This window comes from Virgibacillus sp. 7505 (assembly GCF_002272135.1).
Taxonomy (GTDB): Bacteria; Bacillota; Bacilli; order Bacillales; family Amphibacillaceae; genus Terribacillus.
In genome coordinates this window covers 1-112,619 of the sequence record NZ_NPBF01000033.1, presented here as the reverse complement: position 1 = coordinate 112,619, position 112,619 = coordinate 1, and the positions used below count along the sequence as shown (strand labels likewise).

Sequence of the window (112,619 nt, the reverse complement as noted above, 5' to 3'; positions counted from 1 at the left end):
GGCTTTACTATTCCATCATTTGTAGCTTGTTCAATATGATTGAATAGCTTCTCCAGTATCTCCTCTGCATTCGTTGCTTCCCGTGCATCATTTACATGAAGGCCATTCCAGAACAAGCGGCCGATACAGCGGTTCGAATTCCGCCATGCCATTCTAGCTCCGTGCTCAAGCTCTTCAGCCGTATGGTTATATGTAGAGTTTTGGTTTATTTCATTTTCGATCTCGGACAGGCGCTGTTGTATTTCTTTATCTGATTTCCCGAGTTCTTGATAGCTTATCTGGATGAATTCTGTTGCTTCTTCCAATAGTTCTTGCATAGCAGCAGCCTCCTTTAGTCAGCTTGTAGTATAGCATGTGGGAAGTAAAAAGGCTTTATCAGGCAGAAATTGTAGAAAAAGGTTCATGAACGGCACAAATTAGCCGATAAATAAAAAAGAGAGGAAGGGGGATTTATGATGAAAAAAAGACATGCCATTAGTGTGTTGAGTGCAGCATATCTTTATGCGATTTTGCTGTTTCTGCAAAATGAAAGGGTTTTCTTGTTTGAATGGTGGGTTAATCTAATAATCGGACTTGTTTTGGCAGGGGGAAGCTTTACTAATGTTTTGCTATCCAATAAAGAAACAGAAGAAACAGCAGCTGAAGCTGCCGCAGAGATTCCATTTCCACAGGAGACAGCAGCGACGGTTGAGCCGGATATAGAACCAGAAAGAGATTCGGCATCTGATAAGCTGGAACAGACAGGTGAAGCGCTGAATCAAATTGTAACCGCTTTAGAAGAAGTTACAATCGGTTCAGAGAATCAATCCCATGCTTCAGCTGAGTTAGCTGGAACAATGCAGAAGTTCGCTGAGAATGTCATGATGGTGGCGTTAAAAGGGGAAGAAGCCAAGCAGGTTGCTGGTGAGATGGATGCATTGACTAAAGAAGGTGCATCTCATATGGATGATTCCGTCAATCATATGGACACGATAACAAGCAAAATTACATTCTCCTATGAAAAAGTAATCGGCTTGAATGGGAAGACAGATCAAATCAGTGCATTGCTCCAGGCAATCAAGGATATTGCCGAACAGACGAACTTGCTTGCGCTGAATGCTGCCATAGAGGCGGCACGTGCAGGTGACCAGGGTCGCGGATTCGCAGTGGTGGCAGATGAAGTGCGCAAGCTTTCCGATCAAGTCCGTGTTGCTGTAACGGACATAACAGGTGTATTCCAAGCCATCCAGACAGAATCAAAGGAAGCTGTCGATGCTCTTGGTGCAGGAAAGGAAGCAGTTGTTGCCGGATCTGATAAGATCACAACGACCCAAAGCACGTTTGAACAACTGCAAGCAGAGATCACCATAACGAGCAATCAAATCGAAGCGATTTCAGCAGCTATGTATGAGGTTCTTGATAACACCCGCGGGGTAACTGACAGTATCAATAGCATCGTATCTGTCGCAGAACAGAATGCAGCAAGTATGCAGGAAGTGACTGCTATTACACAGGATATACAACAAAACTTCACGAAGTAATTCTAAAAGCGGCCAGCGGGTCGCTTTTTTTATCCAGCTTCGATTGCCCTCCTAGCTTTTAAATACTATTTACCTCTTGAAATTACCCCTCCTGCAAAGCGTTAAAACCTGTTAAATTATTTGGATGCGCTTCCTATAAATTTTTTGTTAAATGACCGGGTTATGGTTTGAATAGAGGGCTTTTCTGTTGTATCGTTAGCGGATATTATGTCAGAAAAAAGGAGGAGTTAACATGTCTCTAGCAGGCAGACAATTTAAACCTACGACAGTGATTGCCGTCTTGATGGTTTGCGCTTTTTCCATCGGAACAACGGAATATGTTGTCACTGGCGTACTTACCCATATCGCGTCGGATCTCGGTGTGACAATTGCATCAGCGGGTCTTGTTGTCAGCATGTATGCACTTGGTGTGGCAATATTCGGTCCGCTTATGACAACCTTATCTGTCAAATTGCCAAGGAAGCCGATGCTGCTTCTGTTTATGCTGATCTTCATCATCAGTAATATTATTAGCGCGACAGCACCGAATTTTACAGTGCTGCTTGTTTCGCGTGTCGCTTCCGCTTTTATGCACGGTCCATTTTTCGCGCTCGCTTTTGTCATGGCAAGTGACCTTGTGGAACCGCGTAAACGTGTTCAGGCGATTGCCGCCGTCAATGGCGGACTTACTATAGCCATCATGATCGGTGTCCCATTCGGCGCTTATCTTGGCTCACTGATAGAATGGCGTCTCGTATTCTGGCTAATTGCAGTTCTGGGAGTGTTAGGATTAATCGGGCTGCTTATTTGTGCACCGAATACAAAGCCGGCAGAAACGCCGCGTATCAAGCAGGAGCTTAGTGTATTCAAACATAAACAGGTGCTGCTGACGATAGCTATCATCATCTTTGGCTACTCAGGTGTATTTACCGCCTACACGTTCATTGAACCGCTGCTGCGGTCGGTTACTGGCTTTGGAGGCATCGGAATCATGATCAGTCTCTTCTTTTTCGGAATGGGGAGCGTAATTGGTAATTTTTCAACGCCGCGTCTAGCTGCTGGTAATGTGACTAGAACGTTAATCTATGTATTTGCAACGCTGACGGCCATTCTCCTATTATTCCCGCTGGCAACACCATATGCGGTCACTGCTGTTTTAATTATTGGCCTGTTTGGTGCCGGTGCTTTTGGAACAACCCCTTTATTGCAGTCAAAAATCGTGATGGCAGCAAAAGAGGGCCCGACAATTGCAGCAGCAGCAAGTGTGTCAGCATTCAATCTGGCGAATGCTGGCGGTGCTTATATAGGCGGACTTGTGCTGGATGCAAATCTCGGCTATACATGGCTTTCTGTTATCGGAGCCGGTATTTCTATCATTGGAATTCTATTATCCGCAATATCTTATCGAGAAGAGAAAAAGCAACCAGAAGCAGCCTGAATAGTATTGCAAGGTCCAACACCTTCCTTCATACTAGAATAAATTTCTAGGAGGGGGAGCAGCGATGAATCCAATATTAAGAGATTTCAAGACTACTATTGAGACAGAGCGTCTTATCATCAGGCAGCCTAAAATCGGTGATGGCAAAGCTATGAACGAAGCTATCAAAGCATCTCTGCCGGAGCTGCAGCTCTGGATGCCATTTGCGCAGGAACTGCCGACTCCGGAAGAAACGGAGGAAAATATCCGGCAGGCGGTCGCAAATTGGATCAATCGGACCAATCTGCGCATGCTCATTTTCCGTAAGGATACTGGAGAATTCATTGCATCCAGCGGTTTTCACGGGATAGATTGGGATGTTCCAAAAGTAGAGATCGGATATTGGATGGACACACGTCATACGGGACAGGGATTTATGACGGAAGCCGTTGAAGCTCAAACGGAGTATGCCTTTACAGAGCTTGGTGTCCGGCGGGTTCAGATACTATGCGATGAAGAAAACAGTGCAAGCTGGGCTGTTCCGGAACGGCTCGGCTATAAGCTGGAGGGGATACATTATTCTGACAGCCTGCATGTAGATGGTAAGACTGTTCGCAATACGGTGTATTACAGCAAAACCAGATAATGGCTGGTAAACCAGAAATAGTTGCAGATTTACATGAAACGTTCAAATTTTGTTCACTACTTATTCTTATTCTCTCTTTTTGCCGGTGTTAGAATGAAAAATGAACTGTTTACTTACCAGGCAAGTCTGGTCTTTTTGGCTGCTTTGTATTACACTAGTTTCTGGATTGTTGTCAGACACTGTCTATTCGACAGTGTGATTGTGTGTTTCCAGCTGAGTTTCTGCCACTCCTGCGGGAATGCGGAAGTTTCATTGTGAAATACTTATCAAAACCCTATTATAGCGGATATGGTTGTTTTCCTATGCAGAGGGAAAACAAGCGTTTTCGTGAATTCAGGTAAAGAAAGGAAGGGAAGCAGGCGCATGCTTAAAAAATTGAAACCCTTAAGTCTTCTATTGTTCCTTGCCCTGCCGCTAATGCTCGCCGGCTGTTCTACACCGGAAGTGCTTGATCCGAAAGGACCAGTGGCAAGTCAGCAGAGTGACCTTATTATTCTATCAATCATCTTTATGCTTACAATCGTTGCGGTTGTATTCGTACTTTTGACGATTATCCTTGTCAAGTACAGAGAAAGAAAGGATCACGACAAGTACAGCCCTGAACTACACGGCAGCATGCTGCTCGAGACTATCTGGACGATCATCCCGATTATCATCGTAGTAATTTTGGCTGTCCCTACTGTCAGAACGATCTATTCACTAGAGGAAGCGCCTCAGCCTAAGACGGCTGAAGCAGCGCAAGAAGACCCTCTAGTAGTACATGCAACATCCATCAACTGGAAATGGGTATTTACTTATCCAGAAGAAGACATCGAAACAGTGAACTATCTGCATATTCCGATTCACCGTCCGGTGGAATTCAAATTGACATCTGCCGATTCCATGGCTGCTCTATGGATACCAAGCCTGGGCGGTCAGAAATATAACATGGCAGGCATGCAGACAACTCTTTATCTGCAAGCAGACCACGTTGGCACGTACGATGGACGAAACGCTAACTTCACAGGTGAAGGCTTCAACGAACAACGATTCAAAGTTTACGCCGATGAAGAAGCTGATTACCAACAGTGGGTGGAAGACGTACAAAACTCCGCTCCAGAACTGACACAATACAAGTATGACAATCTTCTGATTCCTGGTGTTTATGAGGACGGAACAGCTGAATTCAATGGTACGCACTTGCAATGGATTGACCATTCAAAAAATGCGGACTACACATTGGAAGCATGGGATCGCTTAGGCTATGAGCCGAAGAATCCGCATGCGAAAGACAAATCTCAAAATCTCTTGCGTGAAGACGAAATTCCGTACTATCAGCAAGACAATACTGTAGACAACTCGGATGAAGACATGGACTCTGAAGAACATGCACATGCGGGTCATGAGTAACAGAGAGAGGGGGAAGAGTTTTGGACTTAAAATGGAATGAGTTTATCATTACCGGCGATCCATTGATTCTGGGCGCACAGATCAGCATCTTGCTCGGTGGAATCGCCGTTGTAGCTGCCCTTACTTACTTTAAAAAATGGAGTTGGCTATGGAAAGAATGGCTGACTTCCGTTGACCATAAGAAACTGGGTATCATGTATATCCTTAGTGCCCTATTAATGCTTTTCCGCGGCGGTATCGATGGTTTGATGATCCGTACGCAGCTTGCGAAGCCAGGGATGGAATTCCTGGATCCGCAGCATTATAACGAGGTATTCTCGACACACGGTGTTATCATGATCCTTTTCATGGCAATGCCATTCTTGATCGGTTTGATCAACTATATTGTACCGTTGCAAATCGGTGCACGTGACGTTGCATTCCCGTACTTGAACAACTTGAGCTTCTGGACATTCTTTGTCGGTATGGCTCTATTCAATATTTCCTTCATCATCGGTGGTTCACCTGATGCCGGTTGGACTGGTTATACGCCGCTTGCGACGAATGAATTCAGCCCAGGCCCTGGTCAGAACTACTACTTGCTAGCAATCCAGATTGCTGGTATCGGTACATTGATGACAGGTATCAACTTCTTCGTTACCATCCTTAAGATGCGTACGAAAGGTATGACACTAATGAAAATGTCCATGTTCACTTGGACATCATTGATCACAATGCTGATCATCATCTTTGCATTCCCAGTGCTTACAGTTGCATTGGCTATGCAGACATTTGACCGTTTATTCGGTTCCGTACTCTTCACCTTGCAAGGTGATGGTAACCCAATGCTTTGGGTCAACCTATTCTGGGTATGGGGTCACCCTGAGGTATATATCGTTATTCTTCCTGCGTTCGGGATCTTCTCTGAGATCATCTCGACATTTGCAAGAAAACAGCTATTCGCATACAAAGCGATGGTTGTGTCCATTGTGACGATTTCTGTATTGAGCTTCCTTGTATGGGTTCACCACTTCTTCACAATGGGTAATAGTGCTGAAGCGAATAGTTTCTTCTCTATTACAACAATGGCTATCTCTATCCCGACCGGGGTTAAGATATTCAACTGGTTATTCACGATGTATCGAGGGCGTATTACCTTTACGACTCCGATGCTTTGGTCCCTTGCTTTCATCCCGAACTTCGTTATCGGTGGGGTTACAGGGGTAATGCTTGCGATGGCAGCAGCTGACTATCAGTATCACAATACGTACTTCCTAGTATCTCACTTCCACTATGTGCTGATCTCGGGTACTGTATTTGCTTGTTTCGCAGGTTTGATTTATTGGTATCCGAAAATGTTCGGTCATAAATTGAACGAAAAAATCGGTAAATGGGCATTCTGGATTTTCGTTATCGGCTTCAACGTATGTTTCTTCCCTCAGTATTTCTTAGGGTTGGACGGCATGCCAAGACGTATTTCCACTTATTTGCCAGAAGATGGCTGGACAGGATTGAACATGATCTCCACTATCGGAGCATTCATGATGGGTCTTGCATTCATCATCTTCGTATACAATATCTACTATAGCTGGAGATATTCACCAAGAGAGAAAACTGGTGATGCTTGGGGTCTTGGACGTAACTTGGAATGGGCAACAACTTCGTCTATTCCACCGCATTACAACTTCGCTGTTCTTCCTGAAGTGACAGGTCTTGATCCTTACTGGGATATGAAGGAAAAAGGTCTTGATCAACAGAAGATCACGGATTATAAACCGATTCACATGCCTAGCAACTCTTCTATACCGGCAATCATGTCAGTATTGATGGGTATGGCAGCCTTCGGACTTGTATTCCAATGGTACTGGGTTGGAATCGTAGGTGCTGTCGGTATCTTCATCACAATGATTATACGTTCATTCGATTACAATGATGGTTACTATGTCAGCGTGGAAGAAATAAAAGAAACAGAAGCGAAAGCGAATAAATAAAGGAGGTTGTGAAGAAATGGCACATGATCACAATGTGAACCCCAACGCGCCATTGGAATACCAATCAGAAGCCGGCCGGTTAAACATCACCGGTTTCTGGACCTTCCTTGGTGCAGAGATCGCTTTGTTCTCAACACTATTCGCGTCTTATTTCGCGTTACAATCACGTGTAGGCGACGGACCAACATCCATCGAGATGTTCGAAGCTGGCCTAGTCATGATTATGACAATGCTGCTTCTTACAAGTAGCTTCACTTGCGGACTCGCGATTCACGAAATGCGTGCGAACAATGTAAAAGGTGTTATTGGCTGGATGATCATTACACTTATCCTAGGTGCAGGGTTTATCGGCTATGAGCTATACGAATTCGTACATTATGTACACGAAGGTGTTACACTAGGAACTAGTGCACACTGGTCTATGTTCTTTATCCTGCTTGGTACACACGGTCTGCACGTATCGATCGGTATCGGCTGGATCATTCTTCTTCTGATCCAACTAGCAAGAAGAGGACTTACACCAAAAACGGCATCAAAGGTCTTTATCTCTAGTCTCTATTGGCACTTCTTAGATGTTGTGTGGATCTTTATCTTCACATGCGTTTACTTGATGGGGATGGTGAATTAATATGAGTCAACAAACGAAAAAAGGACATTTCCCTTGGAAGCACATCATCGGATTTTTGATCTCAATCGCGTTGACACTTGTAGCCTTCGCAACAGCGCTATGGACAGACTGGTCATCAACAACGATCTTCATCATTATTTTGATTTTCGCTGTGATTCAGGCTGCCTTGCAGCTCGTTATGTTCATGCACATGACTGAAGGAGAAGACGGCGGTTTGATTTCCGGGAATACGCTTTTCGGATTCTTCATCGCTATCGTTATCATCGTCGGCACATACTGGCTGATGACTTCCGGTCACATGCACATGGGTATGAGTATGTAACACATAAAACCCGCTCTCTTGAGCGGGTTTTTTTGTATTCTTTTTTTCTTTTCACTAAAATAGAGGAGATAAAAGAGGAGGTTCGGCATGATTATTGCAAAGGAAGAACATATTCTTACTAAAGCGAAGCAAGTAGCAGAGGTGGCCAAGAAATACAAACAGATTGGTGATGAACAGGCACAGCTGGCGCCACAAGTGGTGGAGGCCTTGCGGACGTCAGCGTATACACTGCTGACTGTACCTAAAGCTCAAGGAGGAGACGGAGCAAATCTGCATGATTTCTTAATGGCTCAGGAGATAGTTGCCGCCGGCGATGGAGCAGCTGCCCTATCCATAGGGTGGCACTTGAGTACCATGCAGGACTTATGCGAAAATGCAGATTGGCCAAAGGGTATGTTCGAAAAGTTTCTGGAAGAAGTTGTGCAGGAGCGTAAAATTGTCAATCGCGCAGCATCTGAACCGAAAACAGGAAGTCCCACAAGAGGGGGGATGCCTGAAACGAAAGCTGTGCGGGAAGGTAATGATTATATACTAACTGGCCGCAAGACATTCACATCCATGGCAGCTGACCTGGATTACTATTTAGTGACTGCTTATGTAGAAGAAGATAAGACGATCGGAAGCTTTTTAATTGCCAGGGAAATAAACGGGGTGCGTGTCGAAAAGACTTGGAACCCGATGGGAATGCGTGCAACTGGCAGTGATGATCTAATTCTTGAAGAAGTAAGAGTCCCAGTAGATTGCTATGTAGAAAAGACCCGGAAGAAAGCCGGACCGAAGGGATCATTACTGCATATTCCAGCGTGTTACTTAGGTATTGCCAAAAGTGCACGTGATGAAGCTGTTTCATTTGCTAAAACGTTTCAGCCAAACACATTGGATAAACCGATTATCAGTGTGCCTCATATCCGGGAGAAGATAGGTGAAATGGACTTGGAGCTAATGCAAGCAAGACATTTTATGTATCATGTTGCCAGCTTGTGGGATAGCTATCCTGAGAAGCGGCAAATGATGGGACCAGAGCTTGCAGCAGTTAAAGTGAATGCAACAAAAGCTGCAGCTAAAGTAGTCGACTTGGCAATGCGGATTGCTGGCGGCCGAGGGCTCTCCAAGACGCAAGCTTTTGAGCAGCATTACCGGGACGTGCGTGCCGGCTTGCATAACCCGCCGATGGACGATGCTGTTTTAGAGCTGTTAGCTTCCCATGCCGAGAAAAAAGGTAATTAAATTTCTCTTTTTAGTACCAGGTATTAAAACTAGATGGTATAATGGAGGCAGATGTGAAGGAGGCAGATAATATGGAATCCAAAGCACGCATAACAGCAATTGGAACATATATCCCGGAAAAGGTATTGACCAATGCAGATTTTGAAAAAATGGTCGATACATCCGATGAATGGATTGTACAGCGAACTGGAATCAAAGAAAGAAGAATCGCTGCTGAAGATGAGTATGTAACAGATCTATGTGAAAATGCTGCAAGAAACCTTGCAAAGAACTTCAACAAGTCATTGGATGATGTGGACTTGATTCTGGTAGCTACGGTTACAGGTGAATACAAATTCCCTAGTGTATCCAGTCAGCTGCAAGCAAGACTTGGATTGAAAAACACAGGTGCACTCGATTTGGGAGGCGCATGTGCAGGCTTTGTTTACGGGCTGCATATGGCAAACGGATTGGTTTCATCTGGTTTGCATAAGAAAGTACTTGTTTTGGGCGGAGAAACTTTGTCCAAAATCACCGACTATACGGATCGTACGAGCTGTATTCTATTTGGTGACGGTGCAGGTGCTGCATTAGTCGAGTATGATGCAGAAAATCCGGGCTTCTTTGGTTTCCATATGGGAACTAAAGGTGAAGGCGGACGTCATCTTTACCAAACTGGTCTGTCCACAAAACTGAACGGTGAAGAGCTTACTAACCCAGGGAAGTTGGTTCAAAACGGACGCGAAGTTTACAAATGGGCCGTTTCCGGTGTGCCAAAGGGCGTTAAGAAACTAGTTGAAGAAGCAAATATGTCACTCGATGATATAGATTGGTTCATCCCGCATAGCGCCAATATGCGAATGGTAGAATCTATCTGTGATCGTTTGGATTATCCAGTCGAAAAAACACTGACAAGCATGGCATATGCAGGTAATACATCTTCTGCGACAATTCCGCTTGCATTTGATTTCGCTTTACAGGAAAACAAAGTCAAAGATGGCGATACAATGCTGCTATACGGATTCGGCGGCGGTCTAACCGAATGCGGTATCATCATCAAATGGGATCCAAAAGCATAAGAAAAACCCGTGGAGTTATCTCCACGGGTTTTCTTATGCATTGGCTTCAGGAATCCTTATGAGGACCTCTTATCGGCAGATCCCCAGCAATTTTTGCACGAAACTGATCCAGGAAAATGACATTATAATATTGATCTTTGCCATTTCGAATCACATATTTCCGTACGTAAGCATGCAAAAACGTCCCGTCCAACCATGCAAGAATCAAGCTTGCTGGTATCGCGCTTACCAATGGATGTACAGGACCATCAGTCGCTAGGACAATAAGCATCCAGCTGACAATGGTGAAGAATATACAATCAAGCCATCCTGTTGTCTTATTTGCTTTGCTGGGCAGTAATAGCATGTCGATCAAATAGCCTATTACAGTGAGGATCATCGTAAGCTGGAATACCTTGGTAAAGGATAATTGATAGATTAAACCTGCGAAAAGATAAAGGATCGCGAAGGCGAATATCCCTTTCAGAAGTATGGCTTTGACATGTTTCATCATTGTTCACCTGCTGCTTTTTTTATACAATATGTCCAGTTTTGATTACTGGTATACACTGCTGCAACAGTTCTAGAGAATATGGTATAATAACCTGCTGTATTGTTAAGAGATAGGAGTTTATGTCGTACATGATTACAACTATAAAAGAAGCGTGGCTTTCTAATGTACCGAAGGATGTATTATCAGGAGTTTTAGTAGCCTTAGCACTTATACCGGAAGCGATTGCTTTTTCTATTATTGCAGGCGTTGATCCGATGGTCGGATTATATGCTTCCTTCTGTATTGCCGTTGTCATCGCGTTTGCAGGCGGACGGCCAGCGATGATATCTGCTGCCACTGGTGCGATGGCACTGGTAATGGGAAGTCTTGTCGCTGATCATGGGTTGCAGTATCTCTTCGCTACAACCATATTGACCGGAGTGATTCAAATTTTCTTCGGTATCTTTAAAGTAGCGAGGTTGATGATATTTATTCCAAGACCAGTCATGATTGGTTTCGTCAACAGTTTGGCAATATTGATTTTCATCGCGCAGCTCGTTCATTTCGAGGGCGAGTCATGGCAAATCTACGCTTTCGTGGCTGGTGCACTAGTGATTATTTATGTGCTGCCGCGTTTTGTGAAAGCTATCCCATCTCCGCTTGTTGCGATTGTCGTTATGACCATAATTGCAGCGCTAACGCATAGTTCGACAAAAACAGTCGGTGATATGGGTGAGCTGAAGCAGGCACTGCCTTCCTTCTTCATACCGGATGTTCCGTTCAATATGGAAACACTGCAAATCATTTTTCCATATGCTATTGCTTTAGCCATCGTTGGTCTGATGGAGACATTTCTGACGGCACAGTTGCTGGATGACTATACAGATACAAACAGTAATAAAAATCGTGAAGCGCGCGGCCAGGGGATTGCCAATATTGCTGCCGGATTTTTCGGTGGGATGGCTGGCTGTGCCATGATCGGACAATCTGTCATCAATGTTAAAGCTGGCGGACGGACCCGTCTGTCTACCTTTATTGCTGGTGCGTTTCTAATGCTGCTTATAATCGTCTTCAACGATGTTTTGGTCCAAATCCCGATGGGAGCACTTGTTGCGGTCATGTTCATGGTGAGTATCGGAACGTTTGACTGGTCATCGGTGCGCAACCTGCATCGGATGCCTCTGACGGATGCTGCAGTCATGATTGTGACAGTTGCAGCTGTGCTGTGGACGCACAACCTGTCTGTCGGTGTCATTATCGGAGTACTGATGAGCGCAGTGTTCTTTGCAGCCAAGATATCAAAAGTGGATGTCAAAGGCACGAAGCAAGAAGGACAGAAAGTCTATATGGTCAAAGGACAGCTGTTCTTCGTTTCGGTAACCGACTTTCTAGCTTCATTTGATCCGAAACGGGAGGATACGCAGCAAATCATCTTGGATTTTCAGGAAGCGAGATTGTGGGATGATTCAGCAGTAGGAGCATTGGACAAGCTAGTGCTGAAATATAGGGAATATGGCATTCAGGTGGATGTCCGTAATCTCGACCATGCTAGTCAAGCACTCGTCGATCGACGTGCGGCTTATATCCAGGCATGAAAATAGGCGTATACCGCATGGTGTACGCCTATTTTTTTCTCTTGAACACAATGTATTTCATGAATAGGAAGCTGCTGGCCGAAGAGAGGAACATGGCTGCTCCTTTGGCTATATTATTATCAATATATGCCGGGAAGGATACAAACGTAATTGCTCGGAGGACAGCTAGACCCGCGATGAAAACAAGATTGCTGATCACTAATGCAACTAAAGCTTGCGCAAAGAACAGACTTTTCTCTGCTTTGCTTGATTTTTTCTGCTTGCGGAACGTAAACCTCGTATTCCAATAATAACTGTTCCAAATACATACTAAATAACTGATGGTATTGAAAAGCAGCAGCAGGAGATTATTCTTCGTCGGCCAGATAAGTAGTAATATATTGAGTACGACTAGGTCAACTGCTGCGTTAAGAACGCCAATAGACGTAAATTGCAGGATTTGTGTGCGGGTCCTTTTTAACATGATTTATCACAGCCTTCAGGTAACATAGTTCGATCTTAACATCATTCCCTTATTTCCTTCCTTTTTAACGTTTCAATCAGCTTGTATGTGGTATGTAGTGCTATATGCTAGTTTTACTTTACTAAGCAAATTTGTAAGAGGAGTGATTGCAGTTTGTGTTACGCAAAGGACATGGAGAAACTCGCACAAAAAGCCAAGCGCCATCCTCAGAAAGTACTTAGCATGTATGTGAATACGGATCCTGCCAACCGTGATCAGACAGGTGGCGAATGGAAGATTCACGTAAAGAATGGATTGAAGAACTTCGAAACATATCTCAAGAACGACCCCCAGGAGCTGGAGCAATTCTTGAAAGTGAAGGATAAGGTGAAAGCGTTCCTGGAGGATAACGGTCAAAGCATGAAAAAAAGCTGTGTCGTGTTTGCATCTGCGGATGATATTTGGTTTGCGGAATGCCTCCAAATGCCAGTCACGACAGAATTTCACTGGGAAGATGAGCCGAAGCTGGATCAATTTCAGGCTCTGTATGAAAAATTCCCAGAGTCAGGCGTCATTCTGGTGCAAAGAAATCAAGTCAAAGTAATCGATGCCGTCCTAGGGAAGATAAATGACACAAAGATATATGAGATGGATGTAGACACCGAGAAATGGAAGGTGCAGGCTAGCCCGCAGCGGGCATTGTCCATTAAAGGGAAAGGCGGAAAAGGATCGAAGAAGGACACGATCGAGAACCGCTTGGAAGCTAACCAGAAGCGCTGGTACAAATCTCTTGCACCTGACCTTGATAAGCTCGCAAAAGATAGAGAATGGAAAAGCATCCACCTCGTCGGTAATAAAGAAGAAGCCAAATTGATAGAAAGTTATATGCAGAAGCAGGTCCAGCAGACGGAAGGCAAAAACCTTTTTGATCAAGAGGAGAGGAAAGTGCTGGAGGAAGTGATTTTGTGATTGGAACAGTGTGCGTAATCGCACACTGTTTTTTTCGAATGAAACACGTTACTTACCTAAGCGTAATACTAGAAAGCAGTTATTCGTCAGCTATACTGGAATCATGAAGAAATCGCTCTCATATGCAGGTATGCGCCCATCTTGTTTCCGCGACAGGTATTATGGTTACAGGCATAGAACTTTCAACATGGACATACATGTATAGCGCTGTTATAATAGACAATATGAACACATATGACAAAATATTGGCAGCTGCTCTTAGGGTACTCGAAGAGGAGGGCGGAACCCAATTTTCGACGCGAGCCGTAACTGCAATCGCGCAGGTTACTGCTCCTACACTTTACCACCATTTCGGTAATGCCGATGGACTCCTGAGTGCAGCTATAGCGGAAGCATTCAAACAGTTATTTGAAAGCAAGATTGCCGCTGTGGAGTCTACTATTCCAGAGATGGCTCTTCGTCAAGGATGGGATGACTATGTCAGCTTCGCGGCAGCCCGTCCTCGGATTTATGCGGCGATGATGGGGCGGTTGCTCGAGGGGGCCCATATCGAGGCGGCTGATCAGTCGTACCAAGCACTAGTGCAAAATATTCAGAGAGTCGCCGATGAAGGCAAACTGGCTGTGTCAGTCCAAGCCGCGGCTGATCTGGTTTGGGCTTCCGCCAATACAGCCTCTTGGCTGTATGTGACGGCTCAAATTCGCAAAGCACCTCCCCCAAAGCCCAATGTTGTAGATCTCATTAGAGAAAGCGTAATGCAGATTATTTTGATCCGTAACCCGGACGCCGATTCGAGCCCTAATTCAGAAGACACATAAAAAAGATCGCTATCCAACCTGGCCCCCAGGAGGATGGCGGTTTTTTTTATATTTGAAGGATTTCTATAGGATTCGTGGTGTAACAGGTGAAATGTGACACATCGTGTATCACCCAACGCCCGTCAAAACGATGTTTCGAACTGCAGGGTTTACCCTTCCAAAAAGTATATAGCACTGCTATAGACAGATTTGTATAGCGGTGCTATAATGCTGATATAGCACTGCTATACAGTGATTTATATTTTATCCACCCTAGGAGGGTTACTATGCCATTCAAAACTCAAGAACTGGTCATCGTCACAGGTACGTCCAGCGGCATCGGTAGAGCTACCGCGGAGCAGCTCGCCGCTGAAGGATTTCACGTTTTGGCGGGGGTTCGTCGTCAGGAAGATGCTGACAAAATCAAACGCAAAAATATCGAGCCGGTAATCGTCGACGTTACCAAAATCGATACACTAAAGGCCCTGGCCGAAAGGGTGGCACAAGATCCGCTTGGTCGCCCTTTGCGGGCAGTGGTCAACAATGCCGGCATTGCCGTGAATGCACCACTCGAGATGGTTCCGCTCGATGAATTCCGCCGCCAGATCGAAGTCAGTGTGATAGGACAGGTCGCGGTTATTCAGGCGCTTACCCCAGCTTTGCTGAACAGCGGTGGGCGTGTGGTCAATATCGGTTCCATTGGGGGGAAGGTCTCCATGCCCGGTTTCGGAATTTATTCGGCTGCAAAGTATGCTATGGAAGCAATCAATGACAGTCTTCGCAGGGAAATGTCCTCGTTTGGATTAAAGGTTATCATGATTACTCCGGGTGGGGTCAGCACTGGCCTATCGGAACAAGGGATTACGACAGCGGCGCGGCTGGCCAAGTTAATGACGCCAGATCAGCACAGACGACATGACCGCCTTTTTGATGCCGTAAAGGTTCAGGCTGAAACATGGGCAACGGACGGTATCAGCCCCGAGAAAGTGGCAGCAGTGGTTTCACGAGCGATCCACGTAAGTAAGCCGCGCACTCGCTATACGGTTGGTCGCGATTCGGCACTGCTAATTCGGCTAGTCCGCATTCTCCCGGACAAACTACTCGATTGGATGCTCCGCAACCAGATGAAATTGCAGTAACGGGAGAATTAATTGATGTCACAAAACAATTTAAAACATGGTTTAGGTAGGGAAGATAGACGAAGCTTTGGGTAATATCAAACGCGTCGTTTAGATGTGGTTCGTCAAGATGTTCTTGCGGGCCAAGGCTTTAATCGTTCTTTTGAACTCTTATAACAGCATGAAAATAAGCCACTAAGCCACTGGAATTCCAAGCATAATCGAACGAAGTTTTTATAAATTAGGGGAGGAATTATCATGAACGATACAAAGAACCGTTACGTTACTGTACTATGGGAGGCGAGAGCTAAGTCAGGAAGAGAAGCCGAGATGAAGGCATTCATGACTGCTGCTATCACCCCGTCGCGCAACGACCTGGGCAATATTGAATACGAGGCTCACGAGGTAGAAGGTCAGCCGGGCACATTTATCATCTACGAGCGGTGGGAAAACCGAGATGCTCTCGATCGGCACCTGAACGCACCCCGGATGCAGGAACTGGTGCCCCAGCTCTTAGAACTGATGGAGGGATCCATTGAGGAGGGGATTCGACTTCTGCAACCGTTTCGTCCGGCGCAGTAAATTGCAAATCCGAGTGGTTTAGAAACTTTAGTGGAGGAGGCAAATCGTGGCATCTATCGAATATTTTACAGCACTTGATATTCGTGTCGGAACAATTAAGGAAGCGGAGTTTTTTGAAGAGGCCAAAATCCCTGCGATAAAGCTTAAGATTGATTTTGGAAAGGAAATCGGAATGAAATCCTCAAGTGCACAAATAACTAAGCGTTACAATGTAAAGCAAATTGTAGGAAAGCAAATCATTGGAATCATCAATTTGCCTCCTCGGCGTATTGCCGGTTTCAAATCGGAGGTATTAGTTTTGGGAGGAGTCCCGGAAAAAGGAGATGTTATTCTATTAAAGCCAGATACTGAAATACCAAACGGTACTCCTATTGCATAAAAATGAAGGCTTTACTGTGTGAAGTTGATTAGTAGCTGAATACGGAGCCTCTGCAAGTCTCTGTCTGAATACCCTTACGTATTGTAATCACATAGTACTGGAATAATTCCCTCGATTGGTTATTCCAGTTACTCACCAATCTATAAGAATGCAGAGACATGGGATGGATAGGAGCTGACAAAAAACTAGGGTTTTAAAGATAACTCAACAATGGGCTTTCAGTAACGGTCGTATTACCATTCCATCCAGATGATTTAGATTATACCGAGCATTTTTATAGCTATAGTAATTTAATAGGCCTCCTGAATAACAAAAAAGTATTTTGCAAAATTTAATTGTTGACAATATTTCGTGTAGGAAGTAAGATGAAAACACGAAATATATTGCGCACAATATTATTTTGTGAAACTAAAATGTGAATAATGGAGGAATCTAAATGAGTAAACTTACAGTAGGATTCGAAAATGGTGCACCGATTGAGCTTCACTTTGAGGACATAGGTTCTGGAAAACCAGTAGTGTTAATTCATGGTTGGCCACTTAGTGGGAGATCGTGGGAAAAACAAGTACCAGCATTAGTTGAAGCTGGTTACCGAGTAATTACGTATGATCGACGTGGATTCGGGCAGTCTTCACAGCCATGGAATGGGTATGAATATGATACGTTTGCGGCAGATCTACATAAGTTACTGGAGCATCTTGACCTTCAGAAGGTAACATTGGTTGGCTTCTCAATGGGTGGAGGCGAGGTTTCTCGTTACATCGGTACTTACGGAACAGAGCGTGTATCAAGAGCTGTACTAGCAGGGGCCGTACCTCCGTATCTTTACAAAACTGAGGATAACCCAGACGGTGGATTTGACGATGCAGTAATCAAAGGCTTACAAGATGGAGTAAAGGCAGATCGAATTGCATTCCTCGATAAATTTACGACGAACTTCTTCGCATCTGGGGACAGAACGGATCTAGTGAGCGAAGAATTCCGATTATATAATCGTGATATCGCATCATTCGCTTCACCAAAGGGCACACTAGACTGTATCGCAGCGTTTAGTAAAACAGATTTCCGTGGTGATTTAGATAAATTCAACGTACCAACACTAGTTATTCACGGTGATTCAGATGCCGTTGTTCCATTGGAAGTAAGCGGACAAAAAGCGCATGAACGCATTTCGAACAGCCAGCTTGTGGTAATTAAAGGTGGTCCTCATGGGTTTAATGTGACGCACGCTGAGGAGTTCAACACGGAATTGATCCAATTTTTGAATACTACTGAATCAGATTCTATAGAGTAAATGATTTTATTCGTAAATAATTCCTATCTGTTATTCAGATGGGGATTATTTTACGATACAGTACACTCTGCACATTAAGAGTGCGAAAACAATCCTTATTGTCATTAATTTTAGGAGGGTGTCTATAGCTAAATCGATCGACAATCAATTTAAAGCATTATATGTTAAAATCTCGTTGGATGAAGCAAAGGCAGCATATGCCTTGATTTTCATTAATCAAGGTACCCACTATATACACCCTGCCTTCCAAAAATTTAGTGAATAACTCTAGGAATGCGCCAATCTATGTCCAGGCGTGGAAACTGAGGGGGATAAGGCCCTCAAGAATCAATCTTGGGTCATTTTAAGGACAAGGCCAATATTAGAATATGTACGACACTAGATCACTAAAACAGAAAATAAAGCAGTATATGAGTTAATACAATAGCTACAGATATCAATGAATTTAAAAAAAGATGATCCCTATTCAATACGGAGATCATCTTTAAAAGTTAGCCTTCAGTTGCATCTATACATCAGCTGTTTCATCCAGATGATGTAAAAGATGCGTGATTCTTTCATTTATTTCATTCAATTCCTTAGTATTCAATCCCGATGCGTCGAATAAGGATTGCGGAACACAAGTTGCCTTCTCCTGTAAAGCTTCGCCTGCTTCCGTAATAAATATGTTCATGACTCGTTCGTCCACTTTGTCACGGCGGCGCTCAATGAGACCGGCAGCTTCCATACGTTTGAGTAGTGGAGACAGTGTACCTGTATCAAGATTAAGCACTTCGCCCAGATCTTTAATTGTTCTTTGTGGTTTCTCCCACAGAGTAACTAAGACTAGATACTGAGGATAAGTGAGTTGAAGTTTATCTAGGTAAGGGCGATATAGTCGTAAGATAGCCCGTGAACAGGCATACAATGAGAAACATAAGTGATCCTCTAATTTAAGATTATGCGGGTTTTTCTCCATGGTTGCACCTCTAATGATTAGTATTTCTCTCATTAGTACTTTAACATACCTCCTGCATGATAAAAAGAATTTTGCCCAATTTAATTGTTGGCGATATATAGAAAGTAGGATAGAAATAGAAATATGAAATATGGTAAAATCATGTATCACGGTTGGTACCTGTTTTTAAAAAATAAATAGCCATCATTCTACGCAAAGCTAAAGGAGTTGAAATCACTATGAAACGTTTGTGGGATAACCTACCAAAATATAGCTTTCCAGTATTAATAATTCTTTACCTTATACAGCGTGACTATCCTTTTGGAGGCACGTTTCAGACAATAACTGACATTGTCCTTTCATTAACACTGATATTGGTTGCGGTGAATTGGATCATAGATTGGAAACTTAAAAGATTAGATGAATAAGTAATCGAGATCAAGTCACCTAATGGGTGGCTTTTTTATTATTGAAGGCGTACAACTAATTACAAGACCAGCCAGTAGAAGTTTTCTGCTTTTAAAAATTCTACAGTTGCCAGCTGCATACTGATACTGATTCATAAATAGAGATAGCTCCTTAAGCGAATCTCAATTCAGAAGGGATACTGTACCAAAGATTATGAATATTAGTAAACGTATACGTATACATTTACTAAGTAGGCTGATCAGTATACTGAAATATATTTCTTCCTCTTCATAGAGTTTCTTCTTATCATTAGCCTTTATGAATTCCAATTTCCAGCTGGTGAGCCATGTTTAAATGACAGCAACAATCCAAATGCTTTCTCATTCCTGTTAAAACTGCACATCTTGTGGAGAAGGCTCGGATTGCCAAATCACCCGGAATATACGTCGTGGCATTTACCAACTCAGCAGCCAATACATTGGCTGATATCGCTTTTTTAGTCTACGATCTAGTGGGAGGAGAGCAGGACAACTACGAAGTGATCCCTCTGAATCCAATTTATATTGCTGATAGATATGCTCTTATTATGATGACAAGCAATCGATAGCAAAAAAGCAGCATGCTCACCTGAGCATGCTGCTTTCTATTAAGATAGACGTTTTCCGGCAACTCCGTAATTTGCCTTGTTCATTTCCTCAATGATGATGGAAACTGCTTCTGCGCGAGCGCCAGTTGTCTCGACCATCACGTCGGTCATTTTCTTGATCATTTGTTCTTTTTGTTCATCCGTTCGGCCTTCCAGCATTTTAACTGTAATGATTGGCATATATATCGACTCCTTATCGATTGTGACACGTCGGGCAAAGACCATAAAGCTCGAAAGCGTGTGTATTTACATGATAATCCGCAAGTTCTTCTGTGTAAACTGGGAGCGGACATTTCTGGAGCGGTTTGGTCAGTCCGCAGCTTTCACAAATGAAATGATGGTGATGCGTGCCGCTTCTGCAAGCAATTTTAAACAGCTTTTCTCCGTTTTTTTCACGGGATTCGAGCAGCTCCAGCTGTTCGAAAAGACGGAGATTGCGATAGATCGTATCCAAGCTGATACCAGCATAGCTAGTCTCCATGAAAGCAAGCAGTGCTTTTGCACTTCGATATCCTTTGGCATGGATAAAATAAGCTAGGATATCTGCGCGTTTATCTGTATATTTATGACCATTTTCCTTCAGGATCGCAATACCTTCGTCCACTTGCATATCAGGAAACTCCTTTCTCGAAAGCCGCTTTTCGTTTGTTGGCAAGCAGCAGCTTTTGAATGATGAAACTCAACAGAAGAATCAGGATCGATACGACAACAATGGTACCCCCTGGCGGTATTTCAAAATAATAACCAGAGAAGAGGCCGACAATAACGGATGTCTCCCCGAAGAGGATAGCCAGTATCATTGCCCATTTGAAGCCTTTTGCCAGACGGATGGCCGCTGCTACAGGTATTGTCATCAAGGCAGAGACGAGCAGCACACCAACGATCCGGATGCTCGCTGCAATGACAAGGGCAGTCAGCAGCATGAAGATGAAATGGATTGCTCTTGCATGCAAGCCGCTGACACGCGCATGCTCTTCATCAAAGGAAAGCACAAGCAGCTGCTTGTACAAGAATCCGATGACTAGCAGGACAATGATCGAGATGATCACAATAACACGCAGGTCTTCACTGCTGACAGCAGATACGGATCCGAATAAATAAGAAAACAGATCCGTTGTAAAACCATTAGCCAAAGATATGAAAATAACACTCAATCCGACTCCTCCGGAAAGGATGATCGGAATAGCGATTTCTTGGAAGTTACGGAACATGCTGCGAAGCTTCTCGATTAGCAGTGATGCTGCAACCGAGAACCCAAGACCCGCATAAAACGGTGTGATCACAGGAGTTGCCAGCTTTTTCTCCAGCAACAGTCCGAATGCAATACCGGCTAAGGTTACATGCGATAGGGCATCCGCAATCAGAGACAGTCTGCGTACGACGATGAAGCAGCCGAGTAATGGAGCAATCAAGCCGATTAGCAGACCGGTATATAGTGTATTTCGTAAAAATTCAAATTGAAGAAAATCAGCAATCATGCATGAATACCTCGCAATACTTGTAAATCGGTTTCAGGCAGGCTGAATTGTTCTGGGCTGCCTTCGTATTGGACTTGCTGATCCAAATAAACAAGTTTGGATGCATAATGCGCAATCCCAGCCAAATCATGCGTGATCATCACTAAGGTAAGTCCTTTTTCCTCATTCAGCCGCTGCAATAATTCATAGAAGCCTTTCACATTGGCGTGGTCGATTCCAACAGTCGGCTCATCAAGTATGATCAATTCCGGCTGGCTTACAAGCGCTCTGGCGATGAAAACGCGCTGCTGCTGGCCTCCGGACAAACTGCTGATATTTTCGTGCAGATAATCGCTCATATCCACTTGCGCAACAGCTTGCTTTACAGCGGCCCGGTGCTTAGCGGAGAATCTGCGGAAATAACCGATCTTCGGGGTAAGCCCCATTGCGACTACTTCGAAAACAGTAGCTGGGAAACCTTTATTGAAGGCATTCGCCTTTTGGGATACAAAGCTGACTTTATTCCAGTCCTTAAAGGAAGAAACAGACTGTCCAAAAAGTTGGATGGAGCCATTATTAGGCTGCAGTATTCCAAGTGCCAGCTTGATCAATGTTGTTTTACCCCCGCCGTTTGGACCGATCAAACCGAGGAAGTCACCTTTTTTTACTTGAAGGGATACCTCGCGCAAGGCAGCCTTCTGTTCATATGAGAAATTAATAGTATCTATTTGAAGGATAGATGTCATTTTCTATCACCTTTCTAATCACGTACTTCTTCACAAAGACTTATTCTATCGTAATCATTTCGATTTGTAAATCATAATCGTTTCGATTTAAAATCAAATTGTTGACATATACCTGGTGGGGGTATATTATATTTGTATACCTATAGGGGGTATAAAGGAGGTGTGCTATGGAACATTCAGATAAAAAGCCAGTCAAATCAAGGACTACGACAGAGAAGCAAGCGCTTGTTAATCGGCTCAAACGAATCGAGGGGCAAGTTAGAGGACTTCAGAACATGGTCGAGGAAGATAGATATTGTGTGGATATCCTTGTTCAAATATCAGCTATTCAGGCGGCACTGAAAAAAACCGGAGCCGCAGTTACCGAAAGACATATGAAGCATTGTGTTTCCCATGCAATTCAGCATGGAGATGGGGATGAGGCCATCGATGAATTGATGAAAGTACTGCAGCAATTCGGCAAATAGGAGGCGGTCCATATGGAGAAGAAGCAAGTAACAGTACCCATTACCGGTATGACTTGTGCTGCATGTGCAACCCGTATCGAAAAAGTGTTGAACAAGATGGATACGGTAGAGGCCAATGTCAATTTGGCAACAGAAAAGGCAGCAATCTCTTTTGATCCGAACCAGGTGGATGAAACAGATTTAACAGGTAAGATTGAAAAGCTAGGCTACGGAGTGGAACCTGAGGAAGTTTCCCTAGATATAAAAGGAATGACTTGCGCTGCCTGTTCAGCAAGAATCGAGAAGGTGCTGAACAAGCAGGAGGGCATCCAGCATGCTGTTGTCAACCTGGCTGGAGAGACGGCAGCCATTCGCTATAATCCCCTGCTTACAGGTACAGATGAATTTATCGAGCGTATCCGGAAATTAGGCTATGATGCAAGCCCGCGTAAATCCAGGGAAGAAAATGAGCAAGCCAGAGACAAAGGTATCCGGATGATGCAAATGAAACTACTGCTATCCGCTTTGCTATCTTTGCCGCTGCTCGCTACAATGGGCGGACATTTGGGCTTGTATGAAGTACCGCATATCCTTATGAATCCGTGGGTGCAGCTATTATTGGCTACACCGGTTCAATTTTTGATCGGCTGGCAATTTTACAGAGGAGCTTATCATAGCTTACGCAGCGGGTCCGCTAATATGGATGTGCTTGTTGCGCTTGGCACAAGTGCAGCATATTTCTACAGTTTATATGAAGTAATTCGTTTTCAAGGCAGCGGACATATGCCTGCGCTTTATTTCGAGACGAGTGCCATTTTGATCACCTTGATTCTTCTTGGTAAATATATGGAAAAGGTGGCGAAAGGGCGAACTACTACAGCAATCACTTCCCTCGTCGGCTTACAGGCGAAAGAAGCGACCGTATTGCGTGGGGAACAGGAAGAGAAAATTGCGGCTGCAGAGCTGGTGCAAGGTGATATCGTTATTGTACGCCCTGGAGAGAAACTTCCTGCAGATGGCATCATTGTGAAAGGCAGTACCCATGTTGACGAATCGATGCTCACTGGAGAAAGTATTCCAGTCAGCAAAGATATTGGTGATAAGGTAGCAGGTGCTACAGTCAATGGAAATGGAACAATCCAAGTAAAAGTGACACATTCAAATGAAGAGTCGGTTCTTGCGGAAATCATTCGTGCAGTAGAACGTGCTCAAGGATCCAAAGCACCTATCCAGCGCTTTGCCGATCGCGTTTCTTCGTTTTTCGTTCCGGCAGTTATAGTAATTAGTATACTTACATTTGCAGTATGGATCCTCCTGGTGAATCCAGGGGAGATGGCTCCAGCTTTGACAGCAGCTATCGCTGTATTGGTAATCGCATGCCCTTGTGCACTGGGACTCGCTACTCCGACAAGCATCATGGTTGGCACAGGCAAAGCAGCAGAAGCAGGCATCTTGTTCAAAGGCGGCGAACAGCTGGAGACAGCATATAAGGTAAATGCTGTCGTCTTCGATAAAACTGGCACAATCACCCAAGGAAGACCGCAGGTGACAGATATTTTGGGTGACACGCACCACTTGTCTGAAGCGATTGCGCTCGAAAAACAATCGGAGCATCCGCTTGCCCAGTCTTTTGTTCAATACGGGGAAGAGCATAGTCTTCCAGTCAAGGAAGCGGAAACGTTTGAGAATATACCTGGCAGGGGTATCAAAGGAATAGTTGAAGGGACTCCTATTCTAATTGGGAATAGTGCACTCATGTCAGAAAATAATGTGCCGCTTGAAGACTTTAAGCTCCAGGCTGATACGTTAGAAAAAGACGGAAAGACTGTCATGTACCTTGCTGCAGAAAAAAAGATAGAATCAATCATCGCCGTCAGTGATGCCGTTAAACCAGATGCAGCAGAAGCTATTAAACAATTGAAATCACAAGGTATCCGGACAGTCATGCTGACAGGGGATAATCAGCGAACAGCTGACAGCATAGCGGCGAAAGTTGGGATCGACACCGTTTTTGCCAGTGTGCTTCCCACTGGAAAGGCAGATCGAATTGCGGCTCTGCAGCAGGAAGGTTTTACTGTCGCGATGGTAGGGGACGGCATCAATGATGCACCTGCATTGGCAGCCGCTGATATCGGAATTGCCATCGGCACCGGCACAGATGTTGCAATAGAAGCTGCAGGAGTGACCATCCTTGGCGGAGACCTCAAACTCGTACCAAAAGCATTAGGGTATAGTGCGAAAACAATACGCAACATCAAACAGAATTTATTTTGGGCACTTGCATATAACAGTGCGGGTATACCAGTTGCGGCAATCGGTCTGCTGGCACCATGGCTGGCTGGAGCAGCAATGGCCTTCAGTTCTGTCAGTGTGGTAGCAAATGCTTTACGATTGAAAAGACAATTAAAGGAGAGATAAGACATGGAAATGACATTACAAGTAAACGGGATGACTTGCGGACATTGTGAGAAAGCAGTCAAAGGAGCACTAGGAGAACTGGAAGGAATTCAAGGAGTGGACGTGGATTTGGCCAGCGGAAAAGTCGATGTTGTGTATGATGATACATTAGTGACGAAAGATGATATGAAAGAAGCAATCGAAGAACAAGGTTATGAAGTAGTAGCATAAGAAAAACCTCCGCATTCTGCATGCGGAGGTTTCTTTTTATACTGCTGCAGCTTTTCCGTCTTTTTTAACAAACTGAACAGGCTGCTGTTTTTTCAGCATTAATGCTGCACATGTAAGTAAGAACGTGATAATCAAGATCAATCCAAGATGGAGGATAGTTGATGGTACACTTTCTCCGGCGTAAATTAGCTGAGTGAAGCCTTGCACCCCATTAGAAGCTGGCAGTATAGCGCCTATTACACGGAATATAGGAGACAATAGGTCTGTCGGAATGATATTTCCGGCAGCCATCAATTGGAACGGAATCATAGCAACGTTGAATAAAGCACCAGCATTGCCGAAAATAGCAAAGCTCATCTGTGTGAAAGCGATGCAGGCAAAGACAACTAGCAGCTCGAATCCCCATAGCTGCATGTAGGAAGCAGCTGTATCGTTTGCAAGTGCATGAATCGTTACGATAATCGTCGTTACGACAAGACCGATAATCAGTAAAAGCAGCTGTTTATTCCAGAAGAGCTGCCATTTGCCGAATTTACGACTCAGGATTTGTGTGACAATGTTCATTTGGATATTCATTGTCATGACAGCGATGAAGATGATGAAACCAAGGATCATCGGTACCATACTGGTTGCGAAGTTATCAATGTGATTTTCTTTGATGATTTCTGCTTGTACATTGGAACCAGCTATAGAGTCCGTCATTTGTCTTGCTGTACTTTCAGCTGCCGATAAAGCAACCTGTGAGTTGGAGCTGTTCAAGTAGAATTGTAATGTCGTGTCACTCTGTTTGGCTAAGTTTTCGGTGAATGCTTCCGGAATGACAATCAGCATCGTAATATCATTTTTATCCAGCTGTTTCTTTGCTTCATCATAAGAAGCAAGATCCGCATCAAATGGCATACTATCCAACATTTGTTCTGCCAATGCATTGGCCTGTTCGCCATCTTCATTGACGACAGCAACATGCAAGCGGTCCAGATGATTTGTTGCATCATGATAGCCTGTCAGCCAGATGACGGAAAATAGTAATGGGACAAGTATGGCAAAAGCCATGCCCACTTTCGTATTCGGGATTTTAAGCATTTCCCGCAAAGGTTGTAAACGCAAAATAAAAACTCCATTCTATATTAGTTGCACGTGCATGTATTTAGCGAAAAAAATCACTGCAAATTCTGATGCAGCTTTCGAATCAGAGTATGCAGCAATTCTATATCCTTCCGTTGGAAACCTAAATAAGCATGATTTTCGATTTCTTCTATCTTCGGTTTGATATCTTTGACCAGATCCCGGCCTTCTGCTGTAATTTGCAAACGGATTGCCCGGCGGTCGTGGAGATCATGTCCGCGGGTGACCAGTCCCTTTTTGACAAGTTTATCGACTATCTTCGTAACGGTGGTCTGCTCTCTTTCCGTTAAGTCGGCAAGCTCTTTTTGGGTGATGTTATCCTGCTTGTCCAATTCCGCAATAAGGGAGAATTGTTCTGGTGTCAGTTCAAACTGTTGAAGCATGCGGGACGTTTCCCGTTTCAAGGATAAGTATGTCCGGGATAAAAGCAGTCCTAACTCGTCTTGTGTCCTGCTCATGGTCCGCTCCTTTCAGATAGCTCAAATAGTTGCACATGCAAGTATATTACGGGTTTGTATCCTCTGCGTCAATATTTTTTTTGGATTGGTTAAAAAAGGACAATCAGCAGCTGATTGTCCGTCTGTGTCATGTATAGGGAAGTTCTTGTCGTGTTTTGCTGAATTGCTGATAAGCCTGTTCCACTTTTTGCTGCGGAGCTTGCTCCAGGCTGTACCACCCATGCTGGAACATCAGGTTATACAAATTACGCTGGGAGTCCTGTGTCTCCTTGAACATACGAGCTACTGTTTCATATAACGACTGATTGCTCATTTCGTTGAGTGCCGTGCTGTAAGAAGCTGTCATATACTTTTCGGTAGCAAGCAGATCAGTGACATGATCCCGGTCATTCATGTTCTGCGTTGTCGGGACTGGTGTCTGGGGATTTTCTATTTTTTGATTCTCTGGCATAACGTTCCCTCCTTAATTGAGCGGTTTTGTCTTCAAATGCTCCAGTAACATATCATAATGGCGCTGATGCATCTGGCCGATAGTGTGCAGCGCTTCCTGGGCATCTGTCAGCTGCACTTCACCGGCAGCATGCTGTGCCTTTTTTGCGGCATTCAAGTTCCAGTTGAGCATATCGCTCAAGTACAGTAAGTCTTTTTCTGAGATCATTTCTGGCGGCTGCAGCATAACATTTTGCTGATTTTCTGCTGGCATGGGATCCCTCCTTTTTCCTTTTTATCGTACCCGGGATCCTGGCGATTATTCTGTGCGAAAGATGCAAAGGACTATGCTAAAATAGCAGTATGAAAAGGAAGGAGATCTGTATGTTCCGATTTTATTGGTACCCGAATTGCAGTACATGTAAAAATGCAAAGAAATGGCTGGATGCGAATGACGTACCCTATGAAGCGATACATATCGTAGAGAACCCGCCAAGTCCGGAGATCCTGCAAGAAGCAGCGGATAAAAGCGGATTGCCGCTTACCAAACTGTTTAATACGAGCGGAAAGGTATACCGGGAGGGCGGCTATAAAGAGAAAATCAAAGAGGCAGATGATGCCCAGCTCAAGTCATGGCTGTCCGAAAACGGTATGCTGATCAAGCGACCGCTATTAGTTGGGGAGAAGGCGTCAGCGGTAGGTTTCAAACCGGAAGTGTACGAAACTGTGACTGCTTCGAATTAAGCAGAAACGGTGGTAATTTTATCTATTACCTCTTATAGTAAATATGTTAGCTATTCTTGTAGAAAATAGGTGGAGGAATAAAAATGAGCAACTTACCGAAAGATCTACGTTATACTGAGGAACATGAATGGATTAAAAAAGAAGAAGGCAATCAATATCGAATCGGTATTACCGACTTCGCCCAGGATGAACTCGGAGACATCGTGTTCGTGGAACTTCCATCAGTTGGTGACGAATTGAAAGCAGACGAGCCATTCGGCAGCGTCGAATCTGTTAAAACAGTTTCAGAGCTGTATGCTCCGATTAGCGGTAAAGTCGTAGCAGTGAACGAAGATTTGGACGACAGCCCTGAGTTCGTAAATGAATCCCCATACGAGAAAGCATGGATGATCGTAGTGGAAACAGACGATGAAGCAGCGTATGAGAGCTTGCTTTCTGTTGAGGATTACGAAGGACGGATTAAAGAGGATTAATTTTTTGGGTCCTTGTTGATATCTGTTAGCAAGGGCGGCGGTCTCTTTTCATATACTATGGCAAGCGTTCATTGCTAAGCTGCCTTTATTCGGGGGCTCGGGCAAGAAAGCAATCAAATATCGATCAGAATAGGTGATGCCAGTATGGGTGATGAAGAAAAAGTCATTATCGTAGAAGGACGCTCGGATAAAGAGCAGATAAGGAAGATCATCGATGAGGAAGTGACGATCATCTGCACCAATGGAACATTGGGCATCGAGCGGCTGGAACAGCTGTTGTATGACTATGACTTGGATCACAAGCAAGTATATATTATGGTGGATGAGGACAGCGCTGGTCATAAGCTGCGAAAACAGTTAGCACGAGAGCTGCCGCATGCCCAGCATATTTACGTAGACAGAACCTATCGAGAGGTAGCGGCGACCCCGGCCCCAGAATTGGCCACAGCCCTGCTTAGCAGAAGTATCATGGTGCATCCATTCTTCCTCGTCTGAAGAAAGAAGGGATGAATTATCAACATTATCAAAACGGAGGTCCAGTCCGTTATACACCAGGAGCAAGCAAGGATATTTGTGCACACGCCTTTTTGCGGCACATGTCAGCTTGCTGAAAAAATGCTCCTTGCGGTGGAGGCAATGATGGGCCAGGAATACTATCATAAACTGAACGCCTCTCTCTTTCCTGATTTCATGCAGGAACATCAGATTGAAAGTGTGCCTTGTCTCATTACCTTCAAACAAGGTGAAGTTCAGGAAAAAATATACGCTTTTCATTCCGTCCAGCATATGCTGGCCAAGACGCTGAGTGAATAAAAACAGCTTTCCTTTCCGGAAAGCTGTTTTTTCTTGCAGGAAATCAGAACGAGAAGAGCCAAATACAGTATATGGAGGGGATGGCGGATGATCATCGAAAAACTGACAAAGCTCAAGCATCAGATCGAGGTGAGGGAGGATTTGCTGCCTTTATGTAATGACAAGCGGCTGAAGGTCTTCATTGAATGGGAGGATGCCCATTTCGATTTGCATATAGATAGAAGCAGCCTCACGACACCAGCTTCCAAGCCTTATGGCATTTTACATATACGTACCGATGAGCAGACATTGCAGGAGCTCCTTAGCGGCGAGGTGCAGCTTCGCAGTATCTGTCACAGGCAAGTGGTGGAGGGGGATTATCAGCATATTTTACTTGTGGAGGCACTACTATTTCTGGGAGCTCAAGGAAGTATGTAAAATATGTTGACAAGATTATTAACTAGATGCTAAACTCCTTTTAGCAATCATATACCAAACTCTTATCAAGAGTGGCGGAGGGACTGGCCCGATGAAGCCCGGCAACCACAGGTTTTCCTGTATGGTGCCAATTCCTGCAGGGAAACCTGTACAGATGAGAGAACAATTATCGAACGCAGATGCGTCTTTTTGTTCTCAGGACAAGAAGACGCTTTTTTTATGGTTATAAAGCCACATGAGGAAGGAGGAGCGGATATTGATCACTATCAAAAACCTCTCCAAGACATATCGCACAAAAAAACAGAATATTACAGCGGTCGATCAGCTTAATCTTACGATTGAGTCGGGTGAAATCTTCGGCGTGATTGGCTACAGCGGTGCTGGAAAAAGTACTTTCGTACGCCTGCTGAATCGTCTCGAAGAACCGACCGCCGGCGAAATAATCATCAATGGCAAGGATATCGTTAAACAGCGAAAAAACGAGCTTCGTCTTGCCAGACAAGAAATCGGGATGATCTTCCAGCATTTCAACCTGCTGTGGTCCCGTACTGTACACCAAAACATTGCTTTTCCATTAGAAATAGCTGGTGTGCCGAAAAAAGAAAGAAAAGCAAAAGTAGACCGGCTGATTGAGCTAGTCGGATTGAAAGGGCGCGAAAACGCCTACCCATCACAGCTGAGCGGCGGCCAAAAGCAGCGGGTCGGCATTGCAAGGGCATTGGCTAACGACCCGAAAGTGCTGCTTTGTGATGAAGCAACATCCGCACTGGATCCGGAAACAACAGATTCCATCCTTGATTTGCTTGTGGACATCAACAAACGACTCGGTCTGACTATTGTATTGATTACGCATGAGATGAATGTTATCCGTAAAATCTGCCACCGTGTAGCTGTAATGGATACCGGCAAAGTGGTAGAAGAAGGCGATGCTGCTCATGTATTCCAAGACCCGCAGCAGGATATCACAAAGCGATTCGTCCAGCAGCTGGATGGAAGCGAGCAGTATGATTCCTTGTCTGCAGCAGTAGTGAAAGAAGGTACAGGTACGATAGTGAAACTTTCCTTCTCCGGCGAAAACGTCAATCAGACGGTTGTCAGCCAGACTGCGAAACAATTTGATGTTGATATTAACATCCTGCAAGGAAATGTACTGCAGACACAAACCGGAGCAGTCGGTAATTTGTTCCTGCAGCTGGTAGGCAGTGAACAGGAAGTGGAGAAGGCACTGAACTTCATCCGCGCAGCGAATGTGAGAGCGGAGGTGCAGGAACTTGTTTGAGAAGTGGTTCCCGAATGTAGATATTGCAGATTTGAATACAGCCATCTATGAGACATTCTATATGACGATCCTTTCTTTGATTGGTACATTCCTCATTGGTATCATCCTTGGTCTTTTGCTTTACCTGACTAGTAAAGGGAAGCTGTGGGAAAATAAAGTTGTCTATGGAGTTGTAGCAGCTGTCGTCAACATATTCAGGGCGATACCTTTTATCATCCTGATATTACTTCTGTTCCCTTTCACCGATTTTGTAGTCGGCACCATCCGTGGTCCAGAGGCAGCATTGCCCGCGCTAATCATTGGATCAGCGCCTTTCTATGCACGGTTAGTCGAGATTGCATTGAAGGAAGTGGACAACGGGGTAGTGGAAGCCGCGAAGGCAATGGGTGCGAAGAACAGTACGATTATGTTCAAAGTACTGCTGAGAGAATCCATGCCAGCCCTTGTTTCTGGTCTTACAGTAACAGCAATTGCGCTGATTGGATCCACAGCGGTAGCAGGTGTTATCGGAGCAGGAGGATTAGGCGACTTTGCTTACTTCTATGGCTTCCAGAGACGTCAGTTTGATGTTGTATTTATCTGTACGCTATTAATCGTTATTGTTGTATTCGTCTTCCAATTCATTGGAGACTTGATTTCAAATAAACTAGATAAACGATAAAGGAGAGGGATTCATTTGAAAAAGGCATTATTAGTTATTCTATCAGCAGCTTTCATGATCTTCCTGGCAGCTTGCGGTTCATCTGGCAGCGGCTCGGGCGACGAAGAAACAACAACAATCAAAGTTGGTGCTTCCAGCACACCTCACGCAGAGATTCTTAAAGAAGCGCAGCCTATCCTTGAAAAAGAGGGAGTCAATCTTGAGATTGAAGAATATCAGGATTATGTACTTCCGAACGACGACTTGGCAAGCGGCGACTTGGATGCGAACTACTTCCAGCACATCCCTTACCTAGAAACTTCAAACGCAGATACTGGCTATGACCTGATCAGCCTTGGAGCTGTTCACTTGGAGCCTATGGGCGTGTATTCCAAAAATATCAAGAATGTCGATGATATTAAAGATGGTACAGAAGTAATCATGGGTCGTAACGTAGCAGAGCAAGGCCGTATCCTATCTATTTTCCAAGAGGCTGGTCTTATCACGATCAAAGATGGTGTAGAACCTGTAGATGCTACTTTGGATGATATTGGTGATAACCCGAAAAACCTGAAATTCAGCATGGATGTTGACCCCGCTTTCCTTCCGGATACGTATGAATCAGAAGAAGATGCGCTAGTTGTCATCAACACGAACTATGCATTGCAAGCAGGTCTTACGCCTTCTGAAGACGCATTGATCCTTGAAGGTACAGATTCTCCATACGGCAACATCGTGGCGGCACGTGCAGAAGATAAAGATAACGAAGCATTGAAAAAATTGATGGATGTCCTTCATTCCGATGAAATCAAACAGTTCATCGAAGACAATTATGACGGAGCGATTCTTCCTGTCGATAAATAAGAAATACTATTCTCATGCCTTTGCTGGAATTCTCAGCAGAGGCTATTTTTTTGGGTTGAAATGGATGTGTGATACAATAGGAGAAGATCATGTTAAAACTGTGTTTTTATCTAGTAAAAAAGTTGATAATGGTCGAATAATGCTTTAAGATTGTAATGAGAATAAATTGATAATGTGTTTAAATAACGTATTATCGAAACTTATAAAATAGCAGCTATCGGAGGGTTTATAAATGGCAGGTTCAGTTTTAGAAATCAAAGACCTACATGTTTCGATTGAAGATAAGGAAATTCTAAAAGGTGTAAACCTTACGATAAAGAGCGGAGAATTCCATGCAGTAATGGGACCGAATGGTACTGGTAAATCTACATTGGCATCCGCGATCATGGGACATCCTAAATACGAAGTGACTAGCGGAAGCATCACTTTGGACGGGGAAGATGTTTTGGAAATGGAAGTGGACGAGCGTGCTCGTGCGGGTCTGTTCCTTGCAATGCAGTATCCAAGTGAAATCAGCGGTGTAACAAACTCTGACTTCCTTCGTTCTTCCATCAACGCTCGCCGTGAAGAAGGCGACGAGATTCCATTGATGAAATTCATCAAAGAGATGGACGAAGCGATGGACTTCCTTGAAATGGATAAGAACATGGCACAGCGTTACTTGAATGAAGGTTTCTCCGGCGGGGAGAAAAAACGTAATGAAATCCTTCAGCTTCTTATGATGAAAGCTGAAATCGGTATCCTTGACGAGATCGATTCCGGTCTGGATATCGATGCGCTGAAAGTTGTTGCAAAAGGTATCAACAAACTGCGCGACGAAAACTTCGGTTGCCTAATTATTACCCACTACCAGCGTTTGCTAAACTACATCGAGCCTGATTTCGTACACGTTATGATGCAAGGCCGTGTTGTGAAATCCGGCGGATCCGAGCTTTCCCAGCGTTTGGAAGCAGAAGGTTACGATTGGATCAAACAAGAGCTTAACATCGAAGACGAAACAATTAACGCGTAAACTGGAGGAGGGATCTTATGACTGTTGAAACGAAGCAACAATATAATGATGAATATATCAGCCGTTTTTCCAGTTCCCGCAATGAGCCTGAATGGATGAAGGAACTTCGTCAGCAAGCTCTTTCCCAATCGGAATCTTTGGACATGCCAAAACCCGATAAAACTGGGATCAAGAACTGGGATTTCGATACGTATGTGCATGAAGTAGCAGGGGAGAAAATCAATACGTTGGAAAGCCTGCCAGCAAGTGTGGCGGCTTTGATTGATACGGATAATGCTCCAAACCTTTACATTCAGCGTAATAATAGTGCAGCATACCTTGCTCTAAGCGAAAAATGGAGCGACCAAGGTGTTATCTTCACGGATATTTTCACTGCCCTGCAGCAGCACGGTGACTTGGTGAAGCGATTCTACATGAAGGATGCTGTGAATATTGATGAAAATCGTTTGACTGCTCTGCATGCAGCATTGATGAACGGCGGAGTGTTCGTCTATGTTCCGAAAAACGTTGTAGTGGACGAGCCGCTTCAAACTATTTTCTGGCAGGAAGATGATAAAGTAGCTTCCTTCAATCATATATTAATCGTTGCGGAAGCGAATAGTGCTGTAACATATGTTGAAAACAGCATTTCACATAACGCTGACCAAGCAACATTCGCAAACGTTGTGACAGAAGTCATTGCAGCAGATAATGCCAGCGTATCTTATGGTGCGGTTGATAACTATGCTGCAGGTACGACTGTCTATGCAAAACGCCGCGGTGTAGCTTACCGTGATGCTCGCATTGACTGGGCGATCGGTCAAATGAACGATGGTAACACAATCAGTGAGCATATCACACACTTGATCGGTGATAACTCCGGTTCCGAAGCGAAAAGTGTAGTTGTAGGACGCGGAAAGCAAATCCAGAACTTCACGACGAATATTGTTCACTTCGGTAAGAATTCTGTTGGAAGCATCTTGTCCCACGGTGTTATGAAAGACCAGGCAAGCTCTGTATTCAACGGTATCGGTAAAATCGAACATGGTGCCAGCAAATCTGATGCAACCCAAGAAACACGTGTTTTGATGCTTAGCCAAGGTGCACGCGGTGACGCGAACCCGATTCTTTTGATTGATGAAGATGATGTAGTGGCAGGACACGCAGCTTCTGTAGGCCGTGTAGATCCGCTTCAGCTTTATTACTTGATGAGCCGCGGAATCACGAAGCATGAAGCTGAACGTCTAATCATCCATGGATTCCTTGCACCTGTAGTTAACCAGCTGCCGATCGAAACGGTAAAAAATCAGCTGACTCAGGTAATTGAAGGGAAAGTAAACTAATGGATGCCCGCTCTATCCGTGAACAGTTCCCGATCCTGCATCAGGAAGTCAACGGACATCCGCTGGTCTACTTGGATTCCTCTGCAACTTCCCATAAGCCGATAAAAGTATTGGAAGCTGTGGATGCCTATTACCGGAACGACAACAGCAATGTACACCGTGGTGTGCATACACTTGGAACCCGGGCTACGGATAAATATGAAGGTGCCAGAGAAAAGGTGCAGCAATTCATCCATGCCAGAAGCACCAAGGAAGTAATCTTCACACGCGGTACAACGACAGCAATCAATACGGTTGCACACAGTTACGCCCGTGCGAACTTGGAACCTGGTGATGAAGTGATCATCACACCGATGGAGCACCATAGTAATATCATCCCGTGGCAGCAGGCGGTCAAAGCGACCGGAGCAACATTGAAATACTTTGAACTGAACGAAGATGGTACGTTGAACATGGAAGATGTGAAGAAATCGATCGGTCCGCAAACGAAGATCGTAGCTTTGACTCATGTTTCCAATGTTCTTGGAACCATTAATCCTATAAAAGAAATCGTCGAGCTTGCTCATCGGCAGAATGCTGTCGTTCTAGTTGATGGTGCACAAGGCGCACCGCACTTAAAGGTGGATGTGCAGGATCTCGATTGTGATTTCTATTGCTTCAGCGGTCATAAAATGTGCGGACCGACTGGAATCGGTGTCCTTTACGGAAAGCAGGAACTGCTTGAAAATATGGAACCGGTCGAATTCGGCGGTGAAATGATCGATTTCGTACATCTGTATGATTCAACATGGAAGGAGCTTCCTTGGAAGTTTGAGGGAGGTACTCCTATCATTGCTGGAGCAATCGGTCTTGGTGCTGCAATTGACTTCCTGACTGAAATCGGTCTGGATAATATCGAAGCACATGATCAGAAGCTGACTGCATATGCGATGGAACGGATGAGCGGAATCGAGGGGCTGAGCATCTATGGTCCTTCGAAAGACAAACGCTCTGCAGTGGTCACTTTCAATATTGATGGTGTCCATCCGCATGATACAGCGACTGCTCTCGATACAGAAGGTATCGCTGTCCGTGCCGGACATCATTGTGCACAGCCGCTTATGCGCTGGCTGGACGTCACAGCTACTGCCCGTGCAAGTATGTACGTTTACAATACCGAAGACGATATCGACAAACTTGTCAGCGGACTGGCAAAAACGAAGGAGTTTTTCGGAAATGTCTTTTAATAACCTTGATACACTCTACCGTCAAGTGATCATGGATCACTATAAACATCCGCGGAATCGTGGTAAGCTGGAAGAAGGCGCACTTGTGGTCGATATGAATAACCCGACGTGCGGGGACCGGATCCAGCTGCAGCTCCAGGTGGAGGATGGCAAGGTGAAGGATGCGAAATTCGAAGGAGAGGGCTGCTCCATCAGCATGTCCTCTGCCTCTATGATGACACAAGCCATCAAAGGTAAATCCGTTGAAGATGCACTCCGGATGTCTCAGCTGTTCTCCGATATGATGCTAGGTAAGGAAATCGATCCTGGCAATCTGGAAATGGGCGATGTGGAAGCATTGCAGGGAGTTGCGAAATTCCCGGCACGCATTAAATGCGCAACACTCGCTTGGAAGGCAATGGAGCAAGGCGTCGAAAAGAACTAAAACGTGAACACTGTCGTGTGAAATAGATGTAATCCTATAAGGAGGTTTTACCATGGCTAAAAAAGCGCCTGAAATTGGAGATTACCGGTATGGCTTCAGTGATCGTGATGTATCCATTTTCCGTACGGAAAAAGGCCTTACACCTAGAATCGTTGAAGAAATCTCTAAATTGAAAGAAGAACCACAATGGATGCTGGACTTCCGTCTTAAATCCTTGGAGCAATTCTATAAGAAACCAATGCCGCAGTGGGGTGGAGACCTTGCTGAGCTTGACTTCGATGAAATCACTTACTACGTGAAACCATCTGAGCGTTCTGAGCGTTCTTGGGATGAGGTACCGGAAGAAATCAAGAACACATTCGATAAGCTAGGTATTCCGGAAGCTGAACAGAAATACCTTGCTGGTGTTTCGGCACAGTACGAATCCGAGGTTGTTTACCATAACCTAAAAGAAGACCTAGAAGAAATGGGTATCATCTTCAAGGATACAGATACTGCCCTTAAAGAAAATGAAGACTTGTTCCGCGAATACTTCGGTAAGCTTATTCCGCCTTCCGATAATAAATTCGCAGCTTTGAACTCGGCAGTATGGTCCGGCGGTTCCTTCATCTATGTACCGAAGGGCGTTAAGACTGATACTCCGCTGCAAGCATATTTCCGAATCAACTCTGAAAACATGGGTCAGTTCGAGCGTACACTAATCATCGTTGATGAAGGTGCTTCTGTACATTACGTAGAGGGCTGTACAGCTCCTGTATACACAACGAACTCCCTGCACAGTGCAGTAGTTGAGATCTTCGTTGCAAAAGATGCTTACTGCCGTTATACAACAATCCAGAACTGGGCGAACAACGTCTATAACCTGGTTACAAAACGCGCGACAGTAGATGCTAACGGTACGATGGAATGGATCGATGGTAACATCGGTTCCAAGCTTACAATGAAATACCCAGCTGTCATCCTTAAAGGGGAAGGCGCACGCGGTATGACATTGTCCATCGCACTTGCAGGTAAAGGACAGCATCAGGATGCTGGTGCGAAAATGCTTCACTTGGCACCAAATACTTCTTCTACGATCGTTTCTAAATCCATCTCTAAACAAGGTGGTAAAGTAACGTATCGCGGAATCGTTCACTTCGGTAAGAAAGCAGACGGCGCTCGCTCCAACATCGAGTGTGATACGCTGATCCTGGATAACAAATCCACTTCCGATACGATTCCTTACAACGAGATCTTCAACGAGAACATCTCTTTGGAGCACGAAGCGAAAGTTTCCAAAGTATCCGAAGAGCAATTGTTCTACTTGATGAGCCGTGGTATCTCTCAAGAAGAAGCAACTGAAATGATCGTAATGGGCTTCATCGAGCCATTCACGAAAGAACTTCCAATGGAATATGCCGTTGAAATGAACCGTCTGATCAAATTCGAAATGGAAGGTTCCATCGGTTAATAGCTTTCCTATTAATATGAAAAAGACGAACTCTTGGAGTTCGTCTTTTTTTGTTGTGTAAAATTGATTCTTCGAGAAGATAAGAGTATCATTTATTAGATTCAACATATAATTTTCGTTTTTGAATAATTATTTATTGTAAAACGATAAATAATATATTAAGATCGTAATTAAGAAAATCAAGAGAGGTGCTTATAATGAAACGAGAAACACTCTTCTTAAAGCTAGCTGTCTTTCTAATGGCTTTGCCGGTTCTTGCATTATGTATTTTTGCGATTCCAAATATAGCTTTTGGTTCGGCAGATTATTATCCGGAAGTGGAATTTTTAAAATATCCTGCTTTGGTTGGATTGTATGTAACAGCATTGGCATATTTCCTAGCTCTTTATCAGTCTTTTCGCCTGCTTGGTTATATTGACAAAAATGTAGCTTTTTCCGATTTGTCTGTCAAGGCATTAAAGAATATTAAACTCTGCGCTATAACTATAAGTATTGTTTACGTAATACTTCTGCCGCTAATTTATGTCGTTGCCGAGAGAGACGATGCTCCAGGACTTATTTTGGTAGGAATGGCGCTTATCTTCGCGCCGTTGGTAGTTGCAATTTTTGCTGCTGTCCTGCAAAAACTGCTGAAAAATGCCATTGATATTAAATCAGAAAATGACTTAACGGTCTGAGGTGAACAACATGGCGATAATTATAAATATTGATGTAATGCTCGCTAAAAGAAAAATGAGTGTTACAGAACTTTCAGAGAAGGTCGGAATTACAATGGCGAATCTGTCCATTTTGAAAAACGGAAAAGCAAAGGCGATACGAGTATCAACGCTAGATGCTATTTGCAAGGCTTTGGATTGTCAGCCTGGAGATATCCTGGAATACCGAAGTGATGAAGAATAACGAATTAGCAGCCATGTGGCAAGCCGAAGAAAGTACCGGAGGGATATGGCTATGTATAGAAATCGAAACATAACTTACTATGCAGGACAGGAACTACCCGCATTCCAAAAGAGAACGTTAGCATCGAGAATGCTGGGAGCATTGACGCAGCTTGTTCGTTTTGGGTGGGAGCAGGCTTTATCCTGTTTGTTTCCTGTCGTTATCTTTGCTTCTTTAGCTTTGACTCAAGTTATTCCGCTCCCGTTTCTGCCGCGATATGACTGGCTGCTTATCATCTGCCTTTTGATGCAGTGGCTGATGCTGCGTTCAGGACTTGAAACACGGGATGAACTAAAGGTGATTACGGTGTTCCACTTTATTGGTCTTGCGCTTGAGCTATTCAAGGTACATATGGGTTCCTGGTCTTATCCAGAAGAAGGCTATTTCAAAATCTTCGGCGTTCCTTTGTATAGCGGCTTCATGTACGCAAGTGTTGCGAGTTACCTTTGCCAAGCATGGAGAAGGTTAAAAGTCGATCTCGTGAAGTGGCCGCCGTATCTTATTGTCGTTCCTCTTACAGCTGCGATTTACTTGAATTTCTTTCTGCATCATTTCTGGATTGATATTCGATGGATCCTATCTGGACTGGTACTCCTCGTCTTTTGGCGAGCATGGGTTACTTACGAGGTTGGTGGTATTCGTTACCGTATGCCGCTTGCGCTTTCTTTTGTACTTATCGGCTTTTTTATTTGGATAGCCGAAAATATTGCTACGTTCTTTGGAGCTTGGGAATATCCGAACCAAACGGAAGCATGGAGCCTTGTTCATTTAGGCAAGGTGAGCTCATGGCTATTATTAGTAATTGTCAGCTTTCTTATAGTAGCGACACTGAAGCAGTTCAAGGGAAAGAACACATAAAATTATATGGCAAACTGTGCTTAGTAAAGCGAGAGGTATAATGTTTGACAGTAACAACCTCTGGGAACATTTCCTTTATGTGAAGAAACGAAGGAGATGAAGTCCATGAGTTACAATTTAGATGGCAAAGTAGCAATCGTGACTGGGGCCAATGACGGTATCGGATTGGAGACAGTGAAAGCCTTCCTGAATGAGGGAGCAAAGGTTGTCGGTGTCAGCTTAACGTTGAATGATGTGCAGGATATTGCAGATCGTTCTTCCTTTCTGCCACTGGAGCTGGATCTGACAGATGAAGGAGCTGCTGACAAAGTGGTCGAGGCGGCTGTTTCTCATTTCGGAAAGCTGGATATCCTAGCGAATGTTGCGGGGATTGCTACCTATAAAGATAGTTTCATGGATGTAACATTGGATATTTGGCGAGAGACTTTCGAAACGAATTTATTTGCTGTAGTAGCATTAACGAAAGCAGCCATTCCAGAACTGAAGAAACAGCCGGGTGCAAGCATCATCAATGTTGCGTCAGAGAGCGGCCATGTACCTGATTCGTTTGCAATTGATTATAGCGGCAGTAAAGCAGCTATCCTGAATTTGACTCAAGCCTTGTCTGATGAATTTGGCGGAGAGATTCGAGTGAATGTCGTATCCCCTGGTCCGACACGAACAACGATGTGGAACAAACCGGGCGGCATGGTCGATATGCTAAGCGATATGTTCGATAAAGAAGGCGAGGAAGCAGTCAGCTACTTCGCGAAGGAAGTCCGTCAGATCCCTCGCGGGGAGATAGGCAAGCCTGAGGAGATTGCCAATGTGATTGTCTTCTTGGCTTCTGACAAAGCGACCTATGTCACTGGAGCAGAATTCCCGGTGAACGGCGGGTCGGTCAAATACAAATGATTTCTGTTATAATGGTATGACTGCTGTATGCAGTCATACTTTTTTATTACAGTTGAAAAGATGGAAGGGATACACATGGTTTTTGCCGTAAGTTTACTAATAGGGCTCCTTGCAGCCGCGCTTGGCAGTTTGGTAGGTTTGGGAGGAGGAATCATCCTCGTACCGTCGCTGCTGATCTTGAGCAACTTCTGGGATGAATTCAGCTGGGCTACACCACAAGCAATCGTTGGTGTGTCTGTCATCTTTATGATCTTTACTGGCCTGACTTCTACGCTGACATATATGAAAAGCGGACGGGTTGATTACAAAAGCGGACTCATTTTCCTGGCAGGAGGATTGCCAGGAGCTATTCTTGGTTCATTCCTGAATCGTTTTATCTCGGGTGATGGTTTTTCGTTATACTTTGGCATACTTGTACTGCTTGTTTTCTTTATGTTCTTCGTAAAACGTAAGGAACGTGAAGTGATTAATCCAAAAGGAATCATCGTTACAAAAGAGATTGACGGGACCACTTATACATATAGCTTCCGATTCATGGCGGCATTTGTGCTGTCTTTGTTCGTCGGACTGCTTTCTGGTATGTTCGGAATTGGCGGGGGAAGTTTCATGGTGCCTGCCATGATCCTTATGTTCGGTTTTCCAGCACATGTTGCTGTTGCCACAAGTATGCTAATGGTATTTTTCCTCAGTATCGTCAGTACCGTTATGCATATTTCACTTGGACATGTGGAATGGAACGTTGTATGGGCCTTTATTCCAGGTGCGATTATTGGTGGGTTCCTCGGTGCGAGGATTAACCAGATGCTGAAAGGAAATACTGTCGTTTGGATATTGCGTATCATGCTCGTATTAGTTGCTGTCCGTTTGATTTGGGACGGTTTGTCGTCATAAAGGAGTAGAGAAGGATGCAGGAAAAGCTGACTATCAACTACACAAATGATTTGCATAGCTATTTCGAGAACTGGCCGAAGATTGTCGGCTATCTGAAGGAAAATAAACAAAAGCTGAAGGAAGCGGGCGAGACGTGCTGGCTGATTGATATCGGCGATCATGTCGATCGCTCACGTCCGATTGCAGAAGCATTCCGAGGCAAGGCGAATATCAGCCTGCTGAACGAAGCAGGCTATGATTTCGCAACAATCGGCAATAATGAAGGAATCACACTAGATTATGGTGACCTTTATCATTTGTACGATGAAGCGGAATTCCGTGTTGCAGTCGCAAACCTTCATTCACAGTCCGAGAGGGATCCGAGCTGGATGGAGTCGTCCTGGGTGGTCGAAACAGCTGGCGGTGTAAAAGTAGGTATGATCGGACTGACAGCGCCGTTTCCGGATTTCTATAATCTAATCGGCTGGAACGTCCAGGACCCGATGGAAGTTCTGAAGCGTGAAATTGCCCCGCTTCGCTCTTCTTGCGATGTGGTTGTTTTGCTTTCCCACCTCGGAATTTATGCAGACAGGGACATAGCTTCTGCTTTTCCGGAAATCGATGTGATTGTCGGCGGGCATACGCATCATTTGCTTCATGAAGGAGAATATGTGAACCAATGTCTGATTACGACTGCAGGCAAGCAGGGCTTTCATTTCGGAGAAGTGGAGATCATTTGGGACACAGAACAGGGATGTATTATCGACAAGCGAGCCAGGGCTATTCCTGTGGCAGATTTGAAGGATGACGCAGAAACAGCGGAGCATGTTGCTGTTTATTCGGAAAATGCAGCAAAAGCAATGCATCGACCTGCCGTCGTTCTGCCAGATCCGATGCCTTGTGCTCCTTATGAAGATTCTCGTGCAATGGATCTGTTGACGGATTATCTGCGCAGATGGACGAAGGCAGATCTTGCTTTTCTGAACGCAGGGGTGCTGCTGGAAAGCTTTCCGGCAGGGGCGGTTTCTTATATGGATATTCACCGGATCTGCCCACATCCTATCAATCCGGCAACAGTTCCATTAACTGGAGAAGCATTGGAGCAAATCGTAAATGCTGCATTGCAGCCTGATTTTGTTTCATTCCCTCTTAAAGGATTCGGCTTCCGTGGGAAGGTCATCGGAAAGATGATTTACAGCGGACTGACGTTCGACATTACAGGAACAGAAGCAATACCAGTGGCTGTAAACATAAAGATACACGGTAAGCCGCTTGATCCTGCCAAGCTTTATTTAACCGCAATGGCGGATACCTTTACTTTCGGCAGCTTGCTGCCCAATATAAAGCAAGCAGAAGGCAAGACATATTTCATGCCGGAGATGCTCCGTGATTTACTTTTGGAAGCATTTCAGGAAATAGAAAAATGAGCAAACACCTCCGTTTCTCCTACATAGGATATAACGGAGGTGTTTTTAAATTGATGACTGTAGAACCTTTATTTCTAGATGGCAAGCCTTTTACCGCTGTGACCGTCGTATTGCCGAAAACAACCTTGCTCGTTGTGTCGAATGATGTCGGCTATATTATGTGCGGTGCATTGGACGTAGATTTGCTGAATGAAAAGCTGGCAGATCGCAATATTATATCAGGCAGGGCGGTCGGAGTTAAAACGATCGAGCAGCTGCTGGCAGCACCACTTGAGAAGGTGACTGAAGCATCAGCAGCGTATGGCTGGAAACCTGGGATCATAGGTAAAGAAGCATTACTTCTACTGTCTTAAAAAAATTGTCGAAGCTTGCCTCGTCAATCTAGATTGTTTTCCGATTTTCTGGTACTATTTTATCAGAATGGAATGTCGGAGAAGATAAGGGGTACGTCAATGAGACTAGTTTCGACAAAATCGGTAAAGCCCGGCAGTAAGCTCGCTCAACCCGTATATAATGATAAAGGCAGTATTCTCATCCAGCGGGATGTGGAGTTGACAGTAAATATTATCGATCGCTTAAGAGAGCTGCGATATACCTACGTCTATATCCGAGACGACAGGCTGCAGGACATCGAGCTTTACTTCTCCACTTCCAATGAAAAACGGCTAAAGGCAATGCAGGTTATCCATAAGAGTTTTCAGGAAATCAAAAAGAGTGACAATGGACGTTATTTGACTGAAAAGATGACGGATAAAATTACGCATTCCATCCAGGAGATGGTCAGTAACCTGCGGCCAAAGCGTCAGACACTGACGATTCTTTCCGATATGCTCATATATGATGATTACATTTTCTCTCATTCAGTCAATGTAGCATTGTATGCGATGGCCATCGCCAATGAAATGAAGCTTCCGGTTTCCGTTGTGGAGGAGATTGGTTTCGGAGCAATCCTCCATGATGTAGGCAAGATGTTCGTTCCGCAGGAAGTACTGCAGAAAACCGGCAAATTAACTGACTCTGAATTCGAGCAGATTAAGGAACATACAACAAAGGGTTTCCATTATTTGCGCAAGATGAATAATATCCCTCTGGTAGTCGCGCATTGCGCATACCAGCATCATGAACGGATGAATGGCTCCGGCTATCCGCGAGGCATCAGCGGATCCGATATACATTTGTATGCGAAAATCATTGGCATTGCCGATGTCTTCGATGCCGTGACAAGCAACCGAGTATACCGGGATGCCATGCTGCCGCATGAAGGTCTGGAAATACTGTTTGCGGGCGCGGGGGATCAGTTCGATATGGAGATGGTCGAGGCATTCAAGCGAAGCGTGGCAATCTACCCTACTGGTCTGACTGTCCGTCTTAGTGATGGAAGAACGGGTATCGTGATTCGTCAAAATGAAGATATAAATACGAGACCAATTATCCGTATTCTTCAGGAAGCGGATGGTACAGAACCTGAACCGTATGAGGTAGACTTGTATGAACATTTGAATATAACAGTTGTAGCTTGTTCGACATCTGCTGAGATGAACTAGCTTATTCTAAGCCCCCTTGGTCAAGCATATGTTTGATTCGAGGGGGTTTTTTCCATGCGTCCATGGCAGCGCAGAGCTACTAAAGCATCACCTTCCTTTCGTCATGTACTCCTGATGACCTTGCTGCTATTCCTGCTATTTACTAGTTTAAGCCTTTGGCTTGTGAATAGGGGCCTGGAGCCGACGCTTATGGCAATTGCTGAAACAAAGACAGAGCAGTTTGCCAAACAGGCGATAAATCAGGCTGTACAGGCAGAGAAGGAAGCGGATTTGGACTTGAACGCATTTGTGCAAGTAGAGAAAGATACTAACGGAAATGTGACACATGCCAGCTGGGATGCAGCGACAGTGAACGAAGTGCTGCGGAAAGTTACCTTTCGCGTCCAAAACTATTTGCGGCTGATGGAGGATGGCGAAATGCCGGCAGTCAGCGAGGAACAGCTGGCTGAGGAAGCAGCGGCGGATGTTATTCAGGAGAAATTGGAGGAAGATCCGACACTTGTCGAGATACCGCTCGGTCAAGCAACCAATAATGCTTTGCTTGCGAATCTTGGTCCTCGGATCCCGGTGAAATTCGAAATGATCGGTTATGTAGAATCCGGTGTTGATGTAAAGGTGGAAGAATACGGTATAAATAACGCAATGTTCGTCTTCATGGTCGAAATCAAAGCGAATGTCCGAATCATCATTCCATTTTCCACGAAGACGACAACCGTCACGCAGGATGTTCTGTTGGGAAGTACGGTAATTCAAGGGCAAGTGCCGGAATTCTATAATAATGGAGGAGAGTCCGGTTCATCTCCATCTTTCTCCATCCCAATGCAAAAGGAAGGCGAATAAATTCAGCCTTCCTTTTTTTGCTGTTTGGATTTTTGTTCCCATATCCGTAGATAAGGATAAGGGTCAAAGGAAAACTCCGAGCGCCCGTTGTCCTTATACATGCCGTAATGCAAGTGGGGCGGAAATTTGCCGGATGTTCCAGGTGGTCCATAGCCGCTGGCACCTACATATCCGATCACATCTCCTGGTTTGACAACATTCCCGACGGAAACGCCTTTTTCGAATCCGTTTAAATGGGCATAGTAATGGTAGATATTATTGCTGTCACGAAGACCGATACGCCAGCCTCCATACAAATTCCAGCCTTTCAATTCAATGACGCCATACGTAGTCGCATATACCGGGACTCCGTAGTTAGCGAATATGTCCGTACCTTCATGAATTCGCCTGCCTCCAAATCCTCTTGCATCTCCCCACGTGTTGCGGTAACTGTAATTATGATGGAGAGGAAGCGGGAAGGAGCGTTTATCCAGTTCGATTGTTCCGAATTTCTCATATAGCTTGGCAGTATTCATGATCGTCTGTACGGTGAGATCGCGCTCATAATAATGCCAAAGGGCGATTTTGATATCGTTCTTCGTTGTCCCGACCCGCTGGATAAATGAAGCCATCGTAAAGAGTACATCTTCTGGATTGTCCGGATCGGCTTGCTTGTCTCCATCTCCATCACGTCCTAATCCTTGAAACCATAAGATAGAAGCTTCGTCGGCCTGCTGTCCGTGTGCAGCAGCCCCGAACCATTTTTCTTCCGGGATTTCGATTGCGATCAGTTTCTTTTCTTTGGCTTGTGACGGAAGATTATGCTCGTACTGGTCGATTGCAGCTAAATAATACCAAGGAAGACCTGTGGCAGCTGCTGTTTTTTTGTAAAGCGCCATGCGATCCTGTTTTGCTTTATCCACGTTTTCTTCTCCTTTTGCATAGACGGAGAACGGGAAACTGCTTAGCAGGAGGATTAGCAGCATGGCAATGTGCATCTTTTTCATGTGCTGCTCACCTTTCCTTATACGTTTACTGTTAGTTTGTACAGAGATCAGAAATTCATGAGTCCCGATCAATAGTTGAGAGGAAGGTATGCGAAAATATAAAAGAAATATGCTACACTAGAAACAAGATAGGGGAGTCGATAGATGGTGAAAACAACAGTACAGGGCAAGCACTATGAAGTGGTGCAGGATGTAAAGGGAGCCTTTCAGGAACAGGCATTCCAAAACCGCTACAGCGAAATCCTGACGAAATATGATTACATTGTCGGTGACTGGGGATATGAGCAGCTTCGTCTGAAAGGTTTTTTTGATGACGACAACCCAAAGGCCACCTTCGATACGAAAATCAGCACTTTGGAAGATTATTTGTATGAGTATTGCAATTTTGGCTGTGCATACTTTGTCGTGAAAAAAGTTCCGGCAAAGTAAACGCGCAAGAGAGGGGCAAATACGATGTACTTTGTGGATAAACGAAAGATAGAAGCAATCCTTACATATATGGAAGAACTGCTGGCAGCTGAGGTATCTCATTCTTCAGGGCTGACAGATAAGCTGGCTGCTGAACGGCGGGCGCAGCTCTTGATTGAAGGTATACTGGATACTGGCAACAGTGTAATTGATGGATTCATTATGCGTGATCCGGGAAGTTATGATGATATCATCGATATCCTTGCAGATGAAAAGGTGATAGCCGAAGACACTGCACCAGCCTTTAAAGAAGTGATTGCGCTGCGTAAAATGCTCACTGCTGAATATCAGCAGGTGAATCACCAAAGACTTTCGGATACGATGGAGAAGCATCACGATTTGCTTGGACAATATATAGAGTGGGTAAGAGCATATCTGGTGGACGAGACGCGGACAGCTTCCGCTTTTTCAAGGGGCAGCCAAGATGAAAGCTTATGATGGATATCTGATTGATTTAGATGGAACGATGTACCTCGGTAAGGAGCGGATCGAAGCCGCGCCAGGATTCATTCAGAGACTAAAGGCGGCTGGTAAAAAGCATCTTTTCGTAACGAACAATTCCACGCGCACACAGGAGCAAGTAGCTGCTAAGCTCCGTCAAATGGATATCGCAGCAGAACCGGAAGATGTGTTCACGACGAGCATGGCGACCGCAGCATACATCCGTGAGCACAATCCAGCTGCCCGGGTATTTGCCATCGGCGAGGAAGGGCTGTTTGATGCCTTGGCGAAAGAAGAGATCACCTTAGCAGAAGAAGATTGTGATTTTGTTGTTATTGGTCTTGATACATCGATCACATATGAGAAGCTGGCAAAGGCTTGTCTGCTTGTACGGGCAGGAGCCAAGTTCCTCTCCACAAACAGTGATCGAGCCCTGCCTACAGATGCTGGCTTAATGCCGGGAAACGGTGCGATGACAGCTGTCATTTCTGTCAGCACTGGTATTGAACCGACTTTTATCGGCAAACCAGAGAACATCATGATGGAGCAAGCAAGGAAGCTATTGGATCTGGATAAGGAACAAGTTCTTATGGTCGGTGACAACTATTTGACAGATATAACAGCAGGTATCCGGGCAGGAATGGATACACTGATGGTTTGCACCGGATTCACAAGAAGGGAAGAGCTTCCTTCTTTAGACCCCAAACCAACATATACGATTGATACGTTAACGGAATGGGAATTCAAATAAGGAGCGGCCTCTATTGGAGGCTGCTCCTTATTAATTAAGTTCTTATTTCTTATATCAAGATGTCAGTAACCCATCTGCAGTGCTCTATTGGCATTTCTGATATCATTTTGCAGCAGACGCTCGAAGTTATATGCTGGGTAAAGACCTCTTCTGTACATGTAATCAAAGATTTTCGCATGCGTATCGATTGCCAGCTGTAATTGCTTTCTTAGCGTTTCACGGAGAACAGGTGTAGCAGTTTCTGTGATAGCAATCGCATAATTCCGGACAGATGTCTTGGCGAAAAGAAGCAAATCACCGGCATAAAAAGCAGGACTGACCTGTCGTGTATCTGTTACCTCGTTGGGTCCGGGTGCATAAGGGAAAAACTGAAGCAGTTCATTCAAATTGTTCTCCAGACCTTTGATCGTCTGCTCATAAATGGAGCGAAGTTCACCGTCGTTGATATTCCCAATGAATTGTTTCATTTTCATCAAGGCAATAGCTTGTGAAGCGACAAGTTCATGCAGTTCAAGAGTTTCATGCCATGCTAAATGGTTCGGATAGCCGGCTGTGGTATTTTCCAAAAGATTCCCTCCTCGTATACTAGACGTTTACACTATATTCGGGAATATACTGAATGGATACAGTTTTTATATAAACAAAAGAAGCAGCCAGAAAGCTGCTCCTTGTTACCCATCAATATTTTCTTCATCGTTCTGGCTGTGTGCAAGTCTGCTCGCTGCTGCAGCCGCGATTGCCCCTACAATGTCGTCCAGAAAGGTATGGCATTCCCCGCTGCTTTTGTCATTCAGCTTGGCCAAAATACCAGGTTTCTGTTTGTCGATATAGCCATAATTCGTAAATCCTATAGATCCATATAAGTTGATGATGGAAAGTGCAATCACTTCGTCGATACCATACAGGCTTTCATCCCGCGCCAGGTTATCTTGAAGCGGCTGTTCCAGTTTTCCTTGTTCCGTTAGTACATCAAGCTGGATCCCAGTGAGGATGGCGTTTTGAACCTCTCTTTTGGACAATACACGTTCTACATTATAAATACACCGGTCCATCGTAAGGCCAGGATAATATTTTTCTTGCAGAAAATGTACAAGCTCTGCGATATCTTTTACTTGCACACCGCGTTCGATGAGCCACTCCCGCGCTTTTTTCTCTAATTCAGCTGTCATAAGATCACTTCACTTTCCTATGTATGATTCTCTGTTTAGCAGTATACCCTTCTAGCCTATGCGCCAACCATCAGTACTGGAACATGTTTCTTACATATGCATCATAAAATGAGATAGGAGGTGTTTGCTCGTGTTGCAGTTGATGCAGCAATATATTCCAGGTTTTAGCGGCAAGCCGGTATCCTACCGGAATTATCACGCATATCAGACAACAGATCGATTATATGTCATTATACCAGCAAGGACGGATCAAGACAGTTATTATGAATTGGCTGCTATCACTGTTTATATGCAAGAGGCAGGTTTTCCCCGTCTTGCGCAGCCAATGCTGACAACGGATGGACAGATATTGACGGTCTATGAAAATACGGCGTATCTCGTAGTGGAAATGCCGCCGCCTTATCCAAGGGGTCTTGATGCGCATGGGACAGAGCTGGCAGCATTTCATCAGCTGGGTGCCGGATGTCCATTTGCGCCTGATACACTCTCCAGCTACGGAAAATGGAGTGATCTTTGGACTGCTCGTCTGTCGCAGGCAGAAAGGCTTTATTCAAACATGTATCAGAAACGGCCGCTTGTCCATGAAGAACGGGTATTCCTGGATACCTTTCACTATGTTATCGGCAGGACAGAGCTTGCCATCCAATATCTGAATGAAACAAGCAATGAATTCCGTTTCACGGACTATGATCAGCCGACCACGGTATTCACCAAATACGGTTCTGAACTGGCAGATACATATGTGCTGCCTCATAACATCATTTATGACCATCCAGCTCGTGACCTGGCAGAATTCACAAGGACTGCCTTTTGTAAGAAGGAGGAAGGGGAAACGGCTGAATTTCTGCAGTCTTATATGCAGCAGCGGCCGCTCTCTGTTTTCGGAATGCGGCTGCTGTATGCCAGATTGATCATGCCGCTTCATCTGTACGATCAGATGGAGAAAGGTCTGACTGGAAAAGCGTATGAAACTCTCATCATGCAGCAAAGCAAGTATGAGCAACGTCTAAGCGGATTATTCGACCGTATGCAAGTCGATGCGCATACTCTTGAGATACCGATATTGGAAAAATATTTGTAAAGTTGGTTGCGATAGCAGATTGATAGAGTTATAATGTCCTTTATATAAAAACATTTGTTTATTTGAGGTGGACAGGAGGCTGAGTGAGATGAAACAAAGGATACAAATCGGCTTATGCGGCCTTGGCACAGTTGGAAGCGGTGTGGTTCAAATTTTGCAGGATCACCAGGAACAGATTCGATATCAGCTCGGCTGTGAAGTGGAAGTAGCGAAAGTGCTCGTCAAGGATAAGGAGAAGAAGCGGGAATATATCAGGGATGCTTCCATCCTTACGACGGAAGCCGCTGATATTACAGATAACCCGGACATTGATATCATTGTGGAAGTGATGGGCGGGATGGAAGATACATTTCAGCTGCTGGAACGTGGCATCCGGAATCGAAAACATATCGTGACAGCCAATAAAGACTTGATGGCAGAGCATGGTGATAAGCTGTTTACACTGTCTCAGGAATATGGTACCGATATTTATTACGAGGCTAGTGTGGCCGGCGGCATACCGATTCTTCGTTCACTCAGTGACGGTCTTGCTTCAGATAAAATTGAGAAAGTGATGGGAATCGTCAATGGAACGACGAATTTCATCCTTACGAAAATGACAGATGAAAACCTATCCTTTGAAACAGTGCTGGAGGAAGCGCAGGCACTTGGATTTGCCGAAGCTGATCCAACGTCGGATGTAGAAGGTCTGGATGCAGCCCGTAAGATGACTTTGCTGGCGAACTTGGCCTTCAAGATGCCAGTTGCATATAGTGATGTCCAAGTTGCTGGTATCACTTCCATCTCGCAGGAAGATATCGAGTTTGCAGGAAAACTCGGCTATATTGTGAAGCTGATCGGTATCGCTGCAATTGATGAGGGAAAAGTCGAAGTCAGCGTCGAGCCTACTTTGCTGCCGGAAGCACATCCGCTGGCACAAGTGAAGAATGAGTTCAATGCCGTTTATGTGTATGGGCACGCTGTCGGGGAGACGATGTTTTATGGTCCGGGAGCTGGCGGTCTGCCAACAGCGACAGCAGTCGTATCGGATCTTATGGAGGTCATCAAGAATATTCGCTTAGGAGTCAGTGGAAAGGCATATGTGCAGCCGCAATATAAAACTGCTTTAAAGGATAATACAGAAAAGCACGCCAAATATTTCATTCGTGTTGAAGCAGAGGATCAGACAGGTGCATTCCATGCCGTCACAAATGTCTTTGCAGGCCAGGATGTCTCGTTTGCGAAAATCCTCCAGCTGCCGCATTCCAAATCAAAAACAGCAGAAGTTGTCATGGTGACACATAAACACAGCAAGCAGCAAATCGAAAACAGCATACAGCAGCTGGAGCAATTGAACGTCGTGAAACGCGTCATCAGCTGCTATCGTGTAGACGGAGAGGATTGAGAAGCATGGGATGGAAAGGTCTTTTAGAAGCTTATAAAAATCATTTACCGATATCAGAGGAAACGCCAGCATTAAGTTTAGGAGAAGGAAATACACCTTTAGTAAAACTTGAAAAGCTGTCAGCAGCGTATGGTATCGAGGCCTATGCGAAAATCGAAGGAGCGAACCCGACGGGAAGCTTCAAGGATCGCGGTATGGTCATGGCCATTGCCAAGGCAAAAGAGGCAGGGGCGAAAGCAGTCATCTGTGCTTCCACAGGCAATACATCTGCTTCAGCAGCTGCATATGCAGCCCGTGCTGGTATGCGCTGCTTCGTCGTCATTCCAGAAGGTAAAATTGCACAAGGGAAACTGGCACAGGCTGTCATGTACGGAGCGGAAATTTTCTCAATCGAAGGCAATTTTGATGATGCACTGCGTGTTGTACGGCATTTAAGTGAAACCGAGCCGGTAGCACTCGTAAATTCTGTCAATCCATATCGTCTCGAAGGACAGAAGACAGCGGCCTTCGAGCTGTGCGAACAACTGGGACAAGCGCCGGATTATCTCTTCATTCCGGTTGGCAATGCAGGTAACATTAGTGCTTACTGGAAAGGTTTCAAGGAATATGAACTAGAAAAAGGATACAGTCTTCCAGTACTGAAAGGCTACCAAGCAAGCGGAGCAGCTCCGATTGTGCATGATAGGGTGTTCGACAATCCGGAAACAGTCGGTACTGCCATACGTATTGGTAATCCTGCAAGCTGGCAGAAAGCAACCGCTGCAAGAGATGAATCAGGCGGGACAATCGATGAAGTGACAGATGTGCAGATTATCGCTGCTTATCAAAAAATCGCCCGTGAGGAAGGAATTTTCGCTGAACCAGGATCCTGTGCTTCATTCGCTGGACTGCTGAAGGCGTTGGAGCAAGGTGAGGTGCCCAAAGGTGCAACAGTCGTTAGTGTACTGACTGGAAACGGATTGAAGGATCCGAATACAGCAATAGAATACAGTACTATCAAGCCGGTTGTCCTCCCGAACGAAGAACAGGTGATTGCAGACGCCATCAGGGAGCGGATGTAATGAAACGCTGGCAAATAAGCGTACCCGCAAGCACCGCCAATATCGGACCAGGATTCGATTCAGTTGGGATCGCTTTAGATCTGTATTTGGAGCTGGAAGTCCAGCCTGGATCAGAGTGGGAATTCATTCCGATGTCGGAAGCTGTACAAGGACTTCCGGCAGGTAAGGACAATATGATCTATGAAACGGCCATTTATGTTGCGGATCGCTATGGATATAGTGATCTGCCGGCATGTACAGTCCGAATGAGTAGTGATATTCCGCTGGCTAGAGGATTAGGCAGCAGTGCGACCGCCCTTGTCGCAGGAATTGAACTTGCTGATTGTCTTTTGGCGCTTCAGTTGAGTGATGAAGAAAAGCTCGATATCGCTGTCAGTTTGGAAGGACATCCTGATAACGCAGCACCATCCATTTTAGGTGGGTGTGTAATCGGCTATTATGATGACAAAGTCCATTATGTGCAGACCCCGATTAAGGATGTACGCTTCCTGGCAGTTATTCCTTCATTCGAGCTCGCAACATCAGATGCCAGAGCAGTTCTTCCAGAACAGCTCCTGTATAAAGACGCTGTGAAGGCAAGTGGCATTGCGAATGTAGCTGTTGCTGCTTTGCTGCAGCAAAACTGGGAGCTGCTCGGAGAGATGTTGACGAAGGATCTTTTCCATCAGCCTTACAGGCAGTCAATGATTCCACATTATAAGAAAATCGCGGACTCACTTCAGGAAGCAGCATATGGTGTCTATTTAAGCGGAGCTGGGCCGACAATGATTGCTTTAGTTGATGAAGCCCGAGCGGATGCGGTTCATTCACACTATCAGAAATTGTATCCTGAATTTGAATGGCTTTTGCTTTCTTGTGCTGCCGAAGGGAGCTGCGCAGTCGAGTTGGCTATTGAAGCTTAACAAAACCCACAGAAACCGGATGATTTCTGTGGGTTTATCATTGTCGTTTATGGAATGTCTTGCGTATAAATAAAGAACCACGGGAAAGCTTTCACTCTTCCGTGGTTCTATCAATGTATTAGAATACTTGCTCGATCTCACGGACTCCAGGAACTTCTGCCATCAAGGCACGTTCAATTCCGGCTTTCAATGTGATCGTAGAGCTTGGGCAGTTGCCGCATGCTCCCATAAGACGCAGACGCACGATACCTTCATCAACATCGACTAGCTCGACGTCGCCGCCATCACGCAGCAAGAATGGACGCAATTTATTCAAAACTTCTTGTACTTGGTTTTCCATCATCCATTATCCCCCTTACGATTATATATTCATTATAAATCCTTTCGGGCAAAAAATCCACGCTGGCTAACTGAGAAATTCTATCAATTAAAAAATAAATTCCAACATCGTGATTGTTACGGTAAACTGAAGCTATCAGTATACGAGAGGATGGAGCTGGATGACCACTACTATTACCGTTTATGGAGCTGATATTATCTGTGCAAGCTGTGTGAATGCACCAAGCTCCAAGGACACGTATGAATGGCTGCAGGCCGCATTGGCAAGGAAGTTCGAAAACAAACAGTTTCGATTCGAGTACATTGACATCAATGAGCCGCCTGATGAAGAAAAGCACAAACAATTCGCTGCGAAGGTAATAGAAGAGGATTTGTTCTATCCAGTTGTTCTTGTCAATGATGAAATAGCCGGGGAAGGAATCATTTCCCTTAAGGCAGTCACGAAAGCTGTTGAAACAGTCAGCGCAACCTAGTTGTGCTGATATCCCGCCTTATGGTAGGATTATCACTTGATAGTGTTACATCCTAGAATAGGAGATGAGCGGGATGAATCCGATCATTGAATTTTGTGTTAACAATCTGGCCTCCGGCTCGCAGGCAGCTTTTGAGAAGCTGGACAGTGACCCAGGCCTTGATGTGATAGAATATGGCTGTACAAGCTTTTGCGGCATTTGTGCCCAGCACATGTTCGCACTCGTAAATGGCGAACCGGTGACAGCTGAGACACCTGATGAGCTTGTCGAAAACGTCTACAAGTTCATCGAAGAAAATCCGTTATTTTAATTGGCCGTGCGTCTGCATTTCGCAGGCCATGGCTTTTTTCATAGTAGAGGAGAAATGACAATGGATATACCTTTTGTAAAACTGCATGGTTTAAAAAACAGCTACATTTTCGTGAATCTCTTTCAATTCCAGCTCGAGGAGGACATGCTCGCACCGCTTGCGATTGCTGTTGCAGACAGGAATACCGGAATCGGATCTGACGGCTTGATCCTCATCCATCCAAGCGAAACATGTGACGTAGGCATGCGTATTTTCAATCTGGACGGCTCTGAAGCGATGAATTGCGGTAACGGCCTGCGCTGTGTTGCCAAATATGCTTATGAGAACGGTCTGGTAGAAAATGATACATTCACGATTCAGACGAAGGCAGGCCTAGTAGAAGCGCAAGTCCATGGCACAAAAGAGCATGTACATGAAGTGACAGTTGATATGGGAGCACCGATTTTACAGCGTGAATTGATTCCGATGCTAGGTGAGACTGGTCAGGAAGTCGTCAACGAAGCTTTTGAAGCAGGTGAAGAACAGCTTCAACTCACAGCAGTGAGCATGGGCAATCCACACGCCGTATTCTTTGTCGATAACATTGAGGAAGCACCGCTTTATACGCAGGGTCCGGTTATTACCAATGATCCCAGATTCCCAGAAGGTGTTAACGTAGAGTTCATCGAAATGGTTTCCGAGAAAGAATTGCATTTCCGTGTATGGGAACGCGGCTCTGGTGTCACCCAGGCATGCGGTACTGGCGCTTGTGCAGCAGTTGTTGCAGCCATTCAAAATGGCAAAGCACCATACGGAGAAGAGGTAACCGTGCATCTTAGCGGCGGCGATCTGTTCATCCGCTGGGAAAAAGATGGTTCCGTCTGGATGCGCGGTGCTGCCGAGAAGACTGTATCTGGTATTTTTCACTGGGAGCACAGTGCTTGAGCATCAGCGTATAGGAGCGTATACTTACAGTAAGATTAGAATGGGGAGGTAACCTAACATGGTATTGAATATTACCGACAGTGCGAGCCTTCAGATCAAGGAAATGATGAAGGAAGAAGAAGCAGAAACTGTTTTGCTGCGCTTTGGCGTAAAAGGCGGCGGCTGCAGCGGCCTTTCCTACAGTCTCGGCTTTGAATACGAAAAGAATGAAGAGTTGGATACATTCGAAGAGGTCAACGATATCCCGGTCATCATCCGTTCTATGGACATTCCGGTCATCCAAGGCACGACGATCGATTTCAAACAGAATATGATGGGCGGCGGGTTCACGATCGATAACCCAAACGCCATCGTCAGCTGCGGATGCGGTTCATCCTTCAAGACAGCGACGAATGCTGGTACGCCTGAGAATTGCTGATGCATAAATAAGCCTTCCTGGCCGTTTGTTCTTACAAACGGCAGGAAGGCTTATTTTGCATACAGAAGTCTTTTAATTTTGAAGAGCCGCTTTAATATGGCCATTTACTTGATAGCTGTTTAAAAGGCCGATGTGAGATACACCGTAAATTCGGATATTATCCGCACCAGATAGGATAGAAAGAGACGGGTTCACGATATAGTCACTTGTAGAATAGATAGAAGTAGTATCTATACCAGCAGGTGCAGCGCTGGTTGTCAGTCTATTTGCCCCTCCAAGCGTTACCAGTTTATCTACTTTGTCACTTCCGCCTTTATTCAATATGTAATACAGACTGTTCGCTCCACCCATACTATGGGCTACGATATTAACTTTGTCACTGCCTGTTTCCTCTAGTACATCATCGACAAATCCTTTTATGGCAGTTGAATTCAATTCTTGGTGCCCTTGCTTGCTTGGAAGATCAATAGAATAAAGTTCATCTTCTGACCAGCCTTGCCCCTGCAGGTATCTCTCAATGAAATAGAAATTTGAATCGGAGCCAGTTAAACCATGAACAAAGACAACAGGTGTGTTGGCAGTGGCCGCTTGGACTTTAGAGGGCTGCAGGTAGACAGATAATGCGAACACCATTGCGAGACTGATAAAAAAGAGCGTTAAGATTTTACTTTTCTTCATTTTATATTTCCTCCTATCGATAAATGAGTAATTCTATTAAATTGTAAAATATAAACTAGAATTCCGGTATTGGGAAAATGAGGGGAAGTTTCACTTGTTTATATAATGAAAGAAACAATTTTTATCACCTAATGGCTATCGAATAAGTTTTTATTTCCCAACTCAGTGTTGTTTTCTGCTTTTCCATTTATCTGGGTAAATGTGTGTGCTGGAATTCGACTGCAGTTCAAAATTTCATGTATGTCAACAAAGGAGGTCTACCATGATTACTTTGGCAACACCTGAGGATGCATCGGTAATCCATCGTGTCATGCTTACTGCATTTGAGGATTATAGACATAAGGCGCTTCCTTCCAGTGCTTTAAGTGAAAAAGCGGACTCGATCAGAACTTGTTTAAATGAGAATGAGAAAGCCTTCTTATACTGGCGGGGTGAATCAGCTGTATGAACCGTCCGTTTTAAAGAACAGGACGATGCTATATATTTCTTTCGCCTGTCTGTATGTCCAGAAGAAAGAGGCCGAGGAATAGCAGGACAGCTGCTTCAGGCATTAGAAGATTATGCAGCAGCCTATGATTTTGCTGTGCTTTGCTGTCAGGTGAGGCTGTCAGAAATAAGAAATATCAATTTATACAAAAAGAATGAATTTCATATAACCGACAGTGAAACAGTCGTAAAGCCCAATGGAATTCACATGGAAACTGTAACTATGACCAAAAATCTATGGTAAGTCTATAGAACTCTATAAGACCTCTTTCATGTACAAAACCAAATATTGTAATGTTTGAATGTGATTATATTAATAAAATACGGGTATATAACTCCTACCATATAAATCATGGGTGAAAGCATTGTTTGTTTTTGCAACAGACATATGCAAAAAATGGAGGAGAGAGAAAGATGGACAAACAAGCTAACGGACAAGGGCAAGTCCCTCAAATGGAGGATGATGGTCGAAGTTCGAAACGAAGATTGAGACTGATCGCATTCATTTCCACTTTTGGTGGATTATTATTCGGTTATGATACAGGTGTAATCAATGGGGCATTGCCTTTCATGGGTCAGGAGGATCAGTTGAATCTGACACCGTTAACGGAAGGGATGGTAGCAAGTTCCTTGCTTCTAGGAGCTGCATTTGGTGCTGTATCCGGCGGGAAGCTGGCAGATAAAATTGGCCGCCGTCGCGTCATTTTATATTTAGCTGTCTTATTCTTTATTGCAACTTTAGGCTGTTCATTCGCACCAAATACGGAGACGATGATTGTCTTCCGAGTCTTGCTCGGTTTGGCTGTCGGTGGGGCATCCGTAACAGTTCCAGCTTATCTAGCTGAAGTATCTCCATCTGAATCAAGAGGAAAAATGGTTACAATCAATGATCTGATGATCGTTACTGGCCAGCTGATTGCTTATTCTTCTAACGCATTTCTTGGAAACATGTTCGGAGATACAGCTCATATCTGGCGTTATATGCTTGTTATTGCAACAATTCCTGCACTTGTCTTATGGTTCGGTATGCTTGTCATGCCGGAAAGCCCAAGATGGCTTGCACAGCAAGGTATGCTGAAGACCGCTTTTCAAATCTTATTGAAGATTCGCCGTAAAAACCGTGCGAAACAGGAAATTGAACAAATTAAGAAAACTGTTGAAAGAGAGAAGAAGCTGGATAAAGCTTCCTTTAAAGATTTGACTATCCCTTGGATCAGAAACATTGTGCTGATCGGTTTGGGTATTGGTGTCATCCAGCAAATAACTGGTGTTAACTCTATCATGTATTATGGTACGCAGATTTTAAGTGAAACCGGATTAGGCCGTGATGCGGCACTTATAGGTAATATCGCAAATGGTATCATTTCCGTTGCTGCCGCTATTTTCGGTATTTGGTTATTAGGTAAGGTTCGCCGGAGACCGATGCTTACAATCGGGTTCATCGGAACGACAAGTGCATTGCTTTTGCTTACCATCGTCACAACCTTCTTTGAGGGTAGTCCTGCGCTGCCATATATGGTACTGGGACTTACGGTTACATTCTTAGGATTCCAGCAAGGGGCTGTTTCCCCGGTTACGTGGCTGATGCTATCTGAAATCTTCCCTTCCCGTATTCGCGGAATGGGAATGGGAATAGCTGTATTCTTCCACTGGATGACGAACTTCACTGTAAGTTTGACATTCCCTGTACTGCTTAGCGCAATTGGATTATCAAGTACTTTCCTAATCTTCGTTGTACTAGGTGTCTGTGCGATTATCTTTATCCGGAAATTCCTGCCAGAAACGAAAAACCGTACACTGGAGGAATTGGAACACGACTTCCGTAATAAAAAGATTCGTAAGACTGTTCCAAAACTGAATAAAAAAGCTGAATTAAGTGAAAGAGTGTAAATAGAACAATCCCTTCCTGACTGTCAGGTGGGGATTTTCTGTTATAAAGAAAGATATTGTTATGTCTGTTTTATGGGTGAAAATGACAATTAATATGTTTGCTGTGGTACAACTGTTTAATTGAAACAGAGTTGTAATATAACAAAAGTGATTATTTTGATAAAAGACGGGTATATAACTTCTACCACCCTCTACATACAAACAAGGGGAAAAGCATGATTCATGCAGCAGTCAAATGCGTAAATGGAGGAGAAAAATATGGACAAACACGAGACTGAAAAAGGGCACGTCCCACAGAATGAGGATGATGGAAAACATTCGAAGCGAAGGCTGAGATGGATTGCCATCATATCTACTTTCGGAGGATTATTGTTTGGATATGATACAGGAGTCATCAATGGTGCTTTGCCATTTATGCGGCAGTCCGATCAGCTTAACCTGACCCCGCTAACAGAAGGTGTTGTTGCCAGCTCCCTGCTGCTAGGAGCAGCATTCGGTGCTGTATTTGGCGGGAAGCTTGCGGATAAGATAGGCCGTCGACGTATTATATTGTATCTTGCGGTTTTATTCTTTATTGCGACATTGGGCTGTTCATTCGCTCCGAACACGGAGACGATGGTTATCTTCCGCGTACTGCTTGGTCTGGCCGTCGGTGGTGCTTCCGTAACCGTCCCGGCTTACCTTGCGGAGATGTCACCAGCAGCGAAACGCGGACGAATGGTAACGCAAAATGAATTGATGATCGTAACTGGTCAGCTGCTTGCTTATACTTCCAACGCTGCACTCGGGAATTTGTTCGGTGATACAGGTCATATCTGGCGTTATATGCTGGTTATTGCTACCTTGCCAGCTATCGTCCTTTGGTTCGGGATGCTAGTCATGCCGGAAAGCCCAAGATGGCTTGCACAGCAAGGTATGCTGAAAACAGCTTTCCAAATTCTTTCGAAGATACGCCGCAGAAACCAGGCGAAACAGGAAATGGCGGAAATTCGCAAGACAGTGGAAAAAGAGGAGAAGCAAGATAAGGCTACGTACAAAGACCTTGCAATACCATGGATCAGAAAAATTGTTTTTATTGGTATGGGTATTGGTATTATTCAGCAGATCACCGGTGTTAACTCCATTATGTATTACGGAACAGAGATTCTGAGTAATGCAGGATTTGGAACAAAAGCAGCATTGATCGGTAATATTGCTAATGGTGTCATTTCTGTACTTGCCACATTTGTTGGTATCTGGCTGCTAGGCAGAGTAGGGCGCAGGCAGATGCTGACAGTTGGTTTTATCGGTACAACTAGTGCGCTGCTGCTTATTACGATAGCTGCTACTTTCTTTGAAGGAACAACAGCACTGCCTTACATGGTGCTAGCTCTTACTGTCACATTCCTTGCCTTCCAGCAGGGAGCTGTTTCACCAGTCACATGGCTGATGCTGGCAGAGATTTTCCCTTCCAGACTGCGTGGAATGGGGATGGGAATCGCAGTATTCTTCCAATGGATGACGAACTTCACGATTAGTTTGACGTTCCCGGTACTGTTAAGTGCAATTGGTCTATCCAGCACTTTCCTGATTTTTGTTGTCCTGGGGATTGCTGCCATTCTCTTTATCCAAAAGTTCCTTCCGGAAACAAAGGATCGGACACTGGAAGAATTGGAGCAGGATTTCCGTCAGATGACAATCCGCAAATCAGTACCAAAATTGAAGAAGAAAGCAGAAATAGGAGAAAGGGTATAATCCCTTCTCCTATTTTTTTGTTTCAGTTAGTTTCTTTAAGCCCGCTTCCAATTCGTCAAAAAATACAGGCATTCCATGTCCAGTACCTGCCGCTTGCGGATGCAGCTCTTGCAGCTTACGGATGGAGCGGAAGGACTCTTGCTCGTCCATTGTAAAGTAGCGGGGAGGACCATTGAATTCCTTTTGCTGCGTGAGCACTTTGTGCAGGGATTCCTGCTGCACAGTCGTGAATGCATCCCCCGCAATCAAGACTTTGTCTTCTGTATGGAATAAGCTGATATGTCCGGGAGTATGGCCGGGCGTATGGATCCATTCCCAGCCAGGAAGATGCGGTACTTGATGATCGAGCGGAACGAGACGTACATGCTTGCTTAAATCGATCCCGGCATTCGGAAACGTTTTGGACAGCTTGGTGATCAGTCCGCCGCCAGCATCTGTCTTAGCTTCCGGGTAATCTAGCTGTCCCGTTAGATATGGAAGCTCGAGCTCATGCGCATATACAGGGACATCCCATTCCTTTACCAGCTCGACGATGCTGCCGACATGGTCAAAGTGACCATGTGTGAGGATGATGCATGCTGGTTTGGCGCCTTCTCCGAATAGTTCAGCAGCAGCTTTCTTGATATTGCCTGCTGTATCAGGGACTCCAGCATCGACAAGCACCCATTCTTTTGTAACAGGATTTTCAATGAAAAAGACATTCACTATTCTGTCAAGATAGCCATGAACAGTTGGGGAGACGGTTGTTTCTGTTCCGCTCTTTATTGAGGCAAGCGGAATTAAGCGATGTTCAAATTCGTTTTCCATACAGCTCCTCCTTTATCGATACTAGTGTGTGATAGACGGGCTTCCTTATACAAGAAGTATAAAAAAACACCGGTTTCCATAAAGGTAACCGGTGCGGTGTTATTTAAAACATGCTTGTGGAATGTTTAGGCTGTACACGTGCGTCTGGATCAATGTAAGTTTTGGCATTGTTGATGGCAGTCGGACCTTCGCCGAAACCAGAGGCGATCAGGTTAACCTTGCCAGGATATGTGCAAATATCACCTGCAGCGTAGATGCCGGGAATATTCGTTTCTTGTTTCGTATTTACAACAATGCTGTTTTTCTCGATTTCCAGATCCCATTGCTTGATCGGACCTAAGGAAGAAATGAAGCCGTAATTGACGAGCACTTCGTCCACATCGATCGTTTCTGTTTCTTCGCTTTTCACCTTCTGCAGAACAACCTGTTCGATGCGGTCGGTACCAAGCATTTCAACTGGTGTGTAAGGAGTCATGATTCTAACATTGGATTGCATGAGTCGTTCCACACTGTGCTCATGGGCGCGGAATTCATCGCGGCGATGCACGAGAATGACTTCTTTGGCAATCGGTTCAAGCATCAGCGCCCAGTCAACAGCCGAATCGCCGCCACCTGCTAATAGAACACGCTTGCCAGCGTATTTCTGCATATTATCCACATAGTAATTCAGGTTGACACCCTCGAACTCGTCACATCGTTCAACAGTCAGGCGACGCGGCTGGAAGGCACCGTTTCCTGCTGTGATGATGATCGTTTTTGAGAAGTGCACGTCTTTATCTGTTTCGATGCGGAATGTATTATCTTCCAACCGCTCGACTTTATCGACTGATTCCCCGAGTGCGATAGTAGGATCGAAGCGTTTAAGCTGTTCCATCAGGTTGTCCACTAATTCCTGCGCGCGGACTTGGGGGAAGCCTGCAATATCGTAGATGTATTTTTCTGGGTATAAAGCAGAAAGCTGTCCGCCCACTTGGGGAAGGCTTTCAATGATTTTGACACTTTGCTGACGCATCCCACCATAGAATGCGGTGAAAAGTCCGACTGGACCTGCACCGATGATGGTCACATCATATACTTGATCTGACATACCGGTTCCTCCTAGTATTTTTAAACGTAACACCTGGTATTTTATCATAGTTGCTGAAATATGAGTAAGAAGAAGGGTTTTTAATGTATGGTAGTATGCCCTGGTACGTGATAAGCTTCCCTTTTTTTGGTTGATAAAAGGAAAGAAAACGTTTACCATAATATTGATGACGGTTTTGTGACAGTTTTATGTTTTCATCTGCTTTATAAAGTGAATAGTATCACAAACAAAAATATTAATGTGTTGTTAGGTTGCTGAAGCTTAGGAAAAACCAAACTATGTTAATGGATGTGATCGAAGATGAGCAAACCCAAAATTGTGATTGCAGGTGCTGGTTACGGCGGCCTGATCACGACAGTGAAACTTCAGAAACTGATTGGAGCGGACGAGGCGAGCATTACACTCGTCAATAAGCATGATTACCATTATCAGACTACATGGCTCCATGAAAACGCAGCAGGGACGAGACATCATGATCAGACACGGATTGCCATCAAGGATGTTATCGATGCAAAAAAAGTCAATTTTGTACAGGATACGGTAACGAAAATCAAACCGGACGAAAAAAAGCTGGTGATGCAAAACGGCGAAATCTCCTATGATTATCTTGTTGTAGGCTTAGGTTTTGAACCGGCGAATTTCGGGATTGATGGTCTGCTTGACCATGCGTACATGATTCGGAGCATCAATTCCTCCCGTTTGATTCGAGAGCATATCGAGCACAATTTCGCTGTGTATAACAATGAAACGGAAAAGAAAGAAGAGCGTCTTAATATCGTGATCGGCGGAGGCGGTTTCACGGGCATTGAATTTGCTGGAGAACTAGCAGAACGTATACCAGAACTGTGTAAGGAATATGATATCGACCGCGATAAAGTACGTGTTATCGTTGTGGAAGCAGGTGCTTCCGTGATGATGGGATTTGATCCGCAGCTTGTAGAATACGCCTTGAACTCACTGGAATCCCGCGGTATTGAATTCCAGACGAATGCTTTCCTTAAGGAAGTGACGGCCGACAGCATCGTTTATGAAAAAGCAGGCGAGAGGCATACGGTCAAAACCAATACAACTGTTTGGGCAGCCGGTGTCAAAGGAAATTCGATTTTGGAGGAATCTGGGTTTGAAGTAAATCGCGGTAAGGTAATGGTGACAGACGATCTGCGAGACCCAAATCATGACGATATCTTTATTGTCGGCGATTGTGCTGCAGTGATAAATGATGAAACCGGAAAACCATATCCGCCGACTGCACAAATAGCTACACAGATGGGCTACAACTGTGCCCAGAATCTAAAAGCACTTATCCGTAAAGAAAGAAACACTCAAAAATTCGTGCCGGAAATCAAGGGTACACTGGCTTCCTTGGGAGGCGGTGATGCCATGGGTATGGTAATGGGCAAGAAGCTGTTCGGAAAGCCAGCAGATGTGATGAAGAAGGCATCGGATAATCGCTATCTTTATCAGCTTGGCGGTGTAGGACTGGTTTTGAAAAAAGGGAAATTCAATATCTTCAGCTAAACAAAAAGCAGCCATATGGCTGCTTTTCTTTTGTATAGGGATATTCTGATTTGTCGATGCTGTTACCAGAGGTGAAAGATATGATACGACGATGGTGCATTAGAGCACTCCTTTGCACCCTCTGGCTTACAGCTATGTATGTGACATGGAGCCAGCTGACTAATTTAACTGCAGAGGACGTCATCCAATATGAACAGAGGCAGCTCCCGGTGCGTGATTTCGGAAGCAAGCAGCTGCATTTGCAATTAAAACAGCAAATAGATGACTAGAGAAATACCAATGCCGGTCAGGGCGCCGAAAAAGACTTCAATCGGCTGATGTCCGAGCATTTCCCTGATTTCACGATTCTTTTCGAACTCTTGTTTACTGCCCCAGTGTTTAGCTTCGTCTACAAAGCGCTGGAAATCCTTCAATAGCAAATTAAGCAATACCGCTTGTTCACCAGCTTGTCTTCTTACACCAGATGCATCGAACATGATGATGATGCTAAAGACAAAGGATGCTGCAAAGATAGGGGAATCAAGTCCGCTTTCAAAGCCGATCGATGTTGTCAGGGCAGCCACTGCTGCTGAATGACTGCTTGGCATACCTCCCGTACTGAATGCAAGATCGGCCTGGATGCGCTTATCGGCAATCGCGCGGATGGGTACTTTTATTACTTGTGCGAAAACGATGGCAATCAACGCACTCCATAGTGGCATATTTTGTAACAATGACATGTACTGCTACATCCTTTCAGAGAAAAAGCTATAATATATGATGTACTCATTATAACTAAATTTCCCTGAGAAAATGTCATTTAAACGAAGTATTATATGTCACTTTACCTTTTTTGAAAGCATGAGCCACTCTAGGGTAAAAGAGGGCTGCAAGTATAGCGAAACAGAAATCTTTGATAAAGAATGGAATCATACTGATCCAAGCAGCCAAGTAGCTGATATCCACACCCATCCAAAGGTGCATGGCGCCATACATATACGTGACACCCATAAGATAATTTACAATTACACCAGCGATTACCGCCCCGAATGCCCGGTATCGTAAAGATGTCTTTTCCATGATGAATCCAGCGATAAAGGCAATAGGTATGAAAGATAGCAAGAAACCGCCAGTGGGACCAGCAAAGACACCAAATCCTCCTGAGAGATCTGCGAATATCGGCAACCCCGTCAGACCAAGCAATACGTAACAGATCATACTGTAGGCTCCCCATTTATAGCCTAACAGCAATCCAGCAAGTAAAGCGAAGAACGGCTGCAATGATAATGGTACGGTTTGTCCTCCGATTGGTACAGCAAGAAACGGAAGCCAGACCGAAATGTTTGCTCCGACTGTCATCAAGCCAACAAACATCGCGCTTGCAGTCAATTTACCAGTACGACTCATAACTTATCAACTCCTTGCAGAAATAGTAAACGACACTACCACTATTGTCAACTTGAATTTTATTAAGGTTTACAATTCAGGCATAAAAAAAGGCATAGAAGCCTTCTTCTATGCCTGAATTGCTGCATCCAATGCAATTTCCATCATATCGCCAAAAGTAGTCTGACGTTCCTCGGCAGTTGTTTCTTCGCCAGTGAGGATGTGATCGCTGACTGTAAGAACAGATAGCGCTTGACAATCATGTTTCGCAGCTATCGTGTAGAGTGCAGTCGTTTCCATTTCGACAGCCAAGACTTTGTAATCTGCCAATTTTCCGTAGAATTCCAATGTGTTGTCACGATAGAAACGATCGCTTGTAAACACGTTGCCAACACGGATATTCAACCCTTTTGCTTGTCCAGCCTGATAGGCTTTCAACAACAAATCAAAGTCAGCTGTAGGTGCAAAATCGACTGTGCCGAATTCCTGTCGGTTTATTTGGGAATCAGAGCTCGACGTGGATGCTAAGATTACATCACGAACTTTTACATCCTTCTGAATAGCGCCGGCAGTACCAACACGGATCAGTTTTTTCACACCGTAGCTTTGAATCAATTCATTTACATAGATGCTGATGGAAGGGACACCCATACCAGTACCTTGAACGGAGATTCTTTCTCCTTTGTATGTACCAGTATAGCCATACATTCCTCTTACTTCGTTATAAAGCTTTGCATCTTCTAAAAATGTTTCGGCGATGTATTTTGCGCGAAGCGGATCGCCAGGAAGCAGGATCTTGTCTGCAATCTGGCCAGCCTCTGCATTTATATGTACACTCATGACAGCACTCCTTTTTCTAGATGTGTCAAAATTACCATAAATACTGGAGAAACTCAATCTTCTGCCAAGAAGCTGTTTTTAAACTTAAAAAAGTGGCATATTTATTTAAAACCGCTTTCTTTTCTCCTATAATAATTATGTTACCACTTTCACATTTACATACATGAGCTATTTGCTTTGGAGGGAATTACGATGCAAGAGAAAACATTCACCATTACTAGCGAAACAGGAATCCATGCGAGACCTGCAACGCTGCTTGTTAATAAAGCCGGCCAGTTCAACTCTGAGATTGAGCTTGCATACAAAGAAAGAAAAGTGAACTTGAAATCGATTATGGGTGTCATGTCACTAGGTGTACCGCAGGGAGCACAGGTTGTTATTACAGCAGACGGAAATGATGAGGAAGCAGCGTTAGAAGGTATCCAGGAAGTGTTGGAAAACCATTTGAGCTGATCGAAAAAGCTGGAGATTTTCTCCGGCTTTTTTTATACTTTTCTCAAGGAGTTTAATACACCGTAGGGGGAGTCCTGGCTGATGAAATGTCATATATCACAGCTTCCTGGTATCGGAAGCAAAATTACGCTGCGCACTGGAGAAGAGGGGATGGTTGTCATCATCGTCCACCATTCTGGCAAACGGGAGCTGTATTTCTTCGAGGATGCTTCCAATGATGAAGCGGATTTCGCAATGGATTTGACAGCAGATGAAACACGGGAACTAGGCGCACAGCTTCTAGGTGCAACGTATCAGCCAGTTGATACCGATCAGCTGAAGCTCTTTCGTAAGCAAATCATCGTAGATTACATTGAATTATCGGAATCATCAGAGATTGCGAATAAGACGCTAGGAGAAGCGGCGGTACGTTCCAAAACCGGAGTAACTGTTATCGGGATCATCCAAGGTGATGAGACAATTGCCATTCCCGAGCCGGATACAGTTTTGCATCCTGGGGACGTACTGATGTCCATTGGAAAGAAAGTACAAATAGATGCGATGATTGACCTTTGTGCAGGTAAGGATGAACAGACTTGAGTGTGCAGCTGCCAACGCTGCTTGGAACTGGCCTTGTTTTGCTCGGCATTTTCTATTTGGGTTTCCTTTCCATCAAGATCCGTTTTCCTAATGTCATTCTGTATATCTTATTTGGCATCATTCTTGCAGATCTGCTCGTTCATAATGAGATTCTTCACTTTTCCAGTGAGGTTGGAATCGTTTTGCTTTTCTTTGTGCTCGGTTTAGAATTCAGTATTTCGAGACTTGGCGGAATAGCTAAGAAAATCTGGTCAACCGGACTGCTGGATGTGGTCTTAAGTCTTGGTGTTACGATGGGGATATGCCTCATTTTGAAGGTTGATTTGTTTACATCATTCCTTATTGGCGCGGTGGCATATGCTACAAGCTCCTCCATTACTGCTAAGCTGCTGGATGACAAAAGCAGAATGGCCAATATGGAGACAGAATTCATATTGGCACTCCTTATTTTCGAGGATATCATCGCGCCGATTTTAGTAGCTGTGCTAATTGGTATCAGCAGTTCGGGAAGCTTCGATCCGGTTAGTGCTGTGTATCTTGTGCTGAAAATACTTGCCCTAGCTGCAGGGGCGGTTGTTCTCAGCAAAACAGTCTTCCGCAGATTTGATACCTTCATGGATAAGCTGGAAGACGAGGACTTTAAAATTGTGCTGTTGATCGGAATAGCTTTGACATATGGCGGGCTTGCTGTCTACCTTGGATTATCCGAGGTGCTGGGTGCCTTCCTGGCCGGGATGATTTTAGCGGAATCAGGTAAAATCGAGCGTGTGGAACATGCTGTGATACCAATTCGAGATTTACTGCTGCCGACGTTTTTCATCTATTTTGGAACAACCATAGATTTCGGCGACGGTGTACCAATGCCGTTATTGCTTTTGATTGTCCTGATTTGGACAATAGCAGCCAAAGTGATGACAGGCTACTTTGGAGGATTGATGTACGGATTGCCGAAGAGAGTCGCTTTTCGCGGAGGATTGTCTATATGTGCCAGAGGAGAATTCAGTGTTGTAATAGCCAGTATTGCAATGGGTACGGCAAAAGTATTTGCTGGCATCTACATTGTCCTGGCAGCCTTCATCGGTGTATTGCTGTTCGAATTTGCCCCGCAGGTAACAAACAAGATTTTTGGTAAGCCTGTGACGAAAAAACGTAATCTGAAAGTGCCAGGCTCTTAAGACTGAAAAAAGGCAGAAGCTAAGCTCCTGCCTTTTTTGTTTATTTGAAGTAATCCTTTTCCAGCGTATCAACGTTTGCAAGCGCGAGTTCTTGATAGCGCGAGGCGGATTGTTCCTTCAAATCGTTTCTAAGCTGCTGAAGTGCAGTACGTAGGGAAGCGGAGTACTCAGGTACTTCGTCTGCAAATTCTGATACAGCTGTTTTCGGTATATTCGCTTTTTCATGCTGAGACAGTGCGCGGCGTTCATGGAAGAAAACATCTTCTGTTTCCTTTGGATGGTGCAGATCACCTTGTTGCGGATGCTTGAGAACGGCCAGTATCTCCACCAAATAGAACTTGCCGCGTTCCTCTTTGATTTTTCCGACATAGGAACCAGTTTTGTAGCGTGCTTTTACGACGCTGCCGATTTCCATAGTCATTTTGCAGCCTCGAATTCCTTAAGGCTGTTTGTCAGCCGCTGCAGGGCATCGCGCATCGTTTCAGGCGGACAGGCAATGTTCATCCGAACAAATCCAGCACCCGCTTCTCCGAACTGAATGCCATCATTGAAACCGAGCTTCGCTTTCTTGGCAAAGAAGTCCATCAATTCATTTTGTTCCAGCTGCATCTGGCGGCAATCCAGCCACATCAAATAGGTGCCTTCCAGAGGTGCAATTTGGATCAAGGAACTATCTGCCAATGCTTCTTCCGTCAGCTTTCGATTGACGGCCAGTATGTCCAGCAGTCCTTCCAGCCATTCCTCACCGTCAGTATAAGCAGCTTCCATTGCGGCAACTGCCATCGCATTCAGCATATGGAAGCCTTGCTTCGAGAACGTCTCCTGCAGCTGCTGCCGCATATCTTCCTGCTCAACGATGCTGTAAGATACCTGCAATCCTGCTAAGTTGAATGTTTTTGACGGAGAAAGGAATGTGATCGTCCGTTTGCACATGTCCTTAGACAAGGAAGCAATGGGTATATGCTGATATCCTTCATGAATCAAATCAGCATGGATCTCATCTGACAGGAGCAAAACATCATAGGTTTCGCACAGCTTTGCTAAGCGCTCCAGTTCTTCTTTCGTCCAGACACGTCCAACTGGATTATGCGGGTTGCAAAGAATCATCGCCTTTGCTCCTTCTCGGAAACATGTCTCCAAGTGTCCGAAATCCATTTGATATGTACCATTCTCTTCAAGGAGAGGGTTTTCGACGATTTCACGATCATGAGCTGTAACCACACTGTAAAAAGGAGCATAGACAGGTGTTTGAATCACAACTTGTTCACCAGATTCGGTAAATGTCTGGATGGCCATATGCAAACTCGTCACGACGCCCGGACTGTATAGAAGCCAGCTTGGCTTAATGCGCCAGCCATGACGTTTTTCAACCCAATTGGATACGGTCTTGGAAATACTCGCATCTGTGATTGTGTAACCATAGATGCCGTGTTCAGCTCTGCTCTTCAAGGCATCTATCACGGCTTGAGGCGCCTGGAAATCCATATCTGCGACCCACATCGGCAGAACATCTTCTCCTCCATATAATGCTTTGAGATTGTCCCATTTCACGGACCGCGTCTTTCTGCGGTCATGTACTATTTCGAAATTATGCATAGTCCGTACTCCTTCCATCATTTCTTTTCCCATTATATAAAGAAATGCTTCGAAAAGCGAAAGGCTTGATCATTCTATATACGAAACAATCGTCTCCGGTGTTTCTTCGGGTAAGAGATGACCGGCATCAGGCAGGATATGGAGCGTGGCATGGGGCAGCTCTGCAAGCAACCGATAGCCAATGGAAGGAGGCAGTAATGGGTCTTCTTTTCCCCAGAAAATGATTGTTTTTGCTTTTATTTGCTGCAGGCTGTCATTCGGCAAATCGCCGCCTCGTGATCGGATAAAATGAGCCAGACTTGGAAAAAGTTCCTTGTCCATAAAGGGAATGCTGTATGCAATCACCATCCGAAGGGTGACCTTTTCAGGATCTGCAACAAGGTGGCGGAGGAAACCAACGACGCTCGTAGCTTCGAATACGAATTGCATAATCGCAGGGAAGATGCTGGCAGAAGCAATCATGCTTGAAAAAGTGTCCGTTGGCAGCATATAGCTTGATGGTGCAAATAGAAATAGCTTATTAATACGTTCTGGGTAGCAATAAGCGAGACGCATAGCAATTTGACCGCCCATTGAGTGACCGCCAATATCCAGATACTTTATTTGCAAGTGATCAAGAAGAGATGCCGCAAGGTCGGTATAGTCTTCATAGGAAAAAGCTATATCAGATGATTTTTCACTATTTCCGAAGGGAGGGAAATCCAATGTTATTACCTGGTAACGTTGACGCAGGTCGGGTATCATGCGATGAAAGCAGCTTCCTGAGGCAAGGAAACCGTGAAGAAGAAGGATTGTACGTAATGAGTCGGTATTGTGAGAAGGGTAAATACGGTAATCGATAGCTATTTTTTTGTAATGGAAGGTATGGTTCGAGTAAGACATTCTAGCTGCCCCTTTGCCTGCAATTAATTCTAGTCTCGGTCATTTCATACTTTATATGCAAAAAAAAATAGCAAAGCGATACGGATCGCTTTGCCTACAGGGGGAATACGAGAAAGTCTTACAGTACTATGTATTGCCCAAATTGCTCCTTTGCAAACCTGTTCCGATAAAAAAATCATACTTAGATAAATTTTTGCCGAAACCAACTTACTGTGATAGAATTATTTATTGCGTATAAAAGTAGAAAAAATCAGGAGTTGTTTAGTATGGCAGAGAAGTTCGAAACAGGACAAGTATTGACAGGTAAAGTAACAGGAATCCAGCCTTACGGTGCGTTTGTTGCATTGGATGAGCAGGTTCAAGGTTTGGTTCACATTTCCGAGGTGACTCACGGTTTCGTAAAAGACATCAATGAGCACCTATCCGTGGGCGATGAAGTTAAAGTTAAAATCCTTGATATCAACGAAGAAAGCGGTAAATATTCCCTTTCTATCCGTGCTACTGAAGAAGCACCTGCAAAACAGCAGCAAGCTAGCAGCCAGAAGCAAGCTGTTTCTGAGGATGCTCCAGCAGGATTCAATACGTTGAAGGATAAACTTCAAGACTGGATCAAACAAACTGAAGGCAACCGCAAATAATTAGAAAGACCCCCATTGAAGGGGGTCTTTTTTGATTTATCCGTTTATGCCTTGGTAGTTGACGCTTCTTCCACTTCTTTGCGCTCAAGGAACAGAGCGGAAATCGACACAAGACCAGCCAAGCCGACAAGACTGTAAATGATCCGTGGAAAAGCAGCAGCTTGACTGCCGTTACCAAAGATACCTGCAACCAAGTCGTAGTTGAATAAACCGACTAGTCCCCAGTTAATCGCACCGATTATGACAAGAACAAGAGCGATACGCTGTACCATATTCAACTGCATAACCTCCATTTCATGAAGCGGGATGATAAATCTTTCTTAGCATGCCTTTGTTGGCTGATTATATTCCTGCAACAATTCTTGCTTTACTTGTCCAGTTTCGGTAAAGTTGCAGTAGTAAGCAGTTCAAGGAGGATGAATATGACACACATCGGATTCGATTATAAGAAAGCGATGCCATATATCGGGGAGCAGGAGCTTGATTACCTTGCACCGCTCGTACAGGCTGCGCATGACCAATTACATAATAAAACAGGTGCCGGCAATGATTTCCTTGGCTGGCTTGATTTGCCGACGGATTATGACAAGGAGGAATTCGCACGTATCAAGCAGGCGGCAGCCAAGATCCAATCAGATTCGGATGTCCTGCTCGTTGTCGGAATCGGCGGTTCTTATCTTGGCGCCCGTGCGGCGATCGAGGCACTGACGCACAGCTTTTTCAACGTACTTTCCAAAGAAGACCGCAAAGCGCCGCAAGTATTCTTTGTCGGCAATAGCATCAGCGCCCCTTATTTGAATCAGCTGCTTGATGCAATCAAGGGCAAAGATGTCAGCGTGAATGTCATTTCCAAGAGCGGTACGACGACGGAACCAGCAATTGCCTTCCGTGTCTTTAAGAAGTACCTGGAAGAAAAATACGGAGTGGATGAAGCACGCAAACGTATTTATGCCACAACGGATAAGGCAAGAGGTGCTCTGAAAACACTTGCCAGCAAAGAAGGCTACGAGTCGTTCGTCATACCTGATGATGTTGGCGGCCGTTTCTCTGTCCTGACAGCCGTTGGACTATTGCCAATTGCGGCAGCTGGTGTCGATATCGACAGCATCATGTCAGGCGCACAAAAGGCGCAGGAAGAACTTTCTGTATCCGATTTGAAGGAGAACCCGGCTTATCAGTACGCAGCTATTCGTAATGTCCTGTATAACAAAGGCAAGAATATCGAACTGCTTGTGAACTATGAACCGTCATTGCAGTACTTCAATGAATGGTGGAAGCAATTGTTCGGAGAGAGTGAAGGGAAGGATTTGAAAGGGTTGTTCCCGGCATCTGCTAACTTCTCTACCGATTTACATTCCCTCGGTCAATACGTACAGGAAGGCCGTCGTGACTTGTTCGAAACAGTCGTACATGTGAAACAGCCGGTCTCTGATGTGACGATAGAAGCGGAAGAGGAAGACCTAGATGGACTGAACTACCTTGCAGGTCAAACAGTCGATCAAGTGAACCATAAAGCCTTCCAGGGTACATTGCTTGCTCATACAGATGGTGACGTACCAAACTTAGTCGTAGAAGTTCCAGCACTCGATTCCTTCAGTTTCGGGTATCTTGTATACTTCTTCGAGAAAGCTTGTGCAATCAGCGGCTACTTGCTTGGTGTGAATCCGTTCGATCAGCCAGGAGTGGAAGCCTATAAGAAGAACATGTTTGCGCTGCTTGGCAAACCTGGCTATGAAGAAGAAAAAGCAAAATTAGAAAAAAGATTATAATAAAAAATCCCTTCTTGCCTTAATGGCTGAAGGGATTTTTTATTCAATATGCTGTAAGGTGATGATGCAGTCCTCCTGATGCATCGGTTCCTGGAAGTCTGGGTTCATATCCATACTTTCTCCTCGCATATAGCCGATTACCGTTTTTTCCTTGCGGGCAAAATAACGACTAGCTTCAAAGTAGCTTTTACCCGCTAATTCATTGGGCAGGGAGATGATTCTGATTTCCTGTTCTCGCAGAAAATGCAAAAGAAGTTCCAAATGACTTTTCTTTTCTTTATGATACACTTCGTGGAAAAACAATGTACTCACAAAGTCGTTAGATCGAATGACGACATCTGCTCCTGCACGTCGCAGATTTTCCTTTTGACTAAATGTCAGAACTTCAGCTACGATGTGAAGCTTTGGATTGTTGCCCCGCAACGCAATCGTCGTCAGAATCGTCATGTAATCAATTTGTTTTTCGTTTTTGCCAGCGTTGGCGGTGATGATAGCGGTCTTGGCATGCTGGATATTCGCTTTTTGAAGAGTCTTATCTTCAGAAGCGTCGCCGCGGATGAAGTGCAAAGGGTGTTCCCGGTAGGGGAGCATAGTCAATGACTGATCAATCAAGACGACAGATTGTTCAGGATGTTTTTCGGTCAGCTTTTCAAGCAGGGCCCTAGCCCGCTCATTCCAGCCGATAATGATTATATGATTGCTTCCTTTGAATTCGGTTAGTCCTTTCGAAAGATCCTGGGTATACTTTACAGTTCCAGCAGCAATAGTGGCCAAATAAAAAGTGACAAGACCCGCTCCTGAGAGGATAAGGACAATCGCAAGAATCTTGCCGGAAAATGTTTCAGGGATCAAATCCCCATAGCCGACTGTGGATGCGGTGACGAATGCCCACCAGACACCATCAAAATAGGTGGGAAACTGCTCCGGTTCTATGTGGCGCATGCATATTCCGAATATCACCATCACGATAAGTATAGTGGAGAAAAGACGGACAAATATGGGAAGGCGGAAATAGAAACGTCGCAGAAACTGCGTGACCATACTATCCCTCCTCATTTTTTTGTTAGTATATGTTTATTCACATTGTTTAAACGGACAGGAGGGGGAAGATTTGGATAAAATGATGGCAGGATGGCTGGAAAGCTACTTACAGGAAGCAATCTGGCATGTAGAAACTATTGATATGGGCTGGGATCATGACGTATATGTACTGAATAACAGCTGGGTATTACGAGTGCCGAAGAAGAGTGAGACAGTCAATCAGGAAGAGAAGAAGCTGCTCAAAGATTTACAAGTTAAAACAAACATTGCACTGCCAGCATTCACTATCTTAACGACTCCGAAGGGAAGCGAAGCTGTACTTTATCCATACATACCGGGACATCCTATATCTGCAAACATGTCAGATATAGTTCTTGAGGGGGCAGCGAGTCAGCTGGGTGCCTTTCTCTCGAAACTCCATCAACTGGACGCTTCCATGTACAGGTTACCGGAACGAGACAAATCTTATTATGATCGGCTTCAAGAAGGAATAAGCAGCTTTTATCCGAGTTTGCCTGCTTTTGTCATTAATTACACAGAAAGATTGTTTGCGGAATTAGAACCAGTTTGTACCGCTGTTGTGCATGGAGATTTACGATCAGCGCATATATTGTGGGAGGAATCGTCCTGCCGAGTCGGTATCATTGATTTCAGTGATATGCATGTCGGTGATCCAGCTATCGATTTTGCTGGAATCAGTGAGATAAGCAAGGTTTTCTTGCAGCAAGTACTGTGCGCGTATGAAGCTGATGATAAGGAAAAGATTTTACGGCGGGCAGAGCAGCTATCCAAACTAGGCTTATATTATGAGCTGTTTGAATATGGACCTAACAGTAAGCTATTAGCTGAAATGGAGAACCGATTTGTTTAATATGGGATACTTATATTGAATAGCAACTGTACCCCTGCAGTAATTTAATAAGAAGCAAAAAAACATCCGAGATGGATGTTTTTATGCTTCTTCAAGGCCTCTTTTCAAGCTTGCATAGACTCGCTTCCAGAAGTCTGTATTGTCACGATATGATTTTGTGATAAAAGTGAGCATTTGGCTGCGTTTTTCCTCATATTCAGGTGCATCCTTATCCGGCAGACTGCTGAAGGATTCATCAATATAAACTTGCAGTTCTGGAGCTCGCGGACCCCATTTCGCAACTTCATCTCCATTTTGGTTGATAAAGATGATGATTGGAATGGAACGGCTTTTACCATTAGTCAGGTATTGATCCATCAATTCCAAGTTCTCATCACGGCGAAGGATGCGAACATCGATTGCTCCGGCTTGTGCGATATGATAGAAAATCGGCAAATTCAGCATGGCATCCCCGCACCAGTCTTCTGTCAGTACGATAGCTCGCAGTTTTTGGGAGCGGAGTGTGTTGAAAAACTCTGTGTCAGCTGGAAGCTCGTAGTGATCGTAGATATGCATCGTATTTTCTTTATGTGTTTGCATGGAGTCCAAATACGCATCGATATTAATACCTTTTTCAAACCATTCGTTTAATGTCGTCATGTGCCTCATCCTTTCTGATGTTTAGTTTACCCGAGCGATAGGATAAACTAAACAAATAAGCCTCTGAATATGCTACAGTGATAGAAGACTACATAAAAAAGGCGGATAGATATGCAACTAGAGAATCAGGGATTTTTAATGGAGCTGCTGCGGACGGCATCTCCGTCCAGCTATGAAATGGATATACAGAAGAAGTGGATGAAGGAATATGCTCCATACGCAGATGAGATGCGTACAGATGTGTCAGGTAATGCCATTGCAGTTGTGAATCCAGATGCAGAATTCAAAGTGCTGCTTGCTGGTCATTGTGATGAAATTGCGATGGTCGTAACGGGGATCGACCAGAACGGTTTCCTGCAGATTGATGAAGTGGGACGCTTCAATGCAAAAGCTGCACTTGGTATGACCGTACAGGTCATAGGCTATAACAAGACGATTCCAGGTGTCGTAGGTGTAAATGCGATGCATCTCGGAGGCGTGAAGGGAGACTTTGAACTGCCAGATCTGTATATTGATTGCGGAGCTAAGTCTAAACAGGAAATGGAGCAATACGTGCAAGTAGGTGACTTGATCGTGTACCAGCGGCAGCCATCAGTGCTGATGGAACGTTATGTTACTGGGCGAGGTTTGGATAACCGTACAGGTTCATTCATCGTTGGAGAAGTTGTCCGCCGGCTTAAGCAAGAGAACGTCAATATTGGCGTATATGCAGTCAGCACAGTGAATGAAGAAACGAATATGGGAGGGGCGTACTTCGCAGCAGCTGGTATCCAGCCGGATTTAGCGATTGCCTGTGACGTTACATTTGCGACCGACCATCCAGGTGTCAATAAGCGGAAGGCAGTGGATGTCAGCTTGGACGGGGGTCCTGTGCTGGCGAAGGGGGCACCTATCAACCGTAAAGCAAATCTTTTGCTGGAGCAAGCAGCGAAGGAACTGGATATTCCGCTGCAATACGAATTGACGCCCCGCACCACCGGAACGGACGCAGATAAGATGCGCTATTCAGGTAAAGGCGTGTCGACTGCGCTCGTATCCTTGCCGCTTCGATATATGCACTCCCCGGTAGAAACAGTAAGTTTGCAGGTCATCCAGCAGGAGATCGATCTATTGGTAAAATTCCTGACAAACCTGACAGGTGAAGAAAGCTTGAATCCATTGGATCTGTGAGCATAGGGGTTGCAAATGCGCAGAAAGCAGTTATAATATAATAACAAAACTAAATCGATTCTATCTTCGGGGCAGGGTGCAATTCCCGACCGACGGTGACAGCAGGAAACTGCTGAAGTCCGTGACCCGCAGAACATAGTTCTGCGGCTGATCCGGTGCAAGTCCGGGACCGACAGTGAAAGTCTGGATGGGAGAAGATACGAAGCAGAAGAGGGATGCCGAACGGGCTATCCTTGTTTCCATACGGTATCCGTATGTTTAACATCTTCATGCTTATTTGCGTATATTCCAAGCCCCAGAGCATTATGCTCCGGGGCTTTTTAACGTAGATAGGCAGCTTCCCCTTCATCAAGAGTTAGAATCGATAAACAAGATGAAGGAGGAGAACGATTATGCGTTCATCCAAGTTAACTAAAACAATCACTTTCGCTTTATTGGGAGCGATCAGCATGGTACTTATGCTGCTGAATTTCCCGCTACCATTCCTGCCGCCTTACTTGAAGATAGACTTCAGTGAGATTCCGGTACTGATTGCAGCACTGCTGTTTTCACCACTTGCAGGTGTTGCTGTCGAGGCAATCAAGAACTTATTATATCTTATCTTTACAGGTGCTGGTGACCCGGTTGGCGTCGTAGCGAATTTCTTGGCAGGCATGCTTTTCGTAATGCCGGTCGCATACTTTTACCATAAATTCAAAGCAGGCAAGAAAACACTTGTTTCAGGATTGGCTACGGGTACAGTTACCATGGCAGTCGGAATGGGTGTGCTGAATTACTTTGTTGTCCTGCCGCTATATAGTATCTTCCTAGGCTCTCCAGTAATGAGCGCTGATGCGAAATGGGCAGCAGTCATTGCAGGTATCCTGCCATTCAACCTATTGAAGGGTGTCATCATAGCAATCGTCTTTGTACCGCTGTTTGCAAAACTGAAACCGTGGTTCGCCAAGCGTAAAAGATCAGCAGCAGCATAAAAAGGCTCCCGATTCGGGAGCTTTTTTGTGTCCGAAAAAACAGTTGTTGCAATACAGGATAGTCCATGCTACAATAGTCTAGCGATGAGCTGAATTGCATAAGTCGGTAAAGCGCGTCTTAGACACGTGCGGATGTGGCCGCACGGCTTTATACGCCGCAATTAACAAAGGCACCCTGCGAGGGTGCCTTTTCTTATGCTCTTTTTTAAGCTCTTCTTGCTTCTTCTACTTCAGCTTGTTCCTCTACAAGTAAACGGGCAGTCGGTTCAGCCTTCAGCCGCTCCTCCGGAATAGGTTCGCCTGATTTCTCACTTACTCCGTAAGTGCCTTCTTCGATTCGGTCTAGTGCATCTTCAATATCGCGAAGTCGTTCACGTGCAGCTTCTTTCAATGTTTCGGCTGTCTCGCGGTCATGCATTTCCGTGCCAAGATCGCCTGGGTGATTGACGATTGTCGAGAGTTCCCCGGTAGAATCATTAGGGAATTCCTTGGCGCTGTTATAGCTGTCATTCCCTTTGATTTGTTCCTCTGCTTCTTCCTTCATTGCAAGCAATTGATTGCGGAAATAATCCAATTTATTTTTATCCATTTTCAATCCATCTCCTTTAGTGCCTTTTCGTTTTCACGGCCAGCGTACAGCGGGCGATAGAGAGCAGGTCCTTATTCTCATCTGAAATGGTTATTTGCCATACCATAGTCGATTTTCCAATATGGATCGGAGAAGCGACCGCAGTCACGATACCGGAACGGACACTGCGAATATGGTTTGCATTGATCTCCAGCCCAAACACCGCCTGTGTTGATGGGTCTGCGTGCAGGTTGCCGCCGATACTTGCTGCTGTCTCTGCCAGAGCTACACTGGCACCTCCGTGCAAGAAACCCATTGGCTGCCGGTTATGCGGCCCGACGGGCATTTCCATCACAACCTGATCCTTGCTTGCTTCGACCACCCGCATTTGCAGCTGCTCCATTAATGTTTCTGAGAAGTCCATAATAGTAACCTGCTTTCTGTATGGTAATGTATTTCCCGTACTAGTCTGTATTAAACCTATATAAAAAAGCGGGCAGGATGCCCGCTTCTAAATTAGAATGAAAGTGGTACGAATTGCTGGATCAGTAAAGCAATCACAAGCAATAAACCATAAATCGTATTCGTTTGTCCCGTTGCTTTCATTGCAGGCATCATCTCAAGCGGCATTGTCTTGCCGATGAAACCCCGGTAAGCATCACGGGCTTTTTTAATGCTCAGGAAAGTAATGACAGCCCAAATTGGAAGTAATCCTACAGCAATGAACACAGCAGTAATAACATAGCTGACGATGAAACAAATACCAAGGAAGGTAACACCTTTTTTACGTCCGAGCAGGATAGCTACTGTTTTTCTGCCGTTCACTTTGTCACCATCATGGTCACGCAGGTTATTGGCAAAATTGATACACGCGATGAAAATAGTCACTGGGATACTGATCAATACGACGTCTCCGGTAAGCGTCAACGTCTGAATGTAATAGGTGATGCAGATGATGATAGCACCCATAAAAACACCAGATGTCAATTCACCAAAAGGTGTATAGGAAATCGGATATGGACCACCTGTATACAAATAACCGCAAAGCATACATGCCAATCCTATTAAAGCGATATACCAGCTGGATTCCATGCAAATATACACGCCTAACAGCATGCTGATAGCATAGAATGTCAGTGCAAGTGACAACACGGTTTTCGGCTTGATACCGTCACGTACGATCGTACCGCCGATTCCGACAGACTGTTCATTATCCAGTCCGCGTACAAAATCATAATACTCATTGAACATATTTGTCGCACATTGGATCAGCATACAAGCAAGCAGCATAGCTCCGAAAAGCAGCCAGTTGATCTTGCCGTCCAATGCAGCGAGCATCGTTCCTATAAAGACAGGCACAAAGGAAGCTGTCAAAGTATGAGGACGCATGAGACGCCACCAAATTTGGAAGCCTTCGCGCTCATTAAGTGCTTGTCGCACGTTATCGTTACCGATGGATTGCATAATACTTTCTCTCCTTAAAAATGCAGGGCATTATATCATATTAATTTTAGGGAAACAAAGATAGCATGTCAACGCAAATTGCTTACTAAAAATAAGTTATCAAGTGCTACTCCTTGTTTATCGGCGAAAAAGGGAATAGAATAGGGAAGGACATCAGAAAATGAACGTAAACGAACTAATTGTCCTTGCAGTAATGTGGAGGTCGGAAAATATGATTCAACAATATAAGACAGATTTCGAGTCTTTTCTTCGAAAAGCTGCTGTTAAGCAGCAACAGCAAATACTTGTCAGCTGGACTGAGAAAGTCGGAGCGATAGATCCTCTCCGTTTCTTTGCTAACGGTTCTTCTTTGGAAGGAAACCGCCATTTCTGGTACAGCCAAAAAGATGATTTTTGCTTGGTTGGTGCAGGACCAGCAATATTGGATATGCGCACTGCTGAAGAATGGGAGCATGTTATAGAAAGTGCAGTTGTTCACAATCTTTCTGCGATAGCTGGTACAGGCCCTGTTGCTTTCAGTGGAATGAACTTTCAGCAGGAGCGCGAACGTGAGCTGTGGCAGGACTTTCCTGACACACAATATCGCATACCTGCTTTTACTTTGACCAAAACGGAGAAAGAATATTATGTAACCATCAATCAATTAGTGGACAGCTCAAATATCGAAAGTCAAATCACTAATATACTTGAGCAGCTTGAGCAGCTGTTCTCTGAAAATGATATTCCTGTGCTGCAGACTGTGCTCATTAGTAAAGAAGAGCTTGAGTCACAAGCGTGGAAGCGATTAGTTAAAGAAGCAACGGACACAATAAAGTCGACTGAATTGGATAAAGTCGTGCTGGCACGGGCGATGAAACTTGAATTTGAAGAAAAGCTTCAGGCAGCGGGTGTGCTTCGGAATTTGCTGGACACCCAAAAGGACAGTTTTATTTTTGCTGTCGAAAACGGCTCAGCATGTTTCCTTGGGGCAACGCCGGAGCGTCTGGTGCGTGTTGAGTCTGGCACACTGCATACAAGCTGTGTCGCTGGAACTGCTCCGCGCGGTAAAAATGAGACAGATGATAAAGTGATCGGCAATGCGCTGCTGCAAGATAGTAAAAACCGTGAAGAGCATCAATACGTTGTGAAGATGATTACAGATGTAATCAGCAAATACAGCAAGGACTTGCTTGTACCTGAGGGACCGCAGCTATTGAAACTGCGGCAGCTTCAGCACTTGCATACTCCGGTTTCTGCCACACTCATGCCCGGAGCCTCGCTGCAGCAGATTGTACAGGAGCTGCATCCAACACCTGCGCTGGGCGGTTTGCCAAAGCAGGAAGCATTGGATTTCATTGAAAAGAAAGAACCACTTGAACGAGGCTGGTACGGTGCGCCGGTAGGCTGGTTGGACAGCTATCGTAATGGTGATACAGCCGTTGCTATCCGTTCTGGTCTGCTGAACGGGAAGCAGGCTGTGCTATTTGCAGGCTGTGGTGTCGTGAAGGATTCAGATCCAGATATGGAATTCGAAGAGACGGCAATCAAATTCCGTCCGATGCTGGAAGCTTTGGAGGTATCAGAATGAGTCATATTGAAACATTGACCAAATATGTTGGACATTTTGTGGACGCACTTTGGCGAAGCGGTGTGGAGCAGGTCGTTATTTCTCCTGGTTCTCGTTCTACACCCTTAGCTCTTATGATGACCGAGCATCCGCAAATGAAACAATGGGTGAATCTGGATGAGCGTTCCGCTGCATTCTTCGCGCTCGGTCTTGCGAAGGAAAGCCAAAAGCCGGTAGCGCTTGTCTGCACATCAGGTACTGCTGCAGCGAACTATATGCCTGCAGTTGTCGAGGCTTTTTACAGTCGTATCCCATTGATTCTTTTGACAGCTGACCGCCCGCATGAACTGCGGGATGTAGGTGCGCCGCAGGCCATCAATCAAATTCAGATGTATGGCGGCTTCGTCAAATGGTTCCATGAGATGATGCTTCCGGAAGCGAATCCGGCTGCGTTGCGATATGTACAGCAGCAAGCGGGCAGAGCGATGCAGCAGGCATTGGAAGGAAATCCAGGTCCAGTGCATCTTAATTTTCCGTTCCGCGAGCCGCTTACACCTGATTTTACCATTGAGAACATATGGTCCTCAGGAGAAACAGCTGTAAAGCCTGCTTTGTATGGATCAGCACAATTGGATGAAACCCTTGTACAGCAGTTTGCCGAAATACTTGAAACCTCTAAAAAAGGCTTGATCGTAGTCGGTCCACAGGAGGATAAAGGATTTGCGGATGCAGTCGTTGATTTTGCGGAGAAGTGGCAGCTGCCAATCCTGGCAGATCCGTTATCGCAATTACGAAGCGGTGCACATGCGAAGGATGTTATTATTGAAACATATGATACGATCCTGAAATCGGAATCAGTACGTGCAAAGCTGCAGCCAGACTTTATTATCCGGTTTGGTGCTATGCCTGTTTCCAAGCCATATCTATTTCTTATGAAAGAATATACCGGCAATAACCATATTGTAGTAGAGAAACATGCAGGCTACCGTGAACCAGTCGGGGTCGACACGCAATTTATTTATGCTGATCCGGCTAAGCTTTGTAAGTCGTTAGCATTAATTCCTGCTGCTAAGAGGGAAACATGGCTGCCAACATGGCAGGAAATGAACCGCATCGCGCAGGACGTATTGCATGATGATAAGGAAACAAAAGAGCTGACTGAGGGAATAGCTGTGCAGGACATGCTGCGTGAAACACCGGAGGATAGTCATGTGTTCGTTGGTAACAGTATGCCGATCCGTGATTTGGACAGCTTCTTCTTTGCAACAGATAAAGGAATACAGCCATGGTGCAACCGCGGAACAAATGGTATCGATGGTGTTGTTTCCACAGCGTTGGGTGTTGCTGCCAGCGGTAAGCGTACTACACTCGTAATTGGGGATCTTTCCTTCTATCACGATATGAACGGGCTGATGCTAGGCCGCAATTATGGTCTGGATCTCACCATTGTTGTAATCAACAATAATGGCGGAGGTATCTTCTCCTTCCTTCCGCAAGCGCAGGAGGCAGCTCATTTTGAGGCACTTTTCGGTACACCTACGAACTTGGACTTTGCGCATACAGCCAATTTATATCAGCTGCCTTATACACTGGCAGATGATCGTGCAGCATTTTCCAGTGCTTTGCAGGAGAGTTATAATAAAAAGGGCATGCATATCATCGAGGTTCGTACCGAGCGTGATGCTAATGTTAGCTGGCACCGTGAAATATGGCAAAAAGCTGAGCGGCAGCTGCTGGATTATTTGGATGCTGATCATGCCTAAGTTTCACTATGTCGAAAGCGGCAGTGATTCAGCATCAGATACACTTCTGCTGTTTCATGGATTTACTGGCACGCATCAAACGTGGCTGCCATTCCTGGAATCCTGGAGTGAGAAACATCATGTGATTGCTGTGGATATGCCAGGCCATGGTAGGACTGCCATTCAGGATGACCTGACAATGGACCGTTTTACGGATGATGTTGCTGATTTTCTTGTCCAACAAGGAATTGCGGATGTTAAGCTGCTCGGGTATTCTATGGGAGGCAGGGCAGCACTTGCCTTTGCCTGCCGTTATCCGGATAGAGTGAGTGAACTACTGTTGGAAAGTGCATCCCCCGGGCTGCGAACAGAAGAAGAAAGGCTGGCCAGGCAAAAACAGGACCAACGGCTGGCCAGTCGGCTTGAAACGGATGGTTTAGAGCAGTTTGTGAACTTTTGGGAGAACATCCCGCTTTTTGATACACAAAAAAACTTGCCTGAGTTTATCCAGCAGATCATCAGGGAAGAACGCTTATCGCAGCAAGCAACCGGTTTGGCAAGTTCACTACGGACTATGGGAACGGGCAAACAAGACTCCTATTGGGACAAGCTGTCCTTTTTGGAAAAACCGGTCATTTTAGTTGCTGGATCAATGGATCATAAATTCGTCGGTATCAATCAGGAGATGGAAAAACGGCTGTCTGCAGCAGAATTACACATCGTTGCATCGGCTGGTCATTGCGTCCATGTTGAACAACCGCGAATCTTTGATAAAATAGTAAGAAGATACTTGCTTCATAATGAAGCGGATATATTGGAGGAATCATAATGGCAATTACATGGGAAGCTACCCGTACGTACGAAGATATTTTGTACGAAGAATACAATCAAATAGCAAAAATTTCAATCAACCGTCCGGAAGTTCGCAATGCGTTCCGTCCGCAAACGGTAAATGAACTGATTGATGCGTTTACATACGCACGTGACGACTCTAACATCGGCGTTATCGTACTTGCTGGTGTCGGCGATAAAGCATTCTGCTCCGGCGGTGACCAAAAGGTACGCGGTCATGGCGGCTATGTAGGAGAAGATCAAATTCCTCGCTTGAATGTATTGGATTTGCAGCGTTTGATTCGTGTTATTCCGAAACCAGTCGTTGCAGAAGTATCTGGTTATGCAATTGGCGGCGGACATGTGCTTCATGTTGTCTGTGACTTGACGATTGCTGCTGATAACGCAATCTTTGGCCAAACAGGTCCTCGTGTCGGAAGCTTTGACGCTGGTTATGGCGCTGGTCTTCTTGCACGTAACATCGGCCAGAAGAAAGCTCGCGAAATCTGGTTCCTATGCCGTCAGTACAATGCACAAGAAGCATTGGATATGGGCTTGGTCAACACAGTTGTTCCATTGGATCAGCTGGAAGCAGAAACAGTTAAATGGTGTGAAGAGATGCTTTCCATGTCTCCGACAGCATTGCGTTTCTTGAAAGCTTCTCTTAATGCGGATACAGATGGACTTGCTGGTTTGCAGCAAATGGGCGGAGATGCGACATTGCTTTACTATACAACGGATGAAGCGAAGGAAGGCCGCGATGCGTTCAAGGAAAAACGCACGCCTGACTTCAAGAAATTCCCGCGTTTCCCTTAATAGATATCACCAGGAACCTTTGCAGCATATTGCAAAGGTTCTTCTTTATGACAGAAAGGAATGGATGTAACATGACGGAAATCATCCCGCATTGGCTGCAGAAGCAGGCTGATCTTAGTCCAGGGCGTTTAGCTTTGGAGACGCCCGATGGAACGACAATAACATTCGGTGATTTGCATAAAGCAGTCGATATCCGGGCTCGGAAGCTCACTTCGCTAGGTGTAAAGCAAGGATCCCGGGTTGCTGTGCTGTCCCATAACAGTGTGGAGATGGTGATGCTTGTCCATGCTATGAGCTATATCGGGGCAACATTGATCCTCCTTAATACGAGATTGACAGCTGCTGAATGGTCATTCCAGCTGCAGGATAGTGAAGCTGAATTATTGCTCACTGAGGCAAGATTTGAAAAGCAGGCAAAAGATACTGGTGTTCCTTCAGTGACAATCGAAATGCTGCAGAACCAGCCTGAAAAGGAGTATACATGCTGCACAGAGCTGCAATTGGATGATGTGTTCACTATCATCTATACTTCCGGTACAACAGGCAATCCGAAAGGCGTCGAGCATACTTATGGCAACCACTGGTGGAGTGCTATAGGGTCTGCCCTGAATCTGGGTCTAACACAGGGGGATAAATGGCTGTCTCCTCTGCCGATGTTCCATGTAGGCGGGTTATCGACCATTTTCAAGAGCGCCATTTACGGGATGCCATTATACGTGACCGAGAGCTTCGATGAAAAAGTCGTACAAACAGCGATCATGGAGCGGGGAGTGACCATCGTTTCTGTTGTGACGGTCATGCTTCAGCGCCTGCTGCGGCTGCAGGAGGAAGATGGCGTCACATATCCCGAGAAATTCCGCTGCATGCTTTTGGGCGGAGGACCTGCTCCTCTCCATTTGCTTGAGGAATCAAAAACGCGTGATATCCCTGTATTCCAATCGTACGGGATGACCGAAACTGCGTCACAAATCGTGACGTTAAGCCCTGAGGATAGTATTCGTAAGTTAGGATCTGCCGGAAAAGCACTAGTTCCTGCCCAGCTGCGTATCATGACCGAGTCTGGGTTTGCCAAGCCGGAAGAGCCTGGGGAAATCCAAGTGAAAGGTCCTATGATTACAAAAGGATATTATCGGAATCCAGACGCCACAGATGGAGCTTTCCGGGAAGGCTGGCTTGCGACAGGAGATATTGGCTACACAGATAAAGAGGGATACTTGTATGTGCTTGACCGGCGGAAGGACCTGATTATTTCCGGAGGTGAAAATATCTATCCTGCAGAAGTGGAAGGTGTATTGACAAGTCATCCTAGCATAAAAGAGGCAGCTGTCATCGGGAAAGCTGATACCAATTGGGGAGCTGTACCAGTAGCGTTTCTTGTAAAAAGTGCGGAAGTGAGCACCGATGAATTACAGGCGTATTGCCAGGAAAAACTGGCCCGCTATAAAATTCCAAAGTACTGGCACTTTGTGGAGGAGCTTCCGCGTAACGCCAGTAATAAACTGATGCGCTATAAGCTGCAGCACCTGCTAGATGAGGGGAGTGCGTGATGGAACTGAGAAGCTATCGTCTATTCCGATACACACTGCCGCTTAAACAGCCTTTCACGACTCATGCTGGTGCATTGACCGAAAGAGAAGGCATCATTGTCGAGCTTCAGGATCATGATGGGCGTTCTGGCTTTGGCGAGGGAGTTGCTTTTGCTGCTCCTTTTTATACGAGTGAAACAGTTGCATCGAGCTGGAGCTTGCTTCAGGAATCCTTACTTCCGCTTTTATTCGCCAATAAGCTAAATCATCCGACAGAAGTACCGCAGCTGTTTGCAGGCATTGTCGGCAATCAAATGGCCAAGGCTGCTGTCGAAGGAGCGGTATGGGATTTATACGCGAAGCAGCAGGGTAAGAGCCTCGCTTCTTGCATCGGCGGTACAAGGACGAAAGTGAAAGCAGGAGCGGTCATCAGCTTGTCCGATGATCTTGAACAGACTATTGAGATGATACGCAGCCAAGGCTTTGAGCGTGCCAAGCTGAAAGTGACTAAATATAATGAGCGCAAGGCCATTGAGCTGGTCAAGGAAATTGATCCAGAGCTGCCGCTTATGATTGACGGTAATGGGATGTACAAGGAAGAGGATATCCCCTTGCTTGCCGAATTGGACAGTTTGAACTTACAGATGATCGAACAGCCATTTTTGCCTGGAGATGTAATTTTACATCATCGCTTGCAGCAGCGCATGGAAACGCCCATTTGTCTTGATGAAACAGTGGAGAGCTTTTCGGATGCCTGGCAGGCTCTTGAAATGGGAGCGTGCCGAACCATCAATATCAAGATTGGCAGGGTAGGAGGCTTGACGGAAGCGATCCGTATCCATGACTTATGCCAGCAGGCCGGTTTAGCTGTCTGGTGCGGCGGAATGGTGGAAACTGGTATATCGAAGGCGCATAATCTGGCGCTCGCCTCCTTGCCTGGATTTTCAATTCCTGGTGATCTGTCTGGATCTGATCGCTATTTCGACCGAGACCTGCTGATAAAGCCGCTGCGAGTGGAACAAGGAAGCATGCGAGTTCCAGATGGACCTGGAATCGGGGTAGAGGTGGATTTGGATTACTTGCTGCACGTGTCCAAAGAGGTATCTGCTGGCGAATAGGTGTCAAAGGGAGCAGATAAGGGTACTTCTATAGTAATGCTGCTTAGAGGAGGAGTACCTATGTTTATGTACCTGCTGGCAATTGTATTGCCTCCTGTTGCCGTGTTGTTCACGGGCAAGCCATTTAAAGCATTGCTTAATCTAGTATTGACACTCATCTTTTTCGTTCCGGGAGCCGTACATGCCGCCCTGATAGTAAAGATCATAAAAATAGTAAAAAACAGTATGCTTGAAAAGGCGCCCTCTAACTGGGCGCCTTTCTCTTACTTTTCTACTAAAAATACGTGGTATACTTGAGTTGACAGCTAATAGATGTTACATTCGTAACCATACACGAAGAGAGGGGTTTCTATTTTATGAAACGTATTACAACCCTATGCCTGATGCTGGTACTAGCTATCGTATTGGCTGCATGCGGGAATGATGAGGATAAATCATCTGACAATGCTTCCACAGCTGACCAGGAAGAAGCACAAAAGCAAATGGAAGAAATGCAGAAAAAGATGGAGGAACAGCAAGTAGATCCGGATAAGACAGTTGCGACTGTCAACGGTACGGAGATTAAAGGCGAAGAGTATAATTCACTTCTTTCTTCTGCTCAGCAGCAATCACAGGCCAACGGAGAGGATCCGACAACTGATGATGGTGCGAAGGAATTAAAGGACCAAGTGTTGAAAAGTCTTGTAGGAAATGAACTGCTTTTCCAGGAAGCGGAGAAGAAAAACTACGAGGTTTCTGATAAAGAAGTGGATGAGCAAATGCAATCTGCAAAAGAACAGTTCGAAAATGAAGACAAATTCAAGGAAGCTTTGGAAGCTGCCGGTACAACAGAAGATGAGTACAAGCAGCGTTTGAAAGAAGGTTTGCTTGTAAATAAATATGTGGATGAAGAGCTCTCACCAAAAGAAGTGACAGAAGACGATATGAAGACATATTATGAAGAAATGGAAAAACAGGCTAAAGAAAGTGAACAGGAAGACAGCCTGCCAAAATATGATGACATCAAAGATCAGCTGAAAGCAACAATGGAACAGCAGAACCTGCAGACAGTCATGCTTGAAAAAGTGGACGAGCTCGAAAAAGATGCAGATGTGAAATATAATATTTAAAGTGAAAAGGCACCAGGGTATCCTGGTGCCTTTCTTGTTTAGTAAGTTGCAGCTGGTTGATCAGAGATGTCTACTGCGCTATCTGCTTCAGCTGGAATTTCGATGCTGTCTGTTGCATTGTAGTTTTCGTAATTCATATCCATCAATGCATTGACGGTCGCTTCGTCACCGGCTTCTTCCATCTTCATGACCATATCCAATTTGATATTCTTCGGATAATTTGTCTCTTTATCGATGGAGATCGTGTAATTGAACTTATCGAAAGTAAAGTTACCCATGCTCTCGAGGCTTTCGCCTGCTGCACCCATCTGTTCTTCCATAAAGCTCATCATCTTATCTTCTGCTACTACAACATCAAGTACATACTCCGTATCCGTTTCGGATACTTTGATACTTTCTGCCAAATCTTTAACTTGCTGGATTTGCTCATCCAAAGGCTGTGCAACCTGATCGGTTCCAAGTGAAGCGCCGATCTCTGATTCAGCATCCATCTTCATCCACATATCGGATGCTGGCTCATACATATAAATCATATTGTCCTTGATGTACATATCGAATTGCTGTCCCATGGAATCCATGCTGAGTTTTGAGGAAAGTGGATCCATCACGATAGTACCGTCTGCTGTTGTAGTCATGGATTGATCCATTCCAGAAGCTTTAACGTCCATATCCATTGTCATATCCATATCATAGCTATTCAAGTTTTCATTGGCTTCGGCGGATTTTTGCAGTATTTCTTCCGGCGTCGGGCCTTTCTTTTCTTTGCCTTCCGCATCTGTAGAAGCGCTGTCTGTTCCGCATCCAGTCAAGAATAGTGCCAGTGCTAATACTAACCAGCCAAGGTGTTTTACCGATTTCATCTAATCCCTCCAAAATAATTTGCTTTTCACGGACCCCGTTACCTTATTACAAACGGAGCATGTCTTATTACAATAGATGTCAAAAATTAGTCCGTATGGAAAGCTTATCAATTCATTACGTATTTTACATGAATTCGCTTCACAATTTCCTACAAAATTCTACATTCAGTAATAAGTAACTACAAACTTTTTGGAAATGATTACAAAAGGGAAGCATAATACCTAGATGAGGAGTGAGACATCAGCACTAGAGTCAGGTTAAATACTTACTTTAGGGAGCAGCAGTTGTTAATACTCACGTCATTATAAAGCTATTAGAAGTCAGAGGATGGGTAAGCTGTTATGTCCGGGGTATTTCGAGCTTCGGCAGTATCTGAATCGGTTCCATACGATTGGAGTCTTCCTATGTTATAGCTGATCGATATCAATCGCAGCTGAATCTCCGTCTGCAGAAGCATCTATTGCCATCTGTAAATTTAAGTATTGTGGCAAGTGAGAGGCTAAGCTGCATAGATAAGTTTTTCTTCAGAACTTTATATCATCAGCCGAAGGAATTGTTTTATTCTGATCCGCTTCTGCTTCACTGGGAAGAATCAGCTGCACCGCAGGATTGGAAATAGTGGTGGCTGACTAGTATAAACAAACTTAGATAGCAGTGCTTCATCAAGAATAACCATCCATTATCTTTTGTTAGCCAGATAAATTAGAAAGGATTTTGAGTTAAACGTGTTGTATGTAATTCTTCATCAAGCCATTTGTAATTCATATGCTCACCTCCCTTTATTTTACAAATCAGATGCATATTCTTTTATAGGAACAACACTTTTTCAAATATAGCGTTTGAATACTTAATTGAGGTTAAGTGTCAGAAAGCGACAAACAGTATGAAAATCCTACAAACATTCAGGGTTTTAAATGCTTACAGATGAGGAATACCTATAACATGACTACATAAGGAGGACTATTTATGCTTCAACCAACTTGGAAAAAAGCAATAGCTGCAATCATCATGCTCCTAGTCCCATTTACATTCGCGCTATCATACCAAACAGACAATATATCTGCAGTTACAGCTGAAAAAAATGAGACTGTCGAGAAGGCGGAACTGAATAAAGAACAAATAGTACAACTGACAGATGCATTTATGGATAAAGTCACACAGGACATTGATACAAATTACAAAGTTCTAAATTATAGTACGAAGGAAGATTTGCTAAAAAGTTTTGACGAAGTGGCTACCAGAGATGTTAGCGGGCCGATTGTCGATTTCTATTTCACTGAGGAAGCGGATGGCTTGTATATTCTGCCAACGGAGACACCTGCTTGGTTCAATCCTGATAATTCATACAAAGTGGAAACAGACTCCGATAAGTATGTTACAATTACACAAAGCAATACCGATGATTTGCACGGTAACTATACAATCGAGATCAAATTCTTGTATGACGGAGGCTGGAAGATCGCAGCAGTCAAATACTTGTAGGTTTGATGTGAAGAAGGCAGTGGGAAGATGATTACGTTCAGAGATTACTACAATAATGAAGTGAAGATGTCTTTTGCCGATCATCCATTTTCTGATCAGCCTAAACATGTGTGGGTGATTTGCCGATACGGCAGCAAATGGCTGCTCACGCGTCATAAGGATCGGGGATTGGAGTTCCCTGGCGGCAAGGTGGAAAAAGGAGAAACCGCTGAGCACGCTGCTTTGCGGGAGGTAATGGAGGAGACTGGCGGTGTTGTTCAGCAGCTGAAGTATGTCGGTCAGTACTTCGTAGCTGGCAAGGCTGGACATATCGTAAAGAATGTCTATTATGCCATCATTTCGGAACTGAAAAAGAAATCCAATTACTTGGAAACATATGGACCAGTACTGGTCGAGAAGTTCCCTTCCCATCTGGCACAGCATGCAGAATATAGCTTTATGATGAAAGATAAGGTGCTGCCTAGTGCATTGCACCATATAGATAAGTTTGAAAAGACAATGTAAAAGAACTGCCCCGATTATGGGGCAGTTCTTTTTATCTGTATAGCGGTCCCGCTTGGCGGACAGCTTCATCAATGAAATCGAATTTAGCAAAATTTTGGTGGAATTTTACTGCAAGTTCTTGTGCCTTCGCTTTGTAAGCAGCTTTATCCTCCCATGCATTTTCCGGCATCAGCAGCTCTGCTGGCACATTTGCAATAGAGACAGGAACATGCAGGCCGAAGATTGGATCTTGCGTAGTCTCTGTATCATGCAGTTCTCCGCTGAGAGCAGCCTGAACCATTGCTCTTGTAAAAGCAAGCTTCATTCGGGAACCGGAGTGATAATCTCCACCCGTCCAGCCGGTATTGACTAGATATACCTCTGCTTGATGCTCACTGATTTTTTCCCCGAGCATATCAGCATAAACAGAAGGTGCCAGCGGCAGGAATGGAGCACCGAAGCAAGTCGAGAATGTTGCTTCAGGTTCTGTGACGCCTCGCTCTGTTCCGGCAAGCTTGCTCGTATAGCCGCTAAGGAAGTGATACATTGCCTGTTCAGTTGTCAGTTTACTGATTGGCGGCAGGACGCCGGTCGCATCTGCTGTCAGGAAGACGATTGTTTTTGGATGACCTGCCAAGCTCTTCGGCAGGCTGCCCTTGATGTAGTCAATCGGGTAAGCTGCACGTGTGTTTTCCGTTACAGATCCATCTTCATAATCACAAACACCAGCTTCATCAACTGCTACATTTTCAAGAATCGTACCGAATTTGATGGCGCCATGAATTTCCGGTTCTTTTTCAGCGGAAAGATTGATGCACTTAGCGTAACAGCCGCCTTCAATATTGAAGATACCATCAGGTGACCAGCCGTGTTCGTCATCCCCGATCAAAGGTCTGTTCGGATCAGCTGATAGTGTCGTCTTACCTGTTCCGGATAAACCGAAGAAGAGGGTTGTATCACCATCAGGCCCGACGTTGGCTGAGCAGTGCATCGGAAGGATCTCCTGCTGTGGCAGGAGAAAATTCATTACAGAGAAAATGGATTTCTTCATTTCCCCGGCATATTCTGTACCGCCTATCACGATTACGCGCTGTTTGAAAGAGACGATTACAAATGCTTCTGAATTAGTGCCATCGACTAGCGGATCTGCTTTTACACCAGGAGCAGAGATGACAGTGAATGCAGGTTTATGTGCTGCCAGCTCTTCTTCACTCGGCCGGATGAACAATTGGTGGGCGAACAGATTATGCCAAGCGTATTCATTGATAACCTGTATCGGAAGGTGGTAGCGTTCATCAGCTCCGGCAAACCCTTGGAATGAGAAAACTTCTTCCTGCGCCTGCAGGTAGTCGACGACTTTACCTAATAAGTGTTCGAATATTTCTTCGCTGATAGGCTGGTTGACTTTTCCCCAGTCCACTTTGTTTTCGGAAAGCTCGTCTTTGACGATGAATTTATCTTTTGGTGAGCGGCCGGTATATTTTCCTGTCGCAGCCCGCAGAGCACCAGTCTTTGTCAGACGTGCTTCTTGGCGGGACAATGCCGCCTCCGTCAGCTGAGCCGCGGATAGGTTTTTTCTTACATTGGATTGGGAGCGCATTTCTTCTAACGCTGTTAACGCGTGCATCATTCGCATCTGGATCCCGCCTTTTTTAAATTTTTAATTAGTATAACACATTAAAATATTAATACATACTATTTTAAAATGCAATCAATAAGTGGATGCTTTATTGAATTATAATTCCGAGTTTTTTAGTTGGTATTAACATGATTTTGTTGACTTCTGTAGGCTGTTCCGATAACATAGTTGCGAACGGAAAACACTCTTATTCAGAGTAGGCGGAGGGACAGGCCCTAAGAAACCCGGCAACCGTCACATTTGTGAAATGGTGCTCAACCTGAGCAAGGGATACCTTGAACGATAAGAGAGGGAATAAGCCATCCTTCTGTTATGATGGAAGGTTTTTTTTATGTAACGGCTTAATAACAGAAAAAGAGCAATACTATTGGTAGTGCTCTTTCAACCTTCACCCATTATCAAGTTTCTTAATAACATACTTGGAAAGAGTAAAACTTCCGTATTAATCGTAGTTGAAGGGGGATTTGGCAGAATGACTGCTAATCGTCGATTATTTACCTCAGAATCCGTTACTGAAGGCCATCCGGATAAAATCTGTGATCAGATTTCGGATGCTATATTAGATGAAATACTAGCTAAGGATCCGAATGCCCGTGTTGCTTGTGAGACGACTGTTACGACAGGGCTTGTACTTGTTGCAGGTGAAATCACAACAAGCGCTTATGTTGATATCCAAAGCATTGTCCGTAGAACAATCAAGGAAATTGGTTATACACGTGCGAAATATGGCTTTGATGCTGATACATGTGCTGTATTGACTGCAATCGATGAGCAATCTCCTGATATCGCAGGCGGTGTCGATCAGGCGCTTGAGGCTCGTGAAGGGCTGATGACAGACGAAGAAATCGATGCAATCGGCGCAGGTGACCAAGGCTTGATGTTTGGCTATGCAAGCAATGAAACACCAGAATACATGCCTCTGCCAATTTCACTGGCGCACCGTCTATCCAAGCAATTGGCGAAGATACGCAAAGATGAGACTGTGGATTACTTACGCCCGGATGGGAAAACACAAGTAACAGTAGAATATGATGAAAACGATCAGCCAGTACGTATTGATACGATTGTCATCTCCACGCAGCATCATCCGGAAGTCGAGCAATCTCAGATCCACGCTGATTTGAAAGAGCTTGTTATCAAACCTGTTGTTCCGGCGGAATTGCTGGACGAAAATACGAAATACATCATCAACCCGACAGGTCGTTTCGTTATCGGCGGACCGCAAGGTGATGCAGGTCTGACTGGCCGTAAAATCATCGTTGATACGTATGGCGGCTATGCTCGTCACGGCGGCGGAGCATTCAGCGGAAAAGATGCTACGAAAGTGGACCGTTCCGGTGCTTATGCAGCACGTTATGTTGCGAAGAACATTGTTGCAGCAGGTCTTGCTGATAAATGTGAAGTACAGCTTGCTTATGCAATCGGTGTTGCTGAACCAGTTTCCATCAGTATCGATACTTTTGGAACAAGCAAACAATCCGAAGAGGCATTGGTGAAAGCAGTACGCGATCTATTCGATCTTCGTCCTGCCGGCATCATCAAAATGCTGAACCTGCGTCAGCCAATCTACAAAGATACGGCTGCATACGGTCACTTCGGACGTACAGATAAAAACTTCCCTTGGGAGCAGACTGACAAAGCAGTACAGCTGGAAAGCTATACATTTGCATAATCTGCTTGAAAGGCAAGAGCGATTATTACGCTCTTGCTTTTTTTGTGTCGGCGCCCATAATCTTCCTTCAAGAACCGAATTGTTTTATGCTATAATTAATGGCTAGAAGTAATGAAAGAGAGGCTAATAAGTAAATGTGTGGTTTGATTGGCGTAATTAGAAAGAACGTAAAACAACTAACGCAAGCTGATAAGGATAAATTCAAACAACAGAACAACATCATCACGCACCGCGGTCCGGATGATGAAGGATATTACCATGACGAGCATGTATCATTCGGTTTCCGCCGCTTGAGTATTATTGATATCGAGGCTGGTGTTCAGCCATTAAGCTATGACGACGAAAAAATCTGGATGGTTTTCAACGGAGAAATCTACAACTATGTAGAGCTTCGTGAAGAATTGCTGAAAAAAGGCGCAGAGTTCAAAACGGAATCCGATACCGAGGTCATCGCTGCGATGTACCATACATACGGAACGGAAGCATTTAAAGAGCTTCGCGGTATGTTCAGCATCTTGCTATGGGATAAAGAAAAGAAAACACTTTTCGGAGCACGTGATCCATTCGGCATCAAACCGCTCTTTTATAAGGAGACAGAAGATGAGATTTTCTTCGCTTCTGAGAAGAAGAGCATCACACTTCTTGAAGAATCAGAAACAGTTGATACCGAAGCGCTGCAGCATTATTTGAGCTACCAGTATGTACCGGAGCCATTCACGATGACAGAAGGTATCAAAAAGATAGAGCCTGGTCATTACTTCGTGAAGCGTGAAGGTGAACCGATAGAATTCCATCGATACTGGCATGCGACATTCTCACCGAAGATCATGGACAAGCAAGCTTGGATCACGCGTATCCAGGATGTTCTTCATGATTCTGTGAGCAAGCATATGCGAAGTGATGTACCGGTCGGTTCATTCCTTTCCGGCGGAATTGATTCCAGCATCATTGTAGCCATTGCGAAGCAATTTAATCCGAATTTGAAAACATTCTCTGTTGGTTTTGAACGGGAAGGATTCTCCGAAGTTGATGTCGCGAAAGAAACAGCTGAAAAACTCGGAGTAGAAAACTATTCCCATATCATCACACCAGAAGAATATTTAGAGAAACTTCCGAAAATCATGTGGCATATGGATGATCCATTGGCTGATCCATCCGCTGTGGCCCTTTATTTTGTGGCAAGAGAAGCTAGCAAACATGTAACGGTTGTACTTTCTGGTGAAGGTTCCGATGAGCTATTCGGCGGTTACAATATTTACCGTGAGCCAGAATCCTTGCGCATGTTCGACAGCATTCCTGGACCTGCAAAAGCTTTGCTTGCAAGAGTGGCTAAAATCTTGCCAGAAGGTGTACGCGGTAAGAGCTTCCTAGAGCGTGGTACAACACCATTGAAGGATCGCTATATCGGAAATGCTAAAATGTTTGAAGATGCAGACAAGCAGAAGCTATTGAAAACATACAATGATGCAATCCATTATCAACAGATCACTGCCCCATTGTATGCGAATGTGAAAAACGAATCCCTTGTCGATCAGATGCAGTATATCGACATTCATACATGGATGCGCGGAGACATCCTATTGAAAGCGGATAAGATGACAATGGCACATTCACTTGAGCTTCGCGTGCCATTCTTGGATAAAGAAGTATTCCGTGTTGCCCGTGAGATTCCGGAAGATCTGAAAATCGCTAACAACACAACAAAGAGCTTGCTTCGTGAAGCAGTAGAAGGCATTGTGCCGGATCATGTTTTACATCGTAAAAAACTTGGTTTCCCAGTACCGATGCGCCACTGGCTGAAAAACGAATTGAATGGCTGGGCGAAGACACTTATCCATGAAAGCCAAACAGATCATCTTTTGCATAAAGACTATATCTTGAATCTGTTGGATGCGCATTGTCAAGGCAAGGGAGACTACAGCCGTAAAATTTGGACTGTACTTGCCTTCATGCTATGGCATCAGATTTATGTTGAACGTAAGTATGACTTTGCGGAGTTCCAAAAAGTCGACAGAGTGGAAAGCAAGCTGCAGACCACATAATAAAAAAGCCGTTCCTGTAAAAGGAGCGGCTTTTTATGTTGTTTCTTTATACTGTTTACTTTTCTTGATATATTCCATTCGTATGCGCTCCATATCTTTGTAATCGGCTTCGGTCAAATCACGAATGACTTTAGCAGGTCTGCCGAATGCGAGCTTGCCGGAAGGAATCGTTTTGCCAGGAGGCACGAGTGACCCCGCACCTACATATGCGCCATCCTCTATGATCGCACCATCAAGGACGAGTGAGCCCATGCCTACAAGGGAATTTTTCCCAATTGTGCAAGAATGCAGCGTAACTTGATGACCAATCGTGGCTCCTTCCTTTATAATAAGAGGAAGGTCAGGGCTTTGATGAAGGACGCAAAGATCTTGGACATTGGCGCCTTCATTGATCACAACTGGAGCAACATCTCCGCGTATAACTGTCTTAAACCATATACTGGCATCTTTTTCAATCGTAACTTCCCCTGTAATAACAGCATCAGGGGCAACATAAGCATCTTTGTGGACATGTGGACGTTTCTTGTCGTATTCGTATATCATTTGAATACTCCCTTCGTTTATGTTCTTATAGAATTAATAGATTTTTTGGAATGAAGACAATCCCGGATTCGAGGAGCGAAATCACATTATGACCCAACAAATACCAAAGTCATCGGTTTTACTTATGCATCAAGTATATCGGAAAATATTCCCGGAAGTACATAAAGAATTGGAACTATGGACACAGAGGGCAGAAGCGATACCGGATCCGGAACTGCGAAAGCAGGCGCTGGAGAGTATTCGGACCAAACGCTTCCATTGCCAGGGTGGAGCGGTGTACAGTCTGCTTGCTGGTGATGCATGGAAGCAGGCAATCAAGTTCATTATTGCCTATCAGACTATCAGTGACTATCTCGATAATTTATGTGATCGCAGTACTTCACTCGATCCAGACGATTTTCGCCTGCTGCATCAATCAATGCTGGATGCATTGCAGCCAGGTGAAAAGCTGAAGGATTATTATGCATTGCGTGATGAAAAAGAAGACGGCGGATACTTGCACTCACTTGTTTTCACGTGTCAGACTATCCTCGGCAAACAGCCCAATCTGCAAGTTCTGCAGCCGTATTTGCTGAAACTTTCTGGATTATACGGCGATTTGCAAGTGCACAAGCATGTAGCGAAGGAAGAGCGGATTGAAAGACTGACAAACTGGTTTGCCCTGCATCAAGAGGAACACCGGGATCTTACGTGGTATGAATTCTCGGCATGCAGCGGGTCGACACTCGGTATCTTCTGCTTTGTATCTTATGGAATGGGGATGGAAATCGACCAGCAATTGGCTGATGATATCTATCAAAGCTATTTTCCATATATGCAAGGACTTCACATTCTGCTGGATTACTATATTGATCAGATGGAGGATGAAGAGGAAGGCGATCTGAATTTCTGCCATTATTACCGAGACTCGGAGGAAATGAAGGAAAGACTCCTATACTTCATAGAACGGACGAACGAAAGTGTCCAGCGTCTACCGCATGCGTCATTCCATGAGATGGTCCATCACGGGCTTGTCGGACTGTACTTGGCAGATCGCAAAGTGAGTTTGCTTTCGGATAGTAAAGAGATGATCAAAACATTGCTCAAGGCAAGCGGCAACAAATCGAAGTTTTTCCATTTGAATATCAAGGCATACAATAAAATGAAAGAAGCGCGTACCCCGATTGGCTAGGGGCTCGCGCTTCTTTCATTTTTTCTTCTCTGATGAACGGCTGTTAAGAACAGAACACCAGAACAGGTCGAACAACAGGGATTTCTGTACATACTCCGGTACCCGTTAAGACATTCTAAGCTCATTTCAAATCCACATTATATCAGGATGACACCATTCGGAAATTGCTTGTGACTGTGATAGGTGTATCCGGATTTGCTTCCATACCATCTCCCGGTGACAGTGCATGTAAATTTCAAAAAAAGATGTTGATAAATTAAACAACGATATATATAATGGATTTATGAAAGCGTTATAAAAATGAATGTTGTTTAAAAATTAAACAATAGGTGTTCGACTGGAGCAGTATTAGCGGTATTTAAATAAGAATGCCAGTGCTAGTGACACTATACTCCATTGCATTCATAAAAAGTGAAGGAAATGAGGTAAGGACAATACAAACGACAATGCAGAAGTTATATAAATTTCAAACAGCAGACCATATTATTGCCGGACCAAATTCTCTTGGTGATTTAGGAGAGCAACTTCATTTAGTAGGCACAAAAATACAGTCGGCTTTAATTATTACACAGCCGCCAATGGAAGATTTAGGGTTTGTAGATCAAATAACAAACCAACTATCAGCAAAGGGTATTAAGGCGGATGTTAATACGAACATCCTTCCTGAACCAACAGTTGAAAACATCGAAGAAGTATTTCAAAGTACATCCACTGAAAATTACGACGTATTAATTGGTATTGGAGGAGGAAGCGTTCTTGATACCACTAAAATTCTATCTGTATTAAGAACGAATAATAAATCAGTCCGTGATTTGTTAGGAACAGATTTAGTTGAAAAACCTGGTACCCCAACAGTGTTAATTCCCACTACTTCAGGTACAGGAGCTGAAGTAACGCCAAATGCGATCGTTACATTGCCTGATGAAGAATTAAAAGTCGGAATAGTAAGCAAGCATCTTCTGCCGAACATTGTAATCCTTGATCCGCTTTTAACTTTAGGGTTACCAAAGCCTATTACAGCTGCAACAGGAATGGATGCGTTTACCCATTCACTGGAATCATTTATCTCAAACAAAGCAAACTTAATCAGTGACATGGTTGCATTAGAATCTATTCGCCTTATCTCGTCGAGTATCGTTGAAGCCTATCAAGATGGACAGTCTGTTGAAGCGCGAGAAAAAATGCTTGTTGGTTCTATGTATGGCGGGATGGCCCTGACGGCAGCGGGTACAGCAGCTGTACATGCACTGGCTTATCCATTGGGAGGAAAGTTCAAAATTCCTCATGGTGTAGTAAATTCAATGCTTTTACGTCATGTCATGGAATTTAATATGGATAGCATTACAGATCGATTGTACCTTGTAGCAGAACCAATGGGCATTGAAATTCAAGGACATTCAAAAGAAGAAGTGGCTCAAAATGTAGTGGACCGTATTGTAGAATGGACGAACATGCTGGAAATTCCACAAAACTTGAAGGAATATGGCGTAACAGAAGAAGATATCCCGGAATTAGCTATTTCGGCTTCGAAAGTCACACGTCTGTTGGATAACAATCCAAAGGATATAAGTGTAGAGGATATGGAAACGATTTATCGCAAATTACTAGTTTAGTTGTCACTATAGCTTTCAGCATGGCTAAGAGAAAGTCATGTTGACAGGCCGAGTATGAAGTTCGTGGGAGGGAATATAGTGAAGCCGATTATAGGGATTACCATGGGTGATGCCGCAGGTGTGGGTCCTGAAATTATTGTAAAAGCCTTGAGCCATACAGCTGTTTACGATATATGCAGACCGATTGTGATCGGTGATGCGAAAATAATTGAAAGAGCCATCCGCGTCACACAATCTCCATTAACTGTTGAGACTATTGCATCTGTCTCAGATAGTAAATTTGAATTTGGCAGAATCGATTGTATTGATTTGGATTTATTGCCAGCTGATTTACCTTTTGGAGAGTTATCCCCAAAAGCAGGAGATGCTGCCTTCCAATATTTGAAAACGGCAGTTGAGTCGGCTAAAAAGAAGGAGATTCAATCGATCTGTACTGCGCCATTAAATAAAGAAGCCCTCCACAAAGGAGGACATCTATATCCAGGACATACTGAAATTCTTGCAGAATTAACGGAAACAGCTGATTATTCCATGATGTTATCTTCGCCAAAACTAAAAGTCATCCATTTAACCACACACGTTGGCTTGATTAAAGCAGTAGAGTCTATCACGCCAGAACGAACGTATAAGGTTGTAAAGCTTGCTCACGAAACGTTGACACGTGCAGGATATACAAATCCAAGCATCGCGGTTTGCGGAATTAATCCACACGCGGGTGAAAATGGGTTGTTTGGTGAAGGGGAAGAAGAAGAAAAACTAGTTCCTGGAATACAGGAAGCATTTTCTGAAGGCATAAATGTAAGCGGTCCGCATCCTGCAGACACTGTGTTTTTCCGAGCAGTTCGTGGTGATTTTGATTTGATCGTTGCCTGTTATCATGATCAAGGCCATGTTCCGATAAAGGTATTAGGCCTGGAAGAGGGGGTCAATATCACGGTTGGTTTAAATGGCGGTGTTATTCGTACCTCCGTGGACCATGGTACTGCATTTGATATTGCCGGAAAAAATATTGCAGATGAAAGAAGTATGCTTGCGGCTATCCAATCCGCAGCTGACTTGTCTCCAAAGGAAGTTTTGAAATAAGAATTAAAATAGTCATTATGCAAAATGGGTGCTTGATCCCCAAAAATCTCAGTATGGGTGTCGAACCTAGAATCTTGCTCAGGAAGTTATCAAAGAAGCTTATGTGAAAAATGTAACCCGTTATCTGGGGAAGAAGTTAGTTCATACCGTTAATGCAGGAAAGAGTGAATTATGTGATTTTCGATGTAATAGAGAATTTGGATGAGTATAAATCCTTAAATCCAAAATTCGACAACGGTTTAAAGAAATTCAAAGAAGCAAAGATAGATTATAATAAGCGATTTGATTTTGATGGAGGCTATTTGTTCTTTCAGGAAGGATCTACGACTCACATAGATGAAGGGACGTTTGAAGCTCATAAAAAATATATCGATATTCAAATTGTATTGGATGGATCGGAATATGTAGCATGGGCACCCATTGATCAATTAGCAGTAGATGTTACATACAATGCCGAGAAAGATGTCGTTCGATTAAACGGCAGTCCGAAAACGACTATGAAAATCAATAAAGGTATGGCCTACATTTGTCTGCCTCACGATGGACATAAATCTCTAAAACATATAGATGAAACGACGAATTATAAAAAAGCAGTTATTAAAATCGAAATTTAAATAGAAAGATAAGGTGAATAGTATGAGTAATAAAATAGTAATTAACGAGTCAATTCCAAACGGTAAATTATATCATGATGCATATACAAATATTGATTTTTCTTTGATTCCATCTGGACCATTTTCAACTGCACATGCACCGACTGTTACAAAGTTGGAAAATGGTGATTTGCTATGTGCATGGTTTGCTGGTTCATTTGAAGGCAGCCCGGATATTTCAATTGTATTATCTAAATTTGATCATCTCTCCCAAGAGTGGAACGAACCGAAAATCATCTCACAGGACGATACGCGCAGTGAGCAAAACCCATCATTCTTCCATGCACCAGATAATTCCGTTTGGTTGATCTATACTTCCCAGGAAGGCAGACAGCCAGATAAAGATAATATGCAATTCACTTCCATTATTAAGTATCAAAAAACAAGTGACAATGGTGAAAGTTGGTCCAAGCCAGAAGTGTTGTTCGACCAGCAAGGTACTTTTGCACGACAAGCTATTCAAGTATTAAGTAATGGCAGATGGATTTTCAGCACGTGGGTATGTGAGGATTCCGAATTTGGTCTGACGAATGATCCCACAGTAATGCATGTGTCGGACGATGAAGGACTGACTTGGAAAGAAGTACGTATGCCTGATAGTAATGGACGAGTACATGCCAACGTCATAGAATTGGAGAATGGTCATCTAGTGGCATTTATGAGAAGCAGATTCGCAGATTATATATATAGAAGTGAGTCGACCGATTATGGAGATTCGTGGACAGCTCCTGAGCCAACAACCTTGCCAAATAACAATTCAAGTGTAAGCGCAATCAAACTGGATAACGGTGCAATTGCGATTGCATATAACGCTAATTCAGCTAATAACCCTGAAAAAGGCAAAGTAGCTTGGCCTGGATTAAGAAACCCTGTCGTAGTTTCAGTGTCGGAGGATGCTGGTAAAACTTGGCCGATTGGCCGGATTATAGAACACGCTGAAGGTTTCATTGGAGTGGAGAATAAAACGAACAATTCACAGTTCGAATATCCAACTATTTATCAAGATCCGCAAGGGTATCTACACCTAGTTTACGCGTATAAAAATAGAATGTGTGTAAAATATAATGGTTTTTCAGTTGAGGACATTTATGGAGCAAAGCGCGAATACGAAGGGGTCTACAATCCAACTTCTGGAGAAATAAGCTAAGTAGAAAGGGCCAGATGAATCTACCAGTAAATGAATAGAGTGTGGGGCGACATAGCGGCTGTCTCCTAATACTCTAGCATCGGTGTGCTGCGTTTGCATAGCAGCCGCAGCACACTTTCATGCAACGCTGTCGCATATAGTTTGAACACATTGCTAGTAAAGGTGCGCGGTTGAATTGCAGCAGAGCAATCTGAGATATCGGTTTAACATGCTCCTATATAAAATTGCCGTTGGAGCGCCTTAAAATGTAACCGCTTCATCGGGAGGGATTAGCTCGAGATTGTAAGGGAGTATGATGTGCAACTCATAAGAGACTCTAGGAAGTCTTCAAGATGATGGCAAAGTGTCATCACTTAAGAGAGGAGTAACAAAAATGACAATGGATATGTATCTTGCACTTGGTATCTTGGTGCTGATGATTGTGATGATCATGTCAGATAAGTTTGCCTTCGGCGCACCACCACTCATAGCTTCCCTTTTGCTTGTAGTGACAGGTCTGGCCACAGTTCCCGAGGCTTTCGCCGGCTTTGTAAATTCAAGCGTTATCATGGTCGCCGGCTTTATGGTTGTCATGGCGGGACTAATGAAGACGAGTGTAATTGGTAAGGTTCAAAGTTCTATGCTTGCTTTGGTGAATAAGGGAGGATACAAAAGTTATGCTCTTTTGATTGTAGTGGTTATGTTTGGTGCCAGTTTAGCTGGACCTGGTTCCACTGGATACTACGTGCTTATTTTATCTTTGATATCTACTATCCCTTACAATAAAAAAATGCCTACGTCTAAATTAATGATGCCTTTGGGATTTGCGACTAACCATCCTTTGATTCCTTTCAATGTGGCGCTGTTTTATGGTGTTACTGTCAGTGTACTGGAAACAGCTGGATTTACCGGCGGGCTTTCTATGTCTAAGTTTGCAGTGGTGAATTTCATCTTGACCCTTGGTTTTTTGGCGTGGGCTTTGGTTGCTTATCGTCTATTGCCGGATCATCCGATTTCGGAAGATTCTGGATTTGATGAAGTGGCAGTTGCGTCTGAAATCAATACCATGCCTCAATGGAAAGAATACGCTACGATAGCGGCTTTTGTCTTAAGTGTAGCAGGCATGATGCTCATGAATTTATTTGGCGAAGCGGCTTATGTCATACCTGGCCTGGCTGGGGCATTCTTGCTGATAATTAATGTACTTGACTTCAAGGAAGTTCGAGATAATATGGGTGCACCAGTCATCCTGTTAATGGCCGGTGTTATAGGGGTTGCCAATGCGTTGGCTGAGACTGGATTCACAGCTATGGTAGGAGACTACGTGGCAAATTCTTTAGGGACTAATATCAGTCCATTCATGCTGATCTTCATTTTTGCTCTTTTAACTAGTACATGTGCTACGTTTACTGGTTCAAATATGGGTTCTGTATATATCTTTGCACCGATCGCTATTGCAACAAGCCTGAGTTTGGGTCTTGATCCAACTGCTGCAGCGGTTGCAGTTGTAATATCTGCATGGAACGGCGGCTACATGCCAGTCGATGGTATGCCTGCTATGATCTTAGGTATGGGTAAGTATAAGCTGCCGCAGTTCTGGCTGTTCTCCGTACCTATGTATGTGATTCGAATATTCGCGCTAAGTGTTGGTGCGATGATTATGTTCCCTGTAAGTTGATTATGTAATAACAGGAACTGATGAATGGAATGCAATCAGCTTGTATAACGAGGATTAAGCTGGAGTCGTTTTGTTTTAACCTGATAGAGAGCTTGATTCCAAATCAGGATGAATCCTTTATCAACTAGGCGGTCTATAAAAGACTGTAATATATATTGGGAGGAAACGTGTATGGGACAACAGATTTCTAATGTAAAACCATTATGTCCGCCAGGCCGGCCGCCGCGCTGCGAAGATATATCCTTTGCCGAGGTAGCGCTTGATACTGGTGAGTCATACACACTGAAAATGGACATTTATCAAGACCTTAACCAGAAAACTCCAGGTCCCTGCATCATTTACTATTTTGGTGGTGGGTGGATGTATGGAGAATACAAGCAGGTTACCCAGAAAGCAGTATATTTCAGGGAACTTATAAAGTTGGTAGAACAAGGATATACCATTGTATCTCCATCCTATCGCTTGGCCAGTCAGTCTGTTTTCCCGGCGTGCATTCATGACTGCAAGGGAGTGGTGCGTTATTTGAAAGCGAATGCAAATAGATACCATATCGATCCTGAACGAATTGGCGTGTTGGGGAACTCTGCTGGCGGACATCTAGCAGCAATGGTCGCAATGAGCGCAAATTGCAGGGAAATGGAAGGGGATGTCGGCGGTAACCAAGAATATACAAGTGCGGTAAGGGCAGCAGCAATTTTTTATCCGCCATCCGACTTAGTAGAACTCATCAAGAGTGATACCAATGCAGCATTAAAGAATTTGTCTGGAACAGAAGTTGATCATGCAGACAAGTCCATGGATACTGTTGTAACCCAAATTCTTGGATATACTGAGCCTGGAAAATCGTTGTTGGATTTGAATGGATTGCTGGAAAGAGGTGATACGGGTGAACTGGATTGGAAGTATATAGAACTAGCCAAAAAATGCAGTCCGATTACATACGCAAGCGCCGATAATCCACCGATGATGATTTTGCATGGGAGTAAAGACCCTCTGGTACCGATTGAGCAAAGCGAGAGCCTTTATAATGCCCTAGTGTCTTCTGGTGCGGAGGCTATGTATCTAGCTGCTTCCAAGGCTAATCACGGCCCCACAATGGGAGAGGAAGCTGATCAGATGGCGTATCAGTTTTTAAAAAACAGACTTTGAGTATATGTATAACACCGAATATTATCAAGTTTCTTGCTGAAAGCTATAAAAAAGAAGCGCGTACCCCGATTGGCCAGGGGCTCGCGCTTCTTTCATTTTTTCTTCTCGATTGCAATGATGAATGGCGGAGTATTCTTTTGGTTAAGGAAACGGTACTGCAAGACGGCGTAATGTTTTTGATCATAATCCTTTACGTGGGCAAGCAGTCCTTCTTTTTCAATGGCGCCTTCCGGATGGCCATGATAAACGACCAAAACGATTCTGCCGCCGGGTTTCATTGCGTGACGGATTTTCTCAATTGCAGTAATCGTGCTTTCTGCATTGGTGGTAATAGCTTTACTGCTCCCTGGCAAATAGCCTAAATTGAAAATGGCTCCAGCAAGCTTCCCTTCATCTTCGGGAGTTATATAATGATCGACACGCTGGTGGCTGTCCAGAATCAACGTCGTATTCGTGACATCATGCAGGCTTAAGTGCTTACTCGTCATTTCGATGGCCTGCTCCTGTATATCGAATGCCAGCACCTTTCCATCTTCGCCGACATAACGGCTGAGTACGAGTGTATCGTTCCCATTTCCGCATGTTGCATCAATGACAGTATCTCCTGGCTGAATCACTTGCTCCATCAGTTCGTGTGCATAAGCGATAACGTGTTTTAGCATTTCCCTGAATCCTCTCTCTGACAAATTGTACTCTCTTATTTTTACGCTACATGCGCTTATTTAGCAAATCAAATCTCTTTAGTGTAAAGGAAAATTTACAATTAATTTACCAAATATATGTAGAAAACTGTCGATGTAAGGACCATAGTATTAGTATGAAGAAAGAGAAAGGAGTATATCGACATGTATAAGTACATCCTAATACCTATTTGTGCCTTGATTCTATGTTATTTATCTGGGTGTGCGGCAAACCCGGCAGCAGCTAAACTGGATGAAGAAAAACGTATCGGTATCGTTTTGACAGAAGCAGGGCTCGGAGATCAGGAAGGAAATGATTTAGCGATCGAGGGACTGACAAAAGCGAGAGACCGGCTTGATATCATTTATTCATATAAAGAGATCACTGCAGAATTAACCTATGAAAAAGCATTAAAGGAACTAGCGGAAGAAGGAATGGACATGATTATCACGTTGGAAACAACAGCGGAGGATGCGGTAATCAGTGAGTCGAAGGTCAATCCCGAAATTACATACATAGCTTTTGAGACGGAGCTGGAAGGAGAAAATCTGTTCGGCTACTCATTTGATACAAAGCAGGCAGGTTATTTGGCTGGAGTGGCGGCTGCCACTGTGACGCAGTCAGGTAAAGCAGGGTTCATTGGCGGGTCGTCCAGTGCTTACCTGGAAGGTTTCGAACAAGGAATTGCAGATACGTCCAAGGATACCGAACTGCTCGTTCGGGGGACTTCGCCAGATGATAAGGCAGCAGGCAGCAAAGCGGCAAAGGAAATGATCGCTGAAGAAGCAGATATTCTTTTCGCTGAGCCTGGCGATGCTGGAAAGGCAATGCTGCAGCAAGCAGCACTCGCGAATGTATATGCGATCGGCGCTGGAGGTGACCAGAGCTATCTCGCTCCTGAAAATGTCGTCACGTCTGCTCAGGTGCAAATTGATCATATTATATTCGATTTTCTTGAACGGTTATCAAAAGGCAAAGAGTTGCCTGAAAATCATATGATCGGTTTAGAAGAGCAGGCTGTCGGGTTAAGTCCTATCGCTGTTGTCAGTATTACCGACACAGTTGAAGGGAAAGTCCATACAGCGACACAAAAGCTGTTAGAATCGGAGTGAGCTAAATGAAACTGACACGGAAACTATTCCTGCAGGCAGCAGGGACGAGTGCTTTGGCATTGGCGCTCATTGCTTTTATCATTTTCAGTATGATAAGGATCAATGCTTCGAGTTATGAGCAAGTTCAGCATCTCCTTCAGCTTCAACAGCTTGACAGTCAGCTGAACAATGCCGGACAGGTACTGCGGAATACGACTACAATCCGCACGGATGCTTCCGCGGCTGATTTACGCTCTTACATGGAACAAAGCAATTCAAGCTTCAAGCAGCTTTTGCAATCATCGGAAGGGCAGTCAGCAGCATATCTCGAGGCGGGAAAGGAAAAATATGATGAATGGCAGGCAGAAGTAACGAGTCTGCTGACTAATGTGAATGAGATGGATGCGCTGCGGTTATCAAGCCGTGTCCAAGGACTGCTGAATGATATTTATATGGCGAACGCATACAGTACAGCAGCTTATGAGGATGAACAGCTTACCCTGCAGAATCAGATTACATTTGTGATTGTGGTGTCTGTTATAGGCGTATTGCTGCTCATAGTCATCACAAACTACACATCTCGAAGAACGAGTAAGTCGATTGCAGATCCCCTATTGGCACTCGCATCCAGGACGAACCAAATTGCAGCGGGTGATCTAACGGTGGGACCGTTAGAGAAAACAGGTAGTCTGGAAATCAGTGAGATGAACCAAGCCTTCGGACAAATGACGGAGCAGCTGAAGAATTTGATTGGTTCCATTGAGAAGGCTAGTGATGAAGTAGCCGGAATGTCTGTTGAAATTGATAAAGACAACCAGAATCTACAGGGGCTCCATAAAGAAATTGCTGCTTCAGTTGGTGAAATCACTTCCGGATCGCAGCGAATTTCTGCAGATTTGCAGCAGACGGTGACGCTGATAGAGCAGATGGATAAGCAAGGCAGTGCAAACAGTGCGTTTGCTACGGAAACAGTCGCGCTGGGCAAACTTGCGTCTGAGGCAGCGGTACGCGGCAGGGAAACTGTACATAACCAGCAGCAGCTCATGGTCAAAAACGGAGAAAGCAGAGACTTGATGGAAGCATCGCTTCGAGGTTTCATCCAATACTCCCAGCAAATCGAGCAAATGGTAGCATCAGTATCTTCTGTCGCTGAACAGACCAATCTGCTTGCGCTAAACGCCGCAATTGAGGCTGCAAGAGCGGGTGAAGCGGGGAAAGGCTTTGCTGTCGTTGCAGATGAAATTAGAAAACTGGCGGATGAGTCCAAATCATCTGCAGATGCTATTTATCAGACGGTAGGGTCGATTCGACAGGGTACTATGAGTTTATCCGAAGCTGTACAATTCGGCCATGAAATTGCCAAAGCGGAAATAGCTTCTATGGAAAGTATGGAAAGCTCATTCATGGAGATCGAAGAAAAGTTTCAGTCCATCTCGAATCGGCTGCAGCAAATCCAAAACGGCAGCATCCAATCGGAGCGGCTGGGAGCTGAGGTACTAGGCAGGGTAGAACAAATCAGCAGTACCCTTCAGGAAAATACTGCGAAGACCGATATCGTCCATCATTCCACCAATGCCCAGTATGGAGCGTATGAGCAGCTGGCAATGACAGTCGGTCAGCTTGATCGTGTAACACGTGAACTGCAGGACGCTGTTTCGGTGTTCCGGACGGAAGCTGCCGAATCTTGACAAATGCAGTCCAGTTCCGTACACTGGACACAACAATACTGTGAACGATGAGGAGAAGGAGTAGTAGCAAGCTCTGCTTGGTTTAAGAGAGACGGCATTCCGGTGCAAGCCGTCCCAGCATCTTGTGAACTCGCCTTCGTAATTGCAAAAGGGAACTGCCAGTACTTTTTGCCGTTTTCCGCGTTAAGGAATGTCGAGCGGGCGCAATTAGCGCTAAGTTGGGTGGTACCGCGGGAGAAGTCTCTCGTCCCATTATTGGGATGAGGGGCTTTTTTCTTTGCTTCACGGTCAGATTGTTCAAGTTGAAGAGAGTACAGGAGGCACACGATATGTCATTCAATCATCATGAAATCGAAAAGAAATGGCAAGCTTATTGGGAAGAAAATAAAACATTCAAAACAGATACTTCCTCTGAAAAACAAAAGTTTTATGCGCTGGATATGTTTCCTTATCCATCCGGTGCGGGTTTGCATGTTGGGCATCCTGAGGGCTATACAGCTACAGATATTCTGTCTCGCATGAAACGGATGCAAGGCTATGAAGTACTGCATCCAATCGGTTGGGATGCCTTCGGATTACCTGCAGAGCAGTACGCGCTCGACACTGGAAATGATCCGGAAGAATTCACGAAAAAGAATATCGCGACCTTCACAAGACAGATCAAGGAGCTTGGGTTCTCTTACGATTGGGATCGTGAAGTTAATACGACAGATCCAGAATACTATAAATGGACACAATGGATTTTCCTTCAATTGTATAAAAAGGGTCTTGCTTATGTGGATGAGGTAGCAGTGAACTGGTGTCCAGCTCTTGGTACTGTACTTTCCAATGAAGAAGTCATCGACGGAAAGAGTGAACGGGGCGGACATCCTGTCATCCGCAAGCCGATGAAGCAATGGGTGCTTCGTATTACTGCTTATGCCGATCGCCTGCTAGAAGACTTGGATGAACTTGACTGGCCGGAAAGCTTGAAAGAAATGCAACGCAATTGGATTGGACGCTCGGAAGGTGCGGAAGTAACATTCCGCATAGAAGGCACTGATGAAAGTTTTGATGTGTTTACGACTCGTCCGGATACTTTGTTCGGTGCTACATTCGCGGTACTGTCCCCAGAGCACCCGTTAGTTGATAAAATTACTACTGAGGCACAACAGAAGGCTGTCGAAGCATACAAACAAGAAGTTGCTGCGAAAAGTGATTTGGAGCGTACAGATCTTGCGAAAGAGAAAACTGGTGTCTTTACAGGAGCATATGCAATCAACCCGGTCAATGGCGAGAAAATGCCGATCTGGATTGCGGATTATGTACTTATGAGTTATGGTTCCGGAGCTATCATGGCTGTACCTGCTCATGATGAACGCGACTATGAATTTGCAAAGACTTTCGATTTGCCGATCAAGGCAGTTATCGAAGGTGCTGACATAGAAAATGAAGCTCATACTGGTGAGGGAGCGCATATCAATTCTGATTTCCTTGATGGTATGAATAAACAAGATGCAATATCTGCAGCAATTACTTGGCTGGAAGAGAACAAACAAGGTTCGAAAAAGATCAGTTATCGTCTGCGAGACTGGATTTTCAGCCGTCAGCGCTACTGGGGTGAGCCAATTCCAGTAATCCATTGGGAAGATGGTACAATGACAAGTGTACCGGAAGAAGAGCTTCCACTTGTTTTGCCGAAAACAGATGAAATCAAATCATCCGGCACTGGTGAGTCCCCGCTTGCTAATATTACGGAATGGGTGAATGTCACTGATCCCGAAACAGGTAAGAAAGGGAAGCGTGAAACACATACAATGCCGCAATGGGCAGGAAGCTGCTGGTACTTCCTTCGTTATATCGATCCGAAGAACCCGGAGAAGCTGGCTGATTTTGAGACGCTGAAGAAATGGCTGCCGGTTGACGTATATATCGGGGGAGCAGAGCATGCTGTGCTTCACTTGCTGTATGCGCGTTTCTGGCACAAGTTCTTGTTTGATATCGGTGCTGTACCGACAAAAGAACCTTTCCAAAAGTTATATAATCAAGGAATGATCCTTGGAGAAAATAATGAGAAGATGAGTAAATCCAAAGGTAACGTGGTGAACCCTGATGATGTTATCGATTCCCACGGTGCAGATACACTTCGTCTATATGAAATGTTCATGGGGCCGCTGGATGCCTCCATTGCTTGGTCTGAAAATGGATTGGATGGCTCCCGTCGATTCCTTGATCGTATATGGCGATTATTTATCACAGAAACAGGAGAACTTTCTGAGAAAGTACAGGATACAGAATCGGAAGATCTGCAAAAAACGTATCATGAAACTGTGAAAAAAGTGACAGAGGACTTTGAAGCTTTGCGCTTCAATACAGGTATCTCTCAATTGATGGTATTCATCAATGATTGTTACAAAGCGCCTGTCATTCCGCGTGAATTTGCAGAAGGATTCGTGAAATTGCTTTCACCGGTGGCACCGCATATTGCAGAGGAGCTATGGAGTAAACTTGGTCATGAAGATACGATTACGTTTGCAGAATGGCCGGTCCATGATGAGTCGAAGCTTGTTGAACAAGAAATCGAAATCGTATTACAGGCAATGGGTAAAGTGCGATCAAAAGTTATGGTGCCTCATGATGCTTCAAAAGAAGAACTTGAGAAAATTGCACTAAACGACGAACAAATGAAAAGCTGGCTGGAAGGAAAGACTGTCCGTAAAGTGATTGTCGTTCCAGGCAAGCTAGTCAATGTAGTAGCAAACTGATAAGCGAATCCCTTCTGTTTTACGGAAGGGATTCTATTTTAAGTAAAGGGGAACGGAACATGCGGAATATACAACCGGAAGAATTGGATGAACTAATTGAAAATGGCACCTCTTCCTATAAAGTGATTGATGTACGGGAAGATGAAGAAGTAGAGCAAGGTATGATTCCTGGAGCAATTCATATCCCGCTGCAGCAAATACCTGAGAAGCTGCCTGAATTACCGATGGACGACACATATGTACTTGTCTGCCGCGGCGGTCATCGAAGCATGAATGCTGCTGCGTTTATGGAGAACCAAGGCTATGATGTGATCAATATGGATGGCGGAATGCTGGAATGGAAAGGCGAACTCGTCTTTAAATAAGGTAAAAGCACTGCGAGGAAGACGGTTCGACGGCTTCCTCGCAGATATTCTATATTTCTTTGAATCTAGTATTGACAGTATCGAAACATGGTGATAGTATAAAGTTACTGTCGCAAGGC

124 protein-coding genes, 1 pseudogene, 3 riboswitches and 1 other annotated feature (1 of these 129 running past the window's edge) are annotated in these 112,619 nt (G+C 44.5%); of the genes and pseudogenes, 90 read left to right on the top strand and 35 right to left on the bottom strand.

Going from position 1 to position 112,619, the window contains the following annotated elements; translation table 11 throughout:
- Positions 1-317, bottom strand: partial view of a nitric oxide synthase oxygenase gene (locus CHH91_RS15635; RefSeq protein WP_095224370.1) — the start only. Its footprint begins 751 nt before the window's first position; 317 of the gene's 1,068 nt are visible here — the first part of the coding sequence; it begins with the start codon at positions 315-317; the stop codon falls past the left edge of the window.
- 138 nt (positions 318-455) lie between these two features.
- On the opposite strand from CHH91_RS15635, the gene CHH91_RS15630 reads away from it, so the two are divergent.
- The 9 genes from CHH91_RS15630 to CHH91_RS15590 all read left to right on the top strand — a co-directional run bounded on the left by CHH91_RS15630 (position 456) and on the right by CHH91_RS15590 (position 10,156).
- Entirely contained in the window at positions 456-1,520 is a 1,065-nt protein-coding gene (locus tag CHH91_RS15630; protein WP_176465815.1) for a methyl-accepting chemotaxis protein, read from the top strand.
- Between the two features lie 232 nt (positions 1,521-1,752).
- Complete coding sequence (locus CHH91_RS15625) at positions 1,753-2,937, top strand: MFS transporter (RefSeq protein ID WP_095224368.1); 1,185 nt, start codon at positions 1,753-1,755, stop codon at positions 2,935-2,937.
- A 64-nt stretch (positions 2,938-3,001) separates the two neighbouring features.
- Complete coding sequence (locus CHH91_RS15620) at positions 3,002-3,562, top strand: GNAT family N-acetyltransferase (protein ID WP_095224367.1); 561 nt, start codon at positions 3,002-3,004, stop codon at positions 3,560-3,562.
- A gap of 363 nt (positions 3,563-3,925) precedes the next feature.
- A complete protein-coding gene (qoxA, locus tag CHH91_RS15615) occupies positions 3,926-4,951 on the top strand; it encodes a cytochrome aa3 quinol oxidase subunit II (RefSeq protein WP_095224366.1) in 1,026 nt (341 codons plus the stop codon).
- Positions 4,952-4,971: 20 nt separating this feature from the next.
- Complete coding sequence (gene qoxB, locus CHH91_RS15610; RefSeq protein WP_095224365.1) at positions 4,972-6,921, top strand: cytochrome aa3 quinol oxidase subunit I; 1,950 nt, start codon at positions 4,972-4,974, stop codon at positions 6,919-6,921.
- Positions 6,922-6,937: 16 nt separating this feature from the next.
- Positions 6,938-7,549, top strand: coding sequence for a cytochrome aa3 quinol oxidase subunit III (gene qoxC / locus CHH91_RS15605; RefSeq protein WP_095218366.1), 612 nt, complete (start codon positions 6,938-6,940; stop codon positions 7,547-7,549).
- Position 7,550: 1 nt separating this feature from the next.
- Positions 7,551-7,871: a cytochrome aa3 quinol oxidase subunit IV gene (gene qoxD, locus CHH91_RS15600; protein ID WP_038564835.1), complete on the top strand. Its 321-nt coding sequence runs from the start codon at positions 7,551-7,553 to the stop codon at positions 7,869-7,871.
- 87 nt (positions 7,872-7,958) lie between these two features.
- A complete protein-coding gene (locus tag CHH91_RS15595; RefSeq protein WP_095224364.1) occupies positions 7,959-9,098 on the top strand; it encodes an acyl-CoA dehydrogenase family protein in 1,140 nt (379 codons plus the stop codon).
- Positions 9,099-9,169: 71 nt separating this feature from the next.
- On the top strand, positions 9,170-10,156 hold the full coding sequence (locus CHH91_RS15590) for a ketoacyl-ACP synthase III (RefSeq protein WP_095224363.1): 987 nt from the start codon (positions 9,170-9,172) through the stop codon (positions 10,154-10,156).
- Between the two features lie 46 nt (positions 10,157-10,202).
- Here the strand turns inward: CHH91_RS15590 and CHH91_RS15585 are convergent, their stop codons facing one another.
- A complete protein-coding gene (locus tag CHH91_RS15585; protein WP_095224362.1) occupies positions 10,203-10,649 on the bottom strand; it encodes a DUF2512 family protein in 447 nt (148 codons plus the stop codon).
- Positions 10,650-10,777: 128 nt separating this feature from the next.
- Here CHH91_RS15585 and CHH91_RS15580 point away from each other — a divergent pair, with 128 nt between their 5' ends.
- Positions 10,778-12,223 (top strand): SulP family inorganic anion transporter, encoded by a 1,446-nt coding sequence (locus CHH91_RS15580; RefSeq protein WP_095224361.1) that lies wholly within the window; start codon positions 10,778-10,780, stop codon positions 12,221-12,223.
- Positions 12,224-12,251: 28 nt separating this feature from the next.
- Here the strand turns inward: CHH91_RS15580 and CHH91_RS15575 are convergent, their stop codons facing one another.
- Entirely contained in the window at positions 12,252-12,686 is a 435-nt protein-coding gene (locus CHH91_RS15575) for a GtrA family protein (protein ID WP_095224360.1), read from the bottom strand.
- Between the two features lie 153 nt (positions 12,687-12,839).
- Between CHH91_RS15575 and CHH91_RS15570 the strand changes: the two genes are divergently transcribed.
- From CHH91_RS15570 to CHH91_RS15545, 6 genes are all read left to right on the top strand, one after another.
- Positions 12,840-13,634, top strand: a complete 795-nt coding sequence (locus CHH91_RS15570) for a VLRF1 family aeRF1-type release factor (protein ID WP_286160806.1) — start codon at positions 12,840-12,842, stop codon at positions 13,632-13,634.
- A gap of 224 nt (positions 13,635-13,858) precedes the next feature.
- Positions 13,859-14,452: a TetR/AcrR family transcriptional regulator gene (locus CHH91_RS15565; protein ID WP_095224450.1), complete on the top strand. Its 594-nt coding sequence runs from the start codon at positions 13,859-13,861 to the stop codon at positions 14,450-14,452.
- Positions 14,453-14,718: 266 nt separating this feature from the next.
- Positions 14,719-15,570, top strand: coding sequence for an SDR family NAD(P)-dependent oxidoreductase (locus CHH91_RS15560; RefSeq protein WP_095224359.1), 852 nt, complete (start codon positions 14,719-14,721; stop codon positions 15,568-15,570).
- Between the two features lie 237 nt (positions 15,571-15,807).
- On the top strand, positions 15,808-16,131 hold the full coding sequence (locus CHH91_RS15555) for a putative quinol monooxygenase (protein WP_095224358.1): 324 nt from the start codon (positions 15,808-15,810) through the stop codon (positions 16,129-16,131).
- A gap of 46 nt (positions 16,132-16,177) precedes the next feature.
- On the top strand, positions 16,178-16,510 hold the full coding sequence (csaA, locus tag CHH91_RS15550) for a chaperone CsaA (protein ID WP_095224357.1): 333 nt from the start codon (positions 16,178-16,180) through the stop codon (positions 16,508-16,510).
- 436 nt (positions 16,511-16,946) lie between these two features.
- Positions 16,947-17,804: an alpha/beta fold hydrolase gene (locus CHH91_RS15545; RefSeq protein ID WP_095224356.1), complete on the top strand. Its 858-nt coding sequence runs from the start codon at positions 16,947-16,949 to the stop codon at positions 17,802-17,804.
- A 508-nt stretch (positions 17,805-18,312) separates the two neighbouring features.
- Here CHH91_RS15545 and CHH91_RS15540 read toward each other — a convergent pair.
- A complete protein-coding gene (locus CHH91_RS15540; protein ID WP_095224449.1) occupies positions 18,313-18,762 on the bottom strand; it encodes a MarR family winged helix-turn-helix transcriptional regulator in 450 nt (149 codons plus the stop codon).
- An 835-nt stretch (positions 18,763-19,597) separates the two neighbouring features.
- On the opposite strand from CHH91_RS15540, the gene CHH91_RS20640 reads away from it, so the two are divergent.
- Complete coding sequence (locus tag CHH91_RS20640) at positions 19,598-19,756, top strand: hypothetical protein (protein WP_176465814.1); 159 nt, start codon at positions 19,598-19,600, stop codon at positions 19,754-19,756.
- A gap of 39 nt (positions 19,757-19,795) precedes the next feature.
- Here CHH91_RS20640 and CHH91_RS15530 read toward each other — a convergent pair whose 3' ends face one another.
- The 4 genes from CHH91_RS15530 to CHH91_RS15515 are packed head-to-tail and all read right to left on the bottom strand — an operon-like array spanning position 19,796 to position 21,998.
- Complete coding sequence (locus CHH91_RS15530) at positions 19,796-19,975, bottom strand: 2-hydroxymuconate tautomerase (RefSeq protein WP_038564843.1); 180 nt, start codon at positions 19,973-19,975, stop codon at positions 19,796-19,798.
- A 13-nt stretch (positions 19,976-19,988) separates the two neighbouring features.
- Positions 19,989-20,405, bottom strand: coding sequence for a Fur family transcriptional regulator (locus tag CHH91_RS15525; RefSeq protein ID WP_095224354.1), 417 nt, complete (start codon positions 20,403-20,405; stop codon positions 19,989-19,991).
- A gap of 1 nt (position 20,406) precedes the next feature.
- Positions 20,407-21,273, bottom strand: a complete 867-nt coding sequence (locus tag CHH91_RS15520) for a metal ABC transporter permease (protein WP_095224353.1) — start codon at positions 21,271-21,273, stop codon at positions 20,407-20,409.
- Entirely contained in the window at positions 21,270-21,998 is a 729-nt protein-coding gene (locus CHH91_RS15515; RefSeq protein WP_095224352.1) for a metal ABC transporter ATP-binding protein, read from the bottom strand. Before CHH91_RS15515 ends, CHH91_RS15520 begins: the two co-directional genes overlap by 4 nt.
- A gap of 167 nt (positions 21,999-22,165) precedes the next feature.
- Between CHH91_RS15515 and CHH91_RS15510 the strand changes: the two genes are divergently transcribed.
- From CHH91_RS15510 to copZ, 3 genes are read left to right on the top strand one after another with little or no spacing between them, the layout of a single operon-like run.
- Positions 22,166-22,465: a metal-sensing transcriptional repressor gene (locus tag CHH91_RS15510; protein ID WP_095224351.1), complete on the top strand. Its 300-nt coding sequence runs from the start codon at positions 22,166-22,168 to the stop codon at positions 22,463-22,465.
- A gap of 12 nt (positions 22,466-22,477) precedes the next feature.
- Positions 22,478-24,862 carry a heavy metal translocating P-type ATPase gene (locus CHH91_RS15505; RefSeq protein WP_095224350.1) on the top strand — a complete coding sequence of 795 codons (2,385 nt, stop codon included), beginning with the start codon at positions 22,478-22,480 and terminating at the stop codon, positions 24,860-24,862.
- A 3-nt stretch (positions 24,863-24,865) separates the two neighbouring features.
- Positions 24,866-25,072 carry a copper chaperone CopZ gene (gene copZ / locus CHH91_RS15500; protein WP_095224349.1) on the top strand — a complete coding sequence of 69 codons (207 nt, stop codon included), beginning with the start codon at positions 24,866-24,868 and terminating at the stop codon, positions 25,070-25,072.
- Between the two features lie 36 nt (positions 25,073-25,108).
- Here copZ and CHH91_RS15495 read toward each other — a convergent pair whose 3' ends face one another.
- The 4 genes from CHH91_RS15495 to CHH91_RS15480 form a co-directional block, all read right to left on the bottom strand.
- Entirely contained in the window at positions 25,109-26,179 is a 1,071-nt protein-coding gene (locus CHH91_RS15495) for a YhgE/Pip domain-containing protein (protein ID WP_286160805.1), read from the bottom strand.
- Positions 26,180-26,232: 53 nt separating this feature from the next.
- The gene (locus tag CHH91_RS15490; protein WP_095224348.1) at positions 26,233-26,655 is read right to left on the bottom strand and encodes a MarR family winged helix-turn-helix transcriptional regulator; all 423 of its coding nucleotides are present in this window, start codon (positions 26,653-26,655) and stop codon (positions 26,233-26,235) included.
- 127 nt (positions 26,656-26,782) lie between these two features.
- Positions 26,783-27,106 (bottom strand): spore coat protein, encoded by a 324-nt coding sequence (locus CHH91_RS15485; protein ID WP_095224347.1) that lies wholly within the window; start codon positions 27,104-27,106, stop codon positions 26,783-26,785.
- 12 nt (positions 27,107-27,118) lie between these two features.
- Positions 27,119-27,358: a hypothetical protein gene (locus CHH91_RS15480; protein ID WP_095224346.1), complete on the bottom strand. Its 240-nt coding sequence runs from the start codon at positions 27,356-27,358 to the stop codon at positions 27,119-27,121.
- Positions 27,359-27,468: 110 nt separating this feature from the next.
- Between CHH91_RS15480 and CHH91_RS15475 the strand changes: the two genes are divergently transcribed.
- The 22 genes from CHH91_RS15475 to yunB all read left to right on the top strand — a co-directional run bounded on the left by CHH91_RS15475 (position 27,469) and on the right by yunB (position 45,120).
- Positions 27,469-27,828 carry an arsenate reductase family protein gene (locus tag CHH91_RS15475; RefSeq protein ID WP_095224345.1) on the top strand — a complete coding sequence of 120 codons (360 nt, stop codon included), beginning with the start codon at positions 27,469-27,471 and terminating at the stop codon, positions 27,826-27,828.
- 83 nt (positions 27,829-27,911) lie between these two features.
- Positions 27,912-28,301, top strand: coding sequence for a glycine cleavage system protein GcvH (gene gcvH / locus CHH91_RS15470; protein ID WP_093725748.1), 390 nt, complete (start codon positions 27,912-27,914; stop codon positions 28,299-28,301).
- A gap of 144 nt (positions 28,302-28,445) precedes the next feature.
- A complete protein-coding gene (locus CHH91_RS15465) occupies positions 28,446-28,796 on the top strand; it encodes a ribonuclease M5 (protein WP_038564869.1) in 351 nt (116 codons plus the stop codon).
- A 15-nt stretch (positions 28,797-28,811) separates the two neighbouring features.
- On the top strand, positions 28,812-29,114 hold the full coding sequence (locus tag CHH91_RS15460) for a thioredoxin family protein (RefSeq protein WP_353615332.1): 303 nt from the start codon (positions 28,812-28,814) through the stop codon (positions 29,112-29,114).
- A gap of 87 nt (positions 29,115-29,201) precedes the next feature.
- The gene (locus tag CHH91_RS15455) at positions 29,202-29,531 is read left to right on the top strand and encodes a hypothetical protein (protein WP_095224343.1); all 330 of its coding nucleotides are present in this window, start codon (positions 29,202-29,204) and stop codon (positions 29,529-29,531) included.
- A gap of 59 nt (positions 29,532-29,590) precedes the next feature.
- A riboswitch (SAM riboswitch) is annotated at positions 29,591-29,692 on the top strand.
- 95 nt (positions 29,693-29,787) lie between these two features.
- Positions 29,788-30,810, top strand: coding sequence for a methionine ABC transporter ATP-binding protein (locus CHH91_RS15450; protein WP_095224342.1), 1,023 nt, complete (start codon positions 29,788-29,790; stop codon positions 30,808-30,810).
- Positions 30,803-31,471 (top strand): methionine ABC transporter permease, encoded by a 669-nt coding sequence (locus CHH91_RS15445; protein WP_176465813.1) that lies wholly within the window; start codon positions 30,803-30,805, stop codon positions 31,469-31,471. The genes CHH91_RS15450 and CHH91_RS15445 overlap by 8 nt, the downstream gene beginning before the upstream one ends.
- 15 nt (positions 31,472-31,486) lie before the next feature.
- Complete coding sequence (locus CHH91_RS15440) at positions 31,487-32,314, top strand: MetQ/NlpA family ABC transporter substrate-binding protein (protein WP_286160804.1); 828 nt, start codon at positions 31,487-31,489, stop codon at positions 32,312-32,314.
- Between the two features lie 232 nt (positions 32,315-32,546).
- Positions 32,547-33,326 (top strand): Fe-S cluster assembly ATPase SufC, encoded by a 780-nt coding sequence (gene sufC, locus CHH91_RS15435; protein ID WP_095224341.1) that lies wholly within the window; start codon positions 32,547-32,549, stop codon positions 33,324-33,326.
- A 17-nt stretch (positions 33,327-33,343) separates the two neighbouring features.
- Positions 33,344-34,648: a Fe-S cluster assembly protein SufD gene (gene sufD / locus CHH91_RS15430; protein ID WP_095224340.1), complete on the top strand. Its 1,305-nt coding sequence runs from the start codon at positions 33,344-33,346 to the stop codon at positions 34,646-34,648.
- On the top strand, positions 34,648-35,874 hold the full coding sequence (locus CHH91_RS15425; protein ID WP_095224339.1) for a cysteine desulfurase: 1,227 nt from the start codon (positions 34,648-34,650) through the stop codon (positions 35,872-35,874). Before sufD ends, CHH91_RS15425 begins: the two co-directional genes overlap by 1 nt.
- Entirely contained in the window at positions 35,864-36,298 is a 435-nt protein-coding gene (sufU, locus tag CHH91_RS15420; RefSeq protein WP_095224338.1) for a Fe-S cluster assembly sulfur transfer protein SufU, read from the top strand. Before CHH91_RS15425 ends, sufU begins: the two co-directional genes overlap by 11 nt.
- A gap of 52 nt (positions 36,299-36,350) precedes the next feature.
- On the top strand, positions 36,351-37,748 hold the full coding sequence (gene sufB / locus CHH91_RS15415) for a Fe-S cluster assembly protein SufB (RefSeq protein WP_095224337.1): 1,398 nt from the start codon (positions 36,351-36,353) through the stop codon (positions 37,746-37,748).
- A gap of 194 nt (positions 37,749-37,942) precedes the next feature.
- On the top strand, positions 37,943-38,425 hold the full coding sequence (locus tag CHH91_RS15410) for a DUF2975 domain-containing protein (RefSeq protein WP_411260282.1): 483 nt from the start codon (positions 37,943-37,945) through the stop codon (positions 38,423-38,425).
- A gap of 10 nt (positions 38,426-38,435) precedes the next feature.
- Positions 38,436-38,648 (top strand): helix-turn-helix domain-containing protein, encoded by a 213-nt coding sequence (locus tag CHH91_RS15405; RefSeq protein ID WP_038564903.1) that lies wholly within the window; start codon positions 38,436-38,438, stop codon positions 38,646-38,648.
- Positions 38,649-38,780: 132 nt separating this feature from the next.
- Complete coding sequence (locus CHH91_RS15400) at positions 38,781-39,545, top strand: DUF817 domain-containing protein (RefSeq protein ID WP_095224445.1); 765 nt, start codon at positions 38,781-38,783, stop codon at positions 39,543-39,545.
- A 105-nt stretch (positions 39,546-39,650) separates the two neighbouring features.
- Positions 39,651-40,439, top strand: a complete 789-nt coding sequence (locus CHH91_RS15395) for an SDR family NAD(P)-dependent oxidoreductase (protein WP_095224335.1) — start codon at positions 39,651-39,653, stop codon at positions 40,437-40,439.
- A gap of 75 nt (positions 40,440-40,514) precedes the next feature.
- A complete protein-coding gene (locus tag CHH91_RS15390; RefSeq protein ID WP_095224334.1) occupies positions 40,515-41,330 on the top strand; it encodes a sulfite exporter TauE/SafE family protein in 816 nt (271 codons plus the stop codon).
- A gap of 14 nt (positions 41,331-41,344) precedes the next feature.
- Entirely contained in the window at positions 41,345-42,736 is a 1,392-nt protein-coding gene (locus CHH91_RS15385) for a bifunctional metallophosphatase/5'-nucleotidase (RefSeq protein WP_095224333.1), read from the top strand.
- Positions 42,737-42,786: 50 nt separating this feature from the next.
- A complete protein-coding gene (locus CHH91_RS15380; protein ID WP_095224444.1) occupies positions 42,787-43,089 on the top strand; it encodes a YunC family protein in 303 nt (100 codons plus the stop codon).
- Positions 43,090-43,188: 99 nt separating this feature from the next.
- Positions 43,189-44,280: an HD-GYP domain-containing protein gene (locus tag CHH91_RS15375; RefSeq protein WP_095224332.1), complete on the top strand. Its 1,092-nt coding sequence runs from the start codon at positions 43,189-43,191 to the stop codon at positions 44,278-44,280.
- 54 nt (positions 44,281-44,334) lie between these two features.
- Positions 44,335-45,120: a sporulation protein YunB gene (yunB, locus tag CHH91_RS15370; RefSeq protein ID WP_095224331.1), complete on the top strand. Its 786-nt coding sequence runs from the start codon at positions 44,335-44,337 to the stop codon at positions 45,118-45,120.
- Between the two features lie 2 nt (positions 45,121-45,122).
- Here yunB and CHH91_RS15365 read toward each other — a convergent pair whose 3' ends face one another.
- Positions 45,123-46,106, bottom strand: coding sequence for a M23 family metallopeptidase (locus tag CHH91_RS15365; RefSeq protein ID WP_095224330.1), 984 nt, complete (start codon positions 46,104-46,106; stop codon positions 45,123-45,125).
- 144 nt (positions 46,107-46,250) lie between these two features.
- Between CHH91_RS15365 and CHH91_RS15360 the strand changes: the two genes are divergently transcribed.
- Genes CHH91_RS15360 through CHH91_RS15350 form a run of 3 tightly spaced genes read left to right on the top strand, consistent with a single transcriptional unit; the run spans position 46,251 to position 47,766 of the window.
- Positions 46,251-46,535 (top strand): YutD family protein, encoded by a 285-nt coding sequence (locus CHH91_RS15360; RefSeq protein ID WP_095224329.1) that lies wholly within the window; start codon positions 46,251-46,253, stop codon positions 46,533-46,535.
- A 24-nt stretch (positions 46,536-46,559) separates the two neighbouring features.
- Complete coding sequence (locus CHH91_RS15355; protein WP_095224328.1) at positions 46,560-47,012, top strand: DUF86 domain-containing protein; 453 nt, start codon at positions 46,560-46,562, stop codon at positions 47,010-47,012.
- Positions 46,999-47,766 (top strand): TIGR01457 family HAD-type hydrolase, encoded by a 768-nt coding sequence (locus CHH91_RS15350; RefSeq protein ID WP_095224327.1) that lies wholly within the window; start codon positions 46,999-47,001, stop codon positions 47,764-47,766. The genes CHH91_RS15355 and CHH91_RS15350 overlap by 14 nt, the downstream gene beginning before the upstream one ends.
- A gap of 62 nt (positions 47,767-47,828) precedes the next feature.
- Here CHH91_RS15350 and CHH91_RS15345 read toward each other — a convergent pair whose 3' ends face one another.
- Complete coding sequence (locus CHH91_RS15345; RefSeq protein ID WP_286160803.1) at positions 47,829-48,332, bottom strand: spore coat protein; 504 nt, start codon at positions 48,330-48,332, stop codon at positions 47,829-47,831.
- A gap of 105 nt (positions 48,333-48,437) precedes the next feature.
- On the bottom strand, positions 48,438-48,935 hold the full coding sequence (locus tag CHH91_RS15340) for a phosphatidylglycerophosphatase A family protein (RefSeq protein WP_095224326.1): 498 nt from the start codon (positions 48,933-48,935) through the stop codon (positions 48,438-48,440).
- 130 nt (positions 48,936-49,065) lie between these two features.
- Here CHH91_RS15340 and CHH91_RS15335 point away from each other — a divergent pair, with 130 nt between their 5' ends.
- The 4 genes from CHH91_RS15335 (at position 49,066) to thrB (ending at position 53,363) form a co-directional block, all read left to right on the top strand.
- Positions 49,066-50,016 (top strand): protein kinase family protein, encoded by a 951-nt coding sequence (locus CHH91_RS15335; RefSeq protein ID WP_095224325.1) that lies wholly within the window; start codon positions 49,066-49,068, stop codon positions 50,014-50,016.
- Positions 50,017-50,104: 88 nt separating this feature from the next.
- Complete coding sequence (locus CHH91_RS15330; RefSeq protein WP_095224324.1) at positions 50,105-51,400, top strand: homoserine dehydrogenase; 1,296 nt, start codon at positions 50,105-50,107, stop codon at positions 51,398-51,400.
- Positions 51,401-51,405: 5 nt separating this feature from the next.
- Positions 51,406-52,461, top strand: a complete 1,056-nt coding sequence (thrC, locus tag CHH91_RS15325; RefSeq protein ID WP_095224323.1) for a threonine synthase — start codon at positions 51,406-51,408, stop codon at positions 52,459-52,461.
- Entirely contained in the window at positions 52,461-53,363 is a 903-nt protein-coding gene (thrB, locus tag CHH91_RS15320; protein WP_095224322.1) for a homoserine kinase, read from the top strand. The genes thrC and thrB overlap by 1 nt, the downstream gene beginning before the upstream one ends.
- A gap of 118 nt (positions 53,364-53,481) precedes the next feature.
- On the opposite strand, the gene CHH91_RS15315 is transcribed toward thrB, so the two are convergent.
- Positions 53,482-53,706: a NifU family protein gene (locus CHH91_RS15315; RefSeq protein ID WP_038564952.1), complete on the bottom strand. Its 225-nt coding sequence runs from the start codon at positions 53,704-53,706 to the stop codon at positions 53,482-53,484.
- Between the two features lie 157 nt (positions 53,707-53,863).
- On the opposite strand from CHH91_RS15315, the gene CHH91_RS15310 reads away from it, so the two are divergent.
- The 4 genes from CHH91_RS15310 to CHH91_RS15295 all read left to right on the top strand — a co-directional run bounded on the left by CHH91_RS15310 (position 53,864) and on the right by CHH91_RS15295 (position 55,827).
- Positions 53,864-54,175, top strand: a complete 312-nt coding sequence (locus CHH91_RS15310; RefSeq protein WP_095224321.1) for a YuzD family protein — start codon at positions 53,864-53,866, stop codon at positions 54,173-54,175.
- Between the two features lie 73 nt (positions 54,176-54,248).
- Entirely contained in the window at positions 54,249-54,485 is a 237-nt protein-coding gene (locus CHH91_RS15305) for a YuzB family protein (protein ID WP_038564957.1), read from the top strand.
- 60 nt (positions 54,486-54,545) lie between these two features.
- Positions 54,546-55,409: a diaminopimelate epimerase gene (gene dapF, locus CHH91_RS15300; RefSeq protein WP_095224320.1), complete on the top strand. Its 864-nt coding sequence runs from the start codon at positions 54,546-54,548 to the stop codon at positions 55,407-55,409.
- A gap of 58 nt (positions 55,410-55,467) precedes the next feature.
- Positions 55,468-55,827 carry a HesB/IscA family protein gene (locus CHH91_RS15295; protein WP_095224319.1) on the top strand — a complete coding sequence of 120 codons (360 nt, stop codon included), beginning with the start codon at positions 55,468-55,470 and terminating at the stop codon, positions 55,825-55,827.
- Between the two features lie 72 nt (positions 55,828-55,899).
- On the opposite strand, the gene CHH91_RS15290 is transcribed toward CHH91_RS15295, so the two are convergent.
- Positions 55,900-56,505: an esterase/lipase family protein gene (locus tag CHH91_RS15290; protein WP_095224318.1), complete on the bottom strand. Its 606-nt coding sequence runs from the start codon at positions 56,503-56,505 to the stop codon at positions 55,900-55,902.
- Between the two features lie 262 nt (positions 56,506-56,767).
- On the opposite strand from CHH91_RS15290, the gene CHH91_RS15285 reads away from it, so the two are divergent.
- From CHH91_RS15285 to CHH91_RS15270, 4 genes and pseudogenes are all read left to right on the top strand, one after another.
- A complete protein-coding gene (locus CHH91_RS15285) occupies positions 56,768-56,953 on the top strand; it encodes a hypothetical protein (protein WP_095224317.1) in 186 nt (61 codons plus the stop codon).
- 15 nt (positions 56,954-56,968) lie between these two features.
- A pseudogene (locus tag CHH91_RS21495) lies at positions 56,969-57,235 on the top strand (GNAT family N-acetyltransferase); the annotation flags it as partial.
- Positions 57,236-57,444: 209 nt separating this feature from the next.
- A complete protein-coding gene (locus CHH91_RS15275) occupies positions 57,445-58,881 on the top strand; it encodes a sugar porter family MFS transporter (RefSeq protein WP_095224442.1) in 1,437 nt (478 codons plus the stop codon).
- Between the two features lie 258 nt (positions 58,882-59,139).
- On the top strand, positions 59,140-60,615 hold the full coding sequence (locus CHH91_RS15270) for a sugar porter family MFS transporter (protein ID WP_095224315.1): 1,476 nt from the start codon (positions 59,140-59,142) through the stop codon (positions 60,613-60,615).
- Between the two features lie 9 nt (positions 60,616-60,624).
- Here CHH91_RS15270 and CHH91_RS15265 read toward each other — a convergent pair whose 3' ends face one another.
- On the bottom strand, positions 60,625-61,422 hold the full coding sequence (locus CHH91_RS15265; RefSeq protein WP_095224314.1) for an MBL fold metallo-hydrolase: 798 nt from the start codon (positions 61,420-61,422) through the stop codon (positions 60,625-60,627).
- A 103-nt stretch (positions 61,423-61,525) separates the two neighbouring features.
- The gene (locus CHH91_RS15260; RefSeq protein ID WP_095224313.1) at positions 61,526-62,509 is read right to left on the bottom strand and encodes an NAD(P)/FAD-dependent oxidoreductase; all 984 of its coding nucleotides are present in this window, start codon (positions 62,507-62,509) and stop codon (positions 61,526-61,528) included.
- Positions 62,510-62,809: 300 nt separating this feature from the next.
- Between CHH91_RS15260 and CHH91_RS15255 the strand changes: the two genes are divergently transcribed.
- Positions 62,810-64,027 carry an NAD(P)/FAD-dependent oxidoreductase gene (locus tag CHH91_RS15255; protein WP_095224312.1) on the top strand — a complete coding sequence of 406 codons (1,218 nt, stop codon included), beginning with the start codon at positions 62,810-62,812 and terminating at the stop codon, positions 64,025-64,027.
- Between the two features lie 80 nt (positions 64,028-64,107).
- Complete coding sequence (locus tag CHH91_RS20310; RefSeq protein WP_141234175.1) at positions 64,108-64,296, top strand: hypothetical protein; 189 nt, start codon at positions 64,108-64,110, stop codon at positions 64,294-64,296.
- Here the strand turns inward: CHH91_RS20310 and CHH91_RS15250 are convergent.
- The 3 genes from CHH91_RS15250 to deoD form a co-directional block, all read right to left on the bottom strand.
- Complete coding sequence (locus tag CHH91_RS15250; protein WP_095224311.1) at positions 64,273-64,746, bottom strand: divergent PAP2 family protein; 474 nt, start codon at positions 64,744-64,746, stop codon at positions 64,273-64,275. The two genes, CHH91_RS20310 and CHH91_RS15250, sit on opposite strands and share 24 nt — an antisense overlap.
- A 76-nt stretch (positions 64,747-64,822) precedes the next feature.
- Positions 64,823-65,413, bottom strand: a complete 591-nt coding sequence (locus tag CHH91_RS15245) for a biotin transporter BioY (RefSeq protein WP_095224310.1) — start codon at positions 65,411-65,413, stop codon at positions 64,823-64,825.
- Between the two features lie 108 nt (positions 65,414-65,521).
- Complete coding sequence (deoD, locus tag CHH91_RS15240) at positions 65,522-66,232, bottom strand: purine-nucleoside phosphorylase (protein ID WP_038564986.1); 711 nt, start codon at positions 66,230-66,232, stop codon at positions 65,522-65,524.
- A gap of 192 nt (positions 66,233-66,424) precedes the next feature.
- Between deoD and CHH91_RS15235 the strand changes: the two genes are divergently transcribed.
- The 3 genes from CHH91_RS15235 (at position 66,425) to CHH91_RS15225 (ending at position 68,439) form a co-directional block, all read left to right on the top strand.
- Positions 66,425-66,685, top strand: a complete 261-nt coding sequence (locus tag CHH91_RS15235) for a phosphocarrier protein HPr (RefSeq protein WP_095224309.1) — start codon at positions 66,425-66,427, stop codon at positions 66,683-66,685.
- 81 nt (positions 66,686-66,766) lie between these two features.
- A complete protein-coding gene (locus tag CHH91_RS15230) occupies positions 66,767-67,264 on the top strand; it encodes a cation:proton antiporter regulatory subunit (RefSeq protein WP_095224308.1) in 498 nt (165 codons plus the stop codon).
- Between the two features lie 2 nt (positions 67,265-67,266).
- Positions 67,267-68,439, top strand: a complete 1,173-nt coding sequence (locus CHH91_RS15225) for a cation:proton antiporter (protein ID WP_095224441.1) — start codon at positions 67,267-67,269, stop codon at positions 68,437-68,439.
- Positions 68,440-68,479: 40 nt separating this feature from the next.
- On the opposite strand, the gene kapB is transcribed toward CHH91_RS15225, so the two are convergent.
- The 3 genes from kapB to CHH91_RS15210 form a co-directional block, all read right to left on the bottom strand.
- Positions 68,480-68,860, bottom strand: a complete 381-nt coding sequence (gene kapB / locus CHH91_RS15220) for a kinase-associated lipoprotein KapB (protein ID WP_095224307.1) — start codon at positions 68,858-68,860, stop codon at positions 68,480-68,482.
- Positions 68,857-70,035, bottom strand: a complete 1,179-nt coding sequence (locus CHH91_RS15215; RefSeq protein ID WP_095224306.1) for a MalY/PatB family protein — start codon at positions 70,033-70,035, stop codon at positions 68,857-68,859. Before CHH91_RS15215 ends, kapB begins: the two co-directional genes overlap by 4 nt.
- A gap of 69 nt (positions 70,036-70,104) precedes the next feature.
- The gene (locus CHH91_RS15210; RefSeq protein ID WP_095224305.1) at positions 70,105-70,917 is read right to left on the bottom strand and encodes an alpha/beta fold hydrolase; all 813 of its coding nucleotides are present in this window, start codon (positions 70,915-70,917) and stop codon (positions 70,105-70,107) included.
- 266 nt (positions 70,918-71,183) lie between these two features.
- Here CHH91_RS15210 and yugI point away from each other — a divergent pair, with 266 nt between their 5' ends.
- Positions 71,184-71,555, top strand: a complete 372-nt coding sequence (yugI, locus tag CHH91_RS15205) for a S1 domain-containing post-transcriptional regulator GSP13 (RefSeq protein ID WP_095224304.1) — start codon at positions 71,184-71,186, stop codon at positions 71,553-71,555.
- A gap of 44 nt (positions 71,556-71,599) precedes the next feature.
- On the opposite strand, the gene CHH91_RS15200 is transcribed toward yugI, so the two are convergent.
- Complete coding sequence (locus tag CHH91_RS15200; protein ID WP_095224303.1) at positions 71,600-71,833, bottom strand: DUF378 domain-containing protein; 234 nt, start codon at positions 71,831-71,833, stop codon at positions 71,600-71,602.
- Between the two features lie 144 nt (positions 71,834-71,977).
- Here CHH91_RS15200 and CHH91_RS15195 point away from each other — a divergent pair, with 144 nt between their 5' ends.
- Positions 71,978-73,324 carry a glucose-6-phosphate isomerase gene (locus CHH91_RS15195; RefSeq protein ID WP_095224302.1) on the top strand — a complete coding sequence of 449 codons (1,347 nt, stop codon included), beginning with the start codon at positions 71,978-71,980 and terminating at the stop codon, positions 73,322-73,324.
- Positions 73,325-73,363: 39 nt separating this feature from the next.
- Here CHH91_RS15195 and CHH91_RS15190 read toward each other — a convergent pair whose 3' ends face one another.
- Positions 73,364-74,365, bottom strand: a complete 1,002-nt coding sequence (locus CHH91_RS15190; protein ID WP_176465812.1) for a potassium channel family protein — start codon at positions 74,363-74,365, stop codon at positions 73,364-73,366.
- A 79-nt stretch (positions 74,366-74,444) separates the two neighbouring features.
- Here CHH91_RS15190 and CHH91_RS15185 point away from each other — a divergent pair, with 79 nt between their 5' ends.
- Positions 74,445-75,236, top strand: coding sequence for a phosphotransferase family protein (locus tag CHH91_RS15185; RefSeq protein WP_286160814.1), 792 nt, complete (start codon positions 74,445-74,447; stop codon positions 75,234-75,236).
- A gap of 81 nt (positions 75,237-75,317) precedes the next feature.
- Here the strand turns inward: CHH91_RS15185 and CHH91_RS15180 are convergent, their stop codons facing one another.
- Entirely contained in the window at positions 75,318-75,875 is a 558-nt protein-coding gene (locus CHH91_RS15180; protein ID WP_095224299.1) for a thioredoxin family protein, read from the bottom strand.
- Positions 75,876-75,986: 111 nt separating this feature from the next.
- Between CHH91_RS15180 and CHH91_RS15175 the strand changes: the two genes are divergently transcribed.
- Complete coding sequence (locus CHH91_RS15175) at positions 75,987-77,045, top strand: M20/M25/M40 family metallo-hydrolase (RefSeq protein WP_095224298.1); 1,059 nt, start codon at positions 75,987-75,989, stop codon at positions 77,043-77,045.
- Between the two features lie 58 nt (positions 77,046-77,103).
- Positions 77,104-77,248: riboswitch (FMN riboswitch) on the top strand.
- 189 nt (positions 77,249-77,437) lie between these two features.
- The gene (locus CHH91_RS15170) at positions 77,438-78,016 is read left to right on the top strand and encodes an ECF transporter S component (protein WP_095224297.1); all 579 of its coding nucleotides are present in this window, start codon (positions 77,438-77,440) and stop codon (positions 78,014-78,016) included.
- Positions 78,017-78,221: 205 nt separating this feature from the next.
- On the opposite strand, the gene CHH91_RS15165 is transcribed toward CHH91_RS15170, so the two are convergent.
- From CHH91_RS15165 to CHH91_RS15155, 3 genes are all read right to left on the bottom strand, one after another.
- On the bottom strand, positions 78,222-78,605 hold the full coding sequence (locus CHH91_RS15165; protein ID WP_095224296.1) for a TraR/DksA C4-type zinc finger protein: 384 nt from the start codon (positions 78,603-78,605) through the stop codon (positions 78,222-78,224).
- Positions 78,606-78,621: 16 nt separating this feature from the next.
- Positions 78,622-79,008 carry a PaaI family thioesterase gene (locus CHH91_RS15160; protein WP_095224295.1) on the bottom strand — a complete coding sequence of 129 codons (387 nt, stop codon included), beginning with the start codon at positions 79,006-79,008 and terminating at the stop codon, positions 78,622-78,624.
- 92 nt (positions 79,009-79,100) lie between these two features.
- Positions 79,101-80,048 (bottom strand): 1,4-dihydroxy-2-naphthoate polyprenyltransferase, encoded by a 948-nt coding sequence (locus CHH91_RS15155; RefSeq protein WP_095224294.1) that lies wholly within the window; start codon positions 80,046-80,048, stop codon positions 79,101-79,103.
- A 211-nt stretch (positions 80,049-80,259) separates the two neighbouring features.
- On the opposite strand from CHH91_RS15155, the gene CHH91_RS15150 reads away from it, so the two are divergent.
- The 8 genes from CHH91_RS15150 (at position 80,260) to CHH91_RS15115 (ending at position 88,736) form a co-directional block, all read left to right on the top strand.
- Positions 80,260-81,615: an isochorismate synthase gene (locus tag CHH91_RS15150; protein ID WP_176465811.1), complete on the top strand. Its 1,356-nt coding sequence runs from the start codon at positions 80,260-80,262 to the stop codon at positions 81,613-81,615.
- Positions 81,612-83,357, top strand: a complete 1,746-nt coding sequence (gene menD, locus CHH91_RS15145; RefSeq protein WP_095224292.1) for a 2-succinyl-5-enolpyruvyl-6-hydroxy-3-cyclohexene-1-carboxylic-acid synthase — start codon at positions 81,612-81,614, stop codon at positions 83,355-83,357. The genes CHH91_RS15150 and menD overlap by 4 nt, the downstream gene beginning before the upstream one ends.
- Positions 83,350-84,165: a 2-succinyl-6-hydroxy-2,4-cyclohexadiene-1-carboxylate synthase gene (gene menH, locus CHH91_RS15140; protein WP_286160802.1), complete on the top strand. Its 816-nt coding sequence runs from the start codon at positions 83,350-83,352 to the stop codon at positions 84,163-84,165. The genes menD and menH overlap by 8 nt, the downstream gene beginning before the upstream one ends.
- The gene (gene menB / locus CHH91_RS15135) at positions 84,165-84,983 is read left to right on the top strand and encodes a 1,4-dihydroxy-2-naphthoyl-CoA synthase (protein ID WP_038565044.1); all 819 of its coding nucleotides are present in this window, start codon (positions 84,165-84,167) and stop codon (positions 84,981-84,983) included. The genes menH and menB overlap by 1 nt, the downstream gene beginning before the upstream one ends.
- Before the next feature lie 71 nt (positions 84,984-85,054).
- The gene (locus tag CHH91_RS15130) at positions 85,055-86,530 is read left to right on the top strand and encodes an o-succinylbenzoate--CoA ligase (protein ID WP_095224290.1); all 1,476 of its coding nucleotides are present in this window, start codon (positions 85,055-85,057) and stop codon (positions 86,528-86,530) included.
- Positions 86,530-87,627, top strand: coding sequence for an o-succinylbenzoate synthase (gene menC / locus CHH91_RS15125; RefSeq protein ID WP_095224289.1), 1,098 nt, complete (start codon positions 86,530-86,532; stop codon positions 87,625-87,627). Before CHH91_RS15130 ends, menC begins: the two co-directional genes overlap by 1 nt.
- Positions 87,628-87,693: 66 nt before the next feature.
- The gene (locus CHH91_RS15120) at positions 87,694-87,924 is read left to right on the top strand and encodes a YqaE/Pmp3 family membrane protein (RefSeq protein ID WP_286160813.1); all 231 of its coding nucleotides are present in this window, start codon (positions 87,694-87,696) and stop codon (positions 87,922-87,924) included.
- Between the two features lie 59 nt (positions 87,925-87,983).
- Positions 87,984-88,736, top strand: a complete 753-nt coding sequence (locus CHH91_RS15115) for a SurA N-terminal domain-containing protein (protein ID WP_095224287.1) — start codon at positions 87,984-87,986, stop codon at positions 88,734-88,736.
- Positions 88,737-88,774: 38 nt separating this feature from the next.
- On the opposite strand, the gene CHH91_RS15110 is transcribed toward CHH91_RS15115, so the two are convergent.
- On the bottom strand, positions 88,775-89,596 hold the full coding sequence (locus CHH91_RS15110; RefSeq protein WP_095224286.1) for a DUF6612 family protein: 822 nt from the start codon (positions 89,594-89,596) through the stop codon (positions 88,775-88,777).
- A gap of 967 nt (positions 89,597-90,563) precedes the next feature.
- On the opposite strand from CHH91_RS15110, the gene CHH91_RS15105 reads away from it, so the two are divergent.
- Both CHH91_RS15105 and ytkD read left to right on the top strand, forming a co-directional pair.
- Entirely contained in the window at positions 90,564-91,079 is a 516-nt protein-coding gene (locus CHH91_RS15105; protein ID WP_095224285.1) for a hypothetical protein, read from the top strand.
- A 27-nt stretch (positions 91,080-91,106) separates the two neighbouring features.
- Positions 91,107-91,583 carry an RNA deprotection pyrophosphohydrolase gene (gene ytkD / locus CHH91_RS15100; protein WP_095224284.1) on the top strand — a complete coding sequence of 159 codons (477 nt, stop codon included), beginning with the start codon at positions 91,107-91,109 and terminating at the stop codon, positions 91,581-91,583.
- A gap of 31 nt (positions 91,584-91,614) precedes the next feature.
- Here the strand turns inward: ytkD and pckA are convergent, their stop codons facing one another.
- Positions 91,615-93,198, bottom strand: a complete 1,584-nt coding sequence (gene pckA, locus CHH91_RS15095) for a phosphoenolpyruvate carboxykinase (ATP) (RefSeq protein ID WP_095224283.1) — start codon at positions 93,196-93,198, stop codon at positions 91,615-91,617.
- A 187-nt stretch (positions 93,199-93,385) separates the two neighbouring features.
- Positions 93,386-93,490, top strand: a riboswitch (SAM riboswitch).
- A gap of 183 nt (positions 93,491-93,673) precedes the next feature.
- Between pckA and metK the strand changes: the two genes are divergently transcribed.
- The gene (gene metK / locus CHH91_RS15090) at positions 93,674-94,873 is read left to right on the top strand and encodes a methionine adenosyltransferase (protein ID WP_095224282.1); all 1,200 of its coding nucleotides are present in this window, start codon (positions 93,674-93,676) and stop codon (positions 94,871-94,873) included.
- A 134-nt stretch (positions 94,874-95,007) separates the two neighbouring features.
- Entirely contained in the window at positions 95,008-96,915 is a 1,908-nt protein-coding gene (gene asnB, locus CHH91_RS15085) for an asparagine synthase (glutamine-hydrolyzing) (RefSeq protein WP_095224281.1), read from the top strand.
- 33 nt (positions 96,916-96,948) lie between these two features.
- Here the strand turns inward: asnB and CHH91_RS15080 are convergent, their stop codons facing one another.
- A complete protein-coding gene (locus tag CHH91_RS15080; protein ID WP_095224280.1) occupies positions 96,949-97,458 on the bottom strand; it encodes a gamma carbonic anhydrase in 510 nt (169 codons plus the stop codon).
- 88 nt (positions 97,459-97,546) lie between these two features.
- Here CHH91_RS15080 and CHH91_RS15075 point away from each other — a divergent pair, with 88 nt between their 5' ends.
- The 7 genes from CHH91_RS15075 to CHH91_RS15045 all read left to right on the top strand — a co-directional run bounded on the left by CHH91_RS15075 (position 97,547) and on the right by CHH91_RS15045 (position 105,931).
- Complete coding sequence (locus CHH91_RS15075) at positions 97,547-98,629, top strand: tetraprenyl-beta-curcumene synthase family protein (RefSeq protein WP_095224279.1); 1,083 nt, start codon at positions 97,547-97,549, stop codon at positions 98,627-98,629.
- 446 nt (positions 98,630-99,075) lie between these two features.
- On the top strand, positions 99,076-100,242 hold the full coding sequence (locus CHH91_RS15070; protein ID WP_095224440.1) for an iron-containing alcohol dehydrogenase: 1,167 nt from the start codon (positions 99,076-99,078) through the stop codon (positions 100,240-100,242).
- 78 nt (positions 100,243-100,320) lie between these two features.
- Complete coding sequence (gene pdxA / locus CHH91_RS15065; protein ID WP_095224278.1) at positions 100,321-101,325, top strand: 4-hydroxythreonine-4-phosphate dehydrogenase PdxA; 1,005 nt, start codon at positions 100,321-100,323, stop codon at positions 101,323-101,325.
- 173 nt (positions 101,326-101,498) lie between these two features.
- Positions 101,499-101,939: a NanQ anomerase/TabA/YiaL family protein gene (locus CHH91_RS15060; protein ID WP_176465810.1), complete on the top strand. Its 441-nt coding sequence runs from the start codon at positions 101,499-101,501 to the stop codon at positions 101,937-101,939.
- Positions 101,940-101,961: 22 nt separating this feature from the next.
- Positions 101,962-103,125, top strand: coding sequence for a sialidase family protein (locus CHH91_RS15055; RefSeq protein ID WP_095224276.1), 1,164 nt, complete (start codon positions 101,962-101,964; stop codon positions 103,123-103,125).
- Between the two features lie 373 nt (positions 103,126-103,498).
- Positions 103,499-104,782: an SLC13 family permease gene (locus CHH91_RS15050; RefSeq protein WP_095224275.1), complete on the top strand. Its 1,284-nt coding sequence runs from the start codon at positions 103,499-103,501 to the stop codon at positions 104,780-104,782.
- Positions 104,783-104,953: 171 nt separating this feature from the next.
- Positions 104,954-105,931, top strand: a complete 978-nt coding sequence (locus CHH91_RS15045; protein ID WP_095224274.1) for an alpha/beta hydrolase — start codon at positions 104,954-104,956, stop codon at positions 105,929-105,931.
- Positions 105,932-106,023: 92 nt separating this feature from the next.
- On the opposite strand, the gene mnmM is transcribed toward CHH91_RS15045, so the two are convergent.
- Positions 106,024-106,593, bottom strand: a complete 570-nt coding sequence (gene mnmM, locus CHH91_RS15040; protein ID WP_095224439.1) for a tRNA 5-(aminomethyl)-2-thiouridylate-methyltransferase MnmM — start codon at positions 106,591-106,593, stop codon at positions 106,024-106,026.
- 183 nt (positions 106,594-106,776) lie between these two features.
- Here mnmM and CHH91_RS15035 point away from each other — a divergent pair, with 183 nt between their 5' ends.
- The 4 genes from CHH91_RS15035 to CHH91_RS15020 all read left to right on the top strand — a co-directional run bounded on the left by CHH91_RS15035 (position 106,777) and on the right by CHH91_RS15020 (position 112,500).
- Positions 106,777-107,724, top strand: a complete 948-nt coding sequence (locus CHH91_RS15035) for a BMP family ABC transporter substrate-binding protein (protein WP_095224273.1) — start codon at positions 106,777-106,779, stop codon at positions 107,722-107,724.
- Between the two features lie 5 nt (positions 107,725-107,729).
- Positions 107,730-109,391 carry a methyl-accepting chemotaxis protein gene (locus tag CHH91_RS15030; protein ID WP_095224272.1) on the top strand — a complete coding sequence of 554 codons (1,662 nt, stop codon included), beginning with the start codon at positions 107,730-107,732 and terminating at the stop codon, positions 109,389-109,391.
- A gap of 41 nt (positions 109,392-109,432) precedes the next feature.
- Positions 109,433-109,646: a binding site (T-box leader), on the top strand.
- Positions 109,647-109,720: 74 nt separating this feature from the next.
- A complete protein-coding gene (leuS, locus tag CHH91_RS15025) occupies positions 109,721-112,135 on the top strand; it encodes a leucine--tRNA ligase (RefSeq protein ID WP_095224271.1) in 2,415 nt (804 codons plus the stop codon).
- A 59-nt stretch (positions 112,136-112,194) separates the two neighbouring features.
- Entirely contained in the window at positions 112,195-112,500 is a 306-nt protein-coding gene (locus CHH91_RS15020; protein ID WP_095224270.1) for a rhodanese-like domain-containing protein, read from the top strand.
- Positions 112,501-112,619: the final 119 nt, after the last annotated feature.

Excerpts from the sequence above, each read along its gene's own strand:
- CHH91_RS15210 (WP_095224305.1), bottom strand. The coding sequence starts at position 70,917 with ATGTCTTACTCGAACCATACCTTCCATTACAAAAAAATAGCTATCGAT.
- thrB (WP_095224322.1), top strand. The coding sequence starts at position 52,461 with ATGAAACGCTGGCAAATAAGCGTACCCGCAAGCACCGCCAATATCGGA.
- CHH91_RS15455 (WP_095224343.1), top strand. The coding sequence starts at position 29,202 with ATGATCATCGAAAAACTGACAAAGCTCAAGCATCAGATCGAGGTGAGG.
- CHH91_RS15580 (WP_095224361.1), top strand. The coding sequence starts at position 10,778 with ATGATTACAACTATAAAAGAAGCGTGGCTTTCTAATGTACCGAAGGAT.
- CHH91_RS15625 (WP_095224368.1), top strand. The coding sequence starts at position 1,753 with ATGTCTCTAGCAGGCAGACAATTTAAACCTACGACAGTGATTGCCGTC.
- qoxC (WP_095218366.1), top strand. The coding sequence starts at position 6,938 with ATGGCACATGATCACAATGTGAACCCCAACGCGCCATTGGAATACCAA.
- CHH91_RS15230 (WP_095224308.1), top strand. The coding sequence starts at position 66,767 with ATGAAATGTCATATATCACAGCTTCCTGGTATCGGAAGCAAAATTACG.
- CHH91_RS15365 (WP_095224330.1), bottom strand. The coding sequence starts at position 46,106 with ATGAAAAAGATGCACATTGCCATGCTGCTAATCCTCCTGCTAAGCAGT.
- menB (WP_038565044.1), top strand. The coding sequence starts at position 84,165 with ATGGCAATTACATGGGAAGCTACCCGTACGTACGAAGATATTTTGTAC.
- CHH91_RS15515 (WP_095224352.1), bottom strand. The coding sequence starts at position 21,998 with ATGACATCTATCCTTCAAATAGATACTATTAATTTCTCATATGAACAG.
- CHH91_RS15475 (WP_095224345.1), top strand. The coding sequence starts at position 27,469 with ATGTTCCGATTTTATTGGTACCCGAATTGCAGTACATGTAAAAATGCA.
- yugI (WP_095224304.1), top strand. The coding sequence starts at position 71,184 with ATGGCAGAGAAGTTCGAAACAGGACAAGTATTGACAGGTAAAGTAACA.
- dapF (WP_095224320.1), top strand. The coding sequence starts at position 54,546 with ATGGATATACCTTTTGTAAAACTGCATGGTTTAAAAAACAGCTACATT.
- CHH91_RS15360 (WP_095224329.1), top strand. The coding sequence starts at position 46,251 with ATGGTGAAAACAACAGTACAGGGCAAGCACTATGAAGTGGTGCAGGAT.
- CHH91_RS15290 (WP_095224318.1), bottom strand. The coding sequence starts at position 56,505 with ATGAAGAAAAGTAAAATCTTAACGCTCTTTTTTATCAGTCTCGCAATG.
- leuS (WP_095224271.1), top strand. The coding sequence starts at position 109,721 with ATGTCATTCAATCATCATGAAATCGAAAAGAAATGGCAAGCTTATTGG.
- thrC (WP_095224323.1), top strand. The coding sequence starts at position 51,406 with ATGGGATGGAAAGGTCTTTTAGAAGCTTATAAAAATCATTTACCGATA.
- menH (WP_286160802.1), top strand. The coding sequence starts at position 83,350 with ATGCCTAAGTTTCACTATGTCGAAAGCGGCAGTGATTCAGCATCAGAT.
- CHH91_RS15295 (WP_095224319.1), top strand. The coding sequence starts at position 55,468 with ATGGTATTGAATATTACCGACAGTGCGAGCCTTCAGATCAAGGAAATG.
- CHH91_RS15405 (WP_038564903.1), top strand. The coding sequence starts at position 38,436 with ATGGCGATAATTATAAATATTGATGTAATGCTCGCTAAAAGAAAAATG.
- CHH91_RS15055 (WP_095224276.1), top strand. The coding sequence starts at position 101,962 with ATGAGTAATAAAATAGTAATTAACGAGTCAATTCCAAACGGTAAATTA.
- CHH91_RS15235 (WP_095224309.1), top strand. The coding sequence starts at position 66,425 with ATGCAAGAGAAAACATTCACCATTACTAGCGAAACAGGAATCCATGCG.
- CHH91_RS15390 (WP_095224334.1), top strand. The coding sequence starts at position 40,515 with ATGGTTTTTGCCGTAAGTTTACTAATAGGGCTCCTTGCAGCCGCGCTT.
- CHH91_RS15490 (WP_095224348.1), bottom strand. The coding sequence starts at position 26,655 with ATGAGCAGGACACAAGACGAGTTAGGACTGCTTTTATCCCGGACATAC.
- CHH91_RS15035 (WP_095224273.1), top strand. The coding sequence starts at position 106,777 with ATGTATAAGTACATCCTAATACCTATTTGTGCCTTGATTCTATGTTAT.
- CHH91_RS15190 (WP_176465812.1), bottom strand. The coding sequence starts at position 74,365 with ATGGTCACGCAGTTTCTGCGACGTTTCTATTTCCGCCTTCCCATATTT.
- CHH91_RS15485 (WP_095224347.1), bottom strand. The coding sequence starts at position 27,106 with ATGCCAGAGAATCAAAAAATAGAAAATCCCCAGACACCAGTCCCGACA.
- CHH91_RS15260 (WP_095224313.1), bottom strand. The coding sequence starts at position 62,509 with ATGTCAGATCAAGTATATGATGTGACCATCATCGGTGCAGGTCCAGTC.
- CHH91_RS15505 (WP_095224350.1), top strand. The coding sequence starts at position 22,478 with ATGGAGAAGAAGCAAGTAACAGTACCCATTACCGGTATGACTTGTGCT.
- sufB (WP_095224337.1), top strand. The coding sequence starts at position 36,351 with ATGGCTAAAAAAGCGCCTGAAATTGGAGATTACCGGTATGGCTTCAGT.
- CHH91_RS15155 (WP_095224294.1), bottom strand. The coding sequence starts at position 80,048 with ATGCAATCCATCGGTAACGATAACGTGCGACAAGCACTTAATGAGCGC.
- CHH91_RS15355 (WP_095224328.1), top strand. The coding sequence starts at position 46,560 with ATGTACTTTGTGGATAAACGAAAGATAGAAGCAATCCTTACATATATG.
- deoD (WP_038564986.1), bottom strand. The coding sequence starts at position 66,232 with ATGAGTGTACATATAAATGCAGAGGCTGGCCAGATTGCAGACAAGATC.
- CHH91_RS15560 (WP_095224359.1), top strand. The coding sequence starts at position 14,719 with ATGCCATTCAAAACTCAAGAACTGGTCATCGTCACAGGTACGTCCAGC.
- metK (WP_095224282.1), top strand. The coding sequence starts at position 93,674 with ATGACTGCTAATCGTCGATTATTTACCTCAGAATCCGTTACTGAAGGC.
- menC (WP_095224289.1), top strand. The coding sequence starts at position 86,530 with ATGGAACTGAGAAGCTATCGTCTATTCCGATACACACTGCCGCTTAAA.
- CHH91_RS15425 (WP_095224339.1), top strand. The coding sequence starts at position 34,648 with ATGGATGCCCGCTCTATCCGTGAACAGTTCCCGATCCTGCATCAGGAA.
- CHH91_RS15575 (WP_095224360.1), bottom strand. The coding sequence starts at position 12,686 with ATGTTAAAAAGGACCCGCACACAAATCCTGCAATTTACGTCTATTGGC.
- yunB (WP_095224331.1), top strand. The coding sequence starts at position 44,335 with ATGCGTCCATGGCAGCGCAGAGCTACTAAAGCATCACCTTCCTTTCGT.
- sufU (WP_095224338.1), top strand. The coding sequence starts at position 35,864 with ATGTCTTTTAATAACCTTGATACACTCTACCGTCAAGTGATCATGGAT.
- CHH91_RS15185 (WP_286160814.1), top strand. The coding sequence starts at position 74,445 with ATGATGGCAGGATGGCTGGAAAGCTACTTACAGGAAGCAATCTGGCAT.
- CHH91_RS15075 (WP_095224279.1), top strand. The coding sequence starts at position 97,547 with ATGACCCAACAAATACCAAAGTCATCGGTTTTACTTATGCATCAAGTA.
- qoxA (WP_095224366.1), top strand. The coding sequence starts at position 3,926 with ATGCTTAAAAAATTGAAACCCTTAAGTCTTCTATTGTTCCTTGCCCTG.
- CHH91_RS15595 (WP_095224364.1), top strand. The coding sequence starts at position 7,959 with ATGATTATTGCAAAGGAAGAACATATTCTTACTAAAGCGAAGCAAGTA.
- kapB (WP_095224307.1), bottom strand. The coding sequence starts at position 68,860 with ATGACTATGGAAATCGGCAGCGTCGTAAAAGCACGCTACAAAACTGGT.
- CHH91_RS15620 (WP_095224367.1), top strand. The coding sequence starts at position 3,002 with ATGAATCCAATATTAAGAGATTTCAAGACTACTATTGAGACAGAGCGT.
- mnmM (WP_095224439.1), bottom strand. The coding sequence starts at position 106,593 with ATGCTAAAACACGTTATCGCTTATGCACACGAACTGATGGAGCAAGTG.
- CHH91_RS15275 (WP_095224442.1), top strand. The coding sequence starts at position 57,445 with ATGGAGGATGATGGTCGAAGTTCGAAACGAAGATTGAGACTGATCGCA.
- CHH91_RS15590 (WP_095224363.1), top strand. The coding sequence starts at position 9,170 with ATGGAATCCAAAGCACGCATAACAGCAATTGGAACATATATCCCGGAA.
- CHH91_RS15175 (WP_095224298.1), top strand. The coding sequence starts at position 75,987 with ATGCAACTAGAGAATCAGGGATTTTTAATGGAGCTGCTGCGGACGGCA.
- gcvH (WP_093725748.1), top strand. The coding sequence starts at position 27,912 with ATGAGCAACTTACCGAAAGATCTACGTTATACTGAGGAACATGAATGG.
- CHH91_RS20310 (WP_141234175.1), top strand. The coding sequence starts at position 64,108 with ATGATACGACGATGGTGCATTAGAGCACTCCTTTGCACCCTCTGGCTT.
- CHH91_RS15050 (WP_095224275.1), top strand. The coding sequence starts at position 103,499 with ATGACAATGGATATGTATCTTGCACTTGGTATCTTGGTGCTGATGATT.
- CHH91_RS15120 (WP_286160813.1), top strand. The coding sequence starts at position 87,694 with ATGTACCTGCTGGCAATTGTATTGCCTCCTGTTGCCGTGTTGTTCACG.
- CHH91_RS15180 (WP_095224299.1), bottom strand. The coding sequence starts at position 75,875 with ATGACGACATTAAACGAATGGTTTGAAAAAGGTATTAATATCGATGCG.
- sufC (WP_095224341.1), top strand. The coding sequence starts at position 32,547 with ATGGCAGGTTCAGTTTTAGAAATCAAAGACCTACATGTTTCGATTGAA.
- CHH91_RS15110 (WP_095224286.1), bottom strand. The coding sequence starts at position 89,596 with ATGAAATCGGTAAAACACCTTGGCTGGTTAGTATTAGCACTGGCACTA.
- CHH91_RS15195 (WP_095224302.1), top strand. The coding sequence starts at position 71,978 with ATGACACACATCGGATTCGATTATAAGAAAGCGATGCCATATATCGGG.
- asnB (WP_095224281.1), top strand. The coding sequence starts at position 95,008 with ATGTGTGGTTTGATTGGCGTAATTAGAAAGAACGTAAAACAACTAACG.
- CHH91_RS15045 (WP_095224274.1), top strand. The coding sequence starts at position 104,954 with ATGGGACAACAGATTTCTAATGTAAAACCATTATGTCCGCCAGGCCGG.
- CHH91_RS15250 (WP_095224311.1), bottom strand. The coding sequence starts at position 64,746 with ATGTCATTGTTACAAAATATGCCACTATGGAGTGCGTTGATTGCCATC.
- CHH91_RS15510 (WP_095224351.1), top strand. The coding sequence starts at position 22,166 with ATGGAACATTCAGATAAAAAGCCAGTCAAATCAAGGACTACGACAGAG.
- CHH91_RS15245 (WP_095224310.1), bottom strand. The coding sequence starts at position 65,413 with ATGAGTCGTACTGGTAAATTGACTGCAAGCGCGATGTTTGTTGGCTTG.
- CHH91_RS15020 (WP_095224270.1), top strand. The coding sequence starts at position 112,195 with ATGCGGAATATACAACCGGAAGAATTGGATGAACTAATTGAAAATGGC.
- ytkD (WP_095224284.1), top strand. The coding sequence starts at position 91,107 with ATGATTACGTTCAGAGATTACTACAATAATGAAGTGAAGATGTCTTTT.
- CHH91_RS15480 (WP_095224346.1), bottom strand. The coding sequence starts at position 27,358 with ATGCCAGCAGAAAATCAGCAAAATGTTATGCTGCAGCCGCCAGAAATG.
- CHH91_RS15525 (WP_095224354.1), bottom strand. The coding sequence starts at position 20,405 with ATGCAAGTGGACGAAGGTATTGCGATCCTGAAGGAAAATGGTCATAAA.
- CHH91_RS15395 (WP_095224335.1), top strand. The coding sequence starts at position 39,651 with ATGAGTTACAATTTAGATGGCAAAGTAGCAATCGTGACTGGGGCCAAT.
- CHH91_RS15350 (WP_095224327.1), top strand. The coding sequence starts at position 46,999 with ATGAAAGCTTATGATGGATATCTGATTGATTTAGATGGAACGATGTAC.
- CHH91_RS15285 (WP_095224317.1), top strand. The coding sequence starts at position 56,768 with ATGATTACTTTGGCAACACCTGAGGATGCATCGGTAATCCATCGTGTC.
- sufD (WP_095224340.1), top strand. The coding sequence starts at position 33,344 with ATGACTGTTGAAACGAAGCAACAATATAATGATGAATATATCAGCCGT.
- CHH91_RS15215 (WP_095224306.1), bottom strand. The coding sequence starts at position 70,035 with ATGCATAATTTCGAAATAGTACATGACCGCAGAAAGACGCGGTCCGTG.
- CHH91_RS15555 (WP_095224358.1), top strand. The coding sequence starts at position 15,808 with ATGAACGATACAAAGAACCGTTACGTTACTGTACTATGGGAGGCGAGA.
- CHH91_RS15630 (WP_176465815.1), top strand. The coding sequence starts at position 456 with ATGAAAAAAAGACATGCCATTAGTGTGTTGAGTGCAGCATATCTTTAT.
- CHH91_RS15305 (WP_038564957.1), top strand. The coding sequence starts at position 54,249 with ATGAATCCGATCATTGAATTTTGTGTTAACAATCTGGCCTCCGGCTCG.
- CHH91_RS15170 (WP_095224297.1), top strand. The coding sequence starts at position 77,438 with ATGCGTTCATCCAAGTTAACTAAAACAATCACTTTCGCTTTATTGGGA.
- CHH91_RS15385 (WP_095224333.1), top strand. The coding sequence starts at position 41,345 with ATGCAGGAAAAGCTGACTATCAACTACACAAATGATTTGCATAGCTAT.
- menD (WP_095224292.1), top strand. The coding sequence starts at position 81,612 with ATGAGTCATATTGAAACATTGACCAAATATGTTGGACATTTTGTGGAC.
- CHH91_RS15070 (WP_095224440.1), top strand. The coding sequence starts at position 99,076 with ATGCAGAAGTTATATAAATTTCAAACAGCAGACCATATTATTGCCGGA.
- CHH91_RS15545 (WP_095224356.1), top strand. The coding sequence starts at position 16,947 with ATGAGTAAACTTACAGTAGGATTCGAAAATGGTGCACCGATTGAGCTT.
- CHH91_RS15105 (WP_095224285.1), top strand. The coding sequence starts at position 90,564 with ATGCTTCAACCAACTTGGAAAAAAGCAATAGCTGCAATCATCATGCTC.
- copZ (WP_095224349.1), top strand. The coding sequence starts at position 24,866 with ATGGAAATGACATTACAAGTAAACGGGATGACTTGCGGACATTGTGAG.
- CHH91_RS15165 (WP_095224296.1), bottom strand. The coding sequence starts at position 78,605 with ATGGATAAAAATAAATTGGATTATTTCCGCAATCAATTGCTTGCAATG.
- CHH91_RS15465 (WP_038564869.1), top strand. The coding sequence starts at position 28,446 with ATGGGTGATGAAGAAAAAGTCATTATCGTAGAAGGACGCTCGGATAAA.
- CHH91_RS15540 (WP_095224449.1), bottom strand. The coding sequence starts at position 18,762 with ATGGAGAAAAACCCGCATAATCTTAAATTAGAGGATCACTTATGTTTC.
- CHH91_RS15265 (WP_095224314.1), bottom strand. The coding sequence starts at position 61,422 with ATGGAAAACGAATTTGAACATCGCTTAATTCCGCTTGCCTCAATAAAG.
- CHH91_RS15150 (WP_176465811.1), top strand. The coding sequence starts at position 80,260 with ATGATTCAACAATATAAGACAGATTTCGAGTCTTTTCTTCGAAAAGCT.
- CHH91_RS15130 (WP_095224290.1), top strand. The coding sequence starts at position 85,055 with ATGACGGAAATCATCCCGCATTGGCTGCAGAAGCAGGCTGATCTTAGT.
- CHH91_RS15375 (WP_095224332.1), top strand. The coding sequence starts at position 43,189 with ATGAGACTAGTTTCGACAAAATCGGTAAAGCCCGGCAGTAAGCTCGCT.
- CHH91_RS15115 (WP_095224287.1), top strand. The coding sequence starts at position 87,984 with ATGAAACGTATTACAACCCTATGCCTGATGCTGGTACTAGCTATCGTA.
- CHH91_RS15565 (WP_095224450.1), top strand. The coding sequence starts at position 13,859 with ATGAACACATATGACAAAATATTGGCAGCTGCTCTTAGGGTACTCGAA.
- CHH91_RS15310 (WP_095224321.1), top strand. The coding sequence starts at position 53,864 with ATGACCACTACTATTACCGTTTATGGAGCTGATATTATCTGTGCAAGC.
- CHH91_RS15530 (WP_038564843.1), bottom strand. The coding sequence starts at position 19,975 with ATGCCAATCATTACAGTTAAAATGCTGGAAGGCCGAACGGATGAACAA.
- CHH91_RS15080 (WP_095224280.1), bottom strand. The coding sequence starts at position 97,458 with ATGATATACGAATACGACAAGAAACGTCCACATGTCCACAAAGATGCT.
- qoxD (WP_038564835.1), top strand. The coding sequence starts at position 7,551 with ATGAGTCAACAAACGAAAAAAGGACATTTCCCTTGGAAGCACATCATC.
- CHH91_RS15315 (WP_038564952.1), bottom strand. The coding sequence starts at position 53,706 with ATGATGGAAAACCAAGTACAAGAAGTTTTGAATAAATTGCGTCCATTC.
- CHH91_RS15255 (WP_095224312.1), top strand. The coding sequence starts at position 62,810 with ATGAGCAAACCCAAAATTGTGATTGCAGGTGCTGGTTACGGCGGCCTG.
- CHH91_RS15330 (WP_095224324.1), top strand. The coding sequence starts at position 50,105 with ATGAAACAAAGGATACAAATCGGCTTATGCGGCCTTGGCACAGTTGGA.
- CHH91_RS15520 (WP_095224353.1), bottom strand. The coding sequence starts at position 21,273 with ATGATTGCTGATTTTCTTCAATTTGAATTTTTACGAAATACACTATAT.
- CHH91_RS15160 (WP_095224295.1), bottom strand. The coding sequence starts at position 79,008 with ATGGACTTCTCAGAAACATTAATGGAGCAGCTGCAAATGCGGGTGGTC.
- CHH91_RS15030 (WP_095224272.1), top strand. The coding sequence starts at position 107,730 with ATGAAACTGACACGGAAACTATTCCTGCAGGCAGCAGGGACGAGTGCT.
- CHH91_RS15340 (WP_095224326.1), bottom strand. The coding sequence starts at position 48,935 with ATGACAGCTGAATTAGAGAAAAAAGCGCGGGAGTGGCTCATCGAACGC.
- CHH91_RS15585 (WP_095224362.1), bottom strand. The coding sequence starts at position 10,649 with ATGATGAAACATGTCAAAGCCATACTTCTGAAAGGGATATTCGCCTTC.
- CHH91_RS15270 (WP_095224315.1), top strand. The coding sequence starts at position 59,140 with ATGGACAAACACGAGACTGAAAAAGGGCACGTCCCACAGAATGAGGAT.
- pckA (WP_095224283.1), bottom strand. The coding sequence starts at position 93,198 with ATGCGAATGATGCACGCGTTAACAGCGTTAGAAGAAATGCGCTCCCAA.